We start from the raw sequence: 115,343 nt of genomic DNA, 5'->3' as shown, positions 1-115,343 counted from the left end.
ACACCGCACACTCTACGCCATGCTTTTGCCACCCACCTCTTGGCCAATGGCGCAGATCTTCGGTCGATCCAGACCTTGCTGGGTCATGCGGATGTGGCGACCACGGAAATCTACACTCATGTTCTGGACGAACGCCTGTCAGAACTGGTGCTGGAGCATCACCCGCTGGCGAAAGACCCGGACAACAAGGGCTAAACCCTTGATCCGGAGGGGTGGCACCCCCATAACAATCGCAACCGCATCAACAATAAAGAACGATGGAACCCACTTCTTCTCTGATCGACGGCGCTTTTTGGTTCACCACCGGCGCAATCCTATTTTTGCTTGTTCTGTCAGGCTTCTTTTCGGGATCCGAAACGGCATTGACCGCGTCATCCCGCGGCAAGCTGCGGGTACAAGCCGACAAGGGATCACGCGGTGCGCAAAAAGCGTTGGACATTACCGACGACAATGAACGACTGATCGGTTCGGTTCTGCTGGGCAACAATCTGGTCAATATTCTTGCCGCCTCGCTGGCAACGGCACTTTTTACGCGACTGTTCGGCGAAAGCGGTGTGGCGCTGGCAACGCTGGTGATGACCTTGTTGGTTTTGATCTTTGCCGAAGTTCTGCCAAAGACCTATGCCATCACGAACGCGGAAAAAGCAGCCGCCGCGGTGGCTCCTATCATCGGAATCGTGGTGACGGTGTTTTCCCCTGTCGTCGCGGCGGTGCGTCTGCTGGTGCGCGGCGTGTTGCGCCTGTTTGGCGTTCAGATTGACCCCAACAGCAACATCCTTGCCGTGCGCGAAGAAATCGCGGGCGCCCTGCATCTGGGACATTCCGAAGGCGTGGTGGAAAAAGAAGACCGGGACCGCATTCTGGGCGCGCTTGATCTGGGCGATCGCGCGGTGGAAGAGATCATGCTGCATCGATCCAATATCGAAATGATCGACGCGGACGACGCGCCCGAAAAAATTCTGAAACAATGTCTGGAAAGCCCGCACACCCGCTTGCCCGTCTTCCGCGACGAGCCCGAGAACATTGTCGGCGTCGTGCACGCCAAGGACCTGTTTCGCGCCATGTATGCCCAGGTGGGCGGACACGACGGCGACACAGACCGGCTGAAGTCCTTCGACATCTCCAAGGTGGCCACCGATCCGTATTTCGTTCCCGAAACCACTACTTTGGACGATCAGATGCGGGAATTCCTGCGCATGCACAGTCATTTTGCACTGGTTGTCGATGAATACGGCTCGCTCCGCGGCCTGATCACGCTTGAGGACATTCTTGAAGAGATCGTGGGCGAAATCGCCGATGAGTTCGATCTGGACGAAGAAATAGCGATTACGCGGACCGATGACGGGCAGTTTCTGGTCGAAGGCGCGATGACGATCCGAGACGTCAACCGCGCGATGGAATGGACCCTGCCCGACGAAGAGGCCAACACTGTCGCCGGTTTGGTCATTCACGAGGCGCAGATGATCCCGACTGTCGGACAGGTCTTTTCCTTCCACGGGTTCCGCTTTGAAGTCACCGCGCGGGAAGGCAACCGGATCACCGGGCTGAAGATCCGCCCACTCTGAAGCAAGATGGTATAGCAGCCAGCCGCAGGAGTCCGGCCTCCCAACGCAATCGATTGTTTGCGTGCCCAAGCGACACCCAATGTCGTATTTGGCGTTGCATCCCCTGCCCGCCGATACAGACTGGCATAAAACCTTGTGGAGCAAATCATGAATCTCACAACCCGGGTTGCCGTGATCGGCGGCGGTGTCGTCGGATGCTCGGTCCTGTACCACCTGACCAAACTTGGGTGGTCAGATGTTATGCTGATGGAACGGTCAGAGTTGACCAGCGGATCCACCTGGCACGCGGCCGGGGGGTTTCACACACTGAACGGCGACACCAATATGGCTGCCCTTCAGGGCTACACCATCCGCCTGTACAAAGAGCTGGAAGAGATCACCGGCATGTCCTGCGGGCTGCATCACGTGGGTGGAGTCACGCTTGCCGATAATCAGGACCGATTTGACATGCTTCTGGCTGAACGGGCCAAACATCGGTTCATGGGACTGGACACTGAAATCGTCGGGCCCGAAGAAATCCGCAAGATTGCGCCGATCACCAACACCGAAGGCATCATCGGCGCGCTGTATGATCCGCTCGACGGGCATCTGGACCCGTCCGGTACGACCCATGCCTATGCCAAGGCGGCCCGGATGGGCGGGGCCACGATCGAAACCCATTGCATGGTTCGGGAAACCCGGCAACGGCCTGACGGTTCATGGGATGTCGTCACCGACAAGGGTACGATCCACGCCGAACATATTGTCAACGCTGGCGGCTTGTGGGCCCGCGAGGTCGGGGCGATGGCGGGTATCTATTTCCCGCTGCATCCGATGGAGCACCAGTATCTCGTTACCGACTCGATCCCGCAGATCGAAGCAATCATTGACGCAGGCGGCGAACACCCGCATGTGATGGACCCCGCTGGCGAAAGCTATCTGCGGCAGGAAGGACGCGGCCTGTGCATTGGGTTTTATGAACAGCCCTGCAAGCCTTGGGCCGTGGATGGAACCCCGTGGGAGTTCGGCCACGAATTGCTGCCCGATGATTATGACAAAATCACTGACAGTATCGAATTTGCCTATAGACGCTTCCCCGTTCTGGCCGAAGCGGGCGTGAAATCCGTGATCCACGGCCCGTTCACCTTTGCACCTGACGGGAACCCTCTGGTCGGGCCGGTGCCGGGCATGCGCAACTACTGGTCAGCTTGTGGCGTGATGGCCGGATTCAGCCAAGGCGGTGGCGTTGGCCTGACGCTGGCGCAGTGGATGATCGAAGGCGAACCCGAACGGGACGTCTTTGCCATGGACGTTGCCCGCTTTGGCGATTGGATAAGCCCCGGCTACACCCGCCCGAAGGTGATTGAAAACTATCAGAAAAGGTTCAGCGTCGCCTACCCGAACGAGGAACTGCCCGCTGCGCGTCCAAACCGAACCACACCGATGTATGACATTTTCAGCAACATGGGCGCGGTCTGGGGGCAGCAATTCGGGCTGGAAGTTCCCAACTACTTTGCCCAGGGCGATGAACCGGACCACGAAACCCCGTCTTTCCGTCGTTCTGACGCATTCGAGGCCACCGGTCGCGAGGTGCGCGCGGTTCGTGAAGCCGTAGGTATCAACGAGGTTCACAACTTCGGAAAATACCGCGTCACGGGACCTGATGCCCGGGCCTGGCTGGACCGGATCATGGCGGGACGAATTCCGCAAGTCGGGCGGCTGTCCCTGTCTCCGATGCTTTCTCCCAAAGGAAAACTGATCGGTGATTTCACCATTTCCTGTCTGGGTGAAACAGAATTTCAACTGACCGCCTCTTACGGCAGCCAGGCATTTCACATGCGTTGGTTCCGGCAGAACCAAACCGGAAATGTCGAGATTGAAAACATCAGCGATCGCCTGAACGGATTTCAGGTTGCAGGCCCCCTGGCCCGCGATGTTCTGGCAGCCTGTACGCGGGACGACGTATCAGGTCTGAAGTTCATGGATGTGCGCCGAATGACGGTGGGCATGACGGACTGTATTGTTCAGAGGGTCAGCTATACCGGCGATCTGGGGTACGAGGTGTTCTGCGACCCGATGGCCCAACGACAGTTGTGGCAGACCTTGTGGCAGGCCGGTCAACAGTTTGGAATGGTGCCGTTTGGTATGCGCGCGATAATGAGCCTTCGTCTGGATAAGTTTTTCGGCTCGTGGATGCGTGAGTTTTCACCGGATTACACTGCTGCGGAAACCGGACTGGATCGGTTCATCTCGTTTACAAAAAACGCTGATTTCATTGGCCGCGCGGCAGCCGAGCACGAAAAGGAAGCCGGTGCCACACGCCAGCTTGTAGCCTTTGAAGTCGACGCGGAGGACACGGATGTAAACGCATACGAACCGATTTGGCTGGACAACGAAGTTGTCGGGTTCTGCACGTCCGGCGGGTATTCACATTACGCCGGTGAATCCATCGCACTGGGGTTTCTGCCCGCTGACCGCGCCCACGACGGACTTGAAGTTGAAATCGAAATACTTGGCCAGATGCGCAAGGCGCACGTGATCTCAAAACCGCTGTTCGATGCGGATGGCGCGCGGATGCGGGGATGACTCGGGGCTGCAGCCCCAGCATGATGGCGGAATGATTCAGATACCCGTCATTCTTCTGGCCGCAGGGCAATCCAGCCGCATGGGCGGTGCAGACAAGCTGATGCAGGATGTCGATGGCATCCCTTTGTTGCGCCGCTCGGCCCGGGCTGCGTTGGCAGTCGGGCCGGTCTTTGTTGCGCTGCCTCCCGCCCCGCATGCGCGTTACGGGGCCGTAAAGGGACTCGATGTTCATGCGGTGGAAATCCCGGATGCCGATGAAGGCATGAACGCCAGCCTGCGCGGTGCCATGGCCGCTATCCCAACCGAAGCCAAAGCCGTCATGGTTCTGCTGGCGGACCTTCCGGAATTAACAGGCAATGATCTGGAGGCGGTCGCGGCCTGTGTCACAGCTCATCCGGACAAACTGATCTGGCGTGGTGCAACAGAAAACGGAAGGCCGGGGCACCCTGTCATTTTCGACCACAAGCTTTTTTCGTTACTGAGCCAACTCAAGGGCGATGAAGGTGCGCAATCCGTTGTGCGTGCACATTCCGACAGGGTTCATCTGCACCGCCTGCCCGGACGCAACGCGCTGCTGGATCTGGATACACCAGAAGACTGGGACGAGTGGCACAGAACACGGCCCCCGAAATAGACGCGGCCCGGTCGTTGTCGACCGGGCCGGTTGCCCAAAAGCAAGACTACCACTTTTCACCAATTCCAAAAGCGCGACCCAACCACCTTACAAGGCTATCGGGTATTACGCTGCCGAACCTAAACAAGACCCCCTCGTTAACATGCCGCTCAGCGCTTCTGGTACTGAGTAAGCCTTCAGCACCCCCTAGTGCTTCTGGCTCCCCCTCGCTTGGACAATTTCATCGTCGCTTATCCGACCCTTTCAAACAATCTAAAATTGGAAGAAACGGTTAATTTCGAGGAATTCAGGTAGTTTTTGCGCAACATCTCGCTTATTGAAGCTCAACTTTAACGCGATTACGCTCTTATGGCCAAGTTACAAACCGATGTTTTATGATTGTTTGGAGTGATCAATAACGGCAAAAAGAAAATGCGTTACACTCAGGTCTAGTCAGTAGATAATATCTCTTCACAACCTGAAAGCGATTTACTGATCCGCACAACTTTGCGCGACCCCTTTGTTTACCAAACAGATTCAATTCACCAGTTTTCATCCATTGACAGCGATTTTGGCAACAATACACCGATTCGTGAGCTGCGATCCCTGTTCACGCCCAGTATCGGTTGATCTGATTGGTGACAAAGGAAGGCCCGAATGTGGCTGAATTAAGATTTCTTAATCTCGCGATCATGAAAGCCCAAGCCTGAAGCGGCATCTTCTGTCTCAACGCGCGGGTGTAACCGCGTGATGTTAACAGGAGAACTAAATGAGCATCCGAAAATCCTCGCTTCTTTTACCACGCACGTCTGGCTGGATCGGCGCCAGCGCCCTGGGCGCAACCATGCTGGCCTCGACCGCCCTGCCGTCGTTGGCGGATGAAGCCCTGGCAGACCTGGTCGAATCCGTTTCGCCATCGGTCGTGACCATTATCGCCAAACAACAGGCCGCCCCTACCCCGGTTCAGGGAAAAGAGTTTGATTTCGAAGGCCACCCGTTCGGTGAGTTCTTCAAGCGCTTCGGCATGCCTGAAGGTTTCGATGCCCCCCAACGCGGCCCGGCCCAGGGGCTGGGGTCGGGATTTGTGCTGGATGAGGACGGCTACATCGTCACCAACCACCATGTCGTAGACAATGCCGCCACGGTTACGGTCCGTCTGAGCGATGACCGATCCTTCGAAGCCGAAATCGTGGGGACAGACCCCCTGACCGATATCGCCGTTCTGAAAATCGACGCGGGCGAGGACCTGCAGGCCGTCAAGATGGGTGATAGTGAAGTAATCCGCGTGGGTGAAGACGTGGTCGCTATCGGCAATCCGTTCGGTCTGCATTCAACCGTGACCACCGGTATCGTTTCGGCCAAGGGTCGCAACATCTCGCAAGGGCCATATGCTGAATTCATCCAGACGGATGCGGCCATCAACAAGGGCAACTCGGGCGGCCCGCTGTTCAACATGGAAGGCGAAGTAATCGGCGTGAACTCGGCCATCTACTCACCCAGCGGCGGCTCGGTCGGTCTGGGCTTCGCCGTAACCTCGAATATCGTCGAACACATCACCGCCGACCTTTTGGATGATGGTCAGGTAAGCCGCGGCTGGTTGGGTGTCTCGATCCAGAATGTCAGCCCCGAACTCGCGGCCGCATTGGGGATCGAGTCGTCAGCAGGCGCACTTGTGTCGGATGTCGTACCCGGCAGCCCCGCGGAAGGCGCCCTGCAACAAGGCGACGTGATCCTCAGCTTCAATGACCAGAGCGTCGATTCCAGCAGCGAGCTTCCGCTTCTTGTCGGCACGACCAAGGTCGGCACGGACAGCACGCTGACCGTGTTGCGCGACGGCAAGGAAGAACAGGTCAAACTGACCATCGGACAGCATCAGTCCGCATCGGCGGAACCCGACAAGGCGGTTGACGAGACCCTGTCCGGTACATCCCTTGGTGTGACAGTTGCCCCGCTGACAGATGCCGCGCGGGCCGAAATGGGCGTTGACCAATCCGTCGAAGGTGTCGTCGTGACCGACATGTCGCCGGACAGCCCGGCTGAAAAAGCAGGCCTACGGCGCGGTGACGTCATCGTCAAACTGGGCGGTCAGGACACGATCACTCCGGAGGCCCTGAAGGCGGCGCTGGACAGCGAAAAGACTGATCCTGCGCTGGTTCTGATCAATCGCGGCGGCAACCAGATCTTCGTCGCGGTCGAAATCGCCTGATCTGAGACATGCGCGTGCCACGTGATGGGGAAATTTGGCGCGCGCCTCGCCGGCGGGTCTGAATTGTCCGCAGCCTGCCGGCACTGCCGGGTGTGCCTGGTCGCACCCGGCATGTGCTTTATCTGAAATTTGTGTTTAAATCCCGGCAGAAAGGAACCTCGATCATGAGCAGACGCCTTCTGATCGTCGAAGATGACGAAGAGACGCGGGACTTTATCGCCAAGGGGTTTGGCGAAGAAGGATATGTTGTCGAAACTGCGGCCGATGGCCGTGAGGGGCTGTACCACGCAACTGACGGAGGATTTGACGCTGTCGTCCTTGACCGGATGCTGCCGGGTCTTGACGGGCTGTCCCTGATCAAATCCATGCGCGCCGCCGGGTTGAAGACGCCCGTTCTGATGCTGACCGCCATGAGCGCTGTTGACGAGCGCGTCAAAGGCTTGCGCGCCGGTGCCGACGATTATCTGGTCAAGCCATTCTCGTTTCAGGAACTGCATGCTAGGATTGAGGCCCTGTTGCGCCGCCCTCAGGAAGCCGAAGAAAACCCGACCCTGAACTGCCGGGACCTTGAAATGGACCTGTTGACCCGCAAGGTCACACGCGATGGGCGTGAAATTTCCCTGACCCCGCGCGAGTTCCAGATCCTGGAATTCTTCCTGCGCCGCAAGAACCGCGTGGTGTCCCGCACCATGCTGTTGGAAGGCGTGTGGGATTATCACTTTGACCCCAATACCAATGTCGTCGATGTCCATATCTCAAAACTCCGCCGTCAGTTGGATGAAGGCGACGCCCAGCCCCTGATTGAAACTGTCCGGGGGGCCGGTTACATGATTTCTGATGGCTAACCTGCGACTGTCCCTGCGAAATTCCCGTACGCGGCTTGTTTTGGCCAGCATGATCCTCAGCACATTGCTGACTGCGACCGTTCTGGGACTGGTCTATTTGACGGCAAACAGAACGATCGAAGGCGAAACCCGGTCTGTCGTAACCGCCGAGCTGACCGGGCTGGCGGACGAATACGACAGACGCGGCATGATCGGATTGATATCAGCCATTGATCGCCGTCTTGCGAACGCCGCGGAACGCGACGCTTTGTATTTGTTGACAGACAGGTTTGGGACACCTCTTGCCGGTAATCTCGCACAATGGCCCGACGATGTGACTGCAGGCAGCGGCTGGGTCGATCTTCAGGTGCGGCAAACCGAATCCAATCAGTTTGTTCCGATTTCGGCGGCATCGGTCCGGCTGCCCGGCGGCGAAAGGCTTCTGGTTGGTCGGGACGCGTCCGCCAGACAGCAATTCGACCGCGTTTTGTTTCAATCAGTGGCGCTCGCCCTGGCCATTGCACTGCTCCTGAGCCTGCTGACCGGATGGTTGTTAACCCGGCTGGTGTTTTCCCGTCTCAAAGATGTTGCGGACACCGCGGACAACATCGTGTCCGGCGACCTGAGCCGCCGCATTCCTATTCGCGGCACAGGGGATGAATTCGATCAGGTCGCAGGCACCCTGAACAACATGCTGGACCGGATCGAAGAACTGATCAGCAACCTGCGCACGACATCAAACTCGATTGCCCATGATTTGCGGTCGCCCCTTTCGCGGCTTCGGCAAAGGATCGAAGCCTTGACCGATCCCGGCAAGAGTGATCTGGACCGAGAAGTCGACATTGCCCGCGCGACCGGTGAAATCGACCACGTTTTGCGGGTTTTGGGTCAGTTGACCGAGATTTCACGCGCCGAGGCCGGTCTGGGCCGGGAACAGTTCGAACCAGTTGACCTGCAACAGTTGGTGGGCGACGTGGTGGACCTGTACGAGCCTGTCGCAGCGGACCAGGGTATCCGACTTGTAGTGTCCGGCGAAGCAAAGCCAATTCAGGGGCATCGACCGCTTCTGTCCCAGGCTTTGTCAAACTTACTCGAAAACGCGTTGAGGTACGCGCCCGAAGGGTCTGAAATTACGATAAACTTGTCTGGAATAAAGGATTACGTTCTTCTTAGCGTCAGAGACCAGGGCCCCGGTGTTCCGCCCGAGGATCTGCCGCGCCTGCAACTGCCATTCGTCACGCTTGATCCTGCGCGCACCGAACGCAATTCCGGGCTGGGTCTGGCGCTGGTCGCGGCAATTTCGCACATGCATGGGGGCAAATTCTCGGCACGCAATTGCAATCCGGGGCTTGAAGCAACCCTGACGCTGGCGCGAAAGGGTTAGTCGGGAATCCCGTCAATCGCCATCATCTTGTTTTTGTACCGCTTGTCCCCGGTCACATCTGTACCGAACCAGCTTGGCGGCCTGAACCCTTCTGCTTCGGCTTCCGATGTGAACTCGACCTCGACCAGAGACAAGGGCGCAAGATCGCCCAGAAACACGTCCAGCTCAAACACCCGACCATCCGGCAACTCCCCGGTATAGCGCTCTTTTTCGACCCTGCGGCCCTCGGTCTCGGGCCAGAAGGTGTTGAATTGTTCGGGTGTGATTTCAGCCTCTCTTTCCACACGCACCATTGCACCCTTTCCCTTCAGTGTCAGGTAATGAACGTCGTTCTTCTGACGCAACCGCAGTTCGGTGGAATCGTCTGGCGCAGTCAGATAGCCCTGCCGCACCAAGGCCTTGCGCGTTTCTGTCAGATCAGGCCGTTCAGCCACCAGAAACTTACGTTCGATTTCCGTGCTCATGTCAGGGCTTCCAACTCGTCAAACAGCGCCTTGTAGGCCCGGCTTGCCACGCTCGAGCCCGCATAAACGCTGACAGGCGCGCGGTGCATACCCATGCGTTCAATATCGGCTGCGAAGGGTATGACCGTTTTCATGAACCTCTTGCGATACAGCTTTCGCATTCCATCCATCGTTTCCAGATGAAGGGTCTTGCGCCGTTGCACCATGGAAAAGAAGGCCTTGAGCTTCTTTTTGGGCAGTTTTTTCTGTTCAAAAAAACCGATCAGCTGATCGAATGTCCGTTCCGACAGGGTCGTCGGAATGACTGGAACCACAATCTGATCGGCAGCCTTGAATACGTTCTCGGACAATGTCGAAAAGTTTGGCGGACAGTCCAGAATGACCACATCATAGTCACTGCCCGCCGCAACCAGGGCTTTCTTCAACCGGGATCTTCTGTTTTTCATTCGCGACAGGAAAACATCGAAATCGCGATAGGTCAGGTTAGCAGGCAGGACGTCCAGCCGGTCAAAGTCGCTGGCGCGGATCGATTTGGTAAACCGTTCCACATCCTCGAAGAATCGTGCTTCAGTCAGCTTTTTTGACGGCTTTACCCGCAGGTAGAATCCTGACGCCCCTTGGGAATCCAGATCACACAGCAGCACGTTTTGACCCGAACGCGCATAAGCATAGGCAAGATTGACCGAGGTCGCGGTTTTTCCCACACCACCTTTGTTGCTGTAGCAGGCAATGGTTTTCAATCCTCAGTCCCCCTTATGATGAAACAAGCTGCGGAATAGATGCCGGATGTCCGGGCTGTCAAAATGGTTGAAATTGGCGATCACACGATCCCGTTCGGATTTTTGCCGCTGATCAAGCACCGAAATCAGCCCACCAGCGGCCAAGGCCATTTGGGCATCCACCCGGCCTTGTGTGTTCGACTGTTTAGTCACAAACCCTAGCAGCGCGTCCTGCTGGACTGAACAGTCATTGAAACGCCCCAGATTATCTTGCAACTTTTTCAATGGCTTGATGATCGACTTGAATGCCTTTTCATAAAACAGCGGTGCAAAGAATTCCATAAGATACCTGAGTTTCTTGCAGTCAATCCTGAGATCGTGGACCGCTTTATCCGGGGTCATGGGGGATATACGCCGCGCCCTTTTGCAAACCTTGCGGTAGCGTTTCCAGATCAGGGCGCAAGCATATTCATAAGCGCCGCGTTCGGCGTTGGGCCCCGGTTGCAAAGTCTGGGGAGCTGCAAGCAGCGCCGCAAGGTCATCCATCTGCTTTTGATAGGCTGCACTGCGGAACCGACGGGACAGGCTTGAAAGTTTCTGCGCACGTTCCGTCTGGAATTGCCGAAACATGGCCTCGGCACCATCATGAAGATTGGGCGGTATCAAGCTGAAATACATATCCTTTTCCAAAAGGTACACATCCAAGTCCCGCAGCCGACCGGTCGGGGCCATAAGGTCGGAAAATTGCCGCTTGAGGGCATTCGTATGCGCAGGTGAAAAGACCCCTTTGAACAGGCTGAGAACCGAGCGGACACGCCGCAACGAAACGCGGTAATCGTGAAGAAACTCGGTATCAATGTCGGCAATAACACCCGCTTCGTTCCGCCGCGCAACAGCCAGAAAGGTGCGCATCAGATCCACGGCAACCTCAATTGAAGGCTCTTCTTTTCCCAATAGTACGATAGGTTTGGATTGATACGGGGGCGTTTCAGGGAACAGAATGGGGTAAACGACATCAAGACCGCCTTCGTCCCCGGCCATTTCCTGCAATGCTGCGCAGATCGTTTCATAGGCGGGTTCATATCCGCGCAGGGAACGAACTCGCACCAGGGTCGCCTGCCTGTTTTCGGATTTCAGTGAAATCAGTTCGCCGCGTACACGCGTCTTTTCCAAATCGTTAACTGCGGCAAATTCCTGGATTTCCAAATCTCCTGCACCAAGGTTCATCAATGCACGCAGCTTTGGAAATCCGTTCAATGCATCACGTACCGGACCGTCCGATAGATCCTGAACGAACTTTCCCGTGCCTGTGCCCTTCTGAACCGGAAATCCTCCATTGCCCTGCAAAAGCCGCAGTGTTTCGACGACCTCCAGCAAGATCGACCCTGCCGTTCTGAGCGATTGATCGTGGCAATCCAGCCAGTTGAAGGACTGCGGCGGAGTCCCTCCTTCAACCCGTAAGGCCAGCCCTTTCAGGCCCTTGTTGAACGCGAACGGGTCAAACTTCCCGTCAACAACGTACACTCCGGCCCGCCGTACCATCAGAACCCGTGCTTGCGAGGCATGCGGGGCCCATCGATCAAAAAAGTTTCCATGATTTCTGTCTCACTCACTTCTTCGACCACCCGGCTTTCGCGACATTGTATTCGGCTACCGATTGTTACCGGTTTCCTTGATTTTCCAACATCGGAGACTGCACGACAATATGACAGCATGAAACCGTAGCTTGGGTGATCAGGCAAGAATTGCGTCAATGTTATCCTTCAGACCGGCGACACTCCATCAACCGGATGACAGCATCGCGGCGTCCAGATAAGACTTGGGCATGTCAGATCCTGTTTCATCCATCCGCAACCTCGGCCCTGCCTTTGAACAGGCATGCGCACGCGCTGGAATTCATTCGGCGCAGGAGTTGCGCGAACTGGGGGCCGACGCGGCGTATGCCCGGCTGCTTCAGGCAGGATCACGACCGCATTTCATTGGCTACTATGTACTTGTCATGGGATTGCAGGGCCGCCCCTGGAACGATTGCAAAGGCGAGGAAAAGAAAGCGCTGCGTCAAAGGTTCGATGCGATCAAGGCCAATACAAAGACCGCCCCGCAATCGAAGTTGGTTTCGGACCTCGACGCCATCGGAGTGCGCATCACGTCGAATGACCTCAAGCCAGTTTGAACAAAAAAACCGCCCCCGAAACCAGAGGCGGCCTAATCTGTTCACCAAAGTGGTGGCTTAGCCGACCAGCTCGATGCCCGAGAAGAAGTAAGCGATTTCAACCGCTGCTGTCTCAGGTGCGTCCGAACCGTGGACCGAGTTTTCGCCAACCGATTCAGCGAACTCGGCGCGGATGGTGCCAGCTGCTGCGTCTGCAGGGTTGGTTGCGCCCATGACTTCACGGTTCTTTGCAATGGCGCCTTCGCCTTCCAGAACCTGAACAACAACCGGAGCCGACGACATGAATTCGCACAGTTCGTCATAGAACGGACGCTCGGCATGTACTTCGTAGAACTTGCCGGCTTGTTCCTTCGTCATGTGGATGCGCTTTTGCGCAACGATGCGCAGGCCGGCTTCTTCGAACTTGGCGTTGATCTTGCCAGTCAGGTTGCGGCGGGTTGCATCGGGTTTGATGATCGAGAATGTGCGTTCCAGTGCCATGTCGGCCTCTCCTTACTATATGACGCGGACCCGCGCCGAAATCTATCGCGCGCCGCCTAGCATGGTCTGTCCCTTAAGAAAAGCACTATGATGCTTTGCGGATCAGATCGTGTCGGGCAACGGGTCGCGCTGGTCAATCCAGCGCACATAGAGCACGGCAAGAAGGCCCGCGAAACTACTGACGCCCATCATCCCCAGCACGATGAAGGGTGCGTTTCCGGGGGTGACCAGTACCCCGGTGGCCGAAGTCAGGATTGCGCCCAAGGCCACTGTCATAGCGCCCGAAAGACCTGCTGCGCTGCCTGCAAGCTGGGGCCGCACTGACATCAAGCCAGCGGTCGCGTTGGCCACGGTCAGCCCGTTCCCAAACCCGACAAACACGGCGGAACCAAAGAAGGACCAGACAGTCCCCACACCCCCTGCAAAGGTCATCAAGCCGACCAAGGGGCCGACCGAAGCGATCACTCGCCCGGCAAGAATCAGGGTGCTCAGTCTTGTGCGGGCTGCAAGCCGTCCGGTCAAAAAGCTTCCGGCCATGAACCCCATCGTGATGATCCCGATTCCAAGCCCCAGCAAGGCCGGGTTCAGATCGAACCACGTGGCCGCAACAAGCGGCGCACCGGTAATAAAGGCGTAGAACCCGCCGATGGAAAAGGCGGCACAGAATGAATACCCCCAGAACCGTCGCGAGTTGAACAGCAGCGGATAGAGCTTCATCTGGGCGGTGAAGGTTGCGGTTGTGTTGGTATTGGTCTCGCCCAGATCGACCCAGACCAGCGCCAGAAGGCCTGTTCCCATCAGGAAATACAGAACAAATCCGGCCCGCCAGCCGAACAACATCTCAAGCACTCCGCCCAGCATCGGGCCAAGCATTGGCGCCAGTGCCATGGCCATCGAGACATAACCCAGTTTGCTGGCGGCCTCATTGGGAGGATGCATGTCGCGGATGGCGGCGCGCGCCAGAACCTGCCCCGCGATAACAGCGCCCTGCAACATACGGAAACCCAGAAACGCCCAGATCGATTGGGCCATGGCGCAGCCGATCGAGGCGATGACGAAAAGTCCCATGCAGCTCAGCAATACCGGCCTGCGACCGAACCTGTCGGACAAAGGCCCCATGATCAGTTGCAAAACCGCAGACAGCGCCAGGTACCCTGCAACAGACAGGTTCACGAGACCGTAATCTGCCTGCAAGTCCTCGCCGATATGAGGCAGAGATGGCAGAAACATGTTCAGCGACAGAACCGACAACGCAGTGATCAGGACCAGCGTGATCAGGGATGGAGGCGTTCGCGCGGGTCTCATTCAACAATCCGTTCCGGGTGAAATCATGTCAGCGCTATCACATTGATCGCGTGCTGAACATGTCAAGCTGCTGGCGGCCAAATTCACCCTCTGTTATGAGCGGCTCATGTTACGGATTGAAGACATAACCTACGCGGTAGAAGGCCGTCCCCTGTTCGACGGGGCCAGCGCAACAATTCCTGACGGCCACAAGGTGGGTCTTGTTGGGCGCAATGGCACCGGCAAGACCACCCTTTTCCGCCTCATCCGTGGGGAACTGGCGCTGGAATCGGGAAACATCAAGCTGCCCAGCCGCGCGCGGATTGGCGGGGTGGCACAGGAAGTCCCCTCCTCCGATGTTTCGCTGATCAATACGGTTCTGGCGGCCGACACCGAACGCAGCGCGCTGTTGGCCGAGGCTGACGCAGCCACCGACCCGGCGCGGATTGCCGATATCCAGACCCGACTGGCCGACATCAACGCCTGGTCGGCCGAGGCGCGCGCGGCTTCGATCCTGAAAGGACTGGGTTTTGACGATGAAGACCAGTTGCGGCCCTGCTCGGATTTCTCAGGCGGGTGGCGGATGCGCGTTGCACTGGCGGCGGTGCTGTTTTCGCAACCCGATCTGCTGCTGCTGGACGAACCGACCAACTATCTGGACCTCGAAGGTGCGCTGTGGCTGGAAAGCTACCTGGCAAAATATCCGCATACGGTCATCATCATCAGTCACGACCGGGGTCTGCTGAACCGCGCTGTGGGATCGATCCTTCATCTGGAAGACCGCAAGCTGACCTATTACGCGGTGCCCTATGACAAATTCGCCGAGCGTCGCGCCGAGCGGCTGGCGCAGGCCGAATCCGAGAACGCCAAGGCCAAGGCGCGCATCGCCCACCTGCAAAGCTTCGTGGACCGGTTCCGGTACAAGGCCTCTAAAGCCGTTCAGGCCCAATCGCGCCTGAAAATGATCGAACGCATCCAACTGGTTTCGACCCCGCAAGAAGCCGCGCTACGCGCATTCTCCTTTCCTGAACCCGAGGAGCTATCTCCTCCGATCATCCAGATCGAAGGCGGCGTGACGGGCTATGGTGAGACCGAGGTTCTGCGACGTCTGAACCTGCGCATCGACCAGGACGACCGCATTGCGCTGTTGGGCAAGAACGGTCAGGGGAAATCGACCCTGTCCAAGCTGCTGTCCGACCGCCTGCCCCTGATGGCCGGCAAAATGACCCGCAGCAACAAGTTGCGGATCGGCTATTTCGCCCAGCATCAGGTGGATGAGCTTTATGTTGATGAAACGCCGCTGGATCACTTACGCCGCCTGCGCCCAAACGAGGCGCCGGGCAAGTGGCGATCGCGTCTGGCCGGGTTCGGTTTGAACGCCGATCAGGCCGAGACCGTGGTCGGCCGCCTCTCGGGCGGACAGAAGGCCCGCCTGTCGCTTCTGATCGCAACGATCGACGCTCCGCATATGCTGATCCTCGACGAACCGACAAACCACTTGGACATCGAAAGCCGCGAGGCGCTGGTCGAGGCGCTGACTGCATATTCCGGCGCGGTTGTTCTGGTCAGCCACGACATGCATTTGCTGTCGCTTGTCGCAGATCGGCTTTGGCTGGTATCGGACGGCACGGTCAAGCCCTTTGACGGCGACCTTGAAGCCTATCGCGCCATGCTGCTGGCCCGAGAAAAACCGCTCAAGGGAAAACCGCAAGCGGCCAAACCCAAACGCCCGTCGCGCGAGGCGATGCTGGCCCTGCGCGCTGATCTGCGCAAATGTGAGGACCGGATCGAGAAGTTGAGCGACATGCACGAGAAGCTGTCGGCCAAACTGGCAGACCCAGCGCTGTATGAAGACGACCGGATCAACGATCTGGAATCCTGGAACCGCAAATTTGCCGAGGTTGTCGAAGCCATGCAAAAGGCCGAGACCTTGTGGGTTGCGGCCGCCGAACGACTGGAACAGGCGGAATCCGCATGACCCCACCCGTCAAGGACACCAATGCGATGATTTCCGGCATGCGCCCCGTTTTGCAGCCCGGTGCGTTTGCCTTTGTGGTCTGGCCTGACAACAAACCCTGGCCTGACGGAACACATGCAAGCTGCGTCGAAGCGGAGGGGTTGTCCCTGATCGTCCCGATTGACAGCGCGCCACAAGACACGGTCGCCATGCACTGCATCACATTGCAGGTTCATTCCTCGCTGGAGGGCGTGGGCCTTACCGCTGCCGTATCTGGTGCTTTGGCGCGGCAGGGAATACCTGCAAACATGGTCGCGGGATATCACCACGACCACATCTATGTCCCCGCAGCGCAGTCGCAAGACGCCTTGCGTGTCCTACAAGACCTGCAACGGAGCAGCAAACAGTGATAGACAGCGCATTCCTGATTACCGCGTTCACGACGCTATTCGTGGTGCTCGACCCGCCTGCGCAAACACCGATCTTTGTGGCGTTGACCCAAGGCATGGATTGGAACACGCGCCGCTCGATCGCAATCCGCGCGTGTCTGACGGCGGGCGCCATTCTGGCCATGTTTGCCGCCTTTGGCGAAGCGCTTCTGGGGTTTGTCGGTATCTCGATGGAGGCATTCAGGGTCGCCGGTGGCGTCCTGCTGTTCCTGACAGCGCTCGACATGCTGTTTGAACGCCGAACAAAACGGCGTGAAACCAGCGCCGAAGAAGAAGAACACCCCGATCCGTCGGTTTTTCCGCTGGGCATTCCGTTGATTGCAGGTCCGGGCGCGATTGCAACGATGATTTTGCTGGCAGGACAGCAGCCCGGCATACAGGGGCTGGCCGTCGTCATCGGTGTGATGCTGGTCGTGCTGGCGATGGTGTTCGTGATGTATCTGACATCCGGCGCTGTGGCCCGTGTTCTGGGCAAGACCGGGCTGAACGTACTGACCCGCCTGCTGGGCATGTTGCTGGCCGCGTTGTCGGTTCAGTTCATCCTGGACGGTCTCAAGGCCTTTGGATTTGCGTCCTGAATCCCCATATATCACTCAGGTAATATTGTTGGGATAACAGTATGGATGGCGACAGCATTGCACGTTTGGCGTATCTGAGCCTGCTCGGCGCAGCGGTGGTGGCCTGGTTCATCTCTCAGAACCGGCAATCGCTGAACAAGACCTTGCAACAGATGATGGCCTGGGTGTTCATCTTTATTGGCGTGATAGCTGTGGTGGGCCTGTGGGAAGACATCCGTTCAACCGTGGGCCCTTCGGCGCAGATGTCCGTAACCGGCGACACGGTTGAGGTTCCCCGGTCTTATGACGGGCACTATTACCTGCCAGTTCTGGTGAACGGAGAGCCGATTACATTTCTCGTCGATACCGGAGCCAGTCAGATTGTCCTGAGTTCCGCAGACGCAAGGCGCGTCGGCATTGATCCGGATCAGTTGAACTATTTTGGCCGCGCCGCCACCGCGAACGGAGAAGTCCGGACAGCGCCTGTACGTCTGGACAGCCTCGAGCTTGGCCCGATCGTAGACCGCAACATCTCGGCCTGGATCAACGAAGGCGAGCTGCATCAGTCCCTTCTGGGCATGGATTATCTGCATCGTTTCTCGAACATCCAGTTTGCCGATGGCCGTCTGATCCTGTCTCGTTAAATAGCTTCCGGGATCACATCCGATCTTGAGAACAAAACAAGAACATGCTAACCTGACGGCATGTCTGCACACCTTCTCGGCCGCAAACCCGCGCGCGAGGCGCCGGGGATAAAACTGCACCCTCAGATCACCCTGCAACTGGCCCGCGTGCACGAGGCCTGCGGCCCTGCCCGACGCAGCTTTGCCATGTGGCTGGCGGGTCAGGCACAGGGGCCGGTGCTGTGGATTTCCCCCGGGTGGGAGCCCGGCCAGTTGAACCCTGACGGGATGATGCCTTTTGCCGACCCCGCGCGTTTCCTGTTCGTCCGCCCCAACCGCGCCGAAGACCTGCTGTGGTGCATGGAAGAGGCGTTGCGCAGCGGGGCCATCCCGCTGATCATTGGCGACCTGCCCGGTGCGCCCGGGCTGACACCGGTACGACGGATGCATCTGGCCGCAGAACAGGGCGGCGCGATGGGGCGGGCACCGCTCGGGCTGCTGCTGACACCCGGCGATGGCGGCGCGCAAGGTGTCGAGACGCGCTGGCACATGGCGGCGAACCACAAGGGCGAGGCCCGGTCCTGGACTCTGACCCGCCGCCGCGCCCGCGCCCTGCCCCCGGTCAGCTGGCAAGCCACCCAGACCAAACCGCGCGCGGGCCTGCACCTGCACCGGACCGAAGCGCAGGATGTTCCGGCCTGATCGGGCCATTCACGAAGGATGTGATTGGCCAAACACAAAGCCGGGCTCTAGCTGAGGGTCAGAGCTAACCAATCCACCTCAGGGCCCCGATGTTAACCAGACAAGTCAATTTCCAATGCAAATACGGCACCGCATGACGCGCCTGACCCGACGCGACGTCTTGGCCGGTCTGGCCGCAGCAGCCCTGCCGCACCCGGCACAGGCGGCCCTGCGCCCTTACGAACTAGTTCCAGACGGAACCACAGTCAGCTTTACATTCGACCTGGCCGGAATCCTGCAATCCGGCACCATGCCGATCCGGTCGGCCAGCATTGCCCTTGACCTGTCAGACCTTGCCAACAGCAAGGTCGATGTCCTCATGGATGTTGCCAAGGCGCGAACCCGAATGCCCATTGCAAAAGGACCGATGCTGAGCGCGAGTGTGCTGGACGCCAGCACCTATCCGACCATCCGTTTCAGATCGACCCGCATTCAACTTGGCCAAAGTGGCCGAATCTCAGACGGCGCGCAAATTACCGGCGATCTGACCCTGCGCGGCATCACACGTCCGATCACACTGCAGGCCGCGCTGTACCGTCAGCGCGGCACTGCGACCCAAGACCTGAACGAATTGTCGATCCGCCTGCGCGGCGCCCTGAGCCGGCACGATTTTGGCGCGTCGGGCTATGCCGATCTGGTGCAGGACACAGTGGGGCTGGACATTCGTGCCGAAATCAAAGGTAAAGACTGAAGGGATTTGACAAAAACGACTCCGCAAGGTCGATAACGTGCGTGAAATCCCGGCCTGGACAGTCAAGTTGAGAACATCATGCGTACACTCATTTCCTTTGCGGCCCTGTTTCTTTCTGTCATTTTACTACAACTGTCGACAGGCGGCGTGGGTCCACTGGACGCAATTTCCGGTCTGACGCTCAACTTTACCACCGAGCAGATCGGTATGCTGGGTTCGGCCCATTTCCTGGGCTTTTTCGTAGGATGCTGGTGGGCTCCGCGTCTGATGGGCAACGTCGGCCATTCCCGCGCTTTTGCCGTGTGCACCGCGCTGGGGGCCATGGGGCTGATCGGACACACACTGACTGAAAATCCATATATCTGGGCCGCGTTGCGCGTAGCCTCGGGCACATGCGTTGCGGGAAGCTATACGGTGATCGAGGCATGGTTGAACGCCAAGGTCACGAACGAGACACGCGGGCGCGCCATGGGCACTTATCGCATCGTGGATATGGGGGCGTCCCTAAGCGCTCAGCTGATCATCGCGGTCCTGCCGCCTGCCTCTTATGTCTCGTACAATTTGCTGGCCATCCTGTGCTGCGCCGCGTTGCTGCCGCTGACGTTGACCCGGGCCAGCCAGCCCAAAACACCCGACGCGCCGCGACTACGACCAAAACTGGCCTGGAGCAGCTCTCCATTGGCGGTGGCGGGCGTTATTGTGGCCGCGCTGAGTTCTGCATCGTTCAGGATGGTCGGCCCGGTTTACGGGCAAGAAGTGGGTCTGGGCGTGGATCAGATCGCGTTCTTCCTGGCCTCGTTCGTGCTTGGCGGGGCGTTGGCGCAATACCCGATGGGATGGCTTGCGGACAAATACGACAGACGCTGGGTACTGATCTGGTTGTCCTTCGCGGCGGTGCTCAGTTGTGGGGTAACGATGGCGGCTAGTGACACAGGCACAGTAGGTGTCATGCTGGCTGCAGGACTGTTCGGCTTCACGACATTCCCGATCTTTTCGGTGTCATCCGCACACGCCAACGATTTTGCCACAACCGAACAGCGGGTCGAACTTTCTGCGGCCCTGATGTTCTGGTACGCCCTTGGCGCAATCGCCTCGCCCTATGTCTCGTCTACACTGATCCAGGAATTCGGTCCCGGAGCGTTGTTTGCCTTTGTCGCGCTGGGCCATGTGTTCCTGATCGGGTTTGGCCTGGCTCGGATGAGATCGCGGCCAACGCCGGAAGAACGGACCAACTATGTCTATGCCCCCCGCACCTCGTTCACGGTCGGCCGTCTGCTGAAACGATCGCGTGAAGGTCGATAAAACAAGGGCCGGGAAAGTCCCGGCCTGGGTTCGACAGTGTTCGGCCTGCGCCTTTTCACGACGTGCCGCGGCATAGTTGGTTGTTCAAGCAGTCGTGTAAGAAACTAAGCCCCGGACGCTAGTCCGAAGGCGGAGAAGACGGGATCATTTCATCCAGAATTGAACCTGCTTCATATCCCAGCAGATCAACTTCCATTCGCCCCGGATCTCCGAAAGCCCAGGCCCCCACGTGACGTTGCATTCTCTCATAGCCGACGAAATCAGCCATCGCCTTGTTGCCATGCGCATTTTCCGCAAACATGACCTGGCCCGCCGCAACTTTCTGCGGCATCACGCGCTCCAGATACAGTTCCACGACATTGGTCCCCGTAACATTGGACCCGCCGTGATGAACGACATACATTTTGTCCCAGTCTTCTTTACTGATAGCGGCACGCGCATCTGACACGGCCTTGTGCAACGTGGACAGCTCGGCCCGAGCCGCTTGGCGCATGTTGGCCGCCCAAACCGGACGCATCTCGTTGATCGCGTTTGCTACGTCCTGCCGCGTGAGGGTGCCGCGCTTGACCGCTCCGCTGGTGAAGGTGCGCGCGGCCTCAAGCATCTGTCGTTGTCGGGTAATCTCGTCTTCAGGCAGGTCAAGGCCCTCCAGCGACGGCAACAACGTGTCGATTTCTTGCGCAATGGCTGCAAAGTCCTTTTTCCACCTTGCATCAGCATCATCTTCCTCGGGCCAGGGGGTGACGGCACCGATTATCCCTAAAAGAACGTGGGATGTGGACTTGAATATCAGATAGTTTGGCGCGCCCCTGGGAAAGGACACCTGACCATTCTCGGACAGGATCGTGACATCCCGCGCGATCACCATGACCGGTCGGGTCTGTGACGTCAGTGCATCCTGGCCACGGCGGAAAACCGACAGCATCGCCTTGTCAAAGCTTTCAATCGCATCCATGGCTTTGCTTTGGTCAGCCTGAACACTCGGCGTGGCGAATACTGTCAGACACAGAATGGCGGACACCTGTATCAGGCGATGAACCCCGAATAGCTTCATTTCAAACTCCCGTTAACAATTTGCGCGACCATCATACATGGTCCGGGACCACCGCGCGAAGGCCGCGGTAGAACCGCACTTAGCGTCTTTTCGGGCGCCTATCGGTGTAACCGGTCTTTTGCTGGCGAGATTCATGCTGTAGACGGGCGCGCAGACAGATACGCGGAAACGGAAAATGGCTCGGATTCTCATCACCTCGGCGATCCCTTACATCAACGGGATCAAGCACCTCGGCAATCTGATCGGCTCGCAATTGCCTGCCGATCTTTACGCACGCTACCAGCGTGGCCGGGGAAATGAGGTCATGTTCCTTTGCGCCACCGATGAACACGGGACACCGGCCGAACTGGCTGCCGCCAAGGCAGGAAAGCCGGTCGCGGAATATTGCGCCGAGATGTACGGCATTCAGGCCGATATCGCCAAGCGGTTTGGCCTGAGCTTCGATCACTTCGGACGCTCGTCCAGCGAGCAGAACAAGAAATTGACGCAGCATTTTGCAGGCAAACTGGATGACGCCGGACTGATCCGCGAAGTCAGCGAGAAACAGGTCTATTCCAACGCCGACAGACGGTTCCTGCCCGACCGCTACATCGAGGGCACCTGCCCCAACTGTGGCTACGAGCGCGCGCGCGGTGACCAGTGCGAGAACTGCACCAAGCAGTTGGACCCGACCGACCTGATCGAGCCACGCTCGGCCATTTCCGGCTCGACCGATCTGGAAGTGCGCGAAACCAAACACCTGTATCTGCGTCAATCAGCGATGAAAGACCAGTTGGATGCATGGATCGACAGCAAGACAGACTGGCCGATCCTGACCACATCGATTGCCAAAAAGTGGCTGCATGACGGCGACGGCCTGCAAGACCGGGGTATCACCCGCGATCTGGAATGGGGCGTTCCGGTCAAGAAAGGCGAACAGGACTGGCCGGGAATGGAGGGCAAAGTCTTCTATGTCTGGTTCGACGCGCCGATTGAATACATCGCCTGCGCCAAGGAATGGGCGGATGCGAACGGCAGGACCGACGCCGATTGGGAACGCTGGTGGCGTACCGACAAGGGTGCCGATGACGTGCGTTACGTTCAGTTCATGGGCAAGGACAACGTGCCCTTCCACACCCTGTCTTTCCCGGCAACCATTCTGGGATCGGGCGAGCCTTGGAAGATGGTGGACCATCTGAAATCCTTCAACTACCTGAACTACGATGGTGGACAGTTCTCGACCTCTCAGGGGCGTGGCGTGTTCATGGATCAGGCGCTGGAGATCCTGCCTGCCGATTACTGGCGCTGGTGGTTGCTGAGCCATGCGCCCGAAAGCAGCGACAGTGAGTTCACCTGGGAAAACTTCCAGCAATCGGTGAACAAGGACCTGGCCGATGTGCTGGGCAACTTTGTCAGCCGTATTACCAAGTTCTGCCGCTCGAAATTCGGCGAGGCCGTGCCTGAAGGCGGTGCATTCGGCGACCGGGAACAGGCGCTGATTGAGGAGCTCACCAAACGTGTTCGCGCTTATGAAGGTCACATGGAGGCGATGGATGTCCGCAAATCCGCGCAAGAACTGCGGGCCATCTGGGTTGCGGGCAATGAATACCTGCAAGCCGCCGCCCCTTGGTCCACCTTCAAGGAAGACCCTGAACAGGCTGCCGCGCAGGTCCGGCTAGGCCTGAACCTGATCCGGCTTTATGCAGTTCTAAGCGCGCCGTTCATCCCCGACACCTCGGCCCGGATGCTGAGCGCTATGAACACGCTGGACACCGGCTGGCCCGATGATATCGCCGACGCACTCAACGCCCTGCCCGCCGGTCACGCGTTCACAGTGCCCGAGGTTTTGTTCGCCAAGATCACCGACGAACAACGCGAAGACTGGCAAACGCGGTTTGCCGGAACGCGCACCTGACCGAACATTCATGTGAAATACCAAAACGGGGGCCGCTTGAGCCCCCGTTTTTGTTTGGCACCGACCTAAATGTACCAACCGGCGGAGAAATCTCTGCATGCATAGTGGAAGGGAACACATTCAAGACACTTGAGATATTGTCTTAAAGCGGCCATCCTGCCACGTAATTCCGCCGACTCAAAAAGGCACACATGCCATCGCGGCGCCTAATCCATAGATTGAACGAGGCTCTTTCCATGTCCCCTGCAGCAAAGCACCCGATTTTCCGTAGCAGCGGAGCAGTCAGGACACTTGGCAAGTATTTTGCCGTTCTGGCCTGTCTGGGCATGGTACAACCTGCACTGGCACAGGAACAAAGCGACGCGCCGCCGCCCAAGGTTTCCATCGCGGCCGCCTATTCCGAGGAAATCACTGACGAGGCCGTGTTCATCGGGCGCGCCGAAGCCATCGACAAGGTCGATATTGTCGCCCGGGTCAGCGGGTTTCTCGACAGTCAGAATGTCGAGGACGGGGCGTCCGTGACCCAGGGCGACCTGCTGTTCACTATCGAACCCGACCTGTATCAGGCCACTCTGGAGGCTCGCAAAGCCGATCTGGATCGGGCCGAGGCCAATCTGGAACTGGCCAAGGTCGATCTGGCCCGTAAGGAAGAATTGTACAAGCGCGACGCGACGCCGGAATCGGAACGCGATATTGCCCGCGCCAACGAACTGGTCGCCGAGGCCGAGGTGAAAGCGGCCAATGCCGCCATTCAACAGGCAGAACTGGACCTGAGCTACACTGAAATTCACGCGCCTTTCACGGGCCGGATCGGACGGGTATCCACCAGTGTCGGCGACGTCGTCGGCCCGACCAATCCGCCACTTGTCAATCTGGTCAGCGAAGCGCCGATCTATGTCAATTTCTCGCTGAACGAAAAACAGTTCACCACGGTTCTGCAGGCCGTCGATGAAAACGCCTCATCCCTGGCCGAAAGTAACAAAAGCCCGGTGGTCAGGGTGACGCTGCCCAATGGCACAGAGCTGGACGAAACCGGCGAGATCGTATTTGTCGACAACCGCATTGACCCGCTGACCGGTGCCATCACCGTCCGCGCCCAGTTCGACAACGAAAGCCGCCTGATCCTCGACGGTGCATTCCTGAATGTCCATATCGAGGCATTGGAGCCCACCTTGCGGGTTCTGGTCCCGCAGGCTGCACTGCAACGCGATCAGCGCGGCGAATTCGTTCTGGTCGTCAACGACAAACAGATGGTCGAACAACGCTATATCACCACCGGCGATACATTCGGCACCGCCATCATCGTGCTTGACGGGCTGCGCGAGGGAGAAAGCGTCATCGTCGAAGGGCTGCAAAGGGTTCGCCCGGGTGTCGCGGTGGATGCGGTTGTCGCATCCGAGCAGCCGGGAGAATAACGGATGTTCTCAGCCCTGTTCATCAGCCGGCCCAAGCTGGCGCTTGTCATCTCGCTTGTTCTGACGATCATGGGCGGCATCGGCTACCTTGTCCTGCCGGTCGCCCAGTTCCCTGACATCACGCCACCTGTCGTCAGCGTCACGACGACCTATACAGGCGCGAACGCTGAAACCGTGGAAAACACCGTGGCCGCCCCGATCGAGGCGCAGGTCAACGGTGTGGACGACATGATCTACATGACGTCAACCTCATCCGATAACGGATCGTATTCGCTGAACATTACGTTTGAAGTGGGCACCGACCCTGACATCGCTTCGGTCAACGTGCAAAACCGCGTGGCGCAGGCCATGTCGTCATTGCCGACCGAAGTGACTGCATCCGGCGTGGTTACACAGAAAGCATCGACAAACATGTTGCTGCTTGTAACGCTGACATCGCCCAATGGCACTTATGACAGCGTCTTCCTGTCGAACTATGCCTCAATTAACCTGAAGGACGCGCTGGCGCGTGTGCAGGGTGTAGGTAAGGCGGATGTTCTGACCAATCTGGAATACGCCATGCGGATCTGGATGGATCCCGACAAGATGGCCGCGCTGTCCATTACGCCCGGCGATGTGATCAACGCCATCCGCGAACAGAATATCGAAGTTTCGGCAGGTTCAATCGGGTCGCCGCCCGTGCCGGAAGGACAAACATTCCAGTACACGATCAAGACCAAGGGACGCCTGACATCGGCTGCCGAATTCGGTGAAATTGTCATTCGGACCGGTGATGCGGGCTCGATCGTTCGGGTCCGGGATATCGCGCGAGTTGAACTTGGCGCCCAGTTCTACTCGGCTTCGGGGTATTTCCAATCTGTACCGGCCACCGTGCTTGGCATTTATCAGGCACCCGGAGCAAACGCGCTGGCCGTGTCCGAGCGTGTGCAGGCGGAACTCGAACGTTTGTCTCGCGCCTTCCCGACAGATGTCGAATATCAGGTGCCGTTCAACACCACCGATTTTGTCCAGCAGTCGCTGAACGATGTGGTCTCGACCCTGATCCTGACCTTCATTCTGGTGATCTCGGTTGTGTTCGTTTTTCTTGGCAGTTGGCGCGCAACGATTATCCCGGCTGTGGCGATTCCCGTGTCACTGATCGGGACGTTCGCCTTTCTGCTGCTTTTTGGGATGTCGCTGAACACGATCTCTCTGTTTGCATTGGTGTTGGCCATCGGGATCGTTGTGGACGACGCCATCGTTGTCGTTGAAAACGTCGAACGGATCATCGCGGACGAGGGCCTGCCCCCGGCCGAGGCAACCCGCAAGGCGATGGGTCAGATCACCGGACCGGTCATCGCGACCACTCTGGTTCTGCTGGCCGTCTTTGTGCCCGTGACTTTCATGCCCGGTATCTCGGGACGATTGTATTCACAGTTTGCCGTCACAATCTCGACCGCGGTGGTGATTTCGTCGATCAACGCGCTGACGCTTTCGCCCGCTTTGTGCGGCCTTGTGCTGAAAGAACGCTCTGGCCCGCCCAAAGGCCTGCTTGCCGTGTTTGAGAAATTCATTGGCACGGTACGCGGCGGGTATGTCGCCATTGTGCGCAAACTTCTGATCCTGCCGGTCATCGCGCTGGGTGTCATCGTTGCCCTTGCCATGGGTACCGGCACGATCATGTCGAACACGTCCAGCGGCTTTATCCCGCTTGAGGACAACGGCTATCTGTTTGTCGACGTTCAATTGCCGGACGCCGCCACATTGGAACGGACCGAAGCCGTCACGCGCCGTGTGGATGCGCAGATTCAGGAAATCCCCGGTGTCGCAAGCACGGTTCTGGTCAACGGGTTTTCTCTGCTGAACGGAACAATCACCAACGGTGCTGCGATCTTCGTAAATCTCGACAATTGGGACGATCGGCAAGAGGACGACCTGAGCGCAAATGCCATCCTTGCCAAAGTTCTGGCAATCGCAAACGGCGAATCCGCTGCATCGATCGTGGCGTTCAACCCACCGCCCATTCAGGGTCTTGGCATGTCCGCCGGTGTCGAGATGGAGGTTCAGCAGACCGGTGGGGGTACGCCCCAGGATCTGGCCTCGGCGGTAGGATCGTTCGTGTACGCAGCCAATCAGCGCCCGGAAATCGGTCAGGCCTATACCACTTTCCGCGCGAATGTCCCGCAGCTGTTTGTCGATCTGGACCGCGAGAAGGCCAAGACACTGCAAGTGTCCGTGGCCGAGATCTTTCAGACCATGCAGGCGCAGTTGGGGTCGTACTATGTCAACGACTTCAACCTGTTTGGCCGGGTCTATCGCGTGATGATCCAGGCGGACGGCACCTATCGCGACAATGTCGAAGACATCTCCAACCTGTATGTGCGGTCCACCAAGGGTGAGATGGTGCCTCTTGGCACTTTGATCGACGTCGAGAACGTGCTGGGGCCGGTCCTGCTGAAACGTCACAACCTGTTCCGATCCGCGACCGTGACAGCAGTACCCGCACCGGGGCTGTCCAGCGGCGACGCGATCACTGTGATGACCGAGGAATCGGCAAACGCCCTGCCCCCCGGTTACGCCTTCGAATGGACCGGGACCGCGCAGCAACAATTGGCGTCGGGCAGTCTGGTTATAGTGATCCTGGGACTGGCGATCCTGTTCGGCTACCTGTTCCTTGTCGGACAATATGAAAGCTGGACTTTGCCTGTCTCGATCCTGCTGTCTGTTATCGTCGCCCTGTTCGGAGCCGTCGCTGCAGTGGCCATCGTGGGAAGTGACATCAATCTTTACACGCAGATCGGGATGATCATGCTTGTGGGGCTTGCCTCGAAGAACGGCATTCTGATTGTCGAATTCGCGATGGAACAACGCGCCAATGGCCTGTCGATCAGAGACGCGGCGGCCGAGGCCGCATTCCAGCGTTTCCGCGCCGTGATGATGACCGCACTTTCGTTCCTGCTAGGCGTTGTGCCATTGCTTGCAGCCAATGGCGCGGGCGCGGCCAGCCAGAAGGCCATCGGCGTGGCTGTATTTGGCGGAATGCTGGCGGCAACGCTGGTCGGCGTCATTCTTGTGCCTGTCCTTTACGCTCTGATGCAAAGCCTGCGGGAATGGGTCAAGGGCACCCGGAATGATCCGGCTCCACCGAAAGAGACTGCATAAAACAGAACAAAGAAGCCCCGCATTTTCCGCGGGGCTTTTTTCTGTCCATCAGGCGGATACGGCTACGCCTGATCGTTTCCGCTCATCCATCCACTGCTGAATGCGCGCGATCTGTTCACTGCTCAGGCGCAGACCCAATTTGTTCCGCCGCCAAATTGCATCCTCGGCATTACGCGCGAATTCCCGGTCCATCAGCCACGCCAGTTCACGAGCCGTCAACGAAGCTCCAAACCCCTCCCCCATATCTTCTGCGTTTTGTGCCTCGCCCAGCATCAGCCGCGCTTCGGTTCCATAGGCCCGGATCAGACGGCGCGCCCATTTTTCGTCCAGAAAACCGTAATCCGATCGCAAACCCTGAACCAGATCCTCTATCCCGTCGACCGTAAAATCACCCCCCGGCAACGCGACACCAGCGGTCCACGGCCCGGACAGAGCCGGGAAATGTTCGGCAACCTTTTCCATCGCGCTTTCGGCCAGCCGGCGATAAGTCGTGATTTTTCCGCCAAAGACATTCAGAACAGGCGCACCGCCCTGTGAATCGACCTTGAGCGTATAATCCCGCGTCGCGGCCGTAGCACTGCTGGCCCCGTCATCATAAAGCGGGCGTACGCCGGAATAGGTCCATACGACATCCTCGCGCGATACGGGTTGATCAAAGTACTTCGAGGCGAACGCACACAAATAGTCCTGCTCGTCCTCGGTGCAGACCGGCAGCTGGGACGGATCGGGATGATCCTGATCGGTGGTTCCGATCAAGGTGAAATCCTGCTCATAAGGAATTGCAAATATGATCCGGCCGTCTTCGCCCTGAAAGAAATAGCATTTGTCGTGATCGTATAGCCTGCGCGTCACGATATGACTGCCGCGAACCAACCGCACGCCATCGCGCGAGTTCATGCGGATTCTGGTCTGAATAATGTCGCCGACCCAGGGGCCGCCGGCATTGATCAGCATCTTTGCACAAATGACACTTTGGGTTCCGCTGTCCCGGTCTCGAACCGTTACACGCCACAGCCCGTCAACGCGATCTGCAGACATGACTTCGGTACGAACCATGATCTCGGCCCCGCGTGCCTGCGCATCGCGGGCGTTCAGGACGACTAGGCGAGAATCCTCGATCCAGCAGTCGGAATACTCGTAGGCGGTTTCGAATTTACCCTGCAAAGGCCTGCCTTCCGGCACCGATCGCAGGTTCAGCGACGATGTGCCCGGCAGGATTTTGCGCCCGCCGAGATGGTCATAGAGAAATAGACCCAACCGGATCAGCCAGGCCGGACGCCTGCCCCGCATCCATGGCATCACTGTGCTGAGCAGCCGCGAAGTCGGCGTTTCCGCGTCAAATCGCATGTCCTTGTGATAGGGCAGCACAAAGCGCATTGGCCAACTGATATGCGGCATGGCTCGCAGCAGGGTTTCGCGTTCGATCAAGGCCTCTCGGACTAGGCGAAACTCGAAGTATTCGAGATACCGCAACCCACCGTGAAACAGCTTTGTCGATGCCGACGACGTGGCCGAGGCCAGATCGTTCATTTCAGCCAGGCTAACCGAAAGACCCCGCCCGGCGGCGTCCCGGGCGATTCCACATCCGTTGATCCCCCCGCCGATGATGAAAAGGTCGGTGATCGGGTTCTCCTGCGCTTCCATAGCTGGTCGATTCTCTGTCTGGAAAAACTATGCGCATTAACCGTAACCGCCTTCGCTTCGTCAATTATATTTTTCGTTTTCTTTCGTTTTTGCGAAATTTGCGCCGCGAATTGACCCAACAATCCATTCCTCTTGAAAAAATCGAAAAAAAGAACAAAAACGAATACACCTTAGAACACAGGAGTTTGCATGTCTCTTTCCTTCCGTCAGTCCGACATACTGGAAATCGCTCGCCAACAAGGGCGAGTGACTGTCGAAGGGCTGGCGGAACAGTTCAGCGTGACGGTGCAGACCATTCGCAGGGATCTGGCGGAACTGGCTGACATGGGGAAACTCGACCGGGTCCACGGCGGCGCCGTTTTGCACTCGGGCGTTTCAAATATCGGTTACGAAGACCGCCGGGGCCTGAATGAAGAGGCCAAGTCCCGTATTGGCGAAATATGCGCAGACAGCATTCCGGACGGGGCATCGGTATTCATGAACATCGGAACCTCGACCGAAGCTGTCGCCCGGCATCTGCTGGACCACAAGAACCTGATGGTCGTTACCAACAACATGAATGTTGCCAACATACTGGTTAAAAACCCAGAATGCCGGGTCGTGGTGGCGGGTGGGGTCCTGCGCCGCTCTGACGGCGGCCTGATCGGAGATTTGACGGCCTCGACCATCCGGCAGTTCAAGGTCGATTACGCTATCATCGGATGTTCAGCACTGGATGCCGATGGCGATCTTCTGGATTTCGACTTTCAGGAGGTTCAGGTCAGCCAGACGATCATCGCACAGGCACGGCAGACGTTTCTTGTGGCGGATCAGTCCAAGTTTCAACGCACCGCCCCGGCGCGAATCGCGTCGCTTGCCGATATCGGGATGTTCTTCACGGACCACGCTTTGCCAAATGATCTGAAAGCTAAATGTGAGGAATGGGAGACTCAGGTGAAGCTCTGCCTTTAACCTGCGGTACAGACTACATTTCTGCCGGTTTCATTGCCCATTCCTTGCCAGATATCCAATCGCCTGCCAGTATCGGGACAATTTACGGTTGTTCTAGCCTTTGGGGTCACTTGATTTGGGCCTGATCCCGCCGGGCAGAGACAATTCGATTGACGTACCGGGCACCTACGCCTGAGGATGGGGTACCTTCCCAAAATGGAGGCACGAGCATGGGGTTACTGGGTCAGCCGCTGGAATTTTATGACTACCTGACATTTGTCGCGCTGATATTGCTGCTTGCGGCGGTCATGGGCTTGTTCCTGTTCATCATGGGTTTGCCCGGTCGCATCGCGATCAAGCGCAATCACCCTCATGCCGAAGCCGTCAAGATCATGGGCTGGATGGGTTTTTTGGCCATCGTGCCCTGGGTTCACGCCTTTATCTGGGCTTTCCACGACGGTGTAACCGTTGATTTTCGCCGCGGACCAGATGAAGAAAAAAATGCTATCCGGAATGAAATCAAACGGTTGGGCGGCGTCGTAAAACCGGAATACCGCGACGCGCTTGATACAGACGACGCGCAGAAAAGCTAAGGCCAAAGGAAGTCAAAACACATGTTCGTCGCCCTTGGCATCACGCTGTTTTACATCATTTTCGTCTGGTTCATTTTCTTCAAGGCGCAATGGCTGAAATTCAATATCGTCTGGGGCATCGTCTCGTTCTGGGTCGGCGCACATTTGCTGCTGATCTTTCTGGTCGCCTTGCGGTTTTTTCAGCCATTCTCGATCGACAGTCATGTTGTCAGGTCAACTATCCAGATCGTTCCCCGTTTGACGCAACCAACGGTGTTGACCGAGGTTCTGGTTGAACCCAACACCGATGTCAAAAAGGGCGACCCGCTTTATCGTTTTGACGACACGGTGTTCTCGCTTGCGGTGGACAACGCGACAGCCCAGCTTGTTGCCGCTGAACAAAATGCGAAAATTCTTGAACAGGATGTCATAGCCGCGTCCGAGGCAATTGAGCGTGCAAATGCGCAGTTGGCCTATGCGAAGACCCAACAGGCCCGATACGAGAATCTTGTTCCTGCGGGCGGCGCCCGTCAGGATGAGCTTGACCGATGGAACGAGCAGGTCACTGAGGATCAGGCCCAGGTGCACGAAGCCGAAGCCAATCTTGAAAAAGCAAAGCTGGCGCAAGCCTCGCAGATTGACGGCGTTAATACCGGTATCCTGCAGGCCCAGTCGCAGTTGGACGAAGCCAAGTATTTCCTTGATAACACGACGATCTACGCGCCCGAAGACGGCATGATTGTTTCTCAGCAGGCCCGGCCCGGCCTGGTTGTCGGGGATATCCGTCTGGGTGCAATTGCAAGCTTTGTAACAAAAGACAATCCCTATGTCCTGGCCACCTACCGTCAGCAGAACCTGAAATTCGTCGAACCCGGTCAGCCGGTTGAGGTGGCGCTTGACCTGTATCCCGGCGAAATCCTGACCGGCAAGGTCGAGGCGATCTGGTGGGCAACCCGGCAAGGTCAATACCTGCCTTCAGGCCGCCTGCCGGGCTTTGAACTGCCCAAATTGCCCGGACGGATCGCCGTACAGATTTCGGTCGATATCCCTGAAGGGCACACCTTCCCTGCGGGCGGTCACGCGGCAGTGGCGATTTATACCGGTCAGGGCAAGAGTTTTGAGTTTCTCAGGCGCATCAACATCCGCCTTTATTCCTTCGCCAACTTCATCCGACCGCTGGATATTTGAGGACGCGCATCATGATACGGGCCAGAACCTTCCGCAGACTGATGGGCAGCGCGCTTTGTGTCGTGACCTTTGCAGCCTGCACTCCGGTTGGCCCGGACTTTGTGCGCCCGAACTCTCCGGTCGTCAAACAATGGATCGAAGTGAACAATCCCAACACGGGGCAAAGCGGACTGACCTCGCGCAGCGCGCCCGTGGTAAAATGGTGGGAAACTTTCAACGACCCCACCCTGAACAGACTGATCGCCGAGGCCTACGCGCAAAACCTGACCTTGCAGGTGGCCGGGGCACGTGTGCTGCAGGCGCGGGCGCAGTTGGGCATCGCGTTTGGAGAGCTTTATCCGCAATCGCAGGCAGTCGGTGCCTCGCTTGAAAGGCGGCAGATCAGCGACAACCTCAATCCAGTGTCCGATATCAACCGCATCATCCCGCTGGACACGGAGTTTTCGACTTCGCAGGTCGGGTTCGACGCGCAATGGGAACTGGATGTCTGGGGCGCGCAGCGGCGCGGCGTTCAGGCTGCACGGTCCAATCTGGCGTTGCAGGTTGCCAACTATGACGATGCCCTTGTGACGCTGACAGGTGACGTTGCCGCCCTTTACGTCAATATCCGCGCCCTGCAGGAATCCCTGGTCGTTGCACAGGAGAATATCCGACTTCAGCAGGAATCTGCGGATCTGACGCAGCTGCGGTTCAACAACGGCGTCACGACCGAGTTGGATGTACAGGAATCCACCGCCTTGCTGAACAATACAAAAGCGCTGGTTCCTGAACTGCAAAGCGACTTGCAGCAAGCCAAGAATGCGTTGGCCGTCTTGCTTGGGCAGCCGCCATCGGACTTGACCAGCCTGCTTGGAAATTCTGGCCGCATCCCCTCGGCACGGTCCAATGTCGCGGTCGGTGTCCCTGCCGAATTGTTGCGCCGTCGCCCGGATGTGCGGGCCGCTGAACTGGCAGCGGCAACGCAATCCGCGCAGGTCGGGATTGCGATGGCCGACCTTTATCCGCAGTTCATCCTTTCGGGTTCAATCGGTCTGCAGGCATCGGGCGGGCGCGACCTGTTCAACGCCAACAGCACCACCGGGCTGGCCAGCGCGGGTGTCGTCTGGAACGTACTCAACTATGGTCGGATCAAGAACAACGTGCGGGCGCAAGACGCCGCGTATCAGGCCCTGATCGCCAACTATCAGAACACGGTCCTGACCGCCTATTCCGAAGTTGAAAGCGCCATGGTCGCCTATGCGCAGGCCCGCAAGCAAGTCGAATTCTATCAGAACAGTGTCACGGCTTCACGCCGGGCGGCCGAGATTGCGATCAGCCAATACCGTGATGGCATCGCCAGTTATTCGCGGATTCTGAACACGCAAACCGCCCTGTTGCGGTCGCAAGCCAACCTGATCAGCGCACGTCAACAAGTGTCCAGCAATCTGGTCGCCGTTTACAAAGGTTTGGGCGGTGGATGGCAGATCCGGCAGAATCAGGAGTTCTTGCCCGGTACCGTTCTGGCCGAAATGGCATACCGCACCGACTGGGGTGATCTGCTGGAAAAGACCCCGACCGGTGTCAGCCTGAACTAGGTTCTATTTTGTCAGCCCCCGCAACCCGCCAGAGATCAGAATATTCACCTCGTAGAGGATGCGTGGCGCCGCCAGCCCGCCGGGGCTTGCCAGATAGTTCGGGCTCCACTCGGGGTCGAATTTCTGTTTGAACGCGCGCAGGCCTTCGAAGTGATAGAACTGCTCGCCGTGTTCGTAAACAAACCCCCCGATCCGGTTCCAGAGCGAAGCCAGTTGCCGGTTTTCGATCCCTGAAAACGGCGCAGCCCCGAGCGAAAACCAGTGGAACCCCTGCTCGGACCCCCACACCATCATCTCGGCGAACAAAGCATCCATGACGAAACTGGCGCTGTCAGGCTCATAACGCATCAGGTCCAACGACAGTTCAGACTTGTTCCCGCCCTGAAACAGATTGGCGAAGGCCACGATCCTGCCCGTCTCGGCATTGCGCAGAACGGCGTGATCGAAATACGAAAGGTAATCGTCGTCGAAACCTCCCAAGGCAAAGCCCTTCTCTTCGCCTGCCTTACCGGCCAGCCAGTGATCCGAGATTTCACGCAATTCCGGCAAGACCGGTTTCAGGTCTTCCTTCGGAATGATCTCGAACACATAGCCATCACGTATGGCCCTATTCTTGGCCTGACGAAACCGCTTACGTGACTTGCCGTCCAGCGAAAACCCTTGCAGCGGAACCCGCGCGACCTCGCCAATTTTCAGGATCGAAAGGCCCAGATCCAGAAAGGTTGGCAAGTATTTGGTCGAAACACTGTAGAAAGCACACAGCTTGCCCTCGCGGTCCGCCCGTTCACGCAATTGCCAGATCAGTTGTTGACCCGCGGTCTCATCGCCCACAGGCTCGCCCTTGGTGATCAACGCGTTTCCGGTGTCGGCATAGGCAAGAAACGCGGTTTCATCCGGCGAAATCAGGAACTGCTTGTCGCCAGTCAATGAAATCTGGGCTTCGGTGTCTTCGCTTTGCAACGCAAGCCGTTCCACCGCCTCCGGTATTTCGGTTCGCACCGGAACCGGGATTTCGCGCCCGAACAGGGAATTGACAGCCACCACCCCAAGGATAACCGCGACCACCAGACTGGACCTGAGAAAACGCGAGGCATCGCCGTTCCAGGCGAACTCCCACCACAGGGCGTTTTGATATTCAACGTGCGAATACGCGAACAAACCGATCCAAAAAATCACCGCCATCAGTGCCAGCACACTGACCAGCCATGGAATATTCAGACGGAAAACCGACGCGCCGCTGACCCGGTAAAACGCGCTGCGAAACACGGCAAGAACGGCAATGGTCACCACCATACTCAGCGCTTCATGGATATCCAGGCCGCGGGTGAGCGAAGCGATGAACCCGGCCACCATCAGAACCATCGCGACGACCCAGGCGCGATAGAGCTTACGGAACAAGCCGCGTGATACGAGGATCAGCAGAACCCCAACCACACTGCCCGCCAGATGCGAGGCTTCGACGAACGAAAGCGGCAATACCTCGCGTAACGCGCCAAGGCTTTGGGAATTGGACGGCAGCGCGCCGGACACCAGTAATACAACGCCCGCCACTGCTGAAACGCCAGCTGCAACCATTGGAACAATCGGGCGAAAAGCGCGGTAGACCCAACTGGCTGCTCCGCCAATCCTGTCGCGCTGTGTCAGCGCATAGGCCACTGCAATGGACAGGCTGGCGATGACGAAGGGCAAAAACGTGTAAACCACGCGATACAGCAACAAGGCTGCGATCACATCCGATCGGCCAGAGGCGCCGAGACCCGCGATCAGTGTAGCCTCGAACACACCGATCCCGCCGGGTGCGTGGCTGAGGATACCGACGGCAATTGCCGCCACATAGATGGCAAAGAAATACGGAAACCCGACGCCCAGATCGTCTGGCATCAGAACATACAGAGTCATTGATGCGCCAAACAGATCCCCTACTGCCGCCAGCGTCAAAAGGCTGGCCAGCTTTCCTCCGGGCAGGTTGAAGCCAAACCCACCATACGCCAGACGGCGCCCGCCGCTGGCAAGCCAGACAAACAGAGCCGCCAACCCGGCCAGCAGGCACAGGCCGATTACGGTTTCGGTCGTTTCACTGATCGGAAGAACCTGAGATATCCCGTCCGGATGCAACGTCAGCAAGATGCCAAGGATCAGGACCATGCCCATCCAGAAGGCCACCCACGAGGTCGCGATAACCCCGGCCACACGGGCCAGATCCAACCCAAGCGACGCATAGATCCGATACCGGATCGCGGTTCCCGTGATGTAGGAAAACCCCAGACAGTTTGACACAGCATAGCCACTGGCCCCGGCCATTCCGGCGACCGGCAGCGGAACCTTGTCTTCCGCCAAGCTTTTGACCGCAAACACATCGTAAAAGGACAGCGACAGAAAACTGAATGCGGTCCAGCACAGCGCGAAAAACATGAGCTTCCAGGACGTACCCGCAATATCGGTCTGAACGTCGGACCATTTCACATGCGAAGACAACTCGTGCAGGACGGTCAGCGCAATGATCGTGATAAGGATCGGAACCGCGATACGAACCCAGGGTCTTTCCAGCATGGCCGCAGCCTTCTCGGCCATCCGCAAAACCCGGGAATCGTCACTTGTTTCCTGTACGGTCATCACGACATTCCCTGCTTCAAACCAATCGCGTATTCGGAACTAAAGCCGCTAAAGCCTGCCCGATCGCCCAGGCGGAGTTTGGCACAATTTCCTTACCATTCAAAGCGCTACAGGCAGCAAGTTCGCCACCCGGTCAGACGCGCCCCTTCCGCGTTGAAAGCAAGAGGTTGGTTTCGGACCGCGTGATCCCTTCCATCCGCCGGATCTGAAACAGAACCTCGTCCAGTTCCGCCAGCGTTTCGGCCCCGATCTCGGCAATCAGGTCCCAGCTGCCATTGGTCGTATGAACTGCTCTTACCTGTCGCATGGCGGCGATCCTTGCCATGGTCCGCTCGGTTCCCCGGCCTTCGATTTCCAGCATCATCAGTCCCCGAACCGGGCTTTGCGCAACATCGCGCCGCGTCAGAACGGTAAAGCCGACGATCTCTCCGGACTGTTTCAGGCGATGCAGTCGACTGCGGACGGTTGTTCGCGTCACGCCCAGAATCTGCGCCAGTTCCGACAGCGAGGCGCGCGCATCCCGGTGCAATGCGTTCAGCAGCTTGCTATCCAAATCGTCCATCGTCGCTTACCAGTTTGTGTATCGGGGTTTCTTTTTGAGCACTTTGCTATCTTCCGGGATGCCGTGTTGAAAGGTTAGACAAACACATGGCTAATGAAAACATAATACTTGTCGGCGCCCCAATGGACGCCGGAAAACGTCGGCAGGGATGCCGCATGGGTCCTGATGCCTATCGCGTCGCGGGTTTGCAGAAGGCCCTGTTGGATCTGGGCCACAACGTGTCGGACCTCGGTGATGTCCGCCCGGACGACGTCGCAACCGCCGAGCATCCTCACCTGTTCGCCTTGCCCGAATGTGTCGGTTGGACCCAGGCGCTGGGCCGTGCGGCGCAAGAAAGCGCCCGCCAAGGTTTGCCCATCTTCATGGGGGGTGATCACGCGCTTTCGATGGGTACGGTCGCAGGAATGGCAACCCACGCGCACAGCATCGGACAGCCCCTCTTTGTTCTGTGGCTGGATGCCCATAGCGACTTTCACACGCCCGACAGCACCGGCAGCGGCAATTTGCACGGCACCCCGGTCGCCTATTTCACCGGTCGCCAGGGGTTTGACGCTTTTCCGCCACTCACGGCACCTGTGCCCACCAACCGTGTCGGCATGATCGGCCTGCGCTCGGTCGATCCGGCGGAACGGGCCGCGCTGGAACAGGACCGCGCCATGCTGGCCGATATGCGCAGCATTGACGAAAATGGCATCAAAGCACCGCTGATGGCCTTTCTAGACCGCGTCCGCGCAGAAAACGGTATCCTGCACGTCTCGCTGGACGTCGACTTTCTTGACCCCGCCATCGCACCTGCCGTGGGCACCACCGTTCCCGGCGGCGCGACCGAACGGGAAGCGCATCTGGTGATGGAACTACTGCATGAAAGCGGCCTCGTCCGCTCACTGGATCTGGTGGAGTTGAACCCGTTTCTGGATGAACGCGGCCGAACCGCAAAACTTATGGTCGATCTGGCCGCCTCGTTACTCGGTCGCCGCATCTTCGATCGTCCAACCCGGAGTTTCTGATGCAGTCGCTTCAAGCCCCTTCGGCCGTCGTGATGATCCGGCCGCATGCATTTGCCTCGAACCCGGAAACGCACGGGGACAATGCGTTCCAGACACTTGCCAGCCGTTCGGCGACCGCAACCTCATCTGCGGCGCGCGATGAACATGATCAGGCAGTCGCGCAACTGCGGGCCGCAGGTGTCAGGGTTCACGTCTTTGACGATCACGGAGAACTGGACACACCCGACAGTGTGTTCCCGAACAACTGGTTTTCGACCCATCCCGGTGGGCATGTCGCGATCTATCCGATGTACGTTCCCTCAAGGCGGCGCGAACGCCGTTCCGACGTCATCGAGATGCTGAAACAGGAATACCGGGTTCAGGACGTGATCGACTATTCCGGACTGGAACAGGACAAGCTGGCGCTGGAAGGCACCGGCGCGATGGTCCTGGATCACATTGGTCGGGTTGCTTACACGGTAAAATCAAACCGCGCCGACCCCGTTCTGCTCGAACGGTTCTGCACTCACTTCAACTATGAGCCTATTGTTTTCGAAGCGAAAGATGCCCAAGGGCGCGATGTCTATCACACCAACGTTCTGATGGGTATCGGCACCGAATACGCGCTGATCTGCCTAGACATGATCACCGACCCCGAGCGACGCGCGACAGTCAAAGCCAGGCTGGAGGAAACCGGTCGTGCAGTCATCGACCTTACCCACGATCAGATCGCGGAATTCGCGGGCAACGCCATTGAGCTGGCTGGCCAAGACGGTCTGGTCCTGGCTTTGTCCAGCCGGGCGCTGGAAGCGCTGACGCCCGAACAGATTTCCATAATCGAAGCCAGTGCAAAACCACTGCCGCTTTCGGTTCCCACAATTGAAACAGCGGGTGGATCCGTGCGCTGCATGATCGCAGGCATTCACCTGTCCCGCCGATAGGAGACCCCGATGCAACCTTCTGACAAGGCGCTTGTGCCCTTTGTTTCCGTCGACAACATGATGCGCCTCGTCCATCATATCGGCCTTGAAAAGATGATCACGCAGATTGCCGCGCAGATCGAATCTGATTTCAAGCGATGGGAAAGCTTCGACAAAACGCCCCGAATCCCCGCCCATTCCCCCCATGGCGTGATTGAATTGATGCCAACTTCGGATGGTGAGGCATACGGTTTCAAGTATGTGAACGGGCATCCAAAAAACACGTCCGAGGGTCTGCAGACCGTGACCGCCTTCGGGTTGCTGGCGGATGTCTACACGGGCTATCCCACCCTCTTGACTGAAATGACCATGCTGACGGCCCTGAGAACGGCAGCAACCTCTGCCTTGGTCGGCAGCTATCTGGCACCGAAATCCGCAACGACGATGGCCATGATCGGAAATGGCGCTCAATCCGAGTTCCAGTGCCTGGCGTTTAAGGCAATGTGCGGCATCGACACTGTGCGGCTGTATGACACCGACACGAATGCAACGGCCAAATGCGCGGCAAACCTGCAAGGCAAGGGTCTGACTGTTGTATCCTGCAAAACGGCAGAAGACGCCATCGAAGGCGCACAGATCATCACCACTTGTACAGCTGACAAGAAATACGCCACCATTCTGACGGACAACATGGTCGGTCCCGGCGTTCACATAAACGCAATCGGCGGTGATTGCCCGGGCAAGACCGAGTTGCACAAGGATATCCTGCTGCGTTCGGAAATATTTGTTGAATACCCCGAGCAAACGCGGATCGAAGGCGAAATTCAGGCCCTGGACTCAGACCACCCCGTGACTGAAATCTGGCAGGTGATGACAGGCCAGGCCAAGGGGCGCACGGATGAACGGGCGATTACACTATTCGACAGTGTCGGTTTTGCGATCGAAGATTTTTCTGCCCTTCGTTACATCAAACGCGCCATCGAAGAGACAGACTTCTTCGAGCCGTTGGACATGCTGGCGGACCCCGACGATCCACGTGACCTCTATGGCATGTTGATGCGCGCCGAAACCTGAAACCAGCTGGGGGTTTCAATGGTCAAGGGCGCGCTGCCCCCGCCGCCCTTCGGGCGACTCCCCCGGGATATTTTTGGCCAGATGAACAAGGGATCCGCTCTCCGACCATTGGTCCGGAGAGCTTCACCTGGCGCGGTCATCGGCATCCCTGCCTGTACCGCCAATCCCGTATCCGACAATTTGATTAAAGATCCGTTACTTCATCTGGCCAAAAATATCCCGGAGCGCGAGGCAGAGCCTCGCAAAAACCCAGGTCAACCAGCCAGGGACGGCAGATAGAGTACGATACCCGGAAAGGCCACAAGCAGGGCGATGGTAACGGCATCGGCCACAAAGAACGGTGTCACGCCCTTGAAGACATCCTGAACACTGAGATCAGGACGCACTCCAGCCACAACAAAGCAATTCAGCCCGATTGGCGGCGTGATCAGGCAAAACTCGGCCATTTTGACCACCAGAATTCCAAACCAGATCGCACACATCGGGCCGGACATTCCAAAAGCACTCTCGGCAGCGCTGACAGCTTCGCCGCCGTTCAGTGCCATTACCGCAGGGTATACAACAGGCAATGTCAACAACAGCATGCCGATCGCGTCCATAAACATTCCAAGCACGGCATAGGCCAACAGGATGCAGATCAGGATCAGCATGGGTGACATTTCAAGCGACGTGATCCAGTCGGAGAACGCTCCGGGCAGATCGGCGAAACCCAGAAAACGGACGTAGATCAGAACGCCCCAGATGATCGAAAAGATCATCGCCGTCAGCTTGGCGGTTTCCAGCAGCGCCGACTTCAATTCACCCCAGCGCATGCCGTGATAGATGGCAAAGCAGAAAACGATGAAGGCTCCGATTGCTCCGCCTTCAGTCGGCGTGCCCCAGGCTTTTTCGCCAAATGGGTTGTAGACAAAACAGATGATGATCAGGATCACCGCGACGATTGGCATTGCCCCAGGCAGCGATGCGAAACGTTGCTTCCAGGTAAAGCCGGTGACCGGCGGGCCGACTGATTTGAACACAACGGCGATGCCGACAATCAGGCCCCCATAGATGACCGCCGAGAACGCGCCGGGAATAAACCCGGCCAGCAAAAGCTTGCCAACGTCCTGTTCAACGATGATTGCATAAATTACAAGGATGGCGGACGGAGGGATCAAGGAAGCCAATGTCCCGCCGGCGGCGACAACGCCGGCTGCAAATCGCTTGTTGTACCCGACCTCCAGCATCTCGGGGATTGCAACACGGGCGAAAACGGCAGACGTGGCGACGGACGCGCCCGAAACGGCGGCAAAGCCTGCGGTGGCGAATACGGTCGATACCGCCAGGCCACCCGGAACCCAGGCAATCCAGCGCTTTGCCGCCTCGAACAAGGCGCGGGTCAGCCCGGCATAGTAGGCCAGATAGCCGATGAGTATGAATGTCGGGATCAGGCTGAGCGTGTGCGAGGCCACCTTGGAATGCGGCACCTGTCCGGCCGTTTTCACTGCCACCGTCAGCGCCTTGCCAAAGCGGTTGGGGTCATATCCGAACTTGGCCCAGAAAATCCATACCAGCCCAACAAGCCCTGCCAGCCCCGCCGCAAAGGCGACGCGCATTCCCGTGACCACCAAAAACAACAGGCCGCCTGTGACCCACAATCCGATTTCAATCGTGTCCATGAGTCAGCCTTGCCCTTCGAACTGATCGGCCTCGGCTGCGGCTTGTGCGGCCGCGTCCTGAATAAGAGGCACAGCGACCGGGTGATCCAGCCCCAGAACAAACGCGCGCCCATATCCCCAGATCTGCAAAACTAGACGCAGGCACAGAACGGAGAACGCCACCGGAGCCAACAGTTTGGCCGGCCACAGAGGGATACCAATGTCGATGGAACTGTCCCTGCTCCACATCGGCGCGGCAAAATCGAACGACCGCTCGAAATGGGACCAGCTGCCCCAGACAAGGGCCATCATCAGGACGAGGATCAAGACGACGGAAATCGTCTCGAAGAACCAAAGCGCCCGGCCGCGAAGACGCGCGATGACGATGTCCATGCGAATATGCCCGCCATCTCGCTGTACGTAGGAAACGCCCAGGAATGCGATCAGTGGCATCGCCTGTTCAATCCAGTCGACATAGCCCGGCAATGGCGCGTTAAGCGCATTCCGGCCGCTCACCGATACAACGGCAAGAACCATCAGCGAGAAAACCGCCAGACCGCTGATCAGGGCCAGCAGTCTTTCTGCCCGAAGAAGATGCTGGTCCAGACGGCTGAGACGGCTGCCATCCTCCAGCACGGTGGCCTGTCCCGCCATCCTGCTTTTTCCTTGTCGTTGAAGAGAACCGGACGCCCGATGGCATCCGGTTCATAACATCAGTTTCCGCCGCGTTGCTGCTGCAGTGTCGACTGAACAAGATCGTACAGGTCCTGCGCAGGCAGACCCTGATCGGTCATGTCGGCAATCCACTGTTCGCGGATCGGATCTGCCGCCTTGGCGCGGAACTCCTGCAGGACGGCATCGTCAATCATGACTTTCTGAACGCCTTTTTCCTCAAGAACACCGTCCCACTTTTCAAGCAGGGCCCCGTAATTGGCCAGATAATGATCGATCGCCTCGTCAATCGAACTGTCCAGTGCTTCGCGATGTTCTGCCGGAAGCGCCTCATAAGCGTCGATGTTCACCACGACCGGGCAGTTTACGGTGCCAGGGTTCAGGTTGGCCGTCCACCAGTCGGCTTCGTTGATGGTGCCGAAGGACAGGTGTGCGTGCTGGGCAAATGCCACAGTATCGACAACCCCGGATTCCATCGCATTGAACGCTTCTGTGGCGGGCACGGATGTTGGCACGCCCCCTACGGCTTCAAACGCTTTGCCCAACCCACCGGTCGCGCGCACGCGCATACCATCAAAAGCGGCAAGAGTGTCGCGCGGCTCGCCCGTGCCGACAAGGTTATACTGCGGCATGGGCGACGTCATGATGATCCGGGCGTTCCACCGCGCCATTTCTTCTTTGACGGCCGGGTGGTCATAAACCGCGTGGCTGACCGCCACTTCCTCGTCCAGATTGTTCACGCCCAGAAACGGAAGTTCGAGAACGGTGATCGCCCTGTTCTTGTCCCTATGGTAGCCCGCACAGAACTGCGCCACTTCAAATGCGCCGATCTCGATCCCGTCCAGGTTTTCCCTGGGTTTTGACAAGCCGCCATAGCTGACGTTGATCGTGAACTCGCCGCCGGTCTTTTCGGCAACCAGTTCGGACAGCTTTTCAACATGCTCTGTAAATGCGCGGCGCTTGCCCCAGACCGAGGCGTTCCATTCGGTCGCAACGGCTTCGCCTGCAAAGGCCACGCCAATGGCCGCGACGGCGGCGGCGCTTAACATCCTGTTCATAGTGATCTCTCCCTGTGATGCGCCCCTTGGTCAGAGCGCTTGGACATAAAGCTAGCGCCAACATCCGGATGTGCCAACCCCGCAGACGCTGATGAGTTGCCGCCTTCAGGGCGCGACCTGCCGGTACAATCGAAAGAAGAATTGGGAATCCAAAAGGCATCCAGGAATTTCCGGAAAACTGCAGTTCGAAAACAGTTACACGGTAGGCATTGTTATTTTTACCTTTTTTTTATCTTTTTCATGTTTCTTTACATTTTTTAACCATATAGCGAAATTTGTTTACAAACAAATCGTGGAACTACGGCAATTTATTTATTTGTTTTCAGAACCCCGTATATTCGCAATCGGGAGGAAACGGGTCGACATTGCCTGTTTGACGGGCAAAATCGGTTCATCAATATCCAGTCCTAGAGGGAGGAGCCTCAGTATGACAACCGCTGCCCAGGCAGATGCCAAAACATATCCGCCATCCGCAGAAATCGTGTCCCGTGCGCATATCGATGCTGACAAATACGCGGCAATGTATGCAGCCTCTGTCAGTGATCCTGCTGCCTTCTGGGATGAACAGGGCAAGCGCGTCGACTGGATCAAGCCTTATACTCAGGTCAAGGATGTGGACTACAGCTTTGGCTCGGTGAAGATCAACTGGTATGCCGATGGCACGCTGAATGTTTCGGCAAACTGTCTGGACCGTCACCTGGCGACACGCGGCGATCAAACCGCGATCATTTGGGAGCCGGATGATCCAAACGACGCAGCGCAGCACATCACCTATGCCGAATTGCACCGCCGCACCTGCCGGATGGCCAACATTCTGGAATCAATGGGTGTGCGCAAGGGCGACCGGGTCGTGATCTATCTGCCGATGATCCCCGAAGCCGCCTATGCCATGCTGGCCTGCGCGCGGATTGGAGCGATCCATTCGATTGTTTTCGCAGGCTTTTCCCCGGACGCCCTGGCAGCGCGGGTCAATGGCTGCGACGCCAAGGTCCTGATCACTGCCGACGAAGCCCCGCGCGGTGGCCGCAAGACGCCACTGAAATCGAATGCCGATGCGGCTTTGCTGCACTGCAAGGACACCGTGAAATGTCTGGTGGTCAAGCGGACCGGTGGCCAAACCACATGGGTGGATGGGCGTGACCACGACTACAACGAAATGGCGCTTGAAGCGGATGACTACTGCGCGCCCGCCGAGATGAGCGCAGAAGACCCGCTGTTCATTCTCTATACCTCGGGCTCAACCGGTCAGCCCAAAGGCGTGGTGCATACGACCGGCGGCTATTTGGTCTATGCAGCCATGACCCATGAGATCACTTTCGATTATCACGATGGTGACGTGTACTGGTGCACTGCAGACGTGGGTTGGGTCACGGGCCACAGCTATATTGTTTACGGCCCACTGGCCAACGGAGCGACCACGCTGATGTTCGAGGGTGTGCCGACATTTCCGGACGCCTCGCGGTTCTGGCAGGTCTGCGAAAAGCACAAGGTGAACCAGTTCTACACCGCGCCGACCGCAATCCGTGCCCTGATGGGACAAGGCAATGAATTCGTCGACAAATGCGACCTGAGCGACCTGCGCGTTCTGGGCACAGTGGGCGAGCCCATCAACCCCGAAGCCTGGAACTGGTACAACGAAGTTGTCGGCAAAGGGAAATGCCCCATCGTTGATACCTGGTGGCAGACCGAAACCGGCGGCCACTTGATGACCCCCCTGCCCGGCGCACACGCGATGAAACCCGGCTCGGCCATGAAACCGTTCTTCGGCATTGTGCCGGTGGTTCTGGACCCGCAATCCGGTGTTGAGATTGAGGGCAATGGGGTCGAAGGCGTTCTGTGCATCAAGGACAGCTGGCCGGGCCAGATGCGCACCGTCTGGGGCGATCATGAGCGGTTCGAAAAGACCTATTTCTCGGACTACAAGGGCTATTACTTCACCGGTGACGGCTGCCGCCGTGATGAGGATGGCGATTACTGGATCACTGGTCGCGTTGACGATGTGATCAACGTATCCGGGCACCGTATGGGCACGGCCGAGGTGGAAAGTGCTCTGGTTGCGCATGCCGCCGTCGCCGAAGCCGCTGTCGTTGGCTATCCCCATGAAATCAAGGGGCAAGGCATCTATTGCTACGTCACCCTGATGAATGATCGTGAGCCCAGCGACGAACTGCTGAAAGAACTGCGGACCTGGGTCCGGACCGAAATCGGCCCGATCGCCAGCCCGGATGTGATCCAGTGGGCGCCTGGCCTGCCCAAGACACGCTCGGGCAAGATCATGCGCCGTATCCTGCGCAAGATTGCCGAAAACGACTTTGGCAGCTTGGGTGATACTTCGACACTGGCTGATCCGTCGGTCGTCGAAGACCTGATCGAAAACCGCGCGAACAAGTGAGGATGTGATGGACGCTGCCACGATCACCACACCCGCCGTTCTGATCCTTCTCGGCCCTCCGGGCGCCGGGAAAGGCACACAGGCCCGCATGCTTGAAGAAAAGTTCGGGCTGGTTCAACTGAGCACCGGCGATCTGCTTCGGGCCGCCGTTGCTGCCGGAACCGAGGCAGGCAAGGCCGCGAAGGCCGTGATGGAAGCCGGCGATCTTGTCAGTGACGAGATCGTCATAGCCATCCTGCGCGACCGGATGGTGGAACCGGATTGCGCCAAGGGTGTCATTCTGGACGGATTCCCGCGGACTACGGTTCAGGCCGAAGCGTTGGATGGACTGTTGGCCGAAAACGGTCAGAAGGTCAGCGCCGCGATCAGCCTTGAGGTGGAGGATGCCGAGATGATCACCCGCATCTCGGGCCGCTATACCTGTGCCGGCTGCGGTGAGGGGTACCACGATCAGTTCAAGAAACCGGCGGTCGAAGGAAAGTGTGACAAATGCGGTCACACGGGGTTCAAGCGCCGCGCCGATGATAATGCGGTAACCGTTGCGTCCCGGCTGGAAGCCTACCATGCGCAGACCGCTCCGCTGATCGACTACTACGAAAGTCATGAGGTTTTGAAACGGACCAACGCCATGGGCCGGATCGAAGACATCGCCAGTAATCTGGAACAGATCGTCGGCGACGTGATGAGTTAAGGGGATAAGTGAAGCCCAATTTGGGGCTCTGATCCAACAAAAGAATACTTCAACGGACCCGCCTTGGCGGACCGGAGAAGTTTTGCCAAACGCCACCCGGCGTTCGGCGCATTCGAGAGGCGGCCCAACGCACTGGAGGAGTTGGGCAAGGGGCCGCTCAACGACGAAGCGAAGGAGGAACCCGCGATGGCGGATCAATCTACAAACTCCGCGCAGGCTGCCGAGGCCGATAAGGGCTATTGGCAGGCCAACCTGCGCCTCATCTACATCAGCCTCGTGATCTGGGCGCTGGTGTCTTTCGGATTCGGCATTCTGCTGCGTCCGCTGCTGTCGGGTATCGCTGTTGGCGGCACCGACCTGGGCTTTTGGTTCGCTCAGCAGGGATCAATTCTGGTCTTTCTGGTGCTGATCTTCAACTACGCCTGGCGCATGAACAAGCTGGACGCCGAATACGGCGTGGATGAGGAGTAACCCCCATGGACCAGTTTACCATCAACCTGCTGTTTGTCGGCGCGTCGTTCGCGCTGTACATCGGCATCGCGATCTGGGCCCGTGCGGGTTCCACATCCGAATTCTACGCCGCCGGTCGCGGCGTTCACCCGGTCACCAACGGTATGGCGACAGCGGCGGACTGGATGTCCGCGGCCTCGTTCATCTCGATGGCGGGCCTGATTGCCTTTACCGGCTATGACAACTCGACCTTCCTGATGGGTTGGACCGGTGGCTACGTGCTGTTGGCACTGCTGCTTGCACCTTACCTGCGCAAGTTCGGCAAGTTCACCGTATCGGAATTCATCGGCGACCGCTTCTACAGCCAGACCGCCCGTATCGTTGCGGTGATCTGTCTGATCGTGGCTTCGGTGACCTATGTTATCGGCCAGATGACCGGCGTTGGCGTGGCCTTCGGCCGCTTTCTTGAAGTGTCGAACACTTCCGGTCTGCTGATCGGTGCCTGTGTCGTGTTTGCCTACGCGGTTTTCGGTGGGATGAAAGGTGTGACCTACACTCAGGTCGCTCAGTACTGCGTGCTGATCACCGCCTACACGATCCCGGCGATCTTTATCTCGCTGCAGTTGACCGGCACTCCGATCCCGGCGCTGGGTCTGTTTGGCGACACCGCAGGCGGAGAGCCTCTGCTGAGCAAGCTGGACGCGATCGTGACCGAGTTGGGCTTCAACGAATATACCGCCCACCACTCGAACACGCTGAACATGGTACTGTTCACACTGTCGCTGATGATCGGTACCGCCGGTCTGCCGCACGTGATCATGCGCTTCTTCACCGTACCGAAAGTGTCTGACGCCCGCTGGTCGGCTGGCTGGACGCTGGTCTTCATCGCTCTGCTGTACCTGACTGCCCCTGCGGTTGGCGCAATGGCGCGACTGAACATCACCGACATGATGTGGCCCAACGGTGGCATCGAAGGTGGCGCTGTTTCGGTTGAAGACATCGACACCGATCCACGTTACGACTGGATGCAGACATGGCAGAAAACCGGTCTGCTGGACTGGGAAGACAAGAACGGCGACGGCAAGATCCAGTACTACAATGACGCGAATGCCGACATGCAGGCCATTGCGGAAGAAAAAGGCTGGGTCGGTAACGAACTGACCAAGTTCAACCGCGACATCCTGGTTCTGGCCAACCCCGAAATCGCCAACCTGCCGGGTTGGGTGATCGGTCTGGTCGCGGCCGGTGGTCTTGCGGCTGCCCTGTCGACCGCTGCGGGTCTGTTGCTGGCGATCTCGTCGGCGGTGTCCCACGACCTTGTCAAAGGTGCGATCAACCCGCAGATCTCTGAAAAAGGAGAACTACTGGCGGCTCGTATCGCCATGGCCGTGGCCATCGTCGTTGCAACCTATCTGGGTCTGAACCCACCGGGCTTTGCAGCGCAAACCGTGGCACTTGCCTTCGGTCTGGCGGCGGCCTCGATCTTCCCGGCACTGATGATGGGGATCTTCTCGACCCGCATCAACAACACTGGCGCAGTTGCTGGTATGCTGGCAGGTCTGACCGTGACCTTGGTCTACATCTTCCTGCACAAGGGCTGGCTGTTCATTCCGGACACCAACTCGTTCACCGATGCTGACCCGCTGTTGGGTCCGATCAAGTCGACATCGTTCGGTGCCATTGGTGCAATGATCAACTTCGGCGTTGCCTACGTCGTCGCCGGTATGACCAAAGAGACTCCGCCGGAGATCGTCGAATTGGTCGAAAGCGTGCGCATTCCCCGTGGTGCGGGCGCAGCTCAGAACAAGTGAGCCTGATGTGGTCGGTACCCTCCATGGCTGACCACATCTTTCGATCCACTGTACCCGCCCGGCATTCCACCGGGCGGGGCTTTTCATTCAGAAGCCAAGGACGACCCTATGCCCCTGTCCCATGATGAGATCACCCGGTTTCTGAAATCCGTTCACCCCTATGACGCCTTGCCCTCGGATACGCTGGACGCCGTTGCCCGGCAGATCGAGGTTCATGAGGTCGAAGCAAATAGCCCGGTTTACGCATTGGGCGCCCACCTGCCTGGTGTTTTCGTAATCTACGAAGGACAGGTCGAAATCACGGATGAAAACGGCGCGGTCGTATCCCACCTTGGTCTACGCAACTCCTTCGGCGAGCGGGGGCTGCTGAAAGACGGCAAGGCAGCAACGCATGCGCGCGCGGACACGCCGTCTGTTCTGATTCTGCTGCCGCCCGCCCTGGTGCGCCAACTGATCGACGATCATGATGTGGTCTCGAGATTCTTCAACCGAACCCGGGGCAACCGCTCCACTCCGCAAAGTCTGGCAACCACCGCCATTGACGTTTTGATGGCACGCGATCCTGCGACTTGCCCACCTTCCACCCCGGTTCAAAAGGCAGCGCAGTTGATGCGGGAAAGGCATATCTCGTCGCTTTGCGTAACCGAAGGCGAGACCCTTCTGGGCATTGCCACGCTTAGGGACATTGCAAGCAAGTTCGTGGCAGACGGAATGCCCGCAGCAACGCCGGTTTCGTCGATCATGACGGTAAATCCGGTCACACTTTCGCCCTCGGATATCGGCTCGGACGTTCTGCATGTGATGATGGAGCGCGGCATCGGCCACATTCCCATTTCCGAAGGCGGACGTCTTGTCGGCATCGTCACGCAAACGGACCTGACCCACTATCAGGCCGTCAATTCCGCCGAACTCGTGCGTCGGATCGCCCGCGCCCAATCCGCCGAGGAGATGGCGCTGGTGACGGCCGAAATCCCTCAACTTCTGGTGCAGTTGGTTGCCGGAGGGAACCGGCACGAGATCGTGACCCGTCTGATCACCGACATTGCCGATACTGCCACCCGGCGCTTGCTGGTATTGGCCGAAGGCAAACTTGGGCCGCCACCCGTTCCCTATCTGTGGCTGGCGTGCGGGTCGCAAGGGCGGCAGGAACAGACGGGTGTTTCAGATCAGGACAACTGCCTGATGTTGGATGATCAGGTGACGGACGCGCAGATGCCATATTTTGCTGATCTGGCCAAATTTGTTTCGGACGGTCTGGACACCTGCGGGTATTTCTATTGCCCCGGCGACATGATGGCCACCAACCCGCGCTGGTGTCAGCCAGTCCGCGTCTGGCGCGACTATTTCAAGGGCTGGATCGCCAAACCCAACCCCGAGGCACAGATGCTGGCCTCGGTTATGTTCGACCTGCGCCCCATCGGCGGCGCGTTCGAGCTGTTCTCGGATCTTCAGGCAGATACGCTCGGCGCGGCCAGCGCAAATTCAATCTTTGTCGCCCACATGATTTCCAACTCGCTCAAGCACACGCCGCCATTGGGCCTGCTCCGCGGCTTTGCGACGATCCGTTCGGGCGAGCATAGAAACACGCTGGATCTGAAACACAACGGAGTCGTGCCTGTGGTGGATCTGGCCCGGATTTACAGTCTGCAGGGGCAATTCACCGAAGCCAACACACGTGCACGCCTGAAAGCCGCCGAGGCCGGCGGCGTGCTGAGCCCCGCTGGTGCGCGGGATCTACTGGACGCCTACGATCTGATTGCCGAAACCCGGCTTGAACATCAGGTTCGGCAGATCAAGGCTGCGAAAGATCCCGACAATTACCTGCTCCCGTCGGATTTGTCCGACTTTGAGCGAAGTCATCTGCGCGATGCCTTTGTCGTGGTAAAAACGATGCAGTCGGCGGTAGGCCACGGCAAGGGCATGTTGGGTTAAGTGTAGTTAGACGAGTACGATGGGATCGCTTTCGGCGACCGTATTTGGAACAAGAAGAAGAGGCGAGACGCGCCTGAGTCAGAAAGGTTAGCCATGTTTCTTGAATTGATCGGTACGGTTTTTGCAGGTTTTGCTTTTGCAGGCATCGCAATGCTGTTGAACAAGCTTTCCGGTGGCCGTCTGCCCCGCTGGACCGCGCCGGTTGCCGCCGGTGCCGGGATGATCGGAGTGACCATCGCCAGCGAATATTCGTGGTATGGGCGCCAGCTTGAAACCTTGCCTGAAGGAATGGAAATCGTGCAGGTGGTCGAAAGCCGCGCCTTCTATCGACCTTGGACCTATGCCGTGCCCTTCGTGGATCGTTTTGCCGCGATCGATACCGTATCGGTACGCACCAACGCGCAGGTTCCCGAGCAACGCCTGGTGGATTTATACTTCTTCGGTCGCTGGGCCCCGGTTTCGAAACTGCCCGTTGCAGTCAATTGCGCCGAAAACAGCCGCGCCAACCTGGCAGACGGTGCAGAATTCGCCGATGACGGACGGCTGCTGAATGCCACCTGGATCGCGGCGGGTTCCGGAGACCCGGTCATAGAAGCCACCTGCGAGGTCTGATCATGCTGACCCGGCTGAGCCTGCGCCTGAGAGTATTCCTGTTCTTCTGTCTGCTGGCACTTGGCGGATTGACCGTCTGCATTGCAGCCCTGTGGGTCGGATACGCACGAACGGGCAACCCGGACCTGGCCAATGCGTTTGTTTTTGCCGGTATTCTTATCGCCTTTGGCCTTTTGGCGCTAAGTGTCGGCGTCTGGCTGTTGTTTGACGACAATGTCGCGAAACCGATCGAGCGCTTGTCGGCTGAGCTGCGCGCCCGTGCGCATGCCGGTGTCAGCAGCGACCTTGACCTTCAGGCCGCGCGGTATTTGGGGGATTTGGCCCCGGCAGCGGCAGGACTTGCGGATCGGCTCACTGACAAAACCCTTGATATCGCCGAAGCCGTCGCTGCAGAAACTGCTCATCTCGCGGCTGAAAAGCAGAAGCTTACGGCGCTGTTGACGGAAATTCCGGTGGCAATGCTGCTGGCTGGTCCGACCCATAAAATCGTTCTCTACGACGCGCAGGCCGCCGAGGTTTTGGCCCAGATTTCCCATCCTAGGCTGAACGCCTCTCTTTTCGAGTATCTGCAGCCGAACCCGCTGACAGCGGCGTATGAGAAGATGTGCAAGACCGGGCTCGAGGTCGCATGTACGCTGACCAGCATTGATGGCAACCAAAGCTATGCCGCGCGTATGAAACCCTTGGGCCATGCGCCCGGCTACATGCTGATCTTCGACGACAGCGCCGCCAATATCCCGCCCGAGGCCGCCCGCCCGCTGGTTTACAATTTCGATCTGCTGGACGGAGCCACCGATGTAGAATTCGAACATCGCGCCCTGACCGATCTGTGTTTCGTGGTGTTCGATACCGAGACCACGGGCCTGCTGCCGCACAAGGATGAAGTTGTGCAGATCGGCGCAGTCCGGGTGGTTAAGGGCCGGATCGTCGAAGGTGAGCATCTGGATTTGCTGGTCAACCCCGGAATTCCGATCCCTCTGGCTTCGACCAAGGTGCACAAGGTCAGCGACCACATGGTCCAGGGGGCTCCGGACATTGCCCAGGCTGGGCGTGTCTTTCATCAGTTCGCTCATGATGCGGTCATTGTGGCCCACAACGCTCCGTTCGATATGGCGTTTATGCGCCGGCATGAGAAACGCATGGGTGTGGAATGGAACCACCTGATTTTGGACACGGTCCTGCTGTCGGCTGTGCTGTTCGGTGCCAGCGACACACACACCCTGGATGCATTATGCGAGCGACTGGACATCACAATCCCGGAGGCGCTGCGCCATACGGCATTGGGCGACGCCGTCGCGACGGCCGAGGCTCTGGTCAAGATGCTGCCCATGCTTCGGGCACGCGGGATGGTGACATTTGGCGATGTTCTGGTCGAAACACGCAAACATGGGCGATTGCTGGAAGATCTGAACTGACGCGTAAATATTCACGCCATTTTCACCTTTCCATGGACAAACCCGACCGCTCATGGCACCTGATGCGCGTCTGAAACACGAGCGCGCAATGACGGATAGAACCTTCACCCCCGGCCCGGATCACAGCAACGCCTTTCGCCAGGCGTTGGGCTGTTTCGGCACAGGTGTGACGGTCATCACGACCAACAAGGCCGCAGGGCCGCGCGCCATTACCGTGAATTCCTTTTCCTCGGTGTCGCTGGATCCCCCGCTGGTTCTGTGGTGCCTTGCCAAGGATTCCAACCGCTTTGACGCCTTCAGCACGTGCACGGACTATTCGATCCACGTCATGGCGCAGGAGCAGCAGGATCAGGCTTTGAAGTTTGCCCGAAACGGCTTTGATTTCTCGCACGCAGACTGGAGCGCGGATCCTGCAGGTCGTCCCCAGCTGCACGGCTGTCTGGCGCGGTTTGATTGCCATCTGCATGACCGGCACGAAGCGGGCGATCACCTGATCTTGGTGGGCCGCGTCGAAACCGCGATGTACCGGACCGGTCAGGGCCTGATTTTCAAACGCGGTCAGTTCGGTGGTTTTGTCGATACGATCTGAACGCTATTCGTCCAGAGACCCATGAACGGCAAGCGCCTCAAGTTCAGCATCTTGGGGAACGATGACGCGAAACGCTTCATGAACACTTGAATCGGTCAGCTCGCGTGCAACGGTAAGCAGCGTGTTGGGCGCGTGCTCTTCACACAGGCCGGACATATGGTCAATTTCGGCCTGTGCAACGCCCAGGGCTGCATCGATTGACGGGGCTCCGTAGAAACGAACGAAATGATCCGCGAGGCTCTGCGCGATCTGTTCAAGTTCGGATGGTTCGACCTTGGTAACGGCAACGAATGTCACCCGTCCGAATGTCTCAAGCCCCAGCCAGCCGTTGGCAAAGGCCTGCCGCGCCTTGCCTGCCAGATCAGCCGACCCCCAGTTCGAAAACTCGAACCCGCCCGAAATGCACCATTCACCGGTGCGCGCAGGCGACTGAAAGACATTCATGTCACTTTCGTCAAAGTGAATGGCACGGGCCAATTTCATCAGGATGCCTCCAGCAACTCAGTCAGTGGGCGCAGTTGAGTGTCCGAACCCTTGCGGATCAGCATACCGAACCTTTCATCCGTGCCAAGGAACACGCCCTGTTCTTCAATCGACTCACCCACGCCGCGCAGAAGTCCCATCCATTCTGCGTGCAACGAGCCGTTGCCGTCCTCTTGCCAGCGATTGAGCCATGTCAGCATGTGACGCGACCAGCTTTCGACCAACTGCACCGGGCCGACTTCGGCACAGCCTTCGTCATACAGCGCGGTGACATCAGGATTTTCCCCGGGTGCATCGCTTGTCTGCAACAAGGCTAGTTCCCACCCTATCACCAACCAGTCAGGGACTTCTTCCGAACTATTGGCAGAAGCAGCGGCCCGGAACTGTCCACACCGGGCCCCGTTCACGCAGACCAAACCGTCCCAGCCCAGATGTACGGCAACCTCGGGCGGGGCCAGCGCGCCCAAAGCGTTCTGAAAACCCACCGCGCACAACGGAAGCATTGCCATTGCGTCCAGCAGCGGCACCTCGGGCGCGAAGACAATCGCAACCCGCAGACGGTCTTCCTGAATATTGTAAACGACCGCGCCTGCGTCACAGCCCAGCGCAGCCATTGCCTGCGCGCGCTCAAACGGGTCTTCCCCGCCCTGAACCGGATGTCCGGTCAGCAATGGGGGGAAGACCGGCTCGGTCATGCCTGGCCCTTGGCGATCATGTCGCGAGCGATCTTGCGGAACGCCTCGGCCTGCGGACTGTCTGGCTTGCTGACCACGATCGGCGCACCGCCATCGGCTGCGACGCGAATATCCAGATGCAGCGGAATTTCCCCCAGCAGCGGAACGCCCAGCGCCGCGGCTTCGGAGGCCACTCCGCCGTGTCCGAATACATGCTCCTCATGTCCGCAATTCGAGCAGATATGGGTCGACATGTTCTCGATCATCCCCACGATGGGCGTTTTGAGCTGATTGAACATGTCGATGCCTTTGCGGGCGTCGATCAGCGCCACATCCTGCGGAGTTGACACGACGATGGCGCCATCCACCCGGAATTTCTGGCTTAGCGTCAGTTGCACGTCGCCGGTGCCGGGCGGCAGATCGACGATCAGCACATCCAGTGCACCCCATTGCACCTGGTTCATCATCTGCTGCAGCGCGCCCATCAGCATTGGACCACGCCACACGACCGCCTGCCCTTCGTTGGTCATCAGGCCGATCGACATCATGGTGACACCGTGATTGCGCAACGGCAGGATCGTTTTTCCGTCAGGGCTTGCCGGTCGTCCGGAAACCCCCAGCATACGCGGCTGCGATGGCCCGTAAACATCCGCATCCAACAGTCCAACACGTCGACCTTCGGCGGCCAGTGCGCAGGCCAGATTGGCGGAAACCGTCGATTTACCGACCCCGCCCTTGCCCGATGCCACGGCGATGATCCGGTCAACACCCGCAACCGGCTGTGGCCCCGTTTGCGAAGGCTTGGGTTTCGGCTTCAAATCCGGCGGCGCCTTTTCGGAATGCGCGGTCATCATCGCGGATACTTTTTCAACACCCTCGACCATCTTTGCGGCCTGTTCGGCGGCGGCACGCACCGGCTCCATCCGCTCGGCTTGTTTCGGGTCGATCTCCAGCACGAAACGAACGGTTTCACCTTCGACATTCAGGGCACGCACCACACCTGCACTGACGATGTCCTGACCCGAAACCGGATCTGTGATCTTTTTCAGGTTCGCCAGAACCGCGTCACGAACACTCATGCATCTGTTTCCTTGTTCCGCCCCATAGTGTGGGTATCGCCTGTCATTGCATGTGTCTCCGTCTTTTTCAGTTTATTTGACGCTATCCGCCTGTCGCCGCTAGGCTTGGGGAATGCGTGCCATCCTTTTGTGCCTGAGCCTGTCGCTGTCTGCCACCCCTTCGTTATCGCAGGAGGCGCTTGGGCTTGCGGCTCCGGATCAGGTGAGGGACTCGGGTCTACTGCAACATATTCTTCCGCGCTTTTCCCTCAAGACCGGAATCCGGGTTATCGCCGATGAAAACGGGATAATGTCTGTGGCGGCCTCCCCGCCGGGTAAGCCCGTCTTTGCCCGGGATGGCGTCACCTACCATCTTCTTATTCAGGATGACCCCCGCCAGGTCCGGTTTGAGGACTGGATGCTGTCGGACATTGGAAAGCGCACGATCGAAAGCTTTGTGCCGGATCAGGGCTCTCCTTTCGATACGCAGTTTGACACTGTTGAAACTGCAGAAGAAAAGGCAACGAACCCGAACACTGAAATCGGGCGCGAGCTGTCGTTTACCCATTGCGGAAGGTGTCATGTTATTGGTCCGCGCAACCGCATGAACGGTCTGGGCTCGACCCCGTCCTTTGCGGTTCTGCGCGCCATGCCCGACTGGTCGGAGCGGTTCGAAGCCTTCTTTGCGCTGAACCCGCACCCTTCGTTCACCCAGATCGCAGGGCTGACACCTCCTTTCGATCCGACCCGGCCCTCGCCCATTCACCCGGTCGAAATCACGCTGGAGGACTTGGAGGCCATCCTCGCCTTCGTATCGAACATCCGCGCGGCCGATCTGGGCGCGCCACTGCAGCATCAGTGATCCTTTCGCTTCGAGAAGTAGTCCTCGGTGGTGACAACACGCGGCCTTGGGCTGGATTGAAAGGGATTGTCCTGGTGCTGAAACTGCGCATTTACACGGCAATTGTCGCACATCTGGATCATCCGCGCCTGTTCGGATGAGGCAAACATCGGATGGCTTCCCGACAGTTTGTCCATAATACGCTCGACCGTGGACTTCACACCGAACAACGCTCCACACTCGACGCAGGCAAAGGGTTCTTCCTCGTTCAACACCTGCTGAGACAGGGCCTTGTCACTCAGGTCCAGCTGCGGGACCAGAGCAATCGCTTTTTCGGGGCAGATCGTCCGACACAGGCCACACTGCAAACACGCGTCCTGCTGGAAATTCAGTTGCGGCATATCCGGGTTGTCGACCAATGCGCCGGACGGGCACAGCGACACGCAGCTCAAACACAGCGTGCAGGCATCCGTATCAACAGCAATGGCCCCATATGGCGCGCCCTGTGGCAAAGTGATCGGCTCATCGGCGCCAGGGTTCAGCGCCTGCGCTGCCAGTCGCGCGACCTGCCGACGATTTCCCAAGGGGAGGACCGGATCGGTCAAAGCCTGCGGGACATGCTGATCGTAAAGACGGTCAGACAGTGCATCCGGGTCAGCTTCATCAATCACACCAAGACACTCGGGATCGGCAATGGCCTGCGCCAGCATCAGTTCCTTGTCCAGCGCGTCCTTTTCGGTCGTTGGCGAAAGCAGGACATCGACTCGTGCAAAACCGTGGGCCAGACCGGCCAGCATTTCCGCATGACCAAAGCCCGAGATCACGTTCAGTTCCAGCGGGATCACATCCGCAGGCAAGCCCCGACCGAACCGGGCAGCAAGCCGGATCATCTCGGCCCCATGGGCATCGTGAACCAGCAAACGCGGAGCGATGCCTCCGGCCCTTCGGTAGGTGCGCGCCAGGACATTCATCCGGGACAGCAAAGCGGCCAGGGGCGGATCCTCGTAGGTGATCGCCGTCGACGGGCAAACCGATGAACATTCGCCGCATCCGGCGCAGATCATCGGATCTATTGCGACGTGTTCTCCGGCCGGAGTAATTGCACCCGTCGGACAAATGTCCAGACAATTCGTGCAAGCCACCTGTTCCGCCCGGGAATGGGCGCAAAGGGTTTCATCGAGACGAACATAGAGCGGCTTTTCGAACGTTCCAACCAATTGCGCCGCATCAAACGCCACCCTTTCGACGGCCAGCGCATCGCGCGGATCGGCGCGCAGGTAGCCTTCGCGCTTGGCCGGGGCCTGAACAAATGGGGTGCCGCCGGTCAGGTCGATCACAATGTCGCAGACCGATCGCGCGCCATCCTTTGCGTCGGTCCAACCGAACGCGCCCCGCCCGCCGGGTTTCAACTGCCTCAACCTGTCCAGCTTCAGCGAGAACGCACCAAGCGCCCCATTCAGCGTGCGCAATTCCCCATGCACGACGTCAAACGATCTGGAGACCGGTACAGCGTCATCGGTGGCCAGCACCGTGATCGCCAAAGTACCTGACAAACGCCCGGCCAGCGCAAAAGCGGCCTCGCCCGGTCCAATGACAAAGCAGGTACCCTCGCTAACGACATCGACGCTGGGAGTGATCGGTTGCGGCAGCAGTGCTTCGGCGGCCAGCGCGGCGATCTTGGGTGCCGCATCCTGCCCCTGTTCGGACCATCCTGCGCGGTCGCGCAGATCGACAAAGCCGGGCGTTTCAACACCCAGATCGTCGGCAAGGTCACGAAACACGTCCTGCTCCTGCCCGCAGGCTATGATTGTCGTATCCTCGCCTTTCAGCGCAGAGGCGGCGGCTTCCAGTTCCCGCGTGCACAGCGCGCTGTGAATTTTGGAACACGACACATCGCAGGCCGAGGCCACCTTGTCCGCATCCAGCGACTGGGTTCCCGCGCAATCGCAAAGCAGCATCTTTATGGCCATGTCCATCCCCATCGCTTTCCCACCTTCAGCACATTAAGCCGTATGCGCAGTGAGGCAATGTCCACGGCACCAAAGAAGGGTTTATTCGCCGGATCGACCCCGCATAACCCTCGCCCGGACACCAAAATTCATTACCAATTGGTTAAAAAATAAACTTGTGGTGATCAATTGTCATGTTTCGCTCCAATAAGATGCTTGGCGAAAAGCCGTATTGTGTACCATAGTGGACACCAAGGAAGGCAGGGGAGAGCCTTTCGGGGAGGATTAGGTGGCCAGGGCCGCAAATCAGATCGAAATGCCGGTTGGCGTTGTTGTGCGCAAAACACCGGGTGTGACCCGTTGGGCGCGGTGGAGCTGGCGTGCAGTGGCGGCTTTGCCCGGAGCAGGACCTGCAGATTGGAAGGAATTGCGCCGCGAGGGGGAAGCCGTGGAGTACCACGCAGCCACCCTTCCGCTGACGCTCTGGGCAGACGAAACCGAAGCCTACATGGTGAACCTGTCTGACATTCAACCGTCGGTCTATCTGGTCTTGCGGGACGAGCTTGACGGAGATCATCCGTTGAATGCGGTTCTGATCACGGCTTCTCCTTTTGAAGGTCAGGACTATGCAGATACCGGAGAAGAGATCGTCGAAAAAATCCCCATGAGCGAGGGTCTGATTGCGTGGGTGCGCGACTTTACCCTGCAACATCACCGGGATGAGGTGTTCATCAAACGCCGCCGCGACAAGAAACGGACCGATCTGGTGGAAGATGGAAAAGGGGATGCGCGCATTCGGCAGGCCTCGGACGTGTATCGCGCGCCGCGGAGGATCGTGCAATGACGGAAGTGCGCGATTTCTGGTCCCGCCGCAAGGCTGCCGTTCAGGCTGAAGCCGAGGCTGAACGCACCTCCTCCGAAGCGCAGAAAGTGGCAGAACAGCAGGCAGAGCTGGAAGAGAAGTCAGATGCGGAGATTCTTGCCGCATTCGATCTGCCGGACCCGGATGATCTGAAACCCGGTGACGACATTTCAGGGTTCATGGCCCAGGCCGTCCCCGACCGCCTCCGCCGACGTGCATTGCGACGCCTGTGGCGATTGAACCCGGTTCTGGCCAATGTGGACGGGCTGGTCGACTACGGTGAGGACTATACGGACGCCGCATGCGTCATCGAGAACATTCAGACGGCCTATCAGGTCGGCAAAGGTATGCTGGCCCATGTCGAGGCGCTGGCCGCCGAATGTGATGAAGAAGAACGTCCACCCGAAGGCGAGAACGAGGTGATCACCGAGGTCCGGGACGAACCCGCATTCGATGACGACACGCGACCGGAACCTGTACAGGTCGCAGAAAGCGATACGCCTGACGATACCGAACTAACCCCTGCCCCGCGCCGTATGACGTTTGAATTCGAAGGATAACCCAATGACCGCAAGCAACGCGCAAAACCTGGATGTCTCGGCCGAAGACCGACTGCGCGCGGATTTCTACAACTTTCTTGGTTTGCTGTTGGCGGGCCCGCCGGATCAGTTGCTGCTGGATCAGATGGCCGGATTGGGTGGCGACGACACTGAACTGGGCAAGGCCATTCAGGCCATGGCAAGGGTTGCCAAAGTCACCAAACCCGCAGCGGCGGAACGGGAATTCAATGCGCTGTTCATCGGGTTGGGTCGGGGCGAGTTGCTGCCTTATGCCAGCTTCTACCTGACGGGTTTCCTGAACGAGAAACCACTGGCCCATCTACGCAACGACATGGCAGCGCGTGGGATTACGCGGGCGCAAAACGTGTTTGAACCCGAGGACAACATCGCGTCGCTGATGGAGATGATGGCGGGCATGATTGTCGGACGCTTTGGCGCGCCCGCCACGCTGGAGGACCAGAAGGTGTTCTGGAACAAGCACATCGGCCCATGGGCCATGCATTTCTATTCGGATCTCGAAGCCGCCGAAGCTTCGGTTCTCTATGCCTCGGTCGGGACAGCCGGCCGGATTTTCATGGAGATCGAGCGGGAGGCTTTCCGGATGATGGCGGCGTAGCTTGCTGCCATTCGCCAGCGCCCCAAACGGCGCTAAATCGCAATTGGGAAGGAGGAGCCCATGAGCAAGACCAAGGAAGACGGCGCCACACGCCGCGATTTCCTGAAACTGGCTGGTACCGCAGCACCCGCTGCCGTTGCCGCCGCCAGCCTGACCGGGAAAGCCGAGGCAGCCGAGCTGCCGACGGACGAGACCCGGATTCAGGACACAGCGCATACGCGCGCATACTTAAAAAGCGCGCGCTTCTGAGCCGCGACGACAGCGCCCGGGTCTGATCCGGACGACGTCACACCCGACTGACGGTTGCGATTGGCCCTGACGTCGGCTTCAGCAGTACCAAGCCAGCCATGGCTCACATGGCCAGCAAGGGAGGAAAACAATGCTTAGGAAAAAGACCAACGGGGTTGCGAGACGCCCCCAGCGGACAAGTATCCTGTCCCAGGTCGGCGAAAAAACCGTCGATCGCCGCGCATTCCTGCGTGGCTCGGGCCTGACGATCGGCGGCCTTGCCGCGATCAGCGCCACGGGTGGAACCGTGACGCCAGCCAGCGCCCAGACAGCGGCAAACCAGGCCGTTGAGAATATCAAATCCGTATGCACCCACTGTTCGGTCGGCTGTACAGTCGTCGCCGAAGTGCAGAACGGTGTCTGGATCGGGCAAGAACCCGGTTGGGACAGCCCGTTCAACTTGGGTGCGCACTGCGCCAAGGGGGCCTCGGTCCGCGAGCATGCCCATGGCGAGCGTCGCCTCAAGTATCCAATGAAAAAGGAAGGCGGCGAGTGGAAGCGCATCAGCTGGGAAGAAGCGATCAACGAGATCGGCGACGGCATGATGAGCATCCGCGAGGAATCCGGGCCGGACAGCGTGTACTGGCTGGGGTCCGCGAAGCATAACAACGAACAGGCCTATCTGTTCCGCAAGTTCGCCGCCTACTGGGGCACGAACAACGTGGACCATCAGGCCCGTATCTGCCACTCAACCACTGTTGCGGGTGTTGCGAATACATGGGGCTACGGCGCCATGACCAATTCGTATAACGACATCCATAATTCCCGGGCCATCTTCATCATCGGCGGCAACCCGGCCGAGGCGCACCCAGTCTCGCTGCTGCACGTTCTGCGCGCGAAAGAGCAGAACAACGCGCCGCTGATCGTCTGCGACCCGCGCTTTACGCGCACCGCGGCGCATGCAGATGAATATGTCCGCTTCCGCCCCGGCACAGACGTTGCGCTGATCTGGGGTATCCTGTGGCACATATTCGACAACGGCTGGGAAGACAAAGAGTTCATCCGCACCCGTGTCTGGGGCATGGACCAGATCCGTGAAGAGGTTGCCAAGTGGAACCCGGATGAGGTCGAGCGCGTCACCGGTACTCCGGGCTCGCAGTTGAAGCGCGTTGCGCGGACCATGGCCAACAACCGTCCCGGCACCGTGATCTGGTGCATGGGCGGTACGCAGCACACCAACGGCAACAACAACACACGCGCATACTGCGTGTTGCAGCTTGCCTTGGGTAACATGGGCACCTCGGGTGGTGGGACCAACATCTTCCGCGGCCATGACAACGTGCAGGGCGCGACGGACCTGGGTGTTCTGTCACACACCCTGCCCGGCTACTATGGCCTGTCAGCCGGCGCCTGGGGCCATTGGGCCCGCGTCTGGGGTGAAGAACCGGAATGGCTGGCTGGCCAGTTCGCCACGATCAAGGACAAGGAAGGCAAGGACAAACCACTTCAGAACGAACGTGGCATCCCGGTCTCCCGCTGGATCGACGGTGTCTTGGAAGACCCGGCGAACATGGATCAGGACAACAACGTCCGTGCCATGGTTCTGTGGGGTCACGCTCCGAACTCGCAAACGCGAGGCCCGGAGATGAAAACGGCGATGGAGAAGTTGGACATGCTGGTCGTGATCGACCCGTATCCCACCGTCTCGGCCGTTCTGCATGACCGCACCGATGGGGTCTACCTGTTGCCCGCCTGCACGCAGTTCGAAACCCGTGGCTCGGTCACGGCGTCGAACCGTTCGCTGCAGTGGCGCGACAAGGTGGTTGATCCGCTGTTCGAAAGCCTTCCGGACGAGGTCATCATGGCCAAGTTCGCCAACAAGTTCGGCTGGGCGGATCGGTTCTTCCGCAATATCGAGATGGAAGACCCGGAAACGCCGAATGTTGAAAGCATCACCCGTGAGTTCAACTCGGGCCTCTGGACCATCGGCTACACCGGTCAGTCGCCGGAACGTCTGAAAAGCCATATGGCCAACCAGCACACGTTCGACAGAACCACGCTGCAAGCCATTGGCGGACCCAACGACGGCGAGTACTATGGCCTGCCCTGGCCCTGCTGGGGAACACCGGAAATGGGTCATACGGGGACACCGAACCTGTATGATATGTCCAAACCGGTGGCCGAAGGCGGCCTGACCTTCCGCGCCCGTTTTGGCGTAGAACGCGACGGCGATAACCTGCTGGCCGAAGGTGTCTATAGCGTTGGATCGGAAATCCAGGACGGTTATCCCGAGTTCACGATGCAGATGCTGATGGACCTTGGCTGGGACGGTGACCTCACCGCTGAGGAACGCGCGGCTATCGACGCCGTTGCGGGACCAGAGACCAACTGGAAGACCGACCTGTCCGGCGGTATCCAGCGGGTCGCGATCGCTCATGGCTGTGCGCCCTTCGGGAACGCCAAGGCCCGCGCTGTCGTCTGGACCTTCCCGGATCCGATCCCGCTGCATCGCGAGCCACTCTATACGAACCGGCGCGATCTGGTGGAGGACTATCCAACCTACGAAGACCGGCATGCCTATCGCCTGCCCACCCTTTATGCTTCGATCCAGAAGAACGACTTTTCAAAGGATTACCCGATAATCCTGACGTCAGGTCGTCTTGTCGAATATGAAGGCGGCGGTGATGAGACGCGGTCGAATCCGTGGCTGGCCGAGCTGCAGCAGGACATGTTCGTCGAGATCAATCCGCGCGATGCCAACAACCTTGGTATTCGTGACGGATCACAGGTCTGGGTCGAAGGTCCCGAAGGTGGCAAGGTCAAGGTTATGGCGATGCTGACCAACAGAGTCGGTGCCGGCGTGGCCTTCATGCCTTTCCACTTCGGCGGCCATTTCCAGGGCGAAGACCTCAGGGCGAAATACCCTGCTGGTGCCGATCCCTATGTCTTGGGTGAAAGTTCCAACACCGCCCAGACCTATGGCTATGATTCAGTGACCCAGATGCAGGAGACCAAGTGTACTCTCTGCAAGATCTGGGCAGCGTAAGGAGGACGATAATGGCTAGAGCAAAGTTTCTCTGCGACGCTGAACGCTGCATCGAGTGCAACGCCTGCGTGACCGCGTGCAAGAACGAACACGAGGTGCCGTGGGGCATCAACCGCCGCAGGGTGGTGACGATCAATGACGGTAATCCGGGCGAACGCTCGATCTCGGTTGCCTGCATGCATTGTTCGGATGCACCGTGTATGGCGGTGTGCCCGGTCGACTGCTTCTATCAGAACGAGGAAGGCGTCGTCCTGCACTCCAAGGACCTGTGCATCGGCTGCGGCTATTGCTTCTACGCGTGCCCGTTCGGCGCGCCGCAATACCCGCAGGCTGGCAACTTCGGATCGCGCGGCAAGATGGACAAATGTACCTTCTGCGCCGGCGGCCCCGAGGAAACGCACTCGACCGCAGAGTTCGCCAAGTACGGTCGCAATCGGATCGCCGAGGGCAAACTGCCCATCTGCGCCGAAATGTGTTCCACCAAGGCCCTGCTCGCCGGTGACGGCGATGTGGTCTCGGCCATCTACCGCGAGCGCGTCGTCGCCCGTGGCTTTGGCTCGGGCGCCTGGGGTTGGGGCACGGCCTACGACCAGAAAGACGGATAAAACCGTTTTCTTGAACCAAACAGACGACCCGCTGCGCCGGGTCGTCTGACTAGGGATTTTGACCGAGGTTCAGATGTTCCGCTTGCTCACCGTATTGCTGCTGACATTCTCGATGGCCCAGATCGTCGTCGCCCAATCAAGTGAAACCGAAGCCCCTGCCCCTGCCGACAGGTCAGAGACTGGCGGCGCGACAACGCTTGAAGACATCCTGGCGCGTCAGCGCGGTGAAAAGGTGGATAACAGCTATCGCTCGGACAATACCGGCCAAGGCAACGCCGAAGGCTTGCTTGGCCAGTTGGGAACGCGCGGCGTCGCCTCGGACAGCGATGTTTATCGCGCCCTTCGCTATGGGTCGGCAGACGTGACGGTGTCGTCCAAAGGGCCTGCAGCCGGAGTACTGATCCAGGACGGCGGTATGTGGTGGCTGAACTTTCGAACCGGACCGCTGCGCGAATACGGAACCTATATCGTGGGCGGAATGCTGGCGGTCATCGTGTTGTTTTTCCTGATCCGCGGGAAAATCCGCATCGACGGCGAAAGGACCGGCCGCACGGTGACGCGCTTCAATGGATTTGAAAGGTTTGGCCATTGGCTGTTTGCCGGGTCGTTCCTGATCCTTGGCGTTACGGGTCTGCTGACTCTATATGGCCGCGACTTCCTGATCCCGCTTGTCGGCAAGGAAGGGTTTGCAACGATTGCTCAAGGGTGCAAATGGCTGCACAACAACCTCGCCTGGGCTTTCATGCTTGGCCTGATCATCGTCACGGTGAACTGGATCGCCCACAATATCCCCAACCGGACCGACCTGAAATGGCTAGCTGCCGGAGGAGGCCTGTTTTCCAAAGGCAGTCACCCGCCCGCCTGGAAGTTCAACGCAGGCCAAAAAATCATCTTCTGGACCTGTATCCTGCTTGGCGTCTCAATCAGCTTGTCCGGTCTGTCGCTTCTGTTCCCCTTTGAACTGCCGATGTTCGCAAAGACCTTCTCGGTCGCCAACGCGACCGGGCTTCCGCAAATGCTGGGCCTGACCCTGCCCGAGCAGATGTCCCCGCAGGAAGAAATGCAGTATGCCCAAGTCTGGCACGTGATGGTCGCGTATGTGTTCATCGCCATCATCATCGCCCATATCTACTTGGGCTCGGTCGGCATGGAGGGCGCATTCGACGCCATGGGCACGGGCGAGGTCGAGGAACAATGGGCCCGCGAGCATCATTCGCTGTGGCTGGAAGACGTCCAGGAAAAAGAGGCTGGCAAGGCAGCGGCCTCGCCCGCGGAATAGATGCGCAAGCTGGTCATAGCACTGGCCCTGATCCCCTTCCCGGCTTTGGCCGAGTTTTTCACGCTCAAGGGTCACGGCGGGCCGATCATGGGGATCGCCACTGCGCCGGACGGACGGATTGCGACTGCCAGTTTCGACAACTCGGTCGGGCTGTGGTCGGACCGCAAGCCGGAATGGCTTGAAGGGCACGAGGCCGCCGTCAATTCCGTCGCCTTCAACGGCCGTGCTGTCTATTCCGCCGGGGACGATTTCACGCTGCGTCGGTGGCCAGACGGAGAGATCGTCGGCCAACACAAAGGCAAGATCGTTGGGCTTGCCGCCTCGAAGACGCATGTGGCCACGGCCAGTTGGGACGGAACCATCGGGATTTGGCCAGAAGATGGTTCGGCCTCGCTGACACTTCAGGCAGGAAGCGGTGTGAATGCCGTTACCTTTTCGCCGGATGGGGCCACGTTATACTCGGCGGGCATGGACGGTACATTGCGCGTTTGGGACGTTGCCAGTGGACAGGAAACTGACCGGATGGTCGAACACGGGTTCGGTATTAACGAACTGGTTCTGAACTCCACTGACAACTGGATCGCCTATGGCGCCGTGGACGGTGTGACGCGCATCCTGGACCTGACAACCGACGAAGAACGCGACTTTACGCTCGACCGCCGTCCAATCCTTGCGCTGGCGCTTAGTCCCGATCGCAACCTTTTGGCGGTCGGCGACGGCGAAGGTTACATCATGGTGATCGACACGGTCGAATGGCGCATCGCACAGGATTTCCGTGCAACCTTGCGCGGGCCGGTTTGGGCATTGGCCTTCTCGTCGGACGGTCAGAACATCCATGCCGGCGGCATTGACGAGGCGATGTACAGCTGGCCCGTCGCCGCCCTTGGGGATCAGGAACAAATGGCGGCAGCCGAACCCAGCTTCCTAAAAAACCCGGATGAGATGAGCAATGGCGAACGCCAGTTTGCCCGAAAATGCTCGATCTGCCACAGCTTGACCCCCGACAGTGAACGACGGGCCGGACCGACTTTGCACGGCGTGTTTGGCCGGCAGGCAGGCACCCTGCCCGGATATTTCTACTCGGACACGCTGCAAGACTCTGATATCGTTTGGAATGAGGACACAATTAATGCCTTGTTCGATCAGGGTCCGGACCATTACATTCCGGGATCGAAGATGCCGATGCAACGGATCGCCGGGTCACAGGACAGAGTGGATCTGATCGACTTTCTGCGCCACGCCACCGCACCGGAAAACTGAGCCGGAGGGAACCATGAAAGCCTTTCTTGCCGCTGTTGCGGCGATGGTCGTTATCACTGTCAGCGCGCCTTATGCTCTGAAACAGGCCGGGTTCAGTGCTGCGGATGCAGGGTCCGGTTCCGCGGTGCGCCTCGACTGAATGTCCCACTACCTGACCACAAAAGAACTGGCCGACCTGCTGCGCATTGGTGAGCGGAAGGCCTATGATCTGGCCTCCTCGGGCGAAGTGCCTTGCGTGCGCGCGATGGGCAAGCTGCTGTTCCCCCGGGCCGAGGTCATCGCCTGGCTGAACGCGTCGCGATCCGGGCCGCAGGTCGCGGAACCGCCGCTTCCCCCGATTGTCGCAGGAAGTCACGATCCCCTACTGGACTGGGCCTTGCGGGAAAGCGGATCGGGTCTGGCAACATATTACGATGGGTCTTTCGACGGCCTGAACCGCCTGAAAGGTCGCAGCGCGCAGGCTGCCGTGTTGCATATCCACGAAGAAAACGGGTTCAACACCCAGGCGATGCGCAACACCTTCGGCGAAGCACCGGTTGTCCTTATCGAGATCGCGCAAAGACAGCGCGGTCTGTTGCTGGCCCCAGGCGTGTCGGGCATCAGGGAATTTGGTGACCTGAAAGCGCGGCGGGTCATACTCCGTCAGGATAGTGCGGCAAGCCAACATCTGTTCGACGTACAACTGTCCGCCTGCGGCCTCACTCGGGATGATCTGGACGCGCTGCCATCCTGCGCCCGGACCGAGGAAGAACTGGCTGTGGCCCTGCACGATGCCAAAGCCGAGGTCGGATTCGGATTGGGGGCCTTGGCCGGGCTTTACAATCTTGGTTTTGTCCCGACGCATACCGAGAGGCTGGACCTTGCAATCTGGCGACGCGCTTATTTTGACGCTCCCCTGCAAAAGCTGCTGGGATTCCTGCGATCAGAACGATTTTCCACTCGAGCAACCGAATTCGGCGGATACGATCTGTCCCGCATGGGAACAGTCCATCATAACGGGGCCAGCGGCTGAGCGCCTGCTTTCATCTGGCGTTTGGGAAGAACAGCTGTTGTCCGTCCAACTGGTAGGACTCGATGGCGGCCTGCCCGTCAGGCCCTGTCAACCAGTCGATAAAACGCTGCCCGGCAGCGGCCCTGACACCCGGATACTTTTCCGGGTTAACCAGAATGATGCCGTATTGGTTGAAAAGGCGCGGATCACCTTCGACGAGTACTTCAAGGTCGCCCTTGTTTCCGAATGACTGCCAGGTGGCCCGATCCGTCAGCGCATAGGCCTGCAACCCGCTTGCCACATTAAGCGTGGCCCCCATTCCCGATCCCGTTTCACTGTACCACCTACCCGACGCTTTGGTCGGATCAATCCCTGCACTGGCCCAATGACGCATTTCGGCCTTGTGGGTTCCGCTGTCATCCCCGCGCGAGGCGAAAGGGGCCTCGGCCTCGGCCACCGCAGACAGGGCGGCCAGAACATCGGAGCCGCCGCGAATACCGGCCGGATCCGACTTGGGGCCTACAAGCACAAAGTCATTGTACATGACGTCAAAGCGTTCGACGCCCCAGCCGTCAGCAACGAACTGCTCTTCGGCGAGCTTTGAGTGCACCAGAAGGACATCGCCGTCCCCATTGATCGCATTCCTGATCGCCTGCCCTGTGCCGACTGCCACGACCCGAACATCAATTCCGGTTTCCGCTTCAAAACCCGGCAGGATGTAATCCAACAGGCCCGAGTTCTGCGTCGATGTGGTCGATTGAACGATGATAAACGGCGCTTCCGCCTGCGCGGGGGCAAGCTGCAGGCCAAACGCTACAACCGCTGCCCGAATGAAGTTTCGGATCATTCAGTTCTCCGTCGAGTTTTCAAGTGACCAGTCCGCCATCAAGGTAGCGTCGCGAGGCTTCGCTTGTCGGCGCCTCAAGTACCTGATTGTCGGCGCCATGTTCAACCACATGACCGGCCTGCATCATGACCACATCTGCCGCCAATCGCCGGGCCTGACCGATGTCGTGCGTCACCATCACGATGCGAACGCCCCGCATGGAAGCCCGCAAGATCATTTGTTCGATTTTCTGCGTCGCGCCTGGGTCAAGTGCGCTGGTCGGTTCGTCCAGAAACAAGGTATCGGGCAATGTAGCCAGTGCCCGAAGAATGGCCAATCGCTGCGCCTCACCTCCGGAAAGGGATCGTGCCGCTTGACGCGCCTTGGCTTCCAGCCCGCCCTCGGTCAGCAACTCTGCAATTCGGTCCCTGCGCTGAGCGTGGTTCAGCCCCTGTCGTTTCAGCACAAAGCCCAGATTGCCCGCAACAGAGCGGCGCAACAGAACCGGCCGTTGAAAGACCATCGCCTGACGCGCCTTGTGTTCGGCATTCAGCGGCACGTTGTCATGAAACACCCGGCCGCCGTCCGGCGCGATCAACCCATGCAGGCACCTGAGAAGAAGGCTTTTACCCGCCCCGTTCGGCCCGAGGATCAACGTCGGGCCAGGCCCGTCCAAAGTCAGTTCCCGCACGTTCAGCAGATCTTTGCCATCGCGCGCGATCCTGAGATCCTTTACCTGCAGTTTTCTATACATTTCACTAGCCAGATCACGCATGGCGTAATCCTTCCCGCTCAGCCCTGAGGCTCAGCGCGCTGACCATTGCATTTACCGCTACCGCAATTCCGATCAGGATCGCCCCAAGGGCCAGCGCAAGCGCCAGATTGCCCTTGGATGTCTCAAGCGCGATGGTGGTCGTCATGACCCGCGTCACGTGATTGATATTGCCGCCGACGATGATCACTGCGCCAACCTCGGCAATGGCCCGCCCGAAGCCCGCAAGCAACGCCGTGACAAGTGCCAGCCGGGCATCCCACAACAAGACCGGAACCGAGGCCAGTCGCGACACGCCAAGCGAGCGCAGTTGCTCCGAATACTCTTCGGCCAGCATCTCGACCACCTGTCGTGTCAATGCTGCGACGATGGGCGTGACCAGAACCACCTGCGCGATGATCATCGCGGTTGGTGTGTAAAGCAGCTGCAAGACTCCTAATGGCCCCGAGCGTGACAGCATCAGATAGACAAGCAACCCCACCACCACGGGCGGCAAACCCATCAGGGCGTTCATCAGAACAATCAGCACTCGGCGTCCCGGAAACCGAGCCACGGCAAGAGCAGCACCCAAGGGCATGCCGATGGCGGCTGAAATCAACACGGCAAAGATCGAAACGCGCAGGGATAGCAGGACGATCGCCCAAAGCTCTGTATCCCCGTTCAGGATCAGAGCCATCGCCTTGCTGAATTCTGATGCAAAATCCTGCATTTCATCCCACTTGAACGCCAACTCGTACGAATTGCATCGATTCACAACGAAATACTAATCGGAAATGATTGTAAGTACAGACACTTTTGCGGCACCTCAAACCAAAAACGCGGCTCGTTTCCGAGCCGCGTTTCTTTGTTTCGGGTAATCCGGTTGTCAGTTCAATGCTGCATCCGTGATCTTATGAGTCCATGCCCCTTCCGGTTCCTTCGTGATGGCGGGGTTTTCCGCGGACACGGCCGACAGAAGCGTCTTCACGGTCTGCTCATAATCGCTTGGGTCAAGCGCGCCATCCGATCCTTCGATAAGCTTTGCGATTTCACCCATCATATAGACCTGATGATCCAGTTCCTGTGCGCCGGTTTCGTCAAACTCCAGCACGATCTCGGCTGCTTCTTCCTGGTTCTCGGCAGCGTATTTCCACCCTTTCATCGAAGCCCGCACAAAGCGCTCCATCTTGTCGACAAAGGCCGGGTCGTCCAGGTTTTCTTCCATGACGTACAGACCATCTTCGAGCATACCAAAGCCCATCTGCAGGTAGTTGAAGGTCACCAGTTCTTCCGGGGTGATACCGGCCTGCAGGATCTGGCGGTACTCGTTGTAGGTCATGGTCGAAATGCAATCAGCCTGCCCCTGAATCAGAGGATCTGCCGAAAACGCCTGCTTCAGAACCGTAACACCGTTTTCATCCGCACCGTCCGTCTCGATTCCCAGAGATGCCATCCATGCATAGAACGGATACTCGTTCCCGAAGAACCAGACACCCATCGTCCGCCCCGGGAAATCTTCCGGAGATTCAACCCCGGTCGACTTCAGGCAGTTGACCTGCAATCCGCCGGTCTTGAAGGGCTGCGCGATGTTGACCAAGGGTACACCCCGCTCACGCGCCGCAAGTCCGGCTGCCATCCATGTGGTGATGACGTCAGCCCCGCCCCCTGCGATGACCTGTTCCGGCGCGATATCCGGGCCGCCGGGCTTGATCGTGACATCCAGCCCTTCTTCGTCATAATAGCCTTTTGCTTCGGCCACGAAATAGCCCGCGAACTGCGCCTGACCGACCCATTTCAACTGTAGCGTCACCTCGTCCGCCGCCAGCGCCGTAGTGGCTGCCAGGCTGAAGGCTGTAACCGCCCCGCTGAGTAGCTTATTCATCTTCATTTCTCCTAGTTGCTATTGGTGCCCCGTTTTCGGGGTCTGTTGAATTCTTTCCTGCGTTATCCTCGTTGTGACGGATGCCAGAATGTCACCGCCTTTTCGATCATAGCCACCAGCCCATAAAAAGCCGTTCCAGCCAGCGCGGCCACGACAATCTCGGCCCAGACCATATCCAGCGACAATTGTCCGACGCTGGTCGAAATTCGAAAGCCCATCCCGACTATGGGCGAACCAAAGAACTCGGCCACGATAGCGCCGATCAGGGCCAAGGTGGTAGAAATCTTTAGTCCGTTGAAAATGAATGGCATCGCCGCAGGAAGGCGGAGTTTCACAAAGCTCTGCCAATAGGTCGCCGCATAGGTCTCCATCAGGTCGCGCTGCATGGTTGTCGCTTCGCGCAGGCCAGCCACGGTGTTGACCAGCATGGGAAAGAACACCATCACAACCACGACGGCGGCCTTGGAATGCCAGTCGAACCCGTACCACATCACCAGAATGGGTGCGGTGCCCACGATCGGCAGCGCAGCAACGAAGTTACCAACCGGCAGCAGACCCAGGCGCAGGAAATCCCACCGGTCCACGGCAATCGCCATCAGAAACGCCGCGCCGCAACCAATCACATATCCGCTGAAGGCGCCTTTGATGATCGTCTGCACGAAATCGGCCCAGAGGATCGGCAAACTGTCAGCAAACCGCAGCGCGATAACCGACGGTGCGGGCAGAATGACCAGAGGAACATCCAGCCCACGCACCAGCATTTCCCAGATGCCAACAACCGTCAGCCCGAAAACCAGAGGGGCCAGAAACCTGACCATGCGCGTGTCGGCCCAGGGACCACTGGCCAGCCGGCTGTTCAGCCACCAGCCGAACACCCACAACAGGACTGCACCAAAAACCAGTATCATTGCGCCATCCCCATGCGTTTCAGTACCGCCCGTTCAATCAGACCCAACAGACCCACTAGGCAAGCCGCCAGAATGGCCGCCGCGAACAGGGCTGACCAGATCTGAACCGTCTGACCGTAGTAGCTGCCTGCCAGCAGCCGCGCGCCCAGACCGGCAACCGCACCTGTCGGCAGTTCTCCGACAATTGCGCCGACCAGCGATGCTGCGATGCCGATTTTTAGCGAAGCGAACAGGTACGGCATCGATGCGGGCAGGCGCAGTTTCCAGAACCCCTGCGACGTGTTGGCATTGTAGGTCCGCAGCAGGTCAAGTTGCATGGCATCCGGGCTGCGCAAGCCTTTGACCATGCCGACAACAACCGGGAAAAAGCTCAGGTAGGCCGAGATGATCGCCTTGGGAATAATCCCCTGAACACCCACCGAATACAGAACGACGATGATCATCGGTGCCAACGCAATGATCGGGATCGTTTGGCTGACAATGGCCCAGGGCATAACAGACAGGTCCATGACCCGGCTATGGACAATCCCAACGGCCAGCAAAATGCCAAGCCCGGTACCAATGACAAAACCCAGAATCGTGGCGCTTAAGGTTACCCAACCATGATACACCAGCGACCGCTTGGAGGTGATATTCTTGCCTATCGTGGTCTCCCACAGCTCGATCGCGACCTGGTGCGGGGATGGCAGGCGCGGTTTTTTCTGCTCCCACGTGGCGGGGATCGCAAAGCTGTTGCTCAAAACCAGCCTGGCCTCTCCCATGTCGCGGCGCGCGCTGGCGGTCGGCGGCTGAACCTCGGCCCCGCCGCGCTCAAGCTCGGACAGCACACCCTTGATGTTCATCGGAACACAGGCGGCGTACCAAATGGCAACGATAGCAGCCACGACTGTCAACACGGCAACAATCTGCTTCATGCACGCCACTCCATCCGGATCACTGGCAGGGTTTCGGGCGGCACGGGCGGCTCCGTTCCGGCCTCGACAAACCCTTCCCGGCGATAGAACCTTTGCGCTGCCTTGTTCGGCTCATGTGTTGTCAGCCACAGAAAATCGCGATTTTCCTTGGCCTTGTCCAACAACCGCTTACCAATCCCCTTGCCGGTTCGCAGGCAGTATAATGCGCCGACCTTGCACGCCACAGGATCAACGGACATGTAGCAGTCTACCGGGTCGCCCACGACCCAGATTTCGCGTTGCGGAAAGGCCTCATTGATCAATCCGGCAAGCTTTTCCACGGGCAGTTCTTCGGGCATCCAGCATGTTGCCTTCATCCAAGTCGAGATAACTTGTGCGCAGGCCGGGACATCGTCCCGCTCTGCCCGTCTGATAGATTCACCCGGCATCAGACGTCATCCCCGTGACCGGCACGCAGCCCCTCGCGCACGCGGTGGGCCACCTCAATGAATTCCGGAGAATCCCGGATGTCCAAAGGCCGTTCCTTGGGCAGCGGGCTGTCGATCACATCCGTGATCCGTCCCGGACGCGGGCTCATCACTACGATCTTGGTGCTCAGATACACCGCCTCGGGGATCGAGTGGGTCACAAACCCGATTGTCTTTTCCGTCCGCGCCCACAGCGCAAGAAGCTGTTCATTCAGGTGGTCGCGCACGATTTCGTCCAAAGCGCCGAAAGGTTCGTCCATCAGCAGGATATCGGCATCAAAAGCCAGCGCCCTGGCAATACTGGCACGTTGCTGCATCCCACCGGATAGCTGCCAAGGAAACTTGCCACCAAACCCTTCAAGATCAACAAGTTCCAGAACGTTCTTCACACGCTCATCCTGCTCGGCCGCCGAGTACCCCATGATCTCAAGCGGCAGCTTGATGTTCTTGGCGATGGTCCGCCAGGGATACAGCCCCGCCGCCTGAAACACATAGCCATAGGCCCGGTTCCGCCGCGCTTCATCCGGGGTCATGCCGTTTACTGTCAGGGTTCCCCCGGTCGGGGTTTCAAGTGCCGCGATACAGCGCAGGAAGGTGGTCTTGCCACAGCCCGAGGGGCCGATGAAACTGACAAAATCGCCCTTGTCGATCGACAGGTTTACATCTTTCAATGCGTGGATCGGCCCGTCATTGGTCTGGAAGGTGAGGTCCAGCTGTTTTGCCTGAATGACGGGCTGTTCATTACTTGTCATATTTGTCCTTTCACCGACAAACGCTCAAAACCGTCGCGTAGGTCTGGTCAGGGTTTGCAAGGACAAACCCCTCGTGTCCATCGCTGTAGAAATCCCATGTAAAGTCATAGGTTTCTTCATAACCGATACATTTCGCCGTCAGTGTCGATATCTGTCCATCTTGATTTCCAACAACCAAGACATCGCAGGCGGTTTCGTAAAACAGCAACCGCCCTTCTTTCAACAAGGCCATGTCTGTTGCCTCGGCGGTGCTGCGTTCAAAGTGAACGTCGCATCCCGAGTTGTTGCCATATACCGGAAAACCTGACTGCGCATACGCGACAGTTCCGCTACATAGCAACGAAGCCATGGAACAAAGTAGTCCGCGCAAATCACACACCTGTCGCCGGAATACCCTTGCGTTCCACCGGTCGTGGGGCAGTCAGGTCTTTCCAGGTGCTCAGCGCCTTGTTCACATGGGTATTGGCCTCACGCGCAACAAACTGACCGTGCCCTTCCTGCGTTTTGATCTCGCCATCATGCACCGCGACTTGCCCACGGCTGAGCGTGAAACGTGGCAGACCCTTGACCTTCTTGCCCTCAAAGACGTTGTAGTCGATCGAGGATTGTTGCGTGCCCGCGCTGATGGTTTTGGTCTTTTGGGGGTCCCAGACGACCAGATCGGCATCCGCCCCCACCAAAACTGCGCCCTTTTTCGGATAGCAATTCAATATCTTGGCGATGTTTGTCGATGTAACCGCCACAAACTCGTTCGGCGTCAGCCGCCCTGTTTCGACACCATGGGTCCAAAGCATTGGCATCCGGTCTTCCAACCCGCCGGTCCCATTAGGGATCTTGGTGAAATCGCCGACACCGAACCGCTTCTGCTCGGTCGTAAAGGCGCAATGGTCAGTTGCCACCACGCTTAGCGATCCTGATTGCAGGCCTGCCCACAGACTGTCCTGATGCTGCTTGTTGCGGAACGGCGGGCTCATCACTCTGCGCGCCGCATGATCCCAGTCCTGGTTGAAATACTCGCTTTCATCCAGCGTCAGATGCTGAATCAGCGGCTCGCCCCAGACGCGCTTGCCCTGCATTCTGGCCCGGCGGATGGCCTCATGCGCCTCTTCACACGAGGTGTGCACGACATAGAGCGGCACGCCCGCCATGTCGGCGATCATGATGGCACGGTTGGTCGCCTCGCCTTCGACCTGAGGCGGTCGGGAATAGGCGTGCGCCTCGGGGCCGGTATTTCCTTCAGCCAGCAGTTTGGCGCTGAGTTCCGCGACTACATCACCGTTTTCGGCATGCACCAACGCAGTCCCGCCCAGTTCGGCCAGACGCCTGAAGGATGCAAACAACTCGTCATCATTCACCATCAGCGCGCCCTTGTAGGCCATGAAGTGCTTGAACGTGTTGATACCCCGCGTCTCGATCACGGTCTTGATGTCGTCAAAGACCTGCTCGCCCCACCATGTTACTGCCATGTGGAAGGAATAGTCGCAGTTTGCACGCGTCGATTTATTGTCCCAGCGTTTCAGGGCATCCAGCAGGCTTTCCCCTGGATTCGGCAATGCGAAATCGACGACCATGGTGGTCCCGCCGGCCAGCGCCGCCCGCGTGCCGCTTTCGAAGTCGTCACTGGAATAGGTTCCCATAAACGGCATTTCCAGATGCGTATGCGGGTCAATTCCACCGGGCATGACATAACACCCGGTTGCATCCAGTTCCTTGTCGCCTTTCAAATCTGGGCCAATTTCCGTGATTACACCGGCTTCGATCTTTACGTCAGCCTTGTACGTCAAATCGGCGGTGACGATTGTTCCGTTCCTGATAACAGTGCTCATGTCAAACTCCCTGTTGCGGTCTGCGCCGCTTGCTTCATCTGGCCAAAAGTATCCCGGGGGAGACGCCCAGCGGGCGACGGGGGCAGAGCCCCCTACTCCACAATCTCCGCAGTTTCGACGACCGCGTGAAACAGAACATCCGCCCCGGCAGCAGCCCATTCCTTGCTGATCTCTTCGGCCTCGTTGTGGCTCAGGCCATCTACACACGGACACATCACCATCGCCGTCGGGGCAACGCGATTGATCCAGCAGGCGTCGTGCCCGGCGCCGGATATGATATCTGTATGGGAATACCCCAAACGATCAGCCGCGCTTCGAACCGCTGCAACGCAGGTCTCGTCGAACTTCACCGGGTCAAAACCGCCGACTTTCTCAAATTCGATCTGAAGCCCCATTTCATCCACGATGTCCTCGGCAGCAACACGCAGCCGGTTTTCCATGTCGGTGATCACGTCCAATTCGGGCGAGCGGAAATCGACCGTGAACACCACCTTGCCCGGGATCACATTTCGGGAATTGGGGTAGACGTCGATATGCCCTGCCGCCCCAACCGCGTGGGGCGCGTGGGACCACGCAATTTCGTCCACTTTCTCAAGGATGTGCGCCATGGCCAGACCCGCATTCTTGCGCATCGGCATCGGGGTCGAGCCAGTATGGGCGTCTTTGCCGGTAACCGTGATCTGGGTCCAGCTCAGGCCCTGGCCATGCGTGACAACGCCGATGTCCTTTTCCTCGGCCTCCAGGATGGGGCCCTGTTCGATATGCAGTTCAAAAAAGGCGTGCATTTTTCGCGCACCGACTTCCTCGTCTCCTCGCCAGCCAATGCGTTTCAGCTCATCGCCAAACTTCTTGCCTTCCGCGTCTTCCCGGTCATAGGCCCAGTCCTGCGTGTGCATTCCCGCAAACACGCCCGAGGACAACATGGCCGGCGCATATCTGGTGCCTTCCTCGTTGGTCCAGTTGGTCGCAACGATCGGGTGCTTCGTCTTGATCCCCAGGTCATTGAGTGTCCGGATGATCTCCAACCCGCCCAGCACACCCAGCACACCGTCGTATTTCCCGCCGGTCGGCTGCGTATCCAGGTGCGACCCAACATAGACCGGCAGAGCATCAGGGTCAGAGCCTTCGCGATGGGCGAACATGTTGCCCATCTGATCCAGTCCCATGGTGCAACCGGCCTCCTCACACCATTTCTGGAACAGCGCGCGCCCTTCGGCATCTTCGTCCGTCAATGTCTGGCGGTTATTGCCGCCCGCAACGCCGGGGCCGATCTTTGCCATCTCCATCAGACTATCCCACAGCCTGTCTCCATTAATTCTGAGATTCTGCGCCGGAGCTGCCATCTGTTTTCCCCTGTTGCTTGCGATTTGGCTCGCTTTTGGTGTCTTGATTTGACCATCTGGTCAAACTCACGCTATCACGGGTTCGACATCAGTCAAGAAATTGCATCGCGTCGACGGAAATTTAAGCATAATCAGCACCCGTCGGACAAAAATTGGGGTAACTGGGATCAATGCCAAAAGACCGTGCGCCTACCCGAATTCAGAAAAAGAACCGCGCAGCGATTCTCGAGGCGGCGCTGAACGTTTTTTCAGCCCATGGATTCCGCGGTGCGACGGTGGACCAAATCGCAGCCGAAGCCGGATTGAGCAAACCGAACCTTCTGTATTACTTCCCTTCGAAGGAGGCGATTCACACCGCCCTTCTGTCCGGGCTTCTGGACGTGTGGCTGGCCCCGCTTCACGATCTGGACGAAAACGGCGATCCGCTGGAAGAGATCCTGTCTTACATCAACCGCAAGCTCCAGATGAGCCAGGAGTTACCCCGTGAAAGCCGCCTGTTTGCCAATGAACTGGTTCAGGGCGCGCCTCGTATCCGGGATAATCTGTCCAATGACCTGAAGTCTCTGGTCGACCAAAAAACTGCTGTTTTGACTACCTGGATGGATCAGGGCAAAATTGCCCGTCTTCACCCCTATCATCTGATATTTTCCATCTGGTCCCTGACCCAGCACTACGCCGATTTTGAAGTGCAGGTCCGGGCAATTCTTGGTGAGGAGGACCCGTTCGAAGGCGCAGCGCCCTTTATGGAAACCTTGTACCGCAAACTGTTAACCCCTTGAGAAGAAGTTAACCGATTGGATGAATGGTTTTGTTCTTGCAACCAGACCGAAGGCAGATCTCTGAATTGAACGACAAGCTGACCGTGCGTGGTTTGTAGGAGAAATTAGGCGGTGCGGGTATCATCTTATCCGCACCGCCAACCAATGAACCTTTACCTGTCACAATGGGCCGACCGATTTTCTGATCCGAAGAAACTCGATGCGTTTTCTCGGATCAGGTTTTCGTCCAAAAGATACTGGATTATTCAGCCGCTTTAGCCATTGGGTTGTTCGGATGCGTGGTCCAGTTCGCATAACCGGGCTCAACGACCTTTTGTGTGCGTGGGTCGATCTCCCCTGCTGCCATCGGCTCCATCGAGATACATCCTTCGACCGGACAGACATCGACGCACAGGTTACAGGCCACACATTCATCATCCATCACTTCAAAAACGCGATCGGCGGACATCGAAATCGCCTGATGGCTGGTGTCCTCGCAGGCGGCATAGCATCTGCCGCACTTGATGCACTGGTCCTGATCGATCTTGGCTTTGGCGACGTAGTTCAGGTTCAGGTATTGCCAGTCCGTGACATTCGGCACCGCCAGACCAACGATTTCGGACACGTCGGAATAGCCCTTTTCATCCATCCATTTGGACAGACCGGCCGTCAGTTCATCGATGATCTTGAACCCATAGGTCATCGCCGCCGTGCAGACCTGAACAGTGCCGCACCCCAGCGCCATGAATTCCGCAGCATCGCGCCAGGTGGTCACGCCACCGATGCCTGAAATCGGCAGCCCATGGGTTGCCTCTGCGCGCGCAATCTCGGACACCATCGACAAGGCAATCGGCTTGACCGCCGGCCCGCAATAACCACCGTGGCTGCCCTTACCGTCAATCGAGGGTTCGGGGCTGAACGTGTCCAGATTGACGCTGGTGATCGAGTTGATCGTGTTGATCAGCGATACGGCATCCGCACCACCGTTCTTTGCCGCAGCAGCGGGTTTGCGGACATCGGTGATATTCGGTGTCAGCTTCACGATGACCGGGCGGTCATAGTATTTTTTGCACCACCGGGTAACCATCTCGATATATTCCGGAACCTGTCCGACGGCCGACCCCATTCCCCGCTCGCTCATCCCGTGTGGACAACCGAAGTTCAGCTCGATCCCGTCCGCTCCGGTTTCTGCGACGCGCGGCAGGATGGCTTTCCATGCCTCTTCCTCGCACGGCACCATGATCGAGGCGATCAGCGCCCGGTCAGGATAGTCTGCTTTGACCCGCGCCATCTCCTCGAGGTTTACTTCAAGCGGGCGGTCGGTGATCAGTTCGATGTTGTTCAGGCCCAGCAGGCGACGATCCGCGCCGTAAATGGCCCCGTAGCGCGGACCATTCACATTCACGACCGGCGGCCCTTCGGCACCAAGCGTTTTCCACACGACACCGCCCCATCCAGCCTCGAATGCGCGTCGTACGTTGTATTCCTTGTCCGTCGGCGGCGCGGATGCCAGCCAGTAAGGGTTGGGGCTGGAAATTCCCAGAAAGTCAGTTGTCAGATTGGCCATGGGTTCTCCTTACCGGGTTAACCGGTTTTCTTGAAAATCATCTCGGTCGGGCGGATGCGCCCGGCGTCAAGGTTTGCGACATAATTTTTGAACTTCTCAGGGGCAGTATCACCCATCATCAGATGGATCCCCAGCGGTGCGGGGCCGCTTTCGGCCGTGCGGGCAAAGACCTCTTCAAAGAACGCTTTCGCGAATTCCGAGCGGTCGTTTTCCGTGATCAGTTCAAATCCAACAGCCGAGGCCGCGTCTTTGTACGCACCAGGCGTGTCCACGAACGAGGTGTCGGGCGTCGTCGACCAGGGCAATGGAAAGACCATCGGTTCATCCACCGCACCGCCCATCACGTCAAACAGCGCAAAGGTGCCACCTTTTGCCAGCACCCTAGCCACTTCGGCGAACAGGCGTTGTTTGTCCTGAATGTTCATACCGACATGCAGCATAACGGCAAGGTCAAAGCTGGCGTTCGGCACCGGCATGTCCAAAGCGCTTCCGGTCAGAAAACGCACCTTGCCTTCAAGACCGACAATTGCACTGAGGGCGGTTGCCGTCTCGACGAACTCAGGGGTCAGATCGATGCCCGTAACGGTCGAGGTGTAGCGGTCCGCAATGTAGCGCGACGTTCCACCGATACCGCAACCGATATCCAGCACCTGCGTTGCGTGGGTCGGCGAAAGCTGCGCGAACAGATGATCCGTCGCAGCAACTCCGCCTGTGTGGAATTCGTCGCCCGCTTTCAGATCGGCAACCGTGGCCGCGTCCGGGTCGATACCGCTCTGCCGTAGCGCATCGCGAACGCGTTCTGTCAGTTCACCTGTCGTATAGTGGCGGGCAACGGCTTCTTCGATCCGGGACATGGCAACACCTCAGCAATGCGATTGAAAGATCAATGCCTCACTATATCACGAAACAAGCGTTGCATGGATGTCCATCGCGGCATCCCTGCCCTCGGCCACCGCGGTCACGGTCAGGTCTTCGCCACCGGTTGCACAGTCGCCCCCGGCCCAGACACCTTCGATGGATGTGCGGCCCGCGCCCGTAACGACGATCTTGTTGCCGTCCAGATCCAAACCTTCAGGTGCCCCTTCCAGTGTCTGACCAATTGCCTTGAGGACTTGATCCGCCGGAACACGAATGGTTTCGCCGGTTCCGCTCAGCTTGCCTTCTCGGGATTCGGTATATTCAAGCTCGATCTCGGCGGTTGAGCCATTTCCATGAATGGCCACAGGCTGAACGTTGCACAGAATTCGAACACCATGAGAGGCCGCCAGATCCTGTTCATACCGGCTGGCTCCCATCGCGTCGCGACCGCGACGATATGCGATGGTCACATGTTCGGCGCCAAGAAGGCGGGACTTCACTGCCGCATCCACGGCAGTCATGCCGCCGCCGATCACTACGACATTGCGCCCTACCGGCAAATGCGCAAGGTCATCTGCCTGTCGCACGTCCGAGATGAAGTCGACCGCATTGCGCACTCCGTCCAGATCATGCCCTTGTGCGCGAAGTGCGTTCACCCCGGCCAGACCGATCGACAGGAAAACCGCGTCGTAATTTTGGCGCAGCCCGTCCAGCGAGATGGTGTCACCCAGTGCGGAACCCGTCTCGATCACGATACCGCCGATTTTCAGCAGCCAGTCCACCTCGGCCTGAGCAAAATTGTTGGTCGATTTGTAGGCCGCGATACCATATTCGTTCAGCCCGCCCGGCTTGGGCCTGGCGTCGTGGATCACCACGTCGTGGCCATGCATGGCCAGACGATGGGCACAACCCAGTCCCGCAGGGCCCGCGCCAACCACGGCGATTGTCTTGCCGGTCGATGGCGCCCTTTCGAATGGATGCACCCCGGTCGCCATGACGCTGTCCGTGGCATAACGCTGCAGTCGACCAATCTCGACCGGCGACCCTTCGGCGGTTTCGCGTACGCAGGCCTCCTCGCACAATGTTTCGGTCGGACAGACCCGGGCGCACATGCCACCCAGAATGTTCTGTTCCAGAATGGTCTGGCCTGCCGCTTCCGGCTGACCGGCCTGAATCTGGCGCATGAACAACGGAATATCGATGTCCGTGGGACAAGCGGTAACGCATGGCGCGTCATAGCAGAAATAGCACCGATCCGCCGCCACAGCCGCCTCATGCGCGGCCAGCGGCGGGTGCAGATCTGTGAAATTCGAGGTCAGCTCATCGCTGGAAAGCCGCCCGGCGACAATACCGGGGACCATCTGGCCCTGTGCCATCACTCTACTCCCTGTAGATATGTTTATTGTGACCTCAGCTTGCCACAAACTAATTTTTTATCAATTGGTAAAATTTATAAAATCACCAAAAAGTCGAAAAAGCTGAGGGAACGACCTCAACTTCACCGTATAAATTTTTGTTTTTATTTGCTTTTGGTCAAATTAAACTATTCGAGAAAAATCTTCGAGTTAAACTCCGTGCATGGTCCAATAATCACCTGCAGCGGTGGGACAGCGGGTATTCGACGGACAGCGCGGCCAGTCCCAGGCGCCAAATGACTCGACGGCTTCCTACCAGCCGCCATTGATGACAAACATGTCCAGGCCTGTTTGAGTTCCTGCGTCGCGTTCAGAATTGGGCGCGCCGCGGCGGTTTTCCAAACTCGCATCTGGTTTTGGCGTCGTCTGCCGCTTACAGTGCGGCACCAGAACCAGAGCAGCGCCGGACAACGGCGAAAATCCGTGAGTTTATCGATGCAGGCCAAGGCCCCCAAGTTCAATATTGTCATCATCGGACAGAACAACCGCCTGCAATACGAGGCTGTGCTGTTTGCCGCCTCGCTTCGACATTGTTCACCGGGATTCACAGGCCGACTGTTTGTTGCGATTCCCCAACCCGGCCCACGCTGGCAACAAAACCCCAGCATTCAGAACGAGGATGTTCTCAAAGTTCTGCGACAACTGGACGCCGAGATTCTGCCCTTTGACAACCATGCCTTCGGCGAAAGCTATCCTTTTGGCAACAAGATCGAAGCATTGCTGGCCATGCCCGAGGGTGAGCCATTTGTGTTCTTTGACAGCGACACCCTAATCACGGGCGATCTGAACACAGTACCGTTCGATTTCGACCGCCCCGGCGCTTCATTGAAGGTCGAAGGAACATGGCCAAAACCTACGCTGTATGGCCCCGGTTTCGACGGCATCTGGCGCGCGCTCTATCAACGGTTCGGGCTGGACTTCGAAAGCTCGATCGACACAGACCAACCGCTGGATCACTGGCGGCGCTATCTGTACTTCAATGCAGGGTATTTTTTCTATTCCTGCCCACACGCTTTCGGAAAACGGTTTCTGGAATACGCGCTCGCCATCCGCGACGAGGATATCCCAGAGCTTGTTGGCCAGAACCTTGACCCCTGGCTGGATCAGGCCGCGTTGCCGCTGGTGATCCACGCGCTTGGCGGCGGGCGCGACGCCCTGCCGGACGGATTGCTGGATGGCACCGTAAGTTGCCACTACCGGCTGTTCCCGCTGCTTTACGCGCGCGAGCCGGATCATGTCATCGAAGTTCTGGAAACAGTAACCGCGCCGAACCGGATCAAGAAGGTTCTGAAGAACTACGACCCGCTGAAAAAGCTGGTGATTCAGCGCAAGGGCGAGAAGATCCGCAATATGTTCGACCGCGAGAACCTGCCCCAGCGCGAGCAGGTCATCCGCAACCAGATCAAGAGCAAAGGACTGTGGATGCGCTGACTGGATCGTTGTGCGCACGCGGCCAATGCCCTAGAGATTCTGCAACACAAATACCAACAGGAGATGTTCCAGATGTCTGATGGACCCACTTATGGTTTCGACACGCTGCAAATTCATGCCGGTGCCCGGCCCGACCCGGCGACCGGAGCGCGCCAGACGCCGATCTACCAGACAACCGCTTATGTATTCCGCGACGCGGACCACGCCGCCGCGCTGTTTAACCTGCAAGAGGTCGGCTACATCTATTCCCGGCTGACCAACCCTACCGTGGCTGTTTTGCAAGAGCGTGTCGCGACGCTTGAAGGCGGTGTGGGTGCGGTTTGTTGTTCCTCGGGTCACGCCGCGCAGATCATGGCGCTGTTTCCGCTGATGGGACCGGGTTGCAATGTGGTTGCATCGACACGCCTATATGGCGGCACCGTCACGCAGTTCAGCCAGACCATCAAACGCTTCGGCTGGTCCGCCAAGTTCGTCGACACCGACGATCTGGACGCCGTCAAGGACGCCATCGACGAAAACACTCGGGCGGTGTTCTGCGAATCCATCGCCAATCCGGGCGGCTATGTCACCGATATCCGCGCGCTTGCGGATGTGGCGGACGCCGCTGGCATTCCGCTGATTGTCGACAACACGTCGGCCACGCCCTACCTGTGCCGCCCGATTGAACAGGGTGCGACGCTGGTGGTTCATTCGACCACGAAGTACCTGACGGGCAACGGCACTGTCACTGGCGGTTGCATCGTGGATTCAGGCAAGTTCGACTGGTCCGCAAATGACAAGTTCCCGTCGCTCAGCGAACCGGAATCCGCTTATCACGGGTTGAAATTTCACGAGACCTTTGGCCCGCTGGCCTATACTTTCCACGGAATTGCCATCGGGCTGCGTGATCTGGGCATGACGATGAACCCGCAGGCTGCGCATTACACGCTGATGGGGATCGAAACCCTGAGCCTGAGAATGGAGCGCCACGTAGAGAACGCCCAGAAAATCGCCGCGTGGCTCGAAGCAGATGATCGCGTGGAATATGTCACCTATGCTGGCCTGCCGTCGTCGCCCTATTATGATCGGGTCCAGAAGTGCTATCCGCGCGGGGCCGGTGCCCTGTTCACCTTCGCGGTCAAGGGCGGCTATGACGCGTGCATCAAACTGGTCAATGCGCTGGAGATATTCAGCCATGTGGCCAATCTGGGTGACGCACGCTCGCTTATCATTCATTCGGCCTCGACCACACACCGGCAGCTGACGCCCGAACAACAGGAAGCCGCCGGTGCCAGCCCGAACGTGGTACGTCTGTCGATCGGGATCGAGGATGCCGACGACCTGATTGCCGATCTTGACCAGGCGCTCAGCAAGGCAAGCGCCTGATCCATGGCAACCGGCAGCGAAACGAACGACCTTGGCCAGCCGATTGGCTGGCCCGTCTCGGGTGACTTCCCGCGTCCGACACCGCCTTACACGCCGATGCAAGGAAGGCTCTGTTCCGTTGTACCGCTGGATATCAACAGGCACGCGCCCAGTTTGTACCGGGCGTTTGCAACCGACGCGGACGGCCACAACTGGACCTACCTGCCCTATGGACCCTTTGAGTCCGAAGCCGCCTTTATCGAATGGGCACAGAACAATTGTTCCGATGCCGATCCTATGTTTCACTCGGTTCTGGATGCCAATGACGTCCCGGTCGGCATGGCCTCGTACCTGAGAATCACGCCCGCTGCCGGATCGATTGAGGTCGGGCACATCCACTTTTCGCCCCTTTTGCAGCGCAGGCCGCAATCGACCGAGGTGATGTACCTGATGATGCGCCGCGTTTTCGATGAGCTTGGCTATCGCCGCTACGAATGGAAATGCGATGCGTTGAATGCACCGTCACGACGCGCGGCCGAACGCCTTGGGTTCACTTTTGAAGGCGTGTTCCGGCAGGCGACCCACTATAAAGGGCGCAATCGTGACACGGCATGGTATTCGATAGTCGACAGCGAATGGCCGCGCATCCGAAATGCCTTTGAAGCCTGGTTGCTACCCGAGAATTTCGACGCTGCGGGCAAGCAACGACAACCGCTGCAAGCCCGCGCAGAGGTCTGACTTTATTCGGAAATTTCGAATTCCATCAACACATTAACCGAGATTGAAACTTCACCGCCGGCAACCGGAACGTTTCCTGCTTCGGCCATGCTCATCTGGCGCATATGTGGCATGGGCTGCACACCTCCGCCCTGTTCGTCAATTGACTGAACCGGGCCAAGTGTCACGCCCGCGGCCTGGGCCAGTTGCTCGGCCTTGGCGGTTGCCTCGGCGACAGCTTGCGCTCGAGCTTTTGCTTCAAGCGGCTTGGGGTCCTGAACATCGAAACTCAGGCCGCCAAAGTCATTGGCACCGTCCTGAATGACCGCATCCATGATCTCACCCAGCTTGGTCAGGTCACGCACCCGAACAAAAACCCGGTTCGACGCAGCAAAACCTGTGATTTCCGGGTTCTGCCCCGGCACATTGTTTCGGTTGGACCAAACCGGCGAAAGGGACAGATCGCGGGTTTGCACGTCGCGTGCCTCGATCCCTTTTTCGTCCAGTCGCGACATAATTCTGGAAACCGCGTCGGATGTTGCCTGCATCGCCACCGAAGCCTGCGTATCCTGGTTTGTGACACCCAATGTAATGGTCGCCATGTCGGGTGTGGCCTGAACGGTCCCTGCCGCGCTGACGGTGATGCGACGTTCTTCCGCATGGGCCGCGCTTGCCGCCGTCATTGCCAGCATGGCGGCCAGAAAAGCAAATGTCTTCAAGGTGATCCCTCCAATTCTTGCTGTCTTAAGATGGGGTGACCGGGCGCTCTCGTACAAGAGGTGACTTGGCTTTTTCTTTCCCTCGGCGATATCCTGCTTTACTGTCGTGCTGCGAACGCAATGTCGTTTGCATTGACGATGACAATTATGGTTCTTCGGAGTTATGAAACCCGCTTTTGCGTTATCATTTTCTGCCGACGGAATTTCCCTGCATCACCATTCGGATGACGACTGGTTCTGCATTGGCACGGTTCCGCTGGATGCGCCGGATTTCCCGGATCGCATGCAGGCGTTGCGCGACGCGGGTTTTGCGCTGGAAAACGACCTAAGCTGCAAGGTCGTGATTCCGGAAGACCAAATCCGGTTTTTGACAGTCGAAACCGAAGAACCGGACGCGGACGATACTGGGCAGAAAGTACGCGATGCACTGACCGGGGCCACCCCGTATGCACTGGACGAACTGGCTTATGATACAGCGACGGACGGACAGCAAACCCACGTCGCGGCAGTGGCAACGCAAACTTTGGACGAGGCCCGGGAGTTCGCGACCCAACACGGGTTCATTCCTGTCGTATTCAGTGCAGAAACCGGCCCAAACCCTTTTCCGACCGAGCCCATATTCTTACCTCGGGAAACCACAGAACTGCCCGGTGCACCCGAACCGGCCGATACGGCGCAAGAGCCTGAAGAAGAAGCGGAATCGAACACTCCGGTCCATGCTATCGCGGCGACCGATGCCCCAATCGCATTCCGGGCGCAGACCGCGCCAGGCGCCGAGATTGGCACTGGTGCGGCACACCCAGGTGAAGCCAAACTCTACAAATCTCTGGCATTGGTCGCAGGCATTCTTGCAGTCGCCATCGGGCTATGGTTCCTGACCGGATCCGAAGACGAAATCAGCCCGGAACCCGTTCTGGCGCAGAGCGTTCCGGGCGAAACTGCGTCCCCAAGTGTGCCAGAGCAAGTACTGGCAGAAAAAGCACCGGAACCGGAAAGCGATATTGCCGAAGTCGCTGTCGCTCTGCCCCCGGTGAAGGAAACGTCAGAACCGGACACAGAGCTCTCTGAAACCCCCATCTCTCCGCCTGTGGTTGAGGAAAAAGCCGAGCCGACCGCGACGGATCTTGCTATTCTCGAGGCGTTGGACGTCAGCCCAACACCCGTCGAGCAGGTGGCCCGCGACCCTCAGGCGCAACAGGAACTGCAATCCCAGACAGGTGTTGTCCTGACCGCGCCCGATGCGCTGATCCCACCCCCCGCGGTGCAATCCGACGACCTGTATCTGTCATCGCTTGATCCATCGAACCTTTCGCATGACGCGGTGGCGCTGCCTGCGGCTGAAAAGTTTGACACTGATCAGCCATTCGAACAGCCCGCTGCACCCAGCGGCGCGGGAACACGGTTTGTACTTGATGAGCGGGGTTTGGTTACCCCCACGGCCGACGGTACAATGAATCCGGATGGGGTCATGGTTTTTCTCGGACGACCGTCTTCGGTTCCGCCCGCAGTCCCGGTTCGCTTCGAACAGGAACCCATCGTCGAAGAGGGCAATGACAGGCTGGCTGGGCTGCGTCCGAAAGTCAGGCCAGGTAATCTGATCGAAGGGTTCGAGCGCCAGCAGCTGGGCGGTCGGACACGGGACGAGTTGTCCGGGCTGCGGCCGAAACTGCGGCCAAAATCCCTGCAGGAGCAACCTCAGATTGATGAAACGCCGACCGCGTTGGCGGTCGTTCGGGTTCCGCGCCCCAAATCCCGCCCGGCAGGTCTGGCAGCGGCTTCCGCGCCGAAGGCTAACACCACGTCCGCCATCGATCAAAGCAGTGACGATGTCGGATCGTTTGCGGCAAAATCCGTTGCGCCCAAAATCCCCAGCAGGGCTTCGGTTGCCCGTCAGGCCACGCTGGACAATGCCATCAACCTGCGAAAGCTCAACCTGATCGGAGTCTACGGTTCGCCAGCGAACCGCCGCGCCCTGATCCGGCTGCCCAGCGGCCGCTACAAAAAGCTTAAGGTCGGGGATCGGCTGGATGGTGGCCGTGTAATCGCGATCGGGGACAGCCAGTTGCAGTACCAAAAGAAGGGACGCAACGTGACTTTGAAAATGCCCCGCAGTTAACAGACAAAATCGAACGGGAAAAAAACACGCGCGCTGACACGCCAGCGCGCGCTTTAATTAGTCGCGTCACGCAGCTGAAATCTCGCCACTTTCTATCTGTTCGCGCTCAATGGATTCAAACAGCGCCTGGAAGTTTCCTTCGCCGAATCCGTCGTCACCCTTGCGCTGGATGAACTCGAAAAAGATCGGTCCGATGACAGTCTTCGAGAAGATCTGCAGCAGGATCCGTGTCTCACCGCCGTCGACGACACCTTCGCCATCAATCAGGATGCCGTGCTTCATCATCCGGTCCAGGGGTTCGGAATGCCCCGCAACCCGGTCCGTGGACATGTTGTAGTAGGTCTCGTTCGGGCCTGGCATGAACTTCAGCCCCTTTTTCGCAATCGCGTCGGTTGAGTCGTAGATGTCCTCACTTCCCACTGCGATGTGTTGAATGCCCTCACCCTTGTATTTCTTCAGGTACGAAACGATCTGGCCGGTCTCGCCTCTGTCCTCGTTGATCGGAATGCGGATGCGGCCACAGGGCGAGGTCAACGCGCGGCTGTAAAGACCCGTAAACTTGCCCTGGATGTCAAAGAAGCGGATTTCGCGGAAATTGAACAGGCTTTCGTAAAACCGGAACCACTTGTCCATATTCCCCTTGTAGACATTGTGCGTCAGGTGATCGAGGTAATAGAACCCGTCACCGCGGGGTTTGGATTGCCGCGTCCACTCGAATTCCTCGTTGTAGGGCGACGTGTCATAATACTGATCGACGAAGTAAATCAGCGAGCCGCCAATCCCCTTAATGGCCGGCACGTTCAGTGTTTTGTCGTCGGCGTCGTAAGGCTCGGCACCTTTTGCAACGGCGTGCTCATAGGCCTTTTGGGCATCAACCACGCGCCACCCCATTGCTGGCGCGCACGGTCCATGGTCGGCAACAAACTTGGCGGCAAAGCTGTCGGGGTCGGAGTTCAGGATATACGTGACATCGCCCTGCTGCCACAGTTCGACGCCGGGCTTCTTTTTGTGGTGCCCCACCCTTTCGAATCCCATCTTCGAAAACAGGTCGCGCAACTCCTGGGGGTCTGGATGCGCGAATTCGACAAACTCGAAGCCGTCGGTCCCTGCCGGGTTTTCTTTGCTGATTACGGATTTCGGTGCGTTGTGCGGGAAAGGTCCCATGGCGGGTCTCCTAAAAAACAGGAATTTCTTTGCTGATTCTAAAATACGTCTTAATTGACGCTGTTTCTGCGCATAATTTTCGTGTAAACTAGCTGTATGTGCGCGATTTACGCACCAAAGACAAGAAAAACGGGGCGAATCCGCATATGTTGGATGCCATGGACACACGCCTGCTGTCTGCGCTGCAAAAGAATGCGCACCTGACGGCACATCAGCTGGGTGAAATGCTGAACCTGTCAGCCAGTCAGGCAGGGCGCCGCCGACAAAGGTTGGAGGCGGAAGGATACATCACCGGCTACGCCGCTCGCCTGGACCCTTTGAAACTGGGACTGCACGTGCAGGGTTTCGTCCAGGTTCATCTGGGCACGCACGGCCCCGAACAATCTGCCAGCTTTGCCCGCATGATCGATGCGCGGCCCGAGATAACAAGCGCCTGGACGATGACAGGAGAGGCAGATTACCTATTGCACATATTCTGTGATGACCTTTCCGCCCTCAACCGCTTGCTTCATCAGGTGATACTGCCGCATCCTGCCGTTGCGAGGGTGCAAAGCCAGATTGTAATGGATCAACTCAAGCGCGACGCACCCCTTCCGACCTGACCGGGACACGAGGACAAACATGGACGATTTCCTTTACCAGGCAACGATCTATCTGGCGGCGGCAGTTATTGCGGTGCCGTTATCAGCGCGTCTGGGGTTGGGTTCTGTACTGGGGTATCTGGCGGCCGGTATCGTGATCGGGCCCATTCTGGGGCTGGTCGGTGCTGAAACCGAAAGCCTGCAGCATGTAGCCGAGTTCGGCGTCGTCATGATGCTGTTTCTGATCGGGCTGGAACTTGAACCGCGCGCCCTTTGGGATATGCGCGACAAACTACTGGGGCTGGGCGGTCTTCAGGTCGCAATGTCGACGGCGGTGATCGCCGGTGTTTCGATATACGCAAACCACCCGTGGACCGTGGCATTGGCGGTTGGTCTGACCCTTTCGCTGTCGTCGACGGCTATCGTATTGCAGACCTTGTCGGAAAAGGGGCTGATGCAGACCAATGGCGGGCGGGCCACATTCTCGGTTCTGCTGACACAGGATATTGCGGTCATTCCGATCCTTGCGATGCTGCCGTTGCTGGCCCTTCCGCGCGTTCCGCACCTTGAAGGCGACGGCTCTATCGACCGTGGCAATGTCGATGCGCATGGCGCGGCCCACCACAGCCTGTCCCTGGTCGAGGGCTTGCCGGGCTGGGCGGTCACGCTGGTCACGCTCGGCGCCGTTGCTTTCGTCATTCTGGCCGGTGTCTACCTGACCCGTCCCCTGTTCAGATTCATTCACGCCACGCGCCTGCGAGAAATGTACACCGCACTGGCCCTTATGATCGTTGTGGGAATTTCATTCCTGATGACACTGGTTGGCCTGTCGCCCGCTTTGGGCGCATTTCTGGCCGGCGTGGTTCTTGCCAGTTCGGAATTCAGGCACGAGATGGAAAGCGATCTGGAGCCGTTCAAAGGTCTGTTTCTTGGGCTGTTCTTCATCACCGTCGGTGCCGGGATCAACGTGGGCTATTTCTTCAACGATCCATTTGACCTGATCGGGCTAGCGCTTCTGGTGATCCTGGTCAAAGGGATCATCCTTTATATCGTCGGACGTGCCTTCAAGCTTCGCGGGCGCGATCACTGGCTGTTCACTCTGGGTCTGGCCCAGGCTGGTGAATTCGGTTTTGTCCTGCTGGCCTTTTCCACGCAGCAGAATGTCATCCCCACCGATCTTTCCCAGAAACTGCTGATGATCATCGCCCTGACGATGCTGATTACGCCGCTGCTGTTCATCATCTACGATCAACTCTCGCGCCGCATCGGTGATGTGCGCCCGCAGCCGGAACCGGACGAGATTGACGAAAAAGGCCCGGTTATCATCGCAGGCATAGGCCGCTTTGGCCAAATCGTAAACCGGCTGGTTCGGGCAAGTGGTTTCAAGACGGTCGTTCTGGACCACGACATCGACACGGTGCAGTTGATGCGCAGGTTCGGCGTCAAAGGGTTTCTGGGCGACCCGACCCGCCCCGAACTGCTGCGCGCGGCAGGGATCGAAAAGGCATCCGTTCTTGTCGCAGCCATGGACGATCACAAGCAGGTCACGCGGCTAGTTGGCTACGCAAGGCGACAACGCCCTGATCTGCACATCATCGCCCGTGCCTATGACCGCAACCACGTTTATGAGGTGTATCAGGCCGGTGCGAACGATATCGTCCGTGAAACCTTCGACAGCTCACTTCGCGCTGGCCGCTATGTCCTGGAGAACATCGGCCTCAGCGACTATGAGGCAGCACAGGCGGAACAGACATTCTATCATCATGACCGAATGTCGGTGCGCGAGCTGGCCGAATTGTGGATACCGGGCATGCCGACGGCCGAGAACAAGAAATACATCGAAAGGTCGCGCGAGCTTCAGAAGGAGCTGGAAACCGCGCTTTTGGAGATGGCTGAAGAAAACGCCAAGAAGTCTGCCTGACCCAGGCCCCTACCCGGGTCAGATACAGCGTTTAGCCGTCCGAGACACCGGCCTCGGCAAACGTTGCCATGCCCGAATGACAGGCGACGGCGCTTTTCAGGATGTTGATCGCCAGCGCACCACCCGACCCCTCGCCAAGCCGCAAGCCCAGGTTCAACAAAGGTTCTTTGCCAAGCCGCGCCAGGACCGCGCCATGCGCGCCCTCGGCGCTCTGGTGGCCGGCAATTGTGTGGTCCAGCGCCCCTTCGTTCACGTCCGCCAGACACGCGGCAGCCGCCGAACAGATGAAACCGTCCAGAATGACCGGAATCCTCAACACACGTGCCGCCGCGATGGCACCGGCCATGGCGGCAATCTCGCGCCCACCCAAACAGCGCAGGATATCCAGCCCGTCGCCAGCCTGACCATGCAGGACGACACCTTCAGCGACCACCCGGGTTTTGTTGGCAAGACCCGCATCATCAACGCCGGTGCCACGCCCGGTCCATTCGGCCGCCTCGCCTCCAAACAGGGCGCAGGCAATTGCGGCCGCCGGAGTTGTGTTGCCAATCCCCATCTCGCCAACCACCAACAGATCCGCCGTTGGATCGACTGCCTGCCAGCCTGTACGCAACGCTGACAGAAGCTCTTGCTCATCCATTGCCGGAGCTTTTGTGAAATCCGCAGTTGGCGTGTCCAGATCCAGCGCGTGTACGTTCATCGTCGCACCAGCCGATTTGGCCAGTTGGTTGATCGCCGCACCGCCATGCTGAAAATTCATCACCATCTGAACGGTCACTTCAGGTGGAAATGCGGATACGCCTTGCGCCGTAACACCGTGGTTTCCGGCAAAAACGATCACTTGAGGCGCGGAAATCTGCGGCCGGGCATCCCCACGCCATCCCGCATACCAGATCGCCAGATCCTCGAGCCGACCCAGCGCGCCCGGAGGCTTGGTCAGTTGGCCGTTGCGCTCGGACGCGCCAGTTGTTGCGGTTTCGTCCGGGCCGGGTGCAGAGCTCAGCGCATTCCGGAAAGTTTTCAGGTCGGTAAGTTCGGGCAGCATCGAAAGCCTCGTTGCATCAGAGTGGTCGTGTGTGTTTAACCGAAGCATCCAGACCAACAAGACCCCGAAAGGCGCGGGAGTGCACAAAAACGACACCAAACTCATTTCCGGCTGGGATATTCCCCTGGCATTGGTGCTTCTGACCCGCCTGCCCGTTCCCCGGCTGCCGGATAATGTATTCACGCGTCAGGCTCAGGCTGCTTGGGCTTTCCCGATTGCAGGGCTGGCCGTCGGAATAATTGCCTGTCTGGTGGGATGGATTGCCATCTCCCTCAACGTGCCGGCCCTTGTCTCTGCCGGGTTGTTGGTGGGAGTTCTGATTTCAGCAACCGGCGCAATGCACGAAGACGGGCTGGCAGACACGGCTGACGGGCTTTGGGGCGGGTTCACGCGGGACCGGCGGCTTGAGATCATGAAAGACAGCCATATCGGCACCTATGGTGTTCTGGCACTTTTGTTTTCACAATTGATCCGGGTGTTTGCTGTCGCATCCCTGCTGACGGCCGGAGGGATCAGCGCCATCCTGACCGCATGCGTGATGTCTCGTGCGATGATGCCCGTTTTGATGGCCATCTTACCAAATGCCCGTTCATCCGGACTAAGTCACTCTGTAGGTCGCCCCCGTTTGATGAATGCAATTGCAGGCCTGATTGTTGCTTGTGCAGTCTCTGTGGCGCTGATCGGTGGCTCTGCCTTTTTCCCGGCACTTTGCGCGGCGCTGATCGTCGGCCTGTTGGCAATCGTCGCAAAAGCAAAAATCGGCGGTCAGACCGGGGATATTCTAGGCGCGGCGCAGCAATTGGCCGAGGTCACGATCCTTGTTGCGTTGATCGCACGGATTTAGGCGACACCGCCGGTTTCAATCCGCAACACCTCACCGCAATGTTTGCAATGCACGGCATCCGGGTCGTGCCGGTAAAGTCCACAGTTTCGGCATTTATGCCTGACTTTCTGGGGCATGAATATCGCCTGCGCCAGCCGCACGAAAAGTGCGACACCGACCACCATGATGAAAACCGAGAACAGCTTGCCCCACGGTGTCGCCAGCGTGATGTCACCAAATCCTGTCGTCGTAAGCGTCGCCATTGTGAAATACAGTGCGTCAATGTATGGCGTCTGGCTGGTTTCCGGGATGAAGTAGACCAGAACTGCCGTCGAGGTCACAAACACAAAAACCAGCAGGTTGATCGCAGCAATCACTGCGTCTTCATGCGTTCGAAAAAAGGGGCTGTCGCGTCGCAGGTCGCGCAACAGATGATAGGAATGGATCAGACGTAGCGCGCGCAATATTCGAAGGAAGGCTAGGCTGCCGGTGAGGAACGGATCCAGGATCAATGACAGGATCACGACGATATCGGCCAGCGTGTAAATCTTGCGCAGCAGTCTTTTGCGATCCTTCGAAATCCAGAGCCGCGCCGAAAAATCCATAAGGATGATCAGGCCCACAATCATACTGACCAGAGTGATGCCGGGCCCATGACCGCCATGTGCGGTGGCAACAAAGAAGATGATCGTAGCAGCATCAAACAGGATCAAGGTATACCTGAACCGCACCGATATCGGGTCTTTTCCGATATAGAGGAACTTTATCGCTTGCTTTACCTTCACTGCCTATCCCCCTTTGTTCAGGGCAAAATTACTCTCAAACCCACCGGGGACCAAGCAGCAGAATAAAAAAAGGCCGCCCCCGATGAGGGACGGCCCGAAACCTGGTAGCCGATTGAGATCAGGCGGCACGCGACATCAGAACCTCGTCGACTTGCTTGGCAGCCGAAATCTCTCCATGCCCGGATACTGCGGCGACTTCGCGGGTCAGACGCTCGAGCGCGGCTTCGTAAAGCTGCCGCTCGGAATAGCTCTGCTCGCGCTGGTCATCGGTGCGGTGCAGGTCGCGAACCACTTCGGCGATCGAAATCAGGTCACCCGAGTTGATCTTTTGTTCGTATTCCTGCGCCCGGCGTGACCACATGGCGCGTTTGACCTTGGCTTTACCCTTAAGCGTCTTCATCGCCTGACTGATCACGTCCGGCGAACTCAGCGAGCGCAGACCGGATTCGGTGACTTTGTTGGTCGGAACCCGCAGGGTCATCTTATCTTTCTCGAATGAGATCACGAACAGCTCGAGCGAAAACCCCGCAACGTCCTGCTCTTCGATCGAGATGATCTGACCCACGCCGTGCGCAGGGTAGACAACGTAATCGTTAGGGCGGAACTCAAGCTTTTTCGATTTTGACATTCACTTTTTTCCTTCGTTGCGGACCGGGGTACAGACAACAAAAACACCACCACAGGGCACATCTAAGCCCCGTCTGGCGGCGGTTGTGTTGAAAACTCAGAACTCCAAAGCAAGCATACTTACGGAGCGCACCCCAATCTCGATCATCATGTAGGGAGATAGTATACCATAAAAAAGTGGCATCTGAAAGCTTACGCCGGGGAAATTTCGAAAAGCTGCTAGGGAATCAGAAGGATATCCCTCAATCTTTACAGATTCCCACCAAATTCCTGGACGAATCGCTTAACCGCCCTCACCCGGCGCTTCGGAGAAGTACTTCTCCATCTTGCCTTCTTCCCCATCACGTTCTTCCGCGTCTGGCAGGGGATCTTTCTTGGTTACGATCACCGGCCACTGCTCGGAGTATTTGCGGTTGAACTCGACCCATTCTTCCATACCCGGCTCGGTATCAGGCCGAATTGCGTCGGCGGGGCATTCCGGTTCGCACACGCCGCAGTCGATGCATTCATCGGGGTGGATGACCAGTGTGTTCTCGCCCTCGTAGAAACAGTCCACCGGGCACACTTCGACACAGTCGGTGTATTTGCAGGCGATGCAGTTCTCGGTGACAACATAGGTCATGGCGGCGTTCCCGTTTGCGGTTTGGGCGTCTAGCTAATTCAGTATGGCTTGCTCTTCAAGTGAGGATCAGCATTCCGTAGGTCGAGAAAGATCAAGTGCGCGCCGATCTTTCTTGGTTGGACGACCTTTTCCTTCAAAACCCGGATTACGCGGTGGTGCGTTCTGCTTTTCGGTCAGGTCCGAGTACAGCGTTTGCGCCTCGGGTGCCGGTCCCCGCCGTTCGCCCAGTTTTTCAACACGAACGACGCGCACGATACGCCCCTGAGTGAACGTCAGGACGTCTCCGGGGCCGACCGAATGCGCCGGTTTCACCACACGGTTTCCGTTTACCCGCACGTGTCCGCCGCTGACCTGCTTGGCAGCCAGGCTGCGGGTCTTGAAAAACCTCGCCTGCCACAGCCATTTGTCAATCCGCAGCCGGGCCTCGGCCATCTCGGGTCAGTTGCCGTCCTTCAAACCCATCAGCGCAGCTGCAAACGGGTTGTCAGGATCGATCGCCTTTTCCTTTTTCGGAGGACGGGAGGAGAATGTCTTGGAGCCTTGCGGCTTGCCGCCTTTCTTGCCGTGTGGTTTTCCACGGCCTTCCTGCGGTTTGCCACGCGGCTTGCCCTTGCCCTGCCCCTGCTCGCGGCGCGGGCCACGGTTCGGCTGCCGCTGACGACCCCAGGTGAAGGTGTAGAATACTTCGACCTCCGGCTCATCCGAAGCCGGTGCCTCGGCTGCCGCCTCGGTGCTTGTCGCGGCCTCGGCTGGCGCCTCGGCGGGTGCTGCGACTTCTTCGGTTGCCTCTTGGGGTGCGGACACTTCTTCGGCGACAGGTTGCTCGGCAGCATCTGTCGAAGGCAGTTCTGTTTCGACAGCCGCCGGTTTAACCTTTTCACGTTCGCCACGCTCGGCCTTGTAGCCCAGCCCCTGCATCAGGTCAGCGAACTGTTCAAGCGTCATACCGGTAATCGAGAGCATGTCGGGTTTGGCTTCGAACCCGCCGCGGCTGTCTTCTGCACGCAGCATGTCGGCCAGACGCTCCAGCATGTCGATACGGATCGAACGCTCGCCGGCATCCCTGTATCCGCACATCGTGTCGTACCCCTCGGGCGCGCCCTTGGCGACGGGCACAGTGACCAGACCCGGTGGAGGCGCTTCGGGAAACTCCTGCAATCCGCTGGACAGGGCCCACAAAACCAGTCGCAGACGCGTCGGTGCGGGTTTCAGCAGAAGCGGCATGAAGATTGTGAACTGTCCAAACCGAATGCCGTGCTTGCGCAGCGCGCCACGGGCGTCCTGATCCAGATCCTTAACCTCTTGCGCGACGCCGGCACGGGGCAGCACACCCAAGGCTTCGACCATGCGGAAGGCAAACCCCTTGGCCAGGCCTGACAGCTCTTCGTCGCGCGACAGGTTCAGCAGCGGTTCAAACAGCGCCGCGACCTTGCGGTCGATGAAGTGCTGCAAACGGCGCTGAACCTTCTGCTCCACATCCGGTCCCGCAGCCTCATCCACAAAAACCTCGACGACCGGCTTGAGAGGCTCCGCCCCTGCAACCAGTTTGCCAACGGCGTATTCGCCCCACATCAGGCCGCCCTGATCTGTGTAATCAATTTCAGTATCGGGCGCGTTGTAGAAGCGGTCGGCACGCAGATGGAATTGCGGCGCGAGAGCTTGCAGGGACGCCGATTTCAGAGCTTTAGCCTCGGTTCCTTGCGCGCTTTTGTCCGGGATAAACCGGAACCCTTCCAGACGACCGACGAATTCGCCTTCGACGGTCACTTCACCCTTGTCATTTACTTCGGCCAAAAGGGCCTCCTTCTGTTTGAGCCGGCGCAACAAAACGGATGTGCGCCGGTCCACAAATCTTTGAGTCAAACGTTCGTGAAGAGCGTCCGACAGCCTGTCTTCTACAGTGCGCGTTTCCTCGCGCCAATGGGATTCGTCACGTACCCAACCGTTTCGTTGCGCAACATATGTCCATGTGCGAATATATGCCAACCTTTTGGACAGCGCATCAATATCTCCGTCGGTTCGGTCGATCCGGCGGATTTGCCGCGCCAGAAAGTCATCCGGGATCGTTCCACGCTCGTGCAGGTAGTTGTAGATCACCTCCAACAGACTTGCGTGCTCGGCATGACTGATGCCACGAAAGTCTGGAATTCGGCAGACATCCCATAGCAAACGGATCGACGGACCGTCGCTGGCGCGCGCCGCTACCTCGGTCACTTGCGAAAGAGATTTCAGCACGTTCAGATCATCGGCTGGCCGCGCCTTGATGAGGTGTTCGTCGTTTGGGCTGACCTCAAGCGAGTCGATCAGCGCCTCGATCGAGCCGAATCGCAAGGCGGCGTTCCGCCAGTTCAGCTTTTTCATCGGCGTGAAACGGCTGTCCATGATCGCCTGCGCCACGCCATCATCCAAAGGCGGGGCCTCACCCGTTACGCCGAACGTGCCGTCGGACATGCCGCGCCCTGCCCGGCCAGCGATCTGGGCCAGTTCGTTGGGCGCCAGAGGTCGCATCCTGCGACCGTCGAACTTGGTCAGGGACGAAAACGCCACATGATTCACATCCAGGTTCAAACCCATTCCGATGGCATCAGTGGCGACCAGATAGTCAACCTCGCCATTCTGGTATAGCTCGACCTGCGCGTTGCGTGTACGCGGGCTGAGCGCCCCCATAACAACCGCCGCACCACCCTTTTGACGGCGCAGAAGTTCGGCGATCGCATAGACGCTGTCGACCGAGAACCCGACGATGGCACTGCGCGGAGACATTCGGCTAATCTTTTTCGAGCCGGAGTAGACAAGCTGCGACATCCGCTCGCGGCGGGTGAACTGTGCTTCGGGCACCAGCGCAGCGATGGGACCGCGCATCGTATCTGACCCTAGAAACAGCGTTTCACTGGTCCCGCGTGCGCGCAGCAGGCGGTCCGTGAACACATGGCCACGCTCGGGATCGGCGCAGAGCTGGATCTCATCAATGGCCAAAAAATCCGCGCCCATGCCTTCGGGCATCGCCTCGACCGTGCAGACCCAATATTGCGCACGCGGTGGCACGATCCGCTCCTCGCCCGTGACTAGGGCCACGACGGAGGGTCCACGGACGGCTACGATCTTGTCATAGACCTCGCGCGCCAGCAGACGCAACGGAAGACCGATCACACCAGTCCTGTGTCCCAGCATCCGCTCGATCGCGTAATGGGTTTTACCTGTGTTTGTCGGGCCAAGAACGGCCACGATTCGGGATGACCCGTTCACCTTTGCCCCCTGCCCCGGACCTTACAGCGCCTTGCCTTCGATCTGAGGCTTTAGACGAATCACGGCATTGGTTACTTCTTCGTGATGGGGATGTATAGACAAAGCGCGGGAATAGGCCTCGTACGCTTTTTCCGGCTGATCCAGCATCTCGAAGATCAGACCCAAGCCATAGATGGCCTCGTATTGGTTCGGGTTCAAGGATAGGGCATGTTCCAGATCAGCCGCCGCCATGCCAAAGCGTTCGATACCGAAAAACGCCGATGCCCGGGCGTGCCAGCCTTCGGCGAACTGCGGTGCGTGGTCGGTTAAAGCCGTCAGGTGTTCAATCGCCGCCTTGACGTCTCCGTCCTCAAGCGCCTCGCGCCCGCGTTCCAGCAACAGATCGGCCGAGGCCGAGCCGGATTGCGACCAGAGCGACTGCAACTGACGGTCAATGCTGATCGCCTGCCGGGGCGTGGACTGTGCCAGTTGCTCCAACAGCACGGATTCGTCCTTGGAGTCGGCTTGCTGGGCCGCACCAATGGTGGAAAACACCATCAGTGTTGCAAGTGCCGCGACGATACCTTTGAGATTGTGGTTTGCAATGCTCATAACATTGTTCAGTGTAGCGTTGCGACCGGGGATGTCCATTCTCGGCGCATAAACAAAATGAGGAAGATCATGAGCGAGATTCTTGAAAAGGCCGCAGCCGCGCTGAATGAAAAACTGGCCGGCGGGGCTTTTGATGCTTCGGCCAAATTCGCCATCGCAGATCTGGGTTCGATCGTTCTGGATGCAGACGGCGCGCGTGTCAGCGACGAAGACGCCGACGTGACCCTGAGCGCGGATGCTGATACATTCGAGCAGATCCTCAGCGGTGACCTGAACCCGACCGGCGCGTTCATGTCCGGCAAGCTGAGCGTGGACGGAGACATGGGGGTTGCCATGAAACTTGCCTCGGTGCTGGCCTGATGGACTTCTCGCCGGCCCCTTTGTTTGAAGCTGTGGCCGGCGCTCCTGCCGGTGGCAAGGCCCATTGGCTGGAAACTTCGGATGCCAAACGCATCCGTGTCGCGCATTGGGTGCCTGAAGACAGTGCAAATGGCACTGTGCTGATGTTTCCGGGACGCACGGAATATATCGAAAAATACGGAAACGCGGCCGGAGAGTTCACAAAACGGCACTTTGCCTTCCTGGCGATAGACTGGCGCGGTCAGGGACTGGCGGATCGCCTTCTGGACGACCCCCGGATCGGACATGTCGCGAAATTTCCGGATTACCAGAAGGACGTCCGCGCCGTTCTGGACATGGCAAAAGAACGGAACCTGCCAAAGCCCTGGTACGTGATCGGCCATTCAATGGGCGGTGCCATAGCGTTGCGGGCGATTATCGAGCAGAACTGCTTTGCGGCCTGTGCCTTCACCGGGCCAATGTGGGGCATTTACTTTTCGACGATCATGCGGCCGATCAGCTGGATGACGGCCTATTGGGGGCCGAAATTCGGACTGGGCGAGAAAACGCCTCCGACCACGACATTGGACAGCTATGTCACCATTCAGCCCTTCGAAGACAATATGCTGACGCGCGATCCGGATATGTACAGGATGATGCAGGGTCAACTGGCTGCGCATCCGGAAATGGCGCTTGGGGCGCCGTCGACAATCTGGCTACGCGAGGCGCTGACGGAATGTGATTGGCTGATGAAACAGCCTGCGCCGGATGTACCATGCCTGACGTATCTGGGCGGAAACGAACGGATCGTGGATCGTGATGCCATCCGGGCCCGAATGGCCAACTGGCCCAAAGGCAAGCTGATTGAAGTTCCCGAGGGCGAACATGAGGTCATGATGGAATCACCCGAGGTTCGGAGACCGGTCTTTGATCAACTTGCCGCGCATTTCAGGGCCAGCCAGCCAAACGCCGCACCTAATGCGGCTTTGCAAAGTTAATAGCCGATCCGTCACTCTGGCCGCTTGTGATCCCTGCCGACCGCGCCTAGATGTTTCCGAAAGCAGAACATCGAGGTGATCCATGCGCGACCTTCCCTTTCCCGTCCGTGACGCAAACGCTGTCGGCGGGTCTGACAATCTGGGCAATTTGCCGGAATGGGATCTGAGTGATCTGTACAAGGCGGAAGACGCACCCGAGATTGGCCGTGATCTTGAGTGGCTGGAGAAAGAATGCGCCTCCTTTGCCTCGGACTACGAAGGCAAACTGGCTGATCTGGATGCGGGTGAGCTGCTGCAATGCGTGCATCGTAACGAAAAGATCAATGCAATTGCCGGCCGCATCATGTCCTTTGCCGGTCTGCGCTACTATCAGCTGACCACGGATGCCGAGCGGGCCAAGTTCCTGTCGGACATGCAGGAAAAGATAACAATCTTTACGACACCGCTGGTATTCTTCACGCTGGAAATCAACCGCATCGATGACACCGTGCTGCGTGCCCATTTTGATGAAAACCCGGATCTGGCGCGTTACGAGCCGGTTTTCCGCCGTATTCGCGCGATGAAGCCCTATCAGCTGTCCGACGAGCTGGAAAGATTCCTGCACGATCTGGGCGTTGTCGGAGACGCATGGGAGCGCTTGTTTGACGAGACGATTGCCGGCCTCACATTCACCGTGGATGGCGAAGAGCTGAATATCGAAGGCACCCTGAACCTGCTGACCGAACAGGACCGCAACAAACGCGAGGCTGCGGCACGGGAACTGGCTTCGGTGTTTCAGGAGAATGTCAAAACCTTCGCCCGGGTTCACAACACGCAGGCCAAGGAAAAGGAAATCGTCGACCGCTGGCGCAAAATGCCCACCGCGCAAACCGGGCGCCACCTGTCGAACGATGTCGAGCCCGAGGTTGTCGATGCCCTTCGCGAAGCGGTGGTCGCCGCCTATCCCAAGCTGAGCCACCGCTACTACGAACTGAAACGCAAGTGGCTGGGTCTGGACGTGATGCAGGTTTGGGACCGCAACGCACCCCTGCCGATGGAAGACACGCGCACCGTGAACTGGGCCGATGCCGAGAAAACGGTGATGGACGCTTACAACGCGTTTGACCCGCGCATGGGTGAGATTGCAGCACCGTTCTTCTCAAAAGGCTGGATCGATGCCGCCGTGAAACCGGGCAAAGCCCCCGGCGCCTTTGCCCACCCAACAGTCACCGACGTGCATCCTTACGTGATGCTCAACTATCTGGGCAAACCGCGCGACGTGATGACACTGGCGCATGAACTGGGCCATGGCGTACATCAGGTGCTGGCCGCAGGTCAGGGCGAAATGCTTTCGTCAACACCTCTGACCCTGGCCGAGACCGCTTCGGTGTTCGGCGAGATGCTGACCTTCCGCAAGATGCTGGATCAGGCCGAAACGCCAGAACAGCGCAAGGTGCTGCTGGCCGGTAAGGTCGAGGACATGATCAACACCGTCGTCCGCCAGATCGCCTTCTACGACTTCGAATGCAAACTGCACGCCGCCCGCCGCGAGGGCGAACTGACACCGGACGACATCAACGCCCTTTGGATGAGCGTTCAGGCCGAAAGCCTTGGGCCCGCGTTCGAATTCATGGATGGGTACGAGACCTTCTGGGCCTATATCCCACACTTCGTCCACTCACCGTTCTACGTCTATGCCTATGCGTTCGGCGACGGTTTGGTGAATGCGCTTTATTCCGTTTACGCCAGCGGCTCGGAAGGGTTCGAGGACAAGTATTTCGAGATGCTGCGTGCCGGCGGATCAAAACACCACAAGGAACTGCTTGCTCCGTTTGGCCTTGATGCCAGTGATCCCAAGTTCTGGGACAAGGGCCTGTCCATGATCTCTGGCTTCATTGACGAACTTGAGGCGATGGAGGGGTGAGCACCCAATCCACAGGGCGTTGGGCCGCATTGAAGGCGCGCCTGCGCCCTGCCATGAACCGAATTCGCCGAACCGTGCCACGTGGCTGGCGGATCATTGTGGGCATCTTGCTGATACTCGGCGGTGTTCTTGGGTTTCTTCCCATTCTAGGCTTCTGGATGATCCCGTTGGGCATCATGGTGGCGGCAATGGACATCAATCTGTATCGGCGATGGCGTCGCAAATCTAGCTAGGTTTCCTTAGTCTTTCTCATTTGATTTGGTCGTGAGGAATATGGCCAGGACGATCAGCGCAGCGCCTATTGCAGCCAGCGGTGTGATGGCCGCCCCCAGAAACAGTGCTGAGTTGATGAAGGTGAACACCACAGAAGCGGCGAACATCAAAGTGGCCGTGAGGGTCGAAACCCGCGCTGCCGCTTCGTACCAAAGGTAGTAAGCCAACGCCGTTGGCAACACACCAAGAAGTACCAGAAAAACACCATCGTTTGCTGTCGGCATCTGAATTCCGAACAGGGAAAGCGGCAACAGAATAACGCCTGAACAGATGAATATCCCAAACAGGAAATTCAAACGTTCGGGCGTGGATTCAGAGGCTCTCATGGCCCGGCTGCTGGAAATCAGGAACACGGCCCAGCTTAGGCCAGCACCGATTTCCATCACATCGCCAAGCAGAGGCTCTCCGCCACCTTCGAAATCCTGGTAGACCGTCAGAAACACGCCAAAGATCGCCAATACCGTCGCGAGAACTTCGGTCCGGCCAACTGGTGTGTCCGCGAAAAAGTAGAGAAACACCAGAACGAAGAAGGGCGCTGTGTTTTCCAGCACCATCGCGTTGGCCGCGCCGGTATGCTCCAGTCCGATGTGGAACAGAATGTAGTTCACCACCGTCGACAACACAGCCAGACGGAAATTCCAGTCCCCAAACCAGATCGAAACTGACGCCCCCATCGCACGCAACATGCAGTAGATTGCGAGTGCGGCGATGAACAACCGCGTCGTGGCGATCTGCATTCCACCCAGATCACTGGTCAGATAGCGAACGATAACGCTGTGTGTGCCCCACAAGAACGCAGCCAAAAAGCCAAGGACCAGACCGTTTTGCAGGAGGGATACGTGCTTGGCAGAGTTGTCTTGCAAGGTGCCGCTCCGCTGGAACCTACTTCAGCTGACTGTCTTTCGACCCGCGCCGATTGATGCCGCTGCGGGCTTTGAACGCCCCGTCACGATCCTGCTGACAGTCCAAGCACAGTTTCACCCCCGGGATCGCATTGCGCCGTTTCTCGGGAATTGGCTCTTCGCATTCAGCACAATGGGTCAGGCTTTCACCCAAAGGGCGTTTTTGCGCCTGCATCCGTGCAAGCTCATCGGATATTGACGCCTCAATCTGTTCACTTACCGCGCCATCGCGCGCCCAACCGCCAGCCATAGTGCACCTCCTGAATGGGTACCCGACAGGCTAACCGAGGCTCGCCATGGTAGGCAAGTGGGTGGATCAGAGCGGTACGGCCAGACTGAAAACCTGATCGATCATTTCTTGCGTTCCCCGCGAGAACTCAAGCGGGCATGGGTAGTCAGCCTCTTCCCGAACAGACCGGCAGAACGCTTCGACCTGGAGTTTGTAGTGATCATCCGCCGGGAAACGCGTAACTTGCACTTCCAGCCCCGGGCGATGCAATTCGACACGGGCCTCGCCAAAGACCCGGGCGTTGAATGGCGCTGTCAGCCGGATCACGCCGCCTTCGCCATGAAATACCATCTCCTGATGCGGGTGCATGCGGATCGAAACATAGCTGGAATATGTAAAGTCAGGGAATTGCGCCCGGATTTCCGTAAACGTGTCGATACCGTCCTGCCAGCGAATTGCCGATTGTACCGAGACAGGCTCTTGCCCCGTCGCAAAACGTGCGCCGCCGATAACGTAGACGCCAATGTCCCGCAATCCACCACCCCCCGTTTCCGCGCGATTACGGATGTTCGTCGTGTCCGCCCGGTTGTCGAAGCTGAAGGCCCCGGTCACATGTGCCAGCTTTCCGATCGCCCCGTCGGCAATCAGCCTTTTCGTGAACTGCCACTGAGGGTGGTGCACGATCATATAAGCTTCGGCTGCTAACAAACCGGTCTGATTCCGTTTTCCGATCAGGGCGTCGAATTCTTCGCCCTTCATGGTCATCGGCTTTTCGCACAGCACATGTTTTCCGGCATCAAGGGCTTTCAGGCTCCATTCGACATGCAGGTGATTGGGCAGCGGGATGTATACCGCGTCAATCTCAGGATCCGAGAGAAGCGCATCGTAGCTGTCATAGACCGCCAGATCCGGGCAGAACTGCTGAAACGGCTCAGCTTTGGCAGGGTCTGAGGTTGCCAGCCCCGACAGTCTTGCCCCGTCTGCGGCATGAATGGCAGGTGCCATAAACTGTCGTGCGAATTTGGCGGCACCCAGAATGCCCCATTGAACCGGCTTTTGCATCGTGAACTCCGAATACTGTCCTGCTGAAATGTTGCAGCCTCGTCGCAAGGCTGGGTTCAGCCTGCGTCGGTGTACCTTTAGCAGTGAATCACGCCCAAGTCAGGCAAATCCAGCCATTTTTCTAAGCTGAACAAATCGAAACCGAGTCCTGCAGCGCAGGCACGAAAAAACCGGCCGGAAAACTCCGGCCGGTCCGCTAAGGCTGTCCGGTTAGCTGTAGCTGTTTCCAAGCATGCCCTTTTCACGGGCCAACTCGCGCATCTTTTTCTGCAGCTTCTCAAACGCCCGCACTTCGATCTGGCGAATGCGTTCGCGGCTGACATTGTACTGCGTGCTCAACTCTTCCAGAGTCACGGCCTGATCCATCAGGCGTCGCTGGGTCAGGATGTCCTTCTCACGATCATTCAGCACGTCCAGCGCAGCGCTCAGCAACTCGCGGCGTGCTTCCAACTCGTCGCGGGCTTCGTAGTCACCGGCCTGGTCGGCATCTTCATCCTCAAGCCAGTCCTGCCACTGCATGGTACCTTCGCCTTCGGACCCAACGGTCGCATTCAGCGAGGCATCCCCACCTGACATACGGCGGTTCATGCTGATGACTTCCTCTTCGGTCACGCCCAGATCGTTGGCGATCTGCGCAACATTTTCAGGACGCAGGTCGCCCTCTTCCAGCGCACCAATGCGGGCCTTCGCCTTGCGCAGGTTGAAAAACAGCTTTTTCTGCGCCGAGGTGGTGCCCAGTTTCACCAGCGACCAGGACCGCAGGATATATTCCTGAATCGAGGCGCGGATCCACCACATTGCATAGGTCGCCAGACGGAATCCTTTTTCCGGATCAAAGCGTTTGACGGCCTGCATAAGGCCCACATTCGCCTCGGAAATCACCTCGGCCTGCGGCAGGCCATAGCCGCGATAGCCCATGGCGATCTTGGCCGCCAGACGCAGATGCGATGTCACCATCTTATGCGCCGACTCGGTATCCTGTTCTTCCACCCAGCGCTTGGCCAGCATGTATTCCTCTTCCGGCTCAAGCAGGGGAAACTTGCGAATTTCCTGCATATAGCGGTTCAGGCCGCCCTCGGGCGTCGGCGCGGGGAGATTTGCGTAATTTGCCATGTTTCATGTCCCTCCGACAAATGTTTAAGTATTTAACATAGGATATGGGTAAGGAACCCTGTCCATTCAAGAGGTGCTGCTAACAGTTTGAGATTAAACTTTGATAAAGGAAAGATAAGAAACTCTTACTCACAGGGGTTTGCTTATTGTGTCAGCGGTGCGCGCAGCCGTTCTATCAGGTTTTCCATATCATTCGGCAAGGCGGCTTCGAACCGCAGGTTTTCGCCACTGACCGGGTGTTCAAACCCCAAAACCGCGGCATGCAGCGCCTGACGCGGAAAAGCGCGGACAGCTTCGGCCGTCGCCAGATCAAACGCGCGAGTGGCCAGTTTGCGCTTACCGCCATAGACCGGATCGCCGACCAACCCGTGGCCCGCATGTGCCATATGCACGCGAATCTGGTGTGTACGACCGGTTTCCAACCAGCACTCGACCACGGACAGAGACGCGGGCGCGCCAAATGTTTCGACAACCCGGGCGCGCGTGACAGCGTGGCGGCCGCCGTGAAAGTACACGGCCTGTTTTTGCCGGTCCGTCTTGTGCCGGGCCAGTTGCGTGGTCAGGCGCATGACATTGCCCGGTTCGAAACTGACACCTTTGACGCCGCGCAGGCGTGGATCGTTGGCGTCCGGCACTCCGTAACAAATCGCGCGATAATAGCGCTCGACACTGTGCGCTTCGAACTGCGCCGCCAGACCGTGATGCGCCGCATCCGATTTGGCGACGACCAGCAACCCGCTGGTTTCTTTATCGATGCGATGCACAATGCCCGGCCGCCTGACACCGCCGACACCGGACAGATCAGTGCCGCAATGAAACAGAAGCGCGTTCACCAACGTACCACTGGGCGAACCCGGTGCCGGGTGAACGACCATGCCCGCAGGTTTGTTGATCACGACCAGATCAGCGTCTTCGTAAATGATGTCCAGCGGGATGTCTTCGGGGCCGATATGACTGTCTTCGGCTTGGGCAACGGTTACAACGACCTGCGCGCCTTCCGTGACTTTTGCCTTGGGATCGGCCACCACGACACCATCGACCTGCACCGCCCCCTCGTCGATCAGACGCCCCAGGCGTGTACGGGACAGGTTTTCTTCCGCTGGCACATCCCGCGCAAGCGCCTTATCAAGACGTGGCGGCGGAGCGGCCGCGATCTGAAACTCAATCTGCCGGGTGCCCATGACTGTCCCTTCCGAACCCCAAGAACCGCAGGAAACGCCCCAGCTTAAACTGCTGCGGCGCATGGTCATGTTGCTGACCGTGGTGATGATTGGCGGGGTTCTAGTGACATTCGCGCTGATTGTCATCCGGCTATCGGACCGAACCCCCACCCTGCCCGACCAGATCGAACTGCCGGACGGCGCCAAAGCACAGGCCTTGACCATCGGAAACAACTGGTACGCGGTTGTAACGGACGACAACCGGATATTGATATTCGACAAGACAACCGGGCGGCAGAGGCAGGAAATCGTTGTCGAATAGGCGCGATCACTCTTCAAGCGCCATTCGGAAAACAATCTCTGACGCCAGCCGCAGCGCTTCGTATTCTTCAGGCGAGTCGCGGCGGAACTGTAAATCGGCGTCACTCAATTGCACGGGCGGGAACAACTGATCGCGGTCCGGGAAAAATTCCTGCTGAAAATCAGTGTCCTGTGCGGCCAGATGTTCGTCCAGCCACAAACGCTCTTTCGGTTCCAGCACGTCATTTCGCCGGATCATTACCGGATCGTCGACAACGAGCCGCCGCAGTTGTCGGGTTCGCTGGCGCCCGATGGACCGGGCCAGAATCCCGAAAGCCTCGCTTGCCGCGCGGGACTGTGAAGGATTGGACGGCAGATTTGCCGTGCTACCCTTGGGAAGCGTGACACCAATGCGTGAAATGAAATCGTCCACGATATTTCCATTGGCCATTACGGACCGATCATACAGGAAAGGCGCGACCGTCACGCCGGGAAACGCGCTTCGGATTCGGGTCAGCATGGCGCTGTAACTCAGCCGCTCGGGGTTTTCGGCGATCTCGTCCAAACGAGCGCGGATGTATTGCGTTCCGCCAGAGGGCAAGCGACCATTCTTTGCCCGCTGCTTATAGTCCGCCTCCCAAAAGTCGGAATACCGCCGACAGTAGAAGGTAATGCGCATCTGCCGGGCCGGAATATCGGAAAAAATCTGCGCCAGCCGGTCCAGATCTACCGAATAAAGCATCTCGGACGAGACCAGGCAGGTTTTATACTTGTGCGCCTCGTATTCCAGAGCCATGGCTTCGCGGAACCCGTCTGTCGGCTGCTGCGTCTGGTTTATGTGGAAGGCGATGATATTGTGGCTGATCGTCAGCCGGCTGTTTTCGTGGCGCCGGCGACCGGTTTCCATGTATCGCAGCCCGGCCTTTTCCAGCATTCCGCCGTTCGTGCGAACAAAACCCTGCAAGGCGGTTGTGCCGGTCTTGGGCATCCCGATATGAAGCCAAAGCATCAGGCGCCTCCGCAAACCTGAAAAAGAACCGTCATCACACCTTCCCGGCTACGGCACCGTCAGTCATCTGCTGCATCAGATCCTGCATCTCGGGGACTTCCCGCAGCTGCGCGATTTGCTGACGGTGAAGATCACAGGTCAGATGATGCAGTCGGGCGGTTTCAGGGTCAGAAAGCATGTCGTAATAGAATTCGCGTTTGCGGTCAGCAACGACATCGATCGCGCTGTCCGTCTCGGCATTCTGGTTCATCATGTTCCAGTATTCCATCCCCAGGCTTTCGCCCAGATGATGAGCGCGACCGCGCATCTTCTTGACCAGATAGCTTTCGCAGGACTTCAGCGCGTAATGGTTGACCTGAACGAACTCGTACCCGACGGAATCGCGGGCGGACCGCCAGCTTCTTTCGTAATAACGGTCGGGCATCAACTGACCCGATCCGTTGTACCAGTGGCATTCCGCCATGGTTTCGACCGTCGGGCGCTTGGGCCGGTGAACCCCCAACCCGTCCCAGAGTTCGCGCTGAAACATGGTCTTGAATCCCCACGCCTGAAACGGCCGGATGGTCATTTCGCGCGCGGCCTGTCTGAACTGATCCGACAGGAACCGATCCTCGTAACGCACAACACCCGCATTTCCGAACAACCGCCATGTCATCGAAATCGTGCGGGCGTCCGGAATAGCCTCGGTCAGGGCGCGCAGTGTGTGATCTCCGGTCTTGACCACGATCTGTTCATCCGCGTCGATCACGACAACCCAGTCTTGCGGGCGGGCAACTTCCATTTTCAGAAACGTGTTATAGGCCCGTTTCTGCGGGCTGGTCTTCCGGCGTGAATTGTTGTCGACATGGGTCAGAATTCCACGCTCGTCCAACCTTTGCAGCAAAGCGTCCGTCCCGTCGGTACAGTCATTGGTCATAACCACTTGATGATCGACACCAATGGCCCGGTTATGCGCCACCCATTCCAGAACAAACGGCCCTTCGTTCTTCATCGGGGTCACGCTGACAAAGCGTGGGTCCTGTTCATTCATGACTGACTGCCCTTTGTTGGTTTTATTGTCCCGGTTTCGGCGGATACATCACCTGTTAGTCCTACACGAGTTTTCACATATTTGAACCTGCCTTCAAGCCGCCCAAACGCTGTCATCCTCCCGCCCGGTCAGGTTTCTGTTCGTTTCAGTTGATTGGCGAACCGCTTGTATGGCGGGCAGAGATCCCGTGCCTTGCGCAGATATCCGGCGGCTTTTTTCTTGTCCCCCCGCCTCAGCAACAACTGACCGGCCGCCCCCTGAATCGCCGCTGTATTGTCGTCAAGATCCGCCGCCTCGATGATCTGGTTTTGCCCCTGCTCGGACGCGCCGATCCGTTCCAGCAAGCCACCCATGGCAAACACCAGAAAAGGATTTCCCGGATCATTTCCAACAGCCTCAGCCATCTTGAGCCGCGCCTGAGAATAATCACCATCCGCCTCGTACAGCTCGGCCAAACGTTTGAGATACAGCGTGTTTTCAGGGCGAAGGCTTGATACGTTCCGGGAAACATCTATTGCTTTTTCCAACGGCAGATCATCCAGCCGAAACCGAAGGATTGTAGAAAAGCTCTGGTACTCCGGGCCATGAAGCGGCACCTGCATCTTCTCCGACAGGTTTTGCATGTTGCCCAGCCAATCCTGCAACATAACCAACCTGTCCCTGCTCGAGTTCAGCCGGCGCGCCTTTTGGTCGAGTGCGAGATCGCTCCAGTCCAGCAAGATCACATCAAAGTTGCAGGGAAGGCGTGATAATACCCGACGCTGAGCGACATGGGCATTGAAGTTGAACCAGGATCGGCGGACCGCTTTTTGAATGGTCCAGTCCACAGGCGGCATCGCCCGATAAGAAACCTGATCCCGAAACACCAGTCGCGAACCAAATATGATGACGTCGGGCCTCAACGGTTTTGCCCAGAAGGCCCGAGTGAAAGCCTGTGCTGCAAGCCACCGCTTTTTCTGACTGCCCAGAATTGCGGCCTGCAATGCGCAGGCAACGGCGTGATCCTCGGGCCAGATATGGGGATTTGCCAAGGCTTGTTCTGTCAGCCTCAGCGCCTCTTTCCAGCGGCGCAGGTAAAAGCAGTTCAGCGCATTCAACAACGGCAAGAACGCGTTGTCCGCCCCGGCTTCAAGCAAGGACTCCGCAAACTGGCGTGACTCTTCTGCCCGGTCTTCAGCCTGGAGCGAGAACAAGTGGAACGTCGCCTTGGCATAGATATGTGCAGCCTCTGACGCGTTGATAAATCCGTCCGCACCCTTGCGCAGCCGATCCACTGTCTTTTCGTTGGCCTCACTTATTTCCTGCGGGGACAAAACATCGCGAAACATCTTGTTCTCCTGCCCGGAAAGCCTGGCCGCCGCCATCGAAAATGCCGATACCGGGGGGGCAACCACTTGGTCCGCCCGGGACATTGTATAAAGCTCCAGAAAATCACGCTTGGCCCGGGTCTTCTCTGAAAGATCTGCGATGTCCGACATCCGCATCAGTTGCGGATAGCGCTTCTGAAACCGGGTGATCAGCTCCGGCTGATCCGAAAACATGATCGCCGGATTGTCGGCGAACTTGTCCAGATGGGCTTCGTACAGCTCCTCGGTCTCAATCTTCGCGGGCCAGGTTGAGTGTTTCCACGGCAACCCGTTCAGAATGTCGCCCCGGCGGATGTGGTAGGCTGACACCCCCTGCCCCGACAACGCCTGGTCCGCACGATCCATGATGGCGCGGATTTCGTCGGTGAAGCCGATCCGGTTAATGAACTCTCGATAGCGGGGGCGGATCGTTTCAATGTCTTCCCAGGGGAACGTCAGAATCTGGAACCCCTCCTCGACCAGAACCGCACGCCCGGCGTCCAGATGCTTGATCAGCCGGTCCGGTGTCTTATCGTTCTGAAATTTCCAGATCGGTTGGGCTTTTTGTGACAGCGCCTCGAACGCGTCGGTATCCAGGAAATGGTTCGCCATCCACGCTTGGGAAAACAGTTCTTGTGGATATTCCAACTCAGGTGCATCCGCGCCTTGCGGGAACCAGTTCACCCGATAATCAGTATCGAAATCCTCGGCCAGGCGAATACATGTCAACAACATCAACAGGCGCGCGCCCATCCTGTCCTTGCGTTGACCGATAAAGACCCCCCTGCCTGGGGTCATGAGGTTGCCTGGGCAGTGTCGGCAGCCGCTTGCCTGCGAAGGGCACGAAATCTCTGACGTGCTGCGTGTGCCAGTTTCGGATGCCGGTCACGGCTCATCTCTTCCAGTCTGTTCATGTAGACCGGCAAACGCTTGCGCGCCCGGATCATCCGAAAAAAATCTGCGGCCTCAAGCGAGCCGTCCATCGCCCCCAGCATAACCGGTTTGAGCAAATCGAGCTTTCGCAGCATCGGGGCCGCGAAATGGTTCGAACACCAGGTCTTCAGCGGGATGACATTTCCCCCCTGCAAGCGCGCCGCCTGCTGCCGGTCCAGATCGAAAAAGGGATCAAAGGCCACATAAACCCGTTTCGCGGTTTTTATGGTTTCGGCAGTATCGCTGAGCGGCAGATCCCAGTCCTGAACCCGACCGAACCGGTATCGGGTTTCCCATGGCACCAGCCGTTCGTCCAACGTTGTCTGCGGGTTGAAGGCAATCACCGTCGACCCAGGCACCAAAGCGGAAAACGCCAGTGCGCCGTAGCCCCCCATGGATGCACCGGCAAAAACCACCTGATCGAACTGGGCAAAAAAACCTTCGCGGGCCTTTCCTTCCAGATACGAAATGATTTCCGTGTCGCGATACCAAGCCTTGGTCCGGGCAAACACCCCAAGATGAGACCACCCTTCGTCCCTGAAAAACTTCCAGCCCCATGGTTCGCGCGCAAAAGACAGGTCGTTGGCATTGGCAATGTTGTCAAAGCTTACAATCAGGCGAGAGGTCGATCGGTGGTGAAACAGAAACGCGTGGCGTTCAAGTTTCTGCAGAAAGCCCCTGCCTTCGCCGCCCGGATACAGTTCCACAAACCATGGCGGTGCGGGGTCGGTCAGGATGCGTTCGTACCCTGTCTTGCGGTCAGGGTGTTCGGGCTTCAGTTGCTCTTTGGACAGGTCGGTCATGATGCTCAAACAAGATTGTCCGCAAGCCAGGACCGGAAGTCCACCCAGTCCTTGCGCATTTTGATTTCCTGAACTTTCGACGTGTGCCAATTGCAAGCCTGTTCGTGCAGGCGGGCCAATTCCTCATCCGCCTTCAACTCGGCCAGCAAGGGCGCGGCGCGGCGGGCCGCCGGCAGGATGGACTGGTCCATCTCTTTGTTGGCATTCATATCCATCCAGTAGGATTGCCCCTGATCCACCTTGATGTGATTGGTTCTTCCCCGATCCCGCTTGATCAAAAAACCGTCCATCGACCGGACCGAGTAGTGGTGAATCCGACCAAAGCTGTGATCGAAGTTTCGCCAGGCTCGCCAGCCGACCTTTGCCGCAGGGAACAGATTGCCGCTGGCATCCGACCAGGCAATGTCGTCCTCTTTTCCTTCTTCAATGCCTTTTGGTCTGTGTGGACCGAACCGGGTGAATTTTCCGTTATTGCGAAACAGCGTCTTCAAGCCGAAAGCACGGCTGGAGTGATACGGGAATTCCATATCCGCCATCACAAACGCCTCGGTCACGGGCCGGTCTTCAAAGCTGATGTTTCCGGCGCTGCCAAACAGCTTCCACGCGAACGAGATTGCATCCACTGTCTGCCCCGCGCGATGTTCCACCTGGGAAATCAGAGCGCCAAAGCTGTTGTCACCGCAACGGATGTTCCAGAATTCATCGACATCCAGACACAATAACCAGTCAGACTCCTTGACTTTGGGCTGGCGCCGCGACCGCCGCAACATCTGGTGCTGAGGGTTTCCCCCTTCTTTCACCTCGTTCGACACATGTGTCGCAAGCCCCAGATCCTGCAACCTGCGGGCCATTTCGTCAGTACCGTCCTCACAATCGTTGGTGAATATCACGAAGTGGTCGATGCCCAGACTCCGATGAAAAGCCAACCATTCAAGCATATAGGGGCCTTCGTTTTTCATCGTCGTAAAGATGGTAATGGTCTGTGACATTCAAGCCGTTCCCAATCTGAATTGCCCACTGTCTTACACAAGCACGCAGAACGGGGCGAGACGGGAATCGAGCAAACCGGCAATCCCGAACAAACTGATGCACCTTCGCACTCGCCTTTGAAAGGGATTGGGTACCAAAAGAATCCCAAGCAGCCACCAGATCCATAAGATCTGCACTCAGCCAAAAACAGCACCAAACGTTCATCAAATCGACAAGGTGAAAGCCTTCAGAGTGTTGCTCGGTGTATTTTGCGCTAACGCACGCCTTGAACCGAAGTCTCAATGCGGCGTGGGGATTGGTGTGTCTGGCCCGGCACCAGCAAAGCCGCCACGTTGCGCCCGAATTCGCGGGTTCGCGATTTAACGGTGTTAAAACTGAATTCAATGATCAATCCAAACGGAGCAACGCAAAGCACGACCAGAACCGCGATAGGAACGGAAAAACTGCTTTCAACGCCGGAATATGGTGCGGTCGAGAAGCATCTAGAACAATCGAACTAGCGCCCATGAATCCTTATTTTTATAGGTAAACCCCTATAGGGCAGCCTTCATATTTTCCAAAATGTGTGCTGTCCTGAGTGGTATTGTGTGTTGTCTGTTTTTGTCAATACACGCGTTGAAATGTATCGGCCCGTAGAATATTTCGGCCCAGAAACACTCTACATACTGCAACCAAGTAAATATTGGGTATTTCAAGAAGTGTTTCAGTGTCCTGCGGCTAAGTTCTCTATGCCGACGAGGCGAGGTGAGGTGAGGTGAGAGGCCCGATCTGGTTGATTCTCATAGCAATCCCCCTTCTTTGATTTGCCGTGTAATGGCCAAATTATGATCCCAAATTGCTTGGCATGTTGATTGTTGATTTGATGACGAAGCCCTTTGGGCGGAGGTTGCATGCGTCATTTTGCGGCCTCCGCCTCTTTGCTATTGGGAAGAAATCCCCGGGGCTGAGCGAAGTTCCTTTCCTTCCGCGAACACTAAGATTTCTTCTTTGCTAGGGTCAGGACCCATTGATTTCCGCGTGGCTGCGTGAGTCACGGTTCGAAAATCGGGCGGTGACCATGTCTGATCTTTTTTGGCTGA

The 115,343-nt window shown here is 58.2% G+C and carries 106 protein-coding genes (1 of these 106 running past the window's edge); 57 read left to right on the top strand and 49 right to left on the bottom strand.

What is annotated here, in order from left to right; translation table 11 throughout:
- From ACR0CG_RS15525 to ACR0CG_RS15495, 7 genes are all read left to right on the top strand, one after another.
- Positions 1-195, top strand: the 3' end of a protein-coding gene (locus ACR0CG_RS15525) for a tyrosine recombinase (protein WP_480526062.1). It extends 759 nt beyond the left edge of the window; only the last 195 of its 954 coding nucleotides appear in the window; its start codon lies beyond the left edge, outside the window; the stop codon is at positions 193-195.
- A gap of 62 nt (positions 196-257) precedes the next feature.
- A complete protein-coding gene (locus tag ACR0CG_RS15520) occupies positions 258-1,565 on the top strand; it encodes an HlyC/CorC family transporter (protein WP_170616307.1) in 1,308 nt (435 codons plus the stop codon).
- 147 nt (positions 1,566-1,712) lie between these two features.
- Entirely contained in the window at positions 1,713-4,130 is a 2,418-nt protein-coding gene (locus ACR0CG_RS15515; RefSeq protein ID WP_480526059.1) for a GcvT family protein, read from the top strand.
- Between the two features lie 31 nt (positions 4,131-4,161).
- Positions 4,162-4,764 (top strand): nucleotidyltransferase family protein, encoded by a 603-nt coding sequence (locus tag ACR0CG_RS15510; RefSeq protein ID WP_480526057.1) that lies wholly within the window; start codon positions 4,162-4,164, stop codon positions 4,762-4,764.
- A 748-nt stretch (positions 4,765-5,512) separates the two neighbouring features.
- Positions 5,513-6,949 carry a DegQ family serine endoprotease gene (locus ACR0CG_RS15505; protein WP_480526056.1) on the top strand — a complete coding sequence of 479 codons (1,437 nt, stop codon included), beginning with the start codon at positions 5,513-5,515 and terminating at the stop codon, positions 6,947-6,949.
- A gap of 164 nt (positions 6,950-7,113) precedes the next feature.
- Positions 7,114-7,794: a response regulator transcription factor gene (locus ACR0CG_RS15500; RefSeq protein WP_170616300.1), complete on the top strand. Its 681-nt coding sequence runs from the start codon at positions 7,114-7,116 to the stop codon at positions 7,792-7,794.
- Positions 7,787-9,157 carry a sensor histidine kinase gene (locus ACR0CG_RS15495; RefSeq protein ID WP_480526054.1) on the top strand — a complete coding sequence of 457 codons (1,371 nt, stop codon included), beginning with the start codon at positions 7,787-7,789 and terminating at the stop codon, positions 9,155-9,157. Before ACR0CG_RS15500 ends, ACR0CG_RS15495 begins: the two co-directional genes overlap by 8 nt.
- Here the strand turns inward: ACR0CG_RS15495 and ACR0CG_RS15490 are convergent.
- From ACR0CG_RS15490 to ACR0CG_RS15480, 3 genes are read right to left on the bottom strand one after another with little or no spacing between them, the layout of a single operon-like run.
- Entirely contained in the window at positions 9,154-9,621 is a 468-nt protein-coding gene (locus ACR0CG_RS15490) for a CYTH domain-containing protein (protein ID WP_170806215.1), read from the bottom strand. The genes ACR0CG_RS15495 and ACR0CG_RS15490 overlap by 4 nt on opposite strands.
- The gene (locus tag ACR0CG_RS15485; protein WP_170806214.1) at positions 9,618-10,361 is read right to left on the bottom strand and encodes an AAA family ATPase; all 744 of its coding nucleotides are present in this window, start codon (positions 10,359-10,361) and stop codon (positions 9,618-9,620) included. The genes ACR0CG_RS15490 and ACR0CG_RS15485 overlap by 4 nt, the downstream gene beginning before the upstream one ends.
- 3 nt (positions 10,362-10,364) lie before the next feature.
- Positions 10,365-11,864, bottom strand: a complete 1,500-nt coding sequence (locus ACR0CG_RS15480) for a CHAD domain-containing protein (protein WP_480526051.1) — start codon at positions 11,862-11,864, stop codon at positions 10,365-10,367.
- A 301-nt stretch (positions 11,865-12,165) separates the two neighbouring features.
- On the opposite strand from ACR0CG_RS15480, the gene ACR0CG_RS15475 reads away from it, so the two are divergent.
- Entirely contained in the window at positions 12,166-12,513 is a 348-nt protein-coding gene (locus ACR0CG_RS15475) for a TfoX/Sxy family protein (RefSeq protein ID WP_480526049.1), read from the top strand.
- Between the two features lie 57 nt (positions 12,514-12,570).
- On the opposite strand, the gene ndk is transcribed toward ACR0CG_RS15475, so the two are convergent.
- Positions 12,571-12,993, bottom strand: coding sequence for a nucleoside-diphosphate kinase (gene ndk / locus ACR0CG_RS15470; RefSeq protein ID WP_155143779.1), 423 nt, complete (start codon positions 12,991-12,993; stop codon positions 12,571-12,573).
- A 102-nt stretch (positions 12,994-13,095) separates the two neighbouring features.
- Positions 13,096-14,298, bottom strand: coding sequence for a multidrug effflux MFS transporter (locus ACR0CG_RS15465; RefSeq protein WP_480526048.1), 1,203 nt, complete (start codon positions 14,296-14,298; stop codon positions 13,096-13,098).
- A 106-nt stretch (positions 14,299-14,404) separates the two neighbouring features.
- Here ACR0CG_RS15465 and ACR0CG_RS15460 point away from each other — a divergent pair, with 106 nt between their 5' ends.
- The 7 genes from ACR0CG_RS15460 to ACR0CG_RS15430 all read left to right on the top strand — a co-directional run bounded on the left by ACR0CG_RS15460 (position 14,405) and on the right by ACR0CG_RS15430 (position 20,597).
- A complete protein-coding gene (locus tag ACR0CG_RS15460) occupies positions 14,405-16,255 on the top strand; it encodes an ABC-F family ATP-binding cassette domain-containing protein (protein WP_170806210.1) in 1,851 nt (616 codons plus the stop codon).
- The gene (locus tag ACR0CG_RS15455; protein ID WP_480526045.1) at positions 16,252-16,644 is read left to right on the top strand and encodes an ACT domain-containing protein; all 393 of its coding nucleotides are present in this window, start codon (positions 16,252-16,254) and stop codon (positions 16,642-16,644) included. Before ACR0CG_RS15460 ends, ACR0CG_RS15455 begins: the two co-directional genes overlap by 4 nt.
- Complete coding sequence (locus ACR0CG_RS15450; RefSeq protein WP_480526043.1) at positions 16,641-17,261, top strand: MarC family protein; 621 nt, start codon at positions 16,641-16,643, stop codon at positions 17,259-17,261. The genes ACR0CG_RS15455 and ACR0CG_RS15450 overlap by 4 nt, the downstream gene beginning before the upstream one ends.
- Positions 17,262-17,302: 41 nt before the next feature.
- Complete coding sequence (locus tag ACR0CG_RS15445; protein WP_321253383.1) at positions 17,303-17,884, top strand: retropepsin-like aspartic protease family protein; 582 nt, start codon at positions 17,303-17,305, stop codon at positions 17,882-17,884.
- A 60-nt stretch (positions 17,885-17,944) separates the two neighbouring features.
- Positions 17,945-18,565: an ImuA family protein gene (locus tag ACR0CG_RS15440; protein WP_480526042.1), complete on the top strand. Its 621-nt coding sequence runs from the start codon at positions 17,945-17,947 to the stop codon at positions 18,563-18,565.
- A 133-nt stretch (positions 18,566-18,698) separates the two neighbouring features.
- Positions 18,699-19,295, top strand: a complete 597-nt coding sequence (locus ACR0CG_RS15435; RefSeq protein ID WP_480526040.1) for a YceI family protein — start codon at positions 18,699-18,701, stop codon at positions 19,293-19,295.
- 78 nt (positions 19,296-19,373) lie between these two features.
- Positions 19,374-20,597 carry an MFS transporter gene (locus tag ACR0CG_RS15430; protein ID WP_170616260.1) on the top strand — a complete coding sequence of 408 codons (1,224 nt, stop codon included), beginning with the start codon at positions 19,374-19,376 and terminating at the stop codon, positions 20,595-20,597.
- Between the two features lie 118 nt (positions 20,598-20,715).
- Here the strand turns inward: ACR0CG_RS15430 and ACR0CG_RS15425 are convergent, their stop codons facing one another.
- A complete protein-coding gene (locus ACR0CG_RS15425; protein ID WP_480526038.1) occupies positions 20,716-21,651 on the bottom strand; it encodes a hypothetical protein in 936 nt (311 codons plus the stop codon).
- 175 nt (positions 21,652-21,826) lie between these two features.
- Between ACR0CG_RS15425 and metG the strand changes: the two genes are divergently transcribed.
- The 3 genes from metG to ACR0CG_RS15410 all read left to right on the top strand — a co-directional run bounded on the left by metG (position 21,827) and on the right by ACR0CG_RS15410 (position 28,101).
- Positions 21,827-23,545: a methionine--tRNA ligase gene (gene metG, locus ACR0CG_RS15420; RefSeq protein ID WP_480526036.1), complete on the top strand. Its 1,719-nt coding sequence runs from the start codon at positions 21,827-21,829 to the stop codon at positions 23,543-23,545.
- Positions 23,546-23,781: 236 nt separating this feature from the next.
- Positions 23,782-24,960 carry an efflux RND transporter periplasmic adaptor subunit gene (locus ACR0CG_RS15415; protein ID WP_480526034.1) on the top strand — a complete coding sequence of 393 codons (1,179 nt, stop codon included), beginning with the start codon at positions 23,782-23,784 and terminating at the stop codon, positions 24,958-24,960.
- Between the two features lie 3 nt (positions 24,961-24,963).
- Positions 24,964-28,101 (top strand): efflux RND transporter permease subunit, encoded by a 3,138-nt coding sequence (locus ACR0CG_RS15410; protein WP_170616252.1) that lies wholly within the window; start codon positions 24,964-24,966, stop codon positions 28,099-28,101.
- Between the two features lie 48 nt (positions 28,102-28,149).
- Here ACR0CG_RS15410 and glpD read toward each other — a convergent pair whose 3' ends face one another.
- A complete protein-coding gene (glpD, locus tag ACR0CG_RS15405) occupies positions 28,150-29,745 on the bottom strand; it encodes a glycerol-3-phosphate dehydrogenase (protein WP_480526032.1) in 1,596 nt (531 codons plus the stop codon).
- A gap of 189 nt (positions 29,746-29,934) precedes the next feature.
- Here glpD and ACR0CG_RS15400 point away from each other — a divergent pair, with 189 nt between their 5' ends.
- The 4 genes from ACR0CG_RS15400 (at position 29,935) to ACR0CG_RS15385 (ending at position 34,009) form a co-directional block, all read left to right on the top strand.
- Positions 29,935-30,696 (top strand): DeoR/GlpR family DNA-binding transcription regulator, encoded by a 762-nt coding sequence (locus ACR0CG_RS15400; RefSeq protein WP_480526031.1) that lies wholly within the window; start codon positions 29,935-29,937, stop codon positions 30,694-30,696.
- A gap of 209 nt (positions 30,697-30,905) precedes the next feature.
- The gene (locus ACR0CG_RS15395) at positions 30,906-31,268 is read left to right on the top strand and encodes a DUF3302 domain-containing protein (RefSeq protein ID WP_480526029.1); all 363 of its coding nucleotides are present in this window, start codon (positions 30,906-30,908) and stop codon (positions 31,266-31,268) included.
- A gap of 21 nt (positions 31,269-31,289) precedes the next feature.
- The gene (locus tag ACR0CG_RS15390; protein WP_480526027.1) at positions 31,290-32,435 is read left to right on the top strand and encodes an HlyD family secretion protein; all 1,146 of its coding nucleotides are present in this window, start codon (positions 31,290-31,292) and stop codon (positions 32,433-32,435) included.
- A gap of 11 nt (positions 32,436-32,446) precedes the next feature.
- On the top strand, positions 32,447-34,009 hold the full coding sequence (locus tag ACR0CG_RS15385) for an efflux transporter outer membrane subunit (RefSeq protein ID WP_480526025.1): 1,563 nt from the start codon (positions 32,447-32,449) through the stop codon (positions 34,007-34,009).
- Positions 34,010-34,012: 3 nt separating this feature from the next.
- Here the strand turns inward: ACR0CG_RS15385 and mprF are convergent, their stop codons facing one another.
- Positions 34,013-36,622 (bottom strand): bifunctional lysylphosphatidylglycerol flippase/synthetase MprF, encoded by a 2,610-nt coding sequence (gene mprF, locus ACR0CG_RS15380; RefSeq protein WP_480526023.1) that lies wholly within the window; start codon positions 36,620-36,622, stop codon positions 34,013-34,015.
- A 133-nt stretch (positions 36,623-36,755) separates the two neighbouring features.
- Positions 36,756-37,184: an Lrp/AsnC family transcriptional regulator gene (locus ACR0CG_RS15375; protein WP_170676737.1), complete on the bottom strand. Its 429-nt coding sequence runs from the start codon at positions 37,182-37,184 to the stop codon at positions 36,756-36,758.
- 86 nt (positions 37,185-37,270) lie between these two features.
- On the opposite strand from ACR0CG_RS15375, the gene rocF reads away from it, so the two are divergent.
- The 3 genes from rocF to ACR0CG_RS15360 are packed head-to-tail and all read left to right on the top strand — an operon-like array spanning position 37,271 to position 40,164.
- Positions 37,271-38,191 (top strand): arginase, encoded by a 921-nt coding sequence (gene rocF / locus ACR0CG_RS15370; RefSeq protein WP_480526021.1) that lies wholly within the window; start codon positions 37,271-37,273, stop codon positions 38,189-38,191.
- On the top strand, positions 38,191-39,111 hold the full coding sequence (ctlX, locus tag ACR0CG_RS15365; RefSeq protein WP_170806199.1) for a citrulline utilization hydrolase CtlX: 921 nt from the start codon (positions 38,191-38,193) through the stop codon (positions 39,109-39,111). Before rocF ends, ctlX begins: the two co-directional genes overlap by 1 nt.
- A gap of 9 nt (positions 39,112-39,120) precedes the next feature.
- Entirely contained in the window at positions 39,121-40,164 is a 1,044-nt protein-coding gene (locus ACR0CG_RS15360; RefSeq protein ID WP_480526019.1) for an ornithine cyclodeaminase, read from the top strand.
- A 254-nt stretch (positions 40,165-40,418) separates the two neighbouring features.
- Here the strand turns inward: ACR0CG_RS15360 and ACR0CG_RS15355 are convergent, their stop codons facing one another.
- From ACR0CG_RS15355 to ACR0CG_RS15345, 3 genes are read right to left on the bottom strand one after another with little or no spacing between them, the layout of a single operon-like run.
- A complete protein-coding gene (locus ACR0CG_RS15355) occupies positions 40,419-41,822 on the bottom strand; it encodes a TRAP transporter large permease (RefSeq protein ID WP_480526017.1) in 1,404 nt (467 codons plus the stop codon).
- 3 nt (positions 41,823-41,825) lie between these two features.
- Entirely contained in the window at positions 41,826-42,455 is a 630-nt protein-coding gene (locus tag ACR0CG_RS15350; protein WP_170616227.1) for a TRAP transporter small permease, read from the bottom strand.
- A gap of 59 nt (positions 42,456-42,514) precedes the next feature.
- Complete coding sequence (locus ACR0CG_RS15345; RefSeq protein WP_480526015.1) at positions 42,515-43,531, bottom strand: C4-dicarboxylate TRAP transporter substrate-binding protein; 1,017 nt, start codon at positions 43,529-43,531, stop codon at positions 42,515-42,517.
- Positions 43,532-43,958: 427 nt separating this feature from the next.
- Here ACR0CG_RS15345 and acs point away from each other — a divergent pair, with 427 nt between their 5' ends.
- The 8 genes from acs (at position 43,959) to ACR0CG_RS15305 (ending at position 53,423) form a co-directional block, all read left to right on the top strand.
- Positions 43,959-45,923 carry an acetate--CoA ligase gene (gene acs, locus ACR0CG_RS15340; RefSeq protein WP_480526013.1) on the top strand — a complete coding sequence of 655 codons (1,965 nt, stop codon included), beginning with the start codon at positions 43,959-43,961 and terminating at the stop codon, positions 45,921-45,923.
- 7 nt (positions 45,924-45,930) lie between these two features.
- Complete coding sequence (locus ACR0CG_RS15335) at positions 45,931-46,614, top strand: adenylate kinase (RefSeq protein WP_480526011.1); 684 nt, start codon at positions 45,931-45,933, stop codon at positions 46,612-46,614.
- 186 nt (positions 46,615-46,800) lie between these two features.
- Positions 46,801-47,085: a DUF4212 domain-containing protein gene (locus ACR0CG_RS15330; RefSeq protein ID WP_170348424.1), complete on the top strand. Its 285-nt coding sequence runs from the start codon at positions 46,801-46,803 to the stop codon at positions 47,083-47,085.
- Positions 47,086-47,090: 5 nt separating this feature from the next.
- Positions 47,091-48,875, top strand: a complete 1,785-nt coding sequence (locus tag ACR0CG_RS15325) for a sodium:solute symporter family protein (protein ID WP_170616216.1) — start codon at positions 47,091-47,093, stop codon at positions 48,873-48,875.
- Positions 48,876-48,983: 108 nt separating this feature from the next.
- The gene (locus ACR0CG_RS15320) at positions 48,984-50,807 is read left to right on the top strand and encodes a DUF294 nucleotidyltransferase-like domain-containing protein (RefSeq protein ID WP_480526009.1); all 1,824 of its coding nucleotides are present in this window, start codon (positions 48,984-48,986) and stop codon (positions 50,805-50,807) included.
- Positions 50,808-50,900: 93 nt separating this feature from the next.
- Positions 50,901-51,419, top strand: a complete 519-nt coding sequence (locus tag ACR0CG_RS15315) for a hypothetical protein (protein WP_480526008.1) — start codon at positions 50,901-50,903, stop codon at positions 51,417-51,419.
- A gap of 2 nt (positions 51,420-51,421) precedes the next feature.
- Positions 51,422-52,834 (top strand): 3'-5' exonuclease, encoded by a 1,413-nt coding sequence (locus tag ACR0CG_RS15310; protein WP_480526006.1) that lies wholly within the window; start codon positions 51,422-51,424, stop codon positions 52,832-52,834.
- 88 nt (positions 52,835-52,922) lie between these two features.
- Positions 52,923-53,423 (top strand): flavin reductase family protein, encoded by a 501-nt coding sequence (locus ACR0CG_RS15305; RefSeq protein WP_480526004.1) that lies wholly within the window; start codon positions 52,923-52,925, stop codon positions 53,421-53,423.
- A 3-nt stretch (positions 53,424-53,426) separates the two neighbouring features.
- Here the strand turns inward: ACR0CG_RS15305 and ACR0CG_RS15300 are convergent, their stop codons facing one another.
- The 3 genes from ACR0CG_RS15300 to ACR0CG_RS15290 are packed head-to-tail and all read right to left on the bottom strand — an operon-like array spanning position 53,427 to position 55,659.
- Positions 53,427-53,906 (bottom strand): DUF6505 family protein, encoded by a 480-nt coding sequence (locus tag ACR0CG_RS15300; RefSeq protein ID WP_480526002.1) that lies wholly within the window; start codon positions 53,904-53,906, stop codon positions 53,427-53,429.
- Positions 53,906-54,601 carry a biotin/lipoate--protein ligase family protein gene (locus tag ACR0CG_RS15295; protein WP_480526000.1) on the bottom strand — a complete coding sequence of 232 codons (696 nt, stop codon included), beginning with the start codon at positions 54,599-54,601 and terminating at the stop codon, positions 53,906-53,908. Before ACR0CG_RS15295 ends, ACR0CG_RS15300 begins: the two co-directional genes overlap by 1 nt.
- Entirely contained in the window at positions 54,598-55,659 is a 1,062-nt protein-coding gene (locus tag ACR0CG_RS15290; protein WP_480525999.1) for an Mrp/NBP35 family ATP-binding protein, read from the bottom strand. The genes ACR0CG_RS15295 and ACR0CG_RS15290 overlap by 4 nt, the downstream gene beginning before the upstream one ends.
- A 112-nt stretch (positions 55,660-55,771) precedes the next feature.
- Here ACR0CG_RS15290 and ACR0CG_RS15285 point away from each other — a divergent pair, with 112 nt between their 5' ends.
- Positions 55,772-56,500 carry a hypothetical protein gene (locus tag ACR0CG_RS15285; protein ID WP_480525997.1) on the top strand — a complete coding sequence of 243 codons (729 nt, stop codon included), beginning with the start codon at positions 55,772-55,774 and terminating at the stop codon, positions 56,498-56,500.
- Here ACR0CG_RS15285 and ACR0CG_RS15280 read toward each other — a convergent pair.
- Positions 56,494-58,449, bottom strand: coding sequence for a 4Fe-4S binding protein (locus tag ACR0CG_RS15280; protein ID WP_480525995.1), 1,956 nt, complete (start codon positions 58,447-58,449; stop codon positions 56,494-56,496). The genes ACR0CG_RS15285 and ACR0CG_RS15280 overlap by 7 nt on opposite strands.
- Positions 58,450-58,717: 268 nt before the next feature.
- Between ACR0CG_RS15280 and ACR0CG_RS15275 the strand changes: the two genes are divergently transcribed.
- The 10 genes from ACR0CG_RS15275 (at position 58,718) to ACR0CG_RS15230 (ending at position 67,896) form a co-directional block, all read left to right on the top strand.
- Entirely contained in the window at positions 58,718-59,272 is a 555-nt protein-coding gene (locus ACR0CG_RS15275; protein WP_480525993.1) for a DUF3305 domain-containing protein, read from the top strand.
- Complete coding sequence (locus ACR0CG_RS15270) at positions 59,269-59,850, top strand: DUF3306 domain-containing protein (RefSeq protein ID WP_480525991.1); 582 nt, start codon at positions 59,269-59,271, stop codon at positions 59,848-59,850. The genes ACR0CG_RS15275 and ACR0CG_RS15270 overlap by 4 nt, the downstream gene beginning before the upstream one ends.
- 4 nt (positions 59,851-59,854) lie before the next feature.
- Complete coding sequence (locus tag ACR0CG_RS15265; RefSeq protein WP_480525989.1) at positions 59,855-60,466, top strand: TorD/DmsD family molecular chaperone; 612 nt, start codon at positions 59,855-59,857, stop codon at positions 60,464-60,466.
- A 60-nt stretch (positions 60,467-60,526) separates the two neighbouring features.
- The gene (locus ACR0CG_RS15260) at positions 60,527-60,715 is read left to right on the top strand and encodes a ubiquinol-cytochrome c reductase iron-sulfur subunit N-terminal domain-containing protein (RefSeq protein ID WP_170676697.1); all 189 of its coding nucleotides are present in this window, start codon (positions 60,527-60,529) and stop codon (positions 60,713-60,715) included.
- A 130-nt stretch (positions 60,716-60,845) separates the two neighbouring features.
- Complete coding sequence (locus ACR0CG_RS15255; protein ID WP_170806187.1) at positions 60,846-63,740, top strand: formate dehydrogenase subunit alpha; 2,895 nt, start codon at positions 60,846-60,848, stop codon at positions 63,738-63,740.
- A gap of 11 nt (positions 63,741-63,751) precedes the next feature.
- Positions 63,752-64,345 (top strand): formate dehydrogenase FDH3 subunit beta, encoded by a 594-nt coding sequence (gene fdh3B / locus ACR0CG_RS15250; RefSeq protein WP_037307340.1) that lies wholly within the window; start codon positions 63,752-63,754, stop codon positions 64,343-64,345.
- 73 nt (positions 64,346-64,418) lie between these two features.
- On the top strand, positions 64,419-65,624 hold the full coding sequence (locus ACR0CG_RS15245; RefSeq protein ID WP_480525986.1) for a formate dehydrogenase subunit gamma: 1,206 nt from the start codon (positions 64,419-64,421) through the stop codon (positions 65,622-65,624).
- Entirely contained in the window at positions 65,625-66,884 is a 1,260-nt protein-coding gene (locus ACR0CG_RS15240) for a c-type cytochrome (protein ID WP_480525984.1), read from the top strand.
- 13 nt (positions 66,885-66,897) lie between these two features.
- Entirely contained in the window at positions 66,898-67,023 is a 126-nt protein-coding gene (locus tag ACR0CG_RS15235) for a hypothetical protein (protein WP_321253456.1), read from the top strand.
- Complete coding sequence (locus tag ACR0CG_RS15230; RefSeq protein ID WP_480525982.1) at positions 67,024-67,896, top strand: substrate-binding domain-containing protein; 873 nt, start codon at positions 67,024-67,026, stop codon at positions 67,894-67,896.
- Between the two features lie 10 nt (positions 67,897-67,906).
- Here the strand turns inward: ACR0CG_RS15230 and ACR0CG_RS15225 are convergent, their stop codons facing one another.
- From ACR0CG_RS15225 to ACR0CG_RS15175, 11 genes are all read right to left on the bottom strand, one after another.
- A complete protein-coding gene (locus ACR0CG_RS15225; RefSeq protein ID WP_321253460.1) occupies positions 67,907-68,722 on the bottom strand; it encodes an ABC transporter substrate-binding protein in 816 nt (271 codons plus the stop codon).
- A 19-nt stretch (positions 68,723-68,741) separates the two neighbouring features.
- Positions 68,742-69,476 (bottom strand): ATP-binding cassette domain-containing protein, encoded by a 735-nt coding sequence (locus tag ACR0CG_RS15220; protein WP_480525979.1) that lies wholly within the window; start codon positions 69,474-69,476, stop codon positions 68,742-68,744.
- Positions 69,469-70,182: an ABC transporter permease gene (locus ACR0CG_RS15215; protein ID WP_170676683.1), complete on the bottom strand. Its 714-nt coding sequence runs from the start codon at positions 70,180-70,182 to the stop codon at positions 69,469-69,471. The genes ACR0CG_RS15220 and ACR0CG_RS15215 overlap by 8 nt, the downstream gene beginning before the upstream one ends.
- A gap of 156 nt (positions 70,183-70,338) precedes the next feature.
- Positions 70,339-71,334 (bottom strand): ABC transporter substrate-binding protein, encoded by a 996-nt coding sequence (locus tag ACR0CG_RS15210; RefSeq protein WP_170616174.1) that lies wholly within the window; start codon positions 71,332-71,334, stop codon positions 70,339-70,341.
- 62 nt (positions 71,335-71,396) lie between these two features.
- Entirely contained in the window at positions 71,397-72,242 is an 846-nt protein-coding gene (locus ACR0CG_RS15205; protein WP_170616172.1) for an ABC transporter permease, read from the bottom strand.
- A complete protein-coding gene (locus ACR0CG_RS15200) occupies positions 72,239-73,156 on the bottom strand; it encodes an ABC transporter permease (RefSeq protein WP_480489694.1) in 918 nt (305 codons plus the stop codon). Before ACR0CG_RS15200 ends, ACR0CG_RS15205 begins: the two co-directional genes overlap by 4 nt.
- Positions 73,153-73,584 carry a GNAT family N-acetyltransferase gene (locus tag ACR0CG_RS15195; RefSeq protein ID WP_170616168.1) on the bottom strand — a complete coding sequence of 144 codons (432 nt, stop codon included), beginning with the start codon at positions 73,582-73,584 and terminating at the stop codon, positions 73,153-73,155. The genes ACR0CG_RS15200 and ACR0CG_RS15195 overlap by 4 nt, the downstream gene beginning before the upstream one ends.
- Entirely contained in the window at positions 73,584-74,375 is a 792-nt protein-coding gene (locus ACR0CG_RS15190) for an ABC transporter ATP-binding protein (protein ID WP_170616166.1), read from the bottom strand. Before ACR0CG_RS15190 ends, ACR0CG_RS15195 begins: the two co-directional genes overlap by 1 nt.
- Before the next feature lie 10 nt (positions 74,376-74,385).
- On the bottom strand, positions 74,386-74,607 hold the full coding sequence (locus tag ACR0CG_RS15185) for a hypothetical protein (RefSeq protein WP_170619039.1): 222 nt from the start codon (positions 74,605-74,607) through the stop codon (positions 74,386-74,388).
- A gap of 139 nt (positions 74,608-74,746) precedes the next feature.
- Positions 74,747-76,201, bottom strand: a complete 1,455-nt coding sequence (gene hydA, locus ACR0CG_RS15180; protein ID WP_480525977.1) for a dihydropyrimidinase — start codon at positions 76,199-76,201, stop codon at positions 74,747-74,749.
- Positions 76,202-76,293: 92 nt separating this feature from the next.
- The gene (locus ACR0CG_RS15175) at positions 76,294-77,544 is read right to left on the bottom strand and encodes a Zn-dependent hydrolase (protein ID WP_480525975.1); all 1,251 of its coding nucleotides are present in this window, start codon (positions 77,542-77,544) and stop codon (positions 76,294-76,296) included.
- A 170-nt stretch (positions 77,545-77,714) separates the two neighbouring features.
- On the opposite strand from ACR0CG_RS15175, the gene ACR0CG_RS15170 reads away from it, so the two are divergent.
- Positions 77,715-78,323: a TetR family transcriptional regulator C-terminal domain-containing protein gene (locus ACR0CG_RS15170; protein WP_170616158.1), complete on the top strand. Its 609-nt coding sequence runs from the start codon at positions 77,715-77,717 to the stop codon at positions 78,321-78,323.
- A 241-nt stretch (positions 78,324-78,564) separates the two neighbouring features.
- Here ACR0CG_RS15170 and preA read toward each other — a convergent pair whose 3' ends face one another.
- Genes preA through ACR0CG_RS15155 form a run of 3 tightly spaced genes read right to left on the bottom strand, consistent with a single transcriptional unit; the run spans position 78,565 to position 82,103 of the window.
- Complete coding sequence (gene preA, locus ACR0CG_RS15165) at positions 78,565-79,869, bottom strand: NAD-dependent dihydropyrimidine dehydrogenase subunit PreA (protein ID WP_170616156.1); 1,305 nt, start codon at positions 79,867-79,869, stop codon at positions 78,565-78,567.
- Between the two features lie 17 nt (positions 79,870-79,886).
- A complete protein-coding gene (locus ACR0CG_RS15160; protein WP_480525973.1) occupies positions 79,887-80,723 on the bottom strand; it encodes a class I SAM-dependent methyltransferase in 837 nt (278 codons plus the stop codon).
- A gap of 45 nt (positions 80,724-80,768) precedes the next feature.
- Entirely contained in the window at positions 80,769-82,103 is a 1,335-nt protein-coding gene (locus ACR0CG_RS15155) for an NAD(P)-dependent oxidoreductase (protein WP_480525972.1), read from the bottom strand.
- A gap of 474 nt (positions 82,104-82,577) precedes the next feature.
- Between ACR0CG_RS15155 and ACR0CG_RS15150 the strand changes: the two genes are divergently transcribed.
- The 3 genes from ACR0CG_RS15150 to ACR0CG_RS15140 all read left to right on the top strand — a co-directional run bounded on the left by ACR0CG_RS15150 (position 82,578) and on the right by ACR0CG_RS15140 (position 85,655).
- Complete coding sequence (locus ACR0CG_RS15150; RefSeq protein WP_480526094.1) at positions 82,578-83,573, top strand: hypothetical protein; 996 nt, start codon at positions 82,578-82,580, stop codon at positions 83,571-83,573.
- Positions 83,574-83,645: 72 nt separating this feature from the next.
- Complete coding sequence (locus ACR0CG_RS15145; RefSeq protein ID WP_170616150.1) at positions 83,646-84,938, top strand: O-acetylhomoserine aminocarboxypropyltransferase/cysteine synthase family protein; 1,293 nt, start codon at positions 83,646-83,648, stop codon at positions 84,936-84,938.
- Positions 84,939-84,941: 3 nt separating this feature from the next.
- On the top strand, positions 84,942-85,655 hold the full coding sequence (locus tag ACR0CG_RS15140) for a GNAT family N-acetyltransferase (protein WP_480525969.1): 714 nt from the start codon (positions 84,942-84,944) through the stop codon (positions 85,653-85,655).
- Between the two features lie 2 nt (positions 85,656-85,657).
- Here ACR0CG_RS15140 and ACR0CG_RS15135 read toward each other — a convergent pair whose 3' ends face one another.
- Positions 85,658-86,353 (bottom strand): SIMPL domain-containing protein, encoded by a 696-nt coding sequence (locus tag ACR0CG_RS15135; protein WP_170616146.1) that lies wholly within the window; start codon positions 86,351-86,353, stop codon positions 85,658-85,660.
- 163 nt (positions 86,354-86,516) lie between these two features.
- On the opposite strand from ACR0CG_RS15135, the gene ACR0CG_RS15130 reads away from it, so the two are divergent.
- Positions 86,517-88,469 carry a hypothetical protein gene (locus tag ACR0CG_RS15130; RefSeq protein WP_480525967.1) on the top strand — a complete coding sequence of 651 codons (1,953 nt, stop codon included), beginning with the start codon at positions 86,517-86,519 and terminating at the stop codon, positions 88,467-88,469.
- Between the two features lie 66 nt (positions 88,470-88,535).
- Here ACR0CG_RS15130 and hppD read toward each other — a convergent pair whose 3' ends face one another.
- Positions 88,536-89,633 (bottom strand): 4-hydroxyphenylpyruvate dioxygenase, encoded by a 1,098-nt coding sequence (gene hppD / locus ACR0CG_RS15125; protein ID WP_480525966.1) that lies wholly within the window; start codon positions 89,631-89,633, stop codon positions 88,536-88,538.
- A 146-nt stretch (positions 89,634-89,779) separates the two neighbouring features.
- On the opposite strand from hppD, the gene ACR0CG_RS15120 reads away from it, so the two are divergent.
- Together ACR0CG_RS15120 and ACR0CG_RS15115 are read left to right on the top strand one after the other, a co-directional pair.
- A complete protein-coding gene (locus ACR0CG_RS15120) occupies positions 89,780-90,235 on the top strand; it encodes an Lrp/AsnC family transcriptional regulator (protein ID WP_170616139.1) in 456 nt (151 codons plus the stop codon).
- 19 nt (positions 90,236-90,254) lie between these two features.
- Positions 90,255-92,135, top strand: a complete 1,881-nt coding sequence (locus tag ACR0CG_RS15115; RefSeq protein ID WP_480525964.1) for a monovalent cation:proton antiporter-2 (CPA2) family protein — start codon at positions 90,255-90,257, stop codon at positions 92,133-92,135.
- 31 nt (positions 92,136-92,166) lie between these two features.
- Here ACR0CG_RS15115 and cobT read toward each other — a convergent pair whose 3' ends face one another.
- Entirely contained in the window at positions 92,167-93,180 is a 1,014-nt protein-coding gene (cobT, locus tag ACR0CG_RS15110; RefSeq protein ID WP_480525962.1) for a nicotinate-nucleotide--dimethylbenzimidazole phosphoribosyltransferase, read from the bottom strand.
- 79 nt (positions 93,181-93,259) lie between these two features.
- On the opposite strand from cobT, the gene cobS reads away from it, so the two are divergent.
- A complete protein-coding gene (gene cobS / locus ACR0CG_RS15105) occupies positions 93,260-94,024 on the top strand; it encodes an adenosylcobinamide-GDP ribazoletransferase (RefSeq protein WP_480525960.1) in 765 nt (254 codons plus the stop codon).
- On the opposite strand, the gene ACR0CG_RS15100 is transcribed toward cobS, so the two are convergent.
- The 6 genes from ACR0CG_RS15100 to ACR0CG_RS15075 form a co-directional block, all read right to left on the bottom strand.
- A complete protein-coding gene (locus ACR0CG_RS15100) occupies positions 94,021-94,788 on the bottom strand; it encodes a potassium channel family protein (protein WP_170676650.1) in 768 nt (255 codons plus the stop codon). The genes cobS and ACR0CG_RS15100 overlap by 4 nt on opposite strands.
- 118 nt (positions 94,789-94,906) lie before the next feature.
- Positions 94,907-95,416: a CarD family transcriptional regulator gene (locus tag ACR0CG_RS15095; protein WP_170616131.1), complete on the bottom strand. Its 510-nt coding sequence runs from the start codon at positions 95,414-95,416 to the stop codon at positions 94,907-94,909.
- 282 nt (positions 95,417-95,698) lie between these two features.
- A complete protein-coding gene (fdxA, locus tag ACR0CG_RS15090; RefSeq protein WP_170616129.1) occupies positions 95,699-96,037 on the bottom strand; it encodes a ferredoxin FdxA in 339 nt (112 codons plus the stop codon).
- Between the two features lie 66 nt (positions 96,038-96,103).
- Positions 96,104-96,469, bottom strand: coding sequence for an RNA-binding S4 domain-containing protein (locus ACR0CG_RS15085; protein WP_480525957.1), 366 nt, complete (start codon positions 96,467-96,469; stop codon positions 96,104-96,106).
- 6 nt (positions 96,470-96,475) lie between these two features.
- On the bottom strand, positions 96,476-99,283 hold the full coding sequence (locus ACR0CG_RS15080; RefSeq protein WP_480525955.1) for a helicase-related protein: 2,808 nt from the start codon (positions 99,281-99,283) through the stop codon (positions 96,476-96,478).
- A gap of 21 nt (positions 99,284-99,304) precedes the next feature.
- On the bottom strand, positions 99,305-99,874 hold the full coding sequence (locus ACR0CG_RS15075) for a tetratricopeptide repeat protein (protein WP_480525953.1): 570 nt from the start codon (positions 99,872-99,874) through the stop codon (positions 99,305-99,307).
- 69 nt (positions 99,875-99,943) lie between these two features.
- Here ACR0CG_RS15075 and ACR0CG_RS15070 point away from each other — a divergent pair, with 69 nt between their 5' ends.
- The 4 genes from ACR0CG_RS15070 (at position 99,944) to ACR0CG_RS15055 (ending at position 103,347) form a co-directional block, all read left to right on the top strand.
- Positions 99,944-100,234, top strand: a complete 291-nt coding sequence (locus ACR0CG_RS15070; RefSeq protein WP_480525951.1) for an SCP2 sterol-binding domain-containing protein — start codon at positions 99,944-99,946, stop codon at positions 100,232-100,234.
- Positions 100,234-101,211 (top strand): alpha/beta hydrolase, encoded by a 978-nt coding sequence (locus ACR0CG_RS15065; protein ID WP_480525949.1) that lies wholly within the window; start codon positions 100,234-100,236, stop codon positions 101,209-101,211. The genes ACR0CG_RS15070 and ACR0CG_RS15065 overlap by 1 nt, the downstream gene beginning before the upstream one ends.
- Positions 101,212-101,293: 82 nt before the next feature.
- Positions 101,294-103,114 carry a M3 family oligoendopeptidase gene (locus ACR0CG_RS15060; protein WP_480525947.1) on the top strand — a complete coding sequence of 607 codons (1,821 nt, stop codon included), beginning with the start codon at positions 101,294-101,296 and terminating at the stop codon, positions 103,112-103,114.
- Entirely contained in the window at positions 103,111-103,347 is a 237-nt protein-coding gene (locus ACR0CG_RS15055; RefSeq protein WP_480525945.1) for a hypothetical protein, read from the top strand. Before ACR0CG_RS15060 ends, ACR0CG_RS15055 begins: the two co-directional genes overlap by 4 nt.
- Positions 103,348-103,353: 6 nt before the next feature.
- Here ACR0CG_RS15055 and ACR0CG_RS15050 read toward each other — a convergent pair whose 3' ends face one another.
- The 5 genes from ACR0CG_RS15050 to ACR0CG_RS15030 form a co-directional block, all read right to left on the bottom strand.
- On the bottom strand, positions 103,354-104,250 hold the full coding sequence (locus ACR0CG_RS15050; RefSeq protein ID WP_480525943.1) for a DMT family transporter: 897 nt from the start codon (positions 104,248-104,250) through the stop codon (positions 103,354-103,356).
- A gap of 19 nt (positions 104,251-104,269) precedes the next feature.
- Positions 104,270-104,539, bottom strand: a complete 270-nt coding sequence (locus tag ACR0CG_RS15045; protein ID WP_321253515.1) for a DksA/TraR family C4-type zinc finger protein — start codon at positions 104,537-104,539, stop codon at positions 104,270-104,272.
- A 66-nt stretch (positions 104,540-104,605) separates the two neighbouring features.
- The gene (locus ACR0CG_RS15040) at positions 104,606-105,580 is read right to left on the bottom strand and encodes a Gfo/Idh/MocA family protein (RefSeq protein WP_480525941.1); all 975 of its coding nucleotides are present in this window, start codon (positions 105,578-105,580) and stop codon (positions 104,606-104,608) included.
- Between the two features lie 210 nt (positions 105,581-105,790).
- Complete coding sequence (gene rpoH, locus ACR0CG_RS15035) at positions 105,791-106,693, bottom strand: RNA polymerase sigma factor RpoH (protein ID WP_170616109.1); 903 nt, start codon at positions 106,691-106,693, stop codon at positions 105,791-105,793.
- Between the two features lie 143 nt (positions 106,694-106,836).
- A complete protein-coding gene (locus tag ACR0CG_RS15030) occupies positions 106,837-107,874 on the bottom strand; it encodes an RluA family pseudouridine synthase (protein ID WP_480525939.1) in 1,038 nt (345 codons plus the stop codon).
- Here ACR0CG_RS15030 and ACR0CG_RS15025 point away from each other — a divergent pair.
- Positions 107,873-108,175, top strand: coding sequence for a DUF6476 family protein (locus tag ACR0CG_RS15025; protein WP_480525938.1), 303 nt, complete (start codon positions 107,873-107,875; stop codon positions 108,173-108,175). The two genes, ACR0CG_RS15030 and ACR0CG_RS15025, sit on opposite strands and share 2 nt — an antisense overlap.
- 6 nt (positions 108,176-108,181) lie before the next feature.
- On the opposite strand, the gene ACR0CG_RS15020 is transcribed toward ACR0CG_RS15025, so the two are convergent.
- The 5 genes from ACR0CG_RS15020 to ACR0CG_RS15000 form a co-directional block, all read right to left on the bottom strand.
- Positions 108,182-109,162: a hypothetical protein gene (locus ACR0CG_RS15020; protein WP_480525936.1), complete on the bottom strand. Its 981-nt coding sequence runs from the start codon at positions 109,160-109,162 to the stop codon at positions 108,182-108,184.
- A 34-nt stretch (positions 109,163-109,196) separates the two neighbouring features.
- Positions 109,197-110,192 (bottom strand): glycosyltransferase family 2 protein, encoded by a 996-nt coding sequence (locus ACR0CG_RS15015; protein ID WP_480525935.1) that lies wholly within the window; start codon positions 110,190-110,192, stop codon positions 109,197-109,199.
- 128 nt (positions 110,193-110,320) lie between these two features.
- Entirely contained in the window at positions 110,321-112,336 is a 2,016-nt protein-coding gene (locus ACR0CG_RS15010) for a hypothetical protein (protein WP_480525933.1), read from the bottom strand.
- On the bottom strand, positions 112,333-113,274 hold the full coding sequence (locus tag ACR0CG_RS15005) for a hypothetical protein (RefSeq protein WP_170815668.1): 942 nt from the start codon (positions 113,272-113,274) through the stop codon (positions 112,333-112,335). Before ACR0CG_RS15005 ends, ACR0CG_RS15010 begins: the two co-directional genes overlap by 4 nt.
- A gap of 5 nt (positions 113,275-113,279) precedes the next feature.
- Positions 113,280-114,263, bottom strand: coding sequence for a glycosyltransferase family 2 protein (locus ACR0CG_RS15000; protein WP_480525931.1), 984 nt, complete (start codon positions 114,261-114,263; stop codon positions 113,280-113,282).
- Between the last annotated feature and the right edge of the window lie 1,080 nt (positions 114,264-115,343).

Source organism: Ruegeria sp. AB8 (genome assembly GCF_056542605.1).
The sequence above is the reverse complement of the archived record's forward strand: the minus strand, read 5'-3'. Positions and strand labels throughout refer to the sequence as shown.

Coding starts and splice junctions, on each gene's coding strand:
- ACR0CG_RS15520 (WP_170616307.1), top strand. CDS start 258: ATGGAACCCACTTCTTCTCTGATCGACGGCGCTTTTTGGTTCACCACC.
- ACR0CG_RS15515 (WP_480526059.1), top strand. CDS start 1,713: ATGAATCTCACAACCCGGGTTGCCGTGATCGGCGGCGGTGTCGTCGGA.
- ACR0CG_RS15510 (WP_480526057.1), top strand. CDS start 4,162: ATGATTCAGATACCCGTCATTCTTCTGGCCGCAGGGCAATCCAGCCGC.
- ACR0CG_RS15505 (WP_480526056.1), top strand. CDS start 5,513: ATGAGCATCCGAAAATCCTCGCTTCTTTTACCACGCACGTCTGGCTGG.
- ACR0CG_RS15500 (WP_170616300.1), top strand. CDS start 7,114: ATGAGCAGACGCCTTCTGATCGTCGAAGATGACGAAGAGACGCGGGAC.
- ACR0CG_RS15495 (WP_480526054.1), top strand. CDS start 7,787: ATGGCTAACCTGCGACTGTCCCTGCGAAATTCCCGTACGCGGCTTGTT.
- ACR0CG_RS15490 (WP_170806215.1), bottom strand. CDS start 9,621: ATGAGCACGGAAATCGAACGTAAGTTTCTGGTGGCTGAACGGCCTGAT.
- ACR0CG_RS15475 (WP_480526049.1), top strand. CDS start 12,166: ATGTCAGATCCTGTTTCATCCATCCGCAACCTCGGCCCTGCCTTTGAA.
- ndk (WP_155143779.1), bottom strand. CDS start 12,993: ATGGCACTGGAACGCACATTCTCGATCATCAAACCCGATGCAACCCGC.
- ACR0CG_RS15465 (WP_480526048.1), bottom strand. CDS start 14,298: ATGAGACCCGCGCGAACGCCTCCATCCCTGATCACGCTGGTCCTGATC.
- ACR0CG_RS15460 (WP_170806210.1), top strand. CDS start 14,405: ATGTTACGGATTGAAGACATAACCTACGCGGTAGAAGGCCGTCCCCTG.
- ACR0CG_RS15455 (WP_480526045.1), top strand. CDS start 16,252: ATGACCCCACCCGTCAAGGACACCAATGCGATGATTTCCGGCATGCGC.
- ACR0CG_RS15445 (WP_321253383.1), top strand. CDS start 17,303: ATGGATGGCGACAGCATTGCACGTTTGGCGTATCTGAGCCTGCTCGGC.
- ACR0CG_RS15440 (WP_480526042.1), top strand. CDS start 17,945: ATGTCTGCACACCTTCTCGGCCGCAAACCCGCGCGCGAGGCGCCGGGG.
- ACR0CG_RS15435 (WP_480526040.1), top strand. CDS start 18,699: ATGACGCGCCTGACCCGACGCGACGTCTTGGCCGGTCTGGCCGCAGCA.
- ACR0CG_RS15430 (WP_170616260.1), top strand. CDS start 19,374: ATGCGTACACTCATTTCCTTTGCGGCCCTGTTTCTTTCTGTCATTTTA.
- ACR0CG_RS15425 (WP_480526038.1), bottom strand. CDS start 21,651: ATGAAGCTATTCGGGGTTCATCGCCTGATACAGGTGTCCGCCATTCTG.
- metG (WP_480526036.1), top strand. CDS start 21,827: ATGGCTCGGATTCTCATCACCTCGGCGATCCCTTACATCAACGGGATC.
- ACR0CG_RS15415 (WP_480526034.1), top strand. CDS start 23,782: ATGTCCCCTGCAGCAAAGCACCCGATTTTCCGTAGCAGCGGAGCAGTC.
- ACR0CG_RS15410 (WP_170616252.1), top strand. CDS start 24,964: ATGTTCTCAGCCCTGTTCATCAGCCGGCCCAAGCTGGCGCTTGTCATC.
- glpD (WP_480526032.1), bottom strand. CDS start 29,745: ATGGAAGCGCAGGAGAACCCGATCACCGACCTTTTCATCATCGGCGGG.
- ACR0CG_RS15400 (WP_480526031.1), top strand. CDS start 29,935: ATGTCTCTTTCCTTCCGTCAGTCCGACATACTGGAAATCGCTCGCCAA.
- ACR0CG_RS15395 (WP_480526029.1), top strand. CDS start 30,906: ATGGGGTTACTGGGTCAGCCGCTGGAATTTTATGACTACCTGACATTT.
- ACR0CG_RS15390 (WP_480526027.1), top strand. CDS start 31,290: ATGTTCGTCGCCCTTGGCATCACGCTGTTTTACATCATTTTCGTCTGG.
- ACR0CG_RS15385 (WP_480526025.1), top strand. CDS start 32,447: ATGATACGGGCCAGAACCTTCCGCAGACTGATGGGCAGCGCGCTTTGT.
- mprF (WP_480526023.1), bottom strand. CDS start 36,622: ATGACCGTACAGGAAACAAGTGACGATTCCCGGGTTTTGCGGATGGCC.
- ACR0CG_RS15375 (WP_170676737.1), bottom strand. CDS start 37,184: ATGGACGATTTGGATAGCAAGCTGCTGAACGCATTGCACCGGGATGCG.
- rocF (WP_480526021.1), top strand. CDS start 37,271: ATGGCTAATGAAAACATAATACTTGTCGGCGCCCCAATGGACGCCGGA.
- ctlX (WP_170806199.1), top strand. CDS start 38,191: ATGCAGTCGCTTCAAGCCCCTTCGGCCGTCGTGATGATCCGGCCGCAT.
- ACR0CG_RS15360 (WP_480526019.1), top strand. CDS start 39,121: ATGCAACCTTCTGACAAGGCGCTTGTGCCCTTTGTTTCCGTCGACAAC.
- ACR0CG_RS15355 (WP_480526017.1), bottom strand. CDS start 41,822: ATGGACACGATTGAAATCGGATTGTGGGTCACAGGCGGCCTGTTGTTT.
- ACR0CG_RS15350 (WP_170616227.1), bottom strand. CDS start 42,455: ATGGCGGGACAGGCCACCGTGCTGGAGGATGGCAGCCGTCTCAGCCGT.
- ACR0CG_RS15345 (WP_480526015.1), bottom strand. CDS start 43,531: ATGAACAGGATGTTAAGCGCCGCCGCCGTCGCGGCCATTGGCGTGGCC.
- acs (WP_480526013.1), top strand. CDS start 43,959: ATGACAACCGCTGCCCAGGCAGATGCCAAAACATATCCGCCATCCGCA.
- ACR0CG_RS15335 (WP_480526011.1), top strand. CDS start 45,931: ATGGACGCTGCCACGATCACCACACCCGCCGTTCTGATCCTTCTCGGC.
- ACR0CG_RS15330 (WP_170348424.1), top strand. CDS start 46,801: ATGGCGGATCAATCTACAAACTCCGCGCAGGCTGCCGAGGCCGATAAG.
- ACR0CG_RS15325 (WP_170616216.1), top strand. CDS start 47,091: ATGGACCAGTTTACCATCAACCTGCTGTTTGTCGGCGCGTCGTTCGCG.
- ACR0CG_RS15320 (WP_480526009.1), top strand. CDS start 48,984: ATGCCCCTGTCCCATGATGAGATCACCCGGTTTCTGAAATCCGTTCAC.
- ACR0CG_RS15315 (WP_480526008.1), top strand. CDS start 50,901: ATGTTTCTTGAATTGATCGGTACGGTTTTTGCAGGTTTTGCTTTTGCA.
- ACR0CG_RS15310 (WP_480526006.1), top strand. CDS start 51,422: ATGCTGACCCGGCTGAGCCTGCGCCTGAGAGTATTCCTGTTCTTCTGT.
- ACR0CG_RS15305 (WP_480526004.1), top strand. CDS start 52,923: ATGACGGATAGAACCTTCACCCCCGGCCCGGATCACAGCAACGCCTTT.
- ACR0CG_RS15300 (WP_480526002.1), bottom strand. CDS start 53,906: ATGAAATTGGCCCGTGCCATTCACTTTGACGAAAGTGACATGAATGTC.
- ACR0CG_RS15295 (WP_480526000.1), bottom strand. CDS start 54,601: ATGACCGAGCCGGTCTTCCCCCCATTGCTGACCGGACATCCGGTTCAG.
- ACR0CG_RS15290 (WP_480525999.1), bottom strand. CDS start 55,659: ATGAGTGTTCGTGACGCGGTTCTGGCGAACCTGAAAAAGATCACAGAT.
- ACR0CG_RS15285 (WP_480525997.1), top strand. CDS start 55,772: ATGCGTGCCATCCTTTTGTGCCTGAGCCTGTCGCTGTCTGCCACCCCT.
- ACR0CG_RS15280 (WP_480525995.1), bottom strand. CDS start 58,449: ATGGCCATAAAGATGCTGCTTTGCGATTGCGCGGGAACCCAGTCGCTG.
- ACR0CG_RS15270 (WP_480525991.1), top strand. CDS start 59,269: ATGACGGAAGTGCGCGATTTCTGGTCCCGCCGCAAGGCTGCCGTTCAG.
- ACR0CG_RS15265 (WP_480525989.1), top strand. CDS start 59,855: ATGACCGCAAGCAACGCGCAAAACCTGGATGTCTCGGCCGAAGACCGA.
- ACR0CG_RS15260 (WP_170676697.1), top strand. CDS start 60,527: ATGAGCAAGACCAAGGAAGACGGCGCCACACGCCGCGATTTCCTGAAA.
- ACR0CG_RS15255 (WP_170806187.1), top strand. CDS start 60,846: ATGCTTAGGAAAAAGACCAACGGGGTTGCGAGACGCCCCCAGCGGACA.
- fdh3B (WP_037307340.1), top strand. CDS start 63,752: ATGGCTAGAGCAAAGTTTCTCTGCGACGCTGAACGCTGCATCGAGTGC.
- ACR0CG_RS15245 (WP_480525986.1), top strand. CDS start 64,419: ATGTTCCGCTTGCTCACCGTATTGCTGCTGACATTCTCGATGGCCCAG.
- ACR0CG_RS15240 (WP_480525984.1), top strand. CDS start 65,625: ATGCGCAAGCTGGTCATAGCACTGGCCCTGATCCCCTTCCCGGCTTTG.
- ACR0CG_RS15235 (WP_321253456.1), top strand. CDS start 66,898: ATGAAAGCCTTTCTTGCCGCTGTTGCGGCGATGGTCGTTATCACTGTC.
- ACR0CG_RS15230 (WP_480525982.1), top strand. CDS start 67,024: ATGTCCCACTACCTGACCACAAAAGAACTGGCCGACCTGCTGCGCATT.
- ACR0CG_RS15225 (WP_321253460.1), bottom strand. CDS start 68,722: ATGATCCGAAACTTCATTCGGGCAGCGGTTGTAGCGTTTGGCCTGCAG.
- ACR0CG_RS15220 (WP_480525979.1), bottom strand. CDS start 69,476: ATGCGTGATCTGGCTAGTGAAATGTATAGAAAACTGCAGGTAAAGGAT.
- ACR0CG_RS15215 (WP_170676683.1), bottom strand. CDS start 70,182: ATGCAGGATTTTGCATCAGAATTCAGCAAGGCGATGGCTCTGATCCTG.
- ACR0CG_RS15210 (WP_170616174.1), bottom strand. CDS start 71,334: ATGAATAAGCTACTCAGCGGGGCGGTTACAGCCTTCAGCCTGGCAGCC.
- ACR0CG_RS15205 (WP_170616172.1), bottom strand. CDS start 72,242: ATGATACTGGTTTTTGGTGCAGTCCTGTTGTGGGTGTTCGGCTGGTGG.
- ACR0CG_RS15200 (WP_480489694.1), bottom strand. CDS start 73,156: ATGAAGCAGATTGTTGCCGTGTTGACAGTCGTGGCTGCTATCGTTGCC.
- ACR0CG_RS15195 (WP_170616168.1), bottom strand. CDS start 73,584: ATGCCGGGTGAATCTATCAGACGGGCAGAGCGGGACGATGTCCCGGCC.
- ACR0CG_RS15190 (WP_170616166.1), bottom strand. CDS start 74,375: ATGACAAGTAATGAACAGCCCGTCATTCAGGCAAAACAGCTGGACCTC.
- ACR0CG_RS15185 (WP_170619039.1), bottom strand. CDS start 74,607: ATGGCCTTGTTGAAAGAAGGGCGGTTGCTGTTTTACGAAACCGCCTGC.
- hydA (WP_480525977.1), bottom strand. CDS start 76,201: ATGAGCACTGTTATCAGGAACGGAACAATCGTCACCGCCGATTTGACG.
- ACR0CG_RS15175 (WP_480525975.1), bottom strand. CDS start 77,544: ATGGCAGCTCCGGCGCAGAATCTCAGAATTAATGGAGACAGGCTGTGG.
- ACR0CG_RS15170 (WP_170616158.1), top strand. CDS start 77,715: ATGCCAAAAGACCGTGCGCCTACCCGAATTCAGAAAAAGAACCGCGCA.
- preA (WP_170616156.1), bottom strand. CDS start 79,869: ATGGCCAATCTGACAACTGACTTTCTGGGAATTTCCAGCCCCAACCCT.
- ACR0CG_RS15160 (WP_480525973.1), bottom strand. CDS start 80,723: ATGTCCCGGATCGAAGAAGCCGTTGCCCGCCACTATACGACAGGTGAA.
- ACR0CG_RS15155 (WP_480525972.1), bottom strand. CDS start 82,103: ATGGCACAGGGCCAGATGGTCCCCGGTATTGTCGCCGGGCGGCTTTCC.
- ACR0CG_RS15150 (WP_480526094.1), top strand. CDS start 82,578: ATGCAGGCCAAGGCCCCCAAGTTCAATATTGTCATCATCGGACAGAAC.
- ACR0CG_RS15145 (WP_170616150.1), top strand. CDS start 83,646: ATGTCTGATGGACCCACTTATGGTTTCGACACGCTGCAAATTCATGCC.
- ACR0CG_RS15140 (WP_480525969.1), top strand. CDS start 84,942: ATGGCAACCGGCAGCGAAACGAACGACCTTGGCCAGCCGATTGGCTGG.
- ACR0CG_RS15130 (WP_480525967.1), top strand. CDS start 86,517: ATGAAACCCGCTTTTGCGTTATCATTTTCTGCCGACGGAATTTCCCTG.
- hppD (WP_480525966.1), bottom strand. CDS start 89,633: ATGGGACCTTTCCCGCACAACGCACCGAAATCCGTAATCAGCAAAGAA.
- ACR0CG_RS15120 (WP_170616139.1), top strand. CDS start 89,780: ATGTTGGATGCCATGGACACACGCCTGCTGTCTGCGCTGCAAAAGAAT.
- ACR0CG_RS15115 (WP_480525964.1), top strand. CDS start 90,255: ATGGACGATTTCCTTTACCAGGCAACGATCTATCTGGCGGCGGCAGTT.
- cobT (WP_480525962.1), bottom strand. CDS start 93,180: ATGCTGCCCGAACTTACCGACCTGAAAACTTTCCGGAATGCGCTGAGC.
- ACR0CG_RS15095 (WP_170616131.1), bottom strand. CDS start 95,416: ATGTCAAAATCGAAAAAGCTTGAGTTCCGCCCTAACGATTACGTTGTC.
- fdxA (WP_170616129.1), bottom strand. CDS start 96,037: ATGACCTATGTTGTCACCGAGAACTGCATCGCCTGCAAATACACCGAC.
- ACR0CG_RS15085 (WP_480525957.1), bottom strand. CDS start 96,469: ATGGCCGAGGCCCGGCTGCGGATTGACAAATGGCTGTGGCAGGCGAGG.
- ACR0CG_RS15075 (WP_480525953.1), bottom strand. CDS start 99,874: ATGAGCATTGCAAACCACAATCTCAAAGGTATCGTCGCGGCACTTGCA.
- ACR0CG_RS15070 (WP_480525951.1), top strand. CDS start 99,944: ATGAGCGAGATTCTTGAAAAGGCCGCAGCCGCGCTGAATGAAAAACTG.
- ACR0CG_RS15065 (WP_480525949.1), top strand. CDS start 100,234: ATGGACTTCTCGCCGGCCCCTTTGTTTGAAGCTGTGGCCGGCGCTCCT.
- ACR0CG_RS15060 (WP_480525947.1), top strand. CDS start 101,294: ATGCGCGACCTTCCCTTTCCCGTCCGTGACGCAAACGCTGTCGGCGGG.
- ACR0CG_RS15045 (WP_321253515.1), bottom strand. CDS start 104,539: ATGGCTGGCGGTTGGGCGCGCGATGGCGCGGTAAGTGAACAGATTGAG.
- ACR0CG_RS15040 (WP_480525941.1), bottom strand. CDS start 105,580: ATGCAAAAGCCGGTTCAATGGGGCATTCTGGGTGCCGCCAAATTCGCA.
- rpoH (WP_170616109.1), bottom strand. CDS start 106,693: ATGGCAAATTACGCAAATCTCCCCGCGCCGACGCCCGAGGGCGGCCTG.
- ACR0CG_RS15025 (WP_480525938.1), top strand. CDS start 107,873: ATGACTGTCCCTTCCGAACCCCAAGAACCGCAGGAAACGCCCCAGCTT.
- ACR0CG_RS15030 (WP_480525939.1), bottom strand. CDS start 107,874: ATGGGCACCCGGCAGATTGAGTTTCAGATCGCGGCCGCTCCGCCGCCA.
- ACR0CG_RS15020 (WP_480525936.1), bottom strand. CDS start 109,162: ATGCTTTGGCTTCATATCGGGATGCCCAAGACCGGCACAACCGCCTTG.
- ACR0CG_RS15015 (WP_480525935.1), bottom strand. CDS start 110,192: ATGAATGAACAGGACCCACGCTTTGTCAGCGTGACCCCGATGAAGAAC.
- ACR0CG_RS15010 (WP_480525933.1), bottom strand. CDS start 112,336: ATGACCCCAGGCAGGGGGGTCTTTATCGGTCAACGCAAGGACAGGATG.
- ACR0CG_RS15005 (WP_170815668.1), bottom strand. CDS start 113,274: ATGACCGACCTGTCCAAAGAGCAACTGAAGCCCGAACACCCTGACCGC.
- ACR0CG_RS15000 (WP_480525931.1), bottom strand. CDS start 114,263: ATGTCACAGACCATTACCATCTTTACGACGATGAAAAACGAAGGCCCC.